At 44.0% G+C, this 96575-nt stretch carries 91 protein-coding genes, 11 tRNA genes, 6 pseudogenes and 1 riboswitch (1 of these 109 only partly in view); of the genes and pseudogenes, 76 read left to right on the top strand and 32 right to left on the bottom strand.

Features of this window, described 5'->3' with window-relative positions; translation table 11 throughout:
• Positions 1-51: 51 nt before the first annotated feature.
• The 10 genes from WA325_RS17145 to WA325_RS17100 all read left to right on the top strand — a co-directional run bounded on the left by WA325_RS17145 (position 52) and on the right by WA325_RS17100 (position 1204).
• Positions 52-127, top strand: a tRNA-Phe gene (locus WA325_RS17145).
• Between the two features lie 5 nt (positions 128-132).
• Positions 133-205, top strand: a tRNA-Thr gene (locus WA325_RS17140).
• Positions 206-227: 22 nt separating this feature from the next.
• Positions 228-312: transfer RNA gene (locus tag WA325_RS17135), tRNA-Tyr, on the top strand.
• 5 nt (positions 313-317) lie between these two features.
• Positions 318-391: transfer RNA gene (locus WA325_RS17130), tRNA-Trp, on the top strand.
• A gap of 24 nt (positions 392-415) precedes the next feature.
• A tRNA-His gene (locus WA325_RS17125) sits at positions 416-491 on the top strand.
• A gap of 9 nt (positions 492-500) precedes the next feature.
• A tRNA-Gln gene (locus tag WA325_RS17120) sits at positions 501-572 on the top strand.
• A gap of 49 nt (positions 573-621) precedes the next feature.
• Positions 622-696, top strand: a tRNA-Gly gene (locus WA325_RS17115).
• A 5-nt stretch (positions 697-701) separates the two neighbouring features.
• Positions 702-772: transfer RNA gene (locus WA325_RS17110), tRNA-Cys, on the top strand.
• A gap of 7 nt (positions 773-779) precedes the next feature.
• Positions 780-868 (top strand) — tRNA-Leu (locus WA325_RS17105).
• Positions 869-1122: 254 nt separating this feature from the next.
• Positions 1123-1204: transfer RNA gene (locus WA325_RS17100), tRNA-Leu, on the top strand.
• A 98-nt stretch (positions 1205-1302) separates the two neighbouring features.
• On the opposite strand, the gene WA325_RS17095 is transcribed toward WA325_RS17100, so the two are convergent.
• Complete coding sequence (locus WA325_RS17095) at positions 1303-2079, bottom strand: sporulation protein (protein ID WP_336183979.1); 777 nt, start codon at positions 2077-2079, stop codon at positions 1303-1305.
• A 153-nt stretch (positions 2080-2232) separates the two neighbouring features.
• On the opposite strand from WA325_RS17095, the gene WA325_RS17090 reads away from it, so the two are divergent.
• Positions 2233-2430, top strand: coding sequence for a hypothetical protein (locus WA325_RS17090; protein ID WP_010333477.1), 198 nt, complete (start codon positions 2233-2235; stop codon positions 2428-2430).
• 40 nt (positions 2431-2470) lie between these two features.
• Here WA325_RS17090 and WA325_RS17085 read toward each other — a convergent pair whose 3' ends face one another.
• From WA325_RS17085 to WA325_RS17075, 3 genes are read right to left on the bottom strand one after another with little or no spacing between them, the layout of a single operon-like run.
• On the bottom strand, positions 2471-3607 hold the full coding sequence (locus WA325_RS17085) for a zinc-dependent alcohol dehydrogenase (protein WP_059293194.1): 1137 nt from the start codon (positions 3605-3607) through the stop codon (positions 2471-2473).
• Positions 3608-3627: 20 nt separating this feature from the next.
• Complete coding sequence (locus WA325_RS17080) at positions 3628-3987, bottom strand: spore coat protein (RefSeq protein WP_010333479.1); 360 nt, start codon at positions 3985-3987, stop codon at positions 3628-3630.
• Positions 3984-4208 (bottom strand): hypothetical protein, encoded by a 225-nt coding sequence (locus WA325_RS17075; RefSeq protein ID WP_024120670.1) that lies wholly within the window; start codon positions 4206-4208, stop codon positions 3984-3986. Before WA325_RS17075 ends, WA325_RS17080 begins: the two co-directional genes overlap by 4 nt.
• A 100-nt stretch (positions 4209-4308) precedes the next feature.
• Between WA325_RS17075 and WA325_RS17070 the strand changes: the two genes are divergently transcribed.
• From WA325_RS17070 to WA325_RS17060, 3 genes are all read left to right on the top strand, one after another.
• Positions 4309-5001: a Type 1 glutamine amidotransferase-like domain-containing protein gene (locus tag WA325_RS17070; RefSeq protein WP_248338514.1), complete on the top strand. Its 693-nt coding sequence runs from the start codon at positions 4309-4311 to the stop codon at positions 4999-5001.
• Between the two features lie 68 nt (positions 5002-5069).
• A riboswitch (TPP riboswitch) is annotated at positions 5070-5177 on the top strand.
• Positions 5178-5309: 132 nt separating this feature from the next.
• Positions 5310-7082, top strand: coding sequence for a phosphomethylpyrimidine synthase ThiC (gene thiC, locus WA325_RS17065; protein ID WP_336183981.1), 1773 nt, complete (start codon positions 5310-5312; stop codon positions 7080-7082).
• Positions 7083-7224: 142 nt separating this feature from the next.
• The gene (locus tag WA325_RS17060; RefSeq protein ID WP_024120673.1) at positions 7225-7410 is read left to right on the top strand and encodes an FbpB family small basic protein; all 186 of its coding nucleotides are present in this window, start codon (positions 7225-7227) and stop codon (positions 7408-7410) included.
• A 58-nt stretch (positions 7411-7468) separates the two neighbouring features.
• Here the strand turns inward: WA325_RS17060 and WA325_RS17055 are convergent.
• Positions 7469-8619 (bottom strand): IS3 family transposase gene (locus WA325_RS17055; RefSeq protein WP_336183978.1). Its coding sequence is split into 2 segments (ribosomal slippage): positions 7469-8346 and positions 8346-8619, totalling 1152 coding nucleotides; the frame shifts between segments, so codons are not numbered across the junction.
• A gap of 122 nt (positions 8620-8741) precedes the next feature.
• On the bottom strand, positions 8742-10193 hold the full coding sequence (gene katA, locus WA325_RS17050; RefSeq protein ID WP_059293190.1) for a catalase KatA: 1452 nt from the start codon (positions 10191-10193) through the stop codon (positions 8742-8744).
• A gap of 397 nt (positions 10194-10590) precedes the next feature.
• Between katA and WA325_RS17045 the strand changes: the two genes are divergently transcribed.
• From WA325_RS17045 to rpsN, 6 genes and pseudogenes are all read left to right on the top strand, one after another.
• Positions 10591-11358, top strand: a complete 768-nt coding sequence (locus tag WA325_RS17045) for an ABC transporter ATP-binding protein (protein ID WP_105955245.1) — start codon at positions 10591-10593, stop codon at positions 11356-11358.
• 17 nt (positions 11359-11375) lie between these two features.
• A complete protein-coding gene (locus tag WA325_RS17040) occupies positions 11376-12377 on the top strand; it encodes an aliphatic sulfonate ABC transporter substrate-binding protein (protein ID WP_336183977.1) in 1002 nt (333 codons plus the stop codon).
• A complete protein-coding gene (locus WA325_RS17035; RefSeq protein WP_081638258.1) occupies positions 12371-13204 on the top strand; it encodes an ABC transporter permease in 834 nt (277 codons plus the stop codon). Before WA325_RS17040 ends, WA325_RS17035 begins: the two co-directional genes overlap by 7 nt.
• Positions 13205-13223: 19 nt before the next feature.
• Complete coding sequence (gene ssuD, locus WA325_RS17030) at positions 13224-14360, top strand: FMNH2-dependent alkanesulfonate monooxygenase (RefSeq protein WP_105955247.1); 1137 nt, start codon at positions 13224-13226, stop codon at positions 14358-14360.
• A gap of 91 nt (positions 14361-14451) precedes the next feature.
• A pseudogene (locus WA325_RS17025) lies at positions 14452-14983 on the top strand (hypothetical protein).
• 107 nt (positions 14984-15090) lie between these two features.
• Positions 15091-15360 carry a 30S ribosomal protein S14 gene (gene rpsN, locus WA325_RS17020; protein ID WP_024120680.1) on the top strand — a complete coding sequence of 90 codons (270 nt, stop codon included), beginning with the start codon at positions 15091-15093 and terminating at the stop codon, positions 15358-15360.
• A 17-nt stretch (positions 15361-15377) separates the two neighbouring features.
• Here the strand turns inward: rpsN and WA325_RS17015 are convergent, their stop codons facing one another.
• Together WA325_RS17015 and WA325_RS17010 are read right to left on the bottom strand one after the other, a co-directional pair.
• Entirely contained in the window at positions 15378-15851 is a 474-nt protein-coding gene (locus tag WA325_RS17015; protein ID WP_105955248.1) for a hypothetical protein, read from the bottom strand.
• Position 15852: 1 nt separating this feature from the next.
• Positions 15853-16053 carry a helix-turn-helix transcriptional regulator gene (locus WA325_RS17010; protein WP_010333491.1) on the bottom strand — a complete coding sequence of 67 codons (201 nt, stop codon included), beginning with the start codon at positions 16051-16053 and terminating at the stop codon, positions 15853-15855.
• A 193-nt stretch (positions 16054-16246) separates the two neighbouring features.
• On the opposite strand from WA325_RS17010, the gene WA325_RS17005 reads away from it, so the two are divergent.
• Positions 16247-16320 (top strand) — tRNA-Gly (locus WA325_RS17005).
• A 90-nt stretch (positions 16321-16410) separates the two neighbouring features.
• Here WA325_RS17005 and WA325_RS17000 read toward each other — a convergent pair.
• Entirely contained in the window at positions 16411-17034 is a 624-nt protein-coding gene (locus WA325_RS17000; RefSeq protein WP_105955249.1) for a hypothetical protein, read from the bottom strand.
• Positions 17035-17117: 83 nt separating this feature from the next.
• Between WA325_RS17000 and queG the strand changes: the two genes are divergently transcribed.
• The 18 genes and pseudogenes from queG to WA325_RS16910 all read left to right on the top strand — a co-directional run bounded on the left by queG (position 17118) and on the right by WA325_RS16910 (position 33377).
• Positions 17118-18263, top strand: coding sequence for a tRNA epoxyqueuosine(34) reductase QueG (queG, locus tag WA325_RS16995; RefSeq protein WP_336183976.1), 1146 nt, complete (start codon positions 17118-17120; stop codon positions 18261-18263).
• Positions 18264-18342: 79 nt separating this feature from the next.
• Complete coding sequence (locus WA325_RS16990; protein WP_336183975.1) at positions 18343-19272, top strand: amidase domain-containing protein; 930 nt, start codon at positions 18343-18345, stop codon at positions 19270-19272.
• Positions 19273-19309: 37 nt separating this feature from the next.
• The gene (trmL, locus tag WA325_RS16985) at positions 19310-19792 is read left to right on the top strand and encodes a tRNA (uridine(34)/cytosine(34)/5-carboxymethylaminomethyluridine(34)-2'-O)-methyltransferase TrmL (protein WP_081638260.1); all 483 of its coding nucleotides are present in this window, start codon (positions 19310-19312) and stop codon (positions 19790-19792) included.
• 112 nt (positions 19793-19904) lie between these two features.
• Positions 19905-20545 (top strand): annotated as a pseudogene (locus WA325_RS16980) (YhbD family protein).
• Entirely contained in the window at positions 20536-21249 is a 714-nt protein-coding gene (locus tag WA325_RS16975) for a bactofilin family protein (protein WP_326325264.1), read from the top strand. Before WA325_RS16980 ends, WA325_RS16975 begins: the two are co-directional and overlap by 10 nt.
• Before the next feature lie 10 nt (positions 21250-21259).
• Entirely contained in the window at positions 21260-21967 is a 708-nt protein-coding gene (locus WA325_RS16970) for a polymer-forming cytoskeletal protein (protein WP_024120687.1), read from the top strand.
• Between the two features lie 357 nt (positions 21968-22324).
• Positions 22325-24220, top strand: a complete 1896-nt coding sequence (prkA, locus tag WA325_RS16965; RefSeq protein ID WP_336183974.1) for a serine/threonine protein kinase PrkA — start codon at positions 22325-22327, stop codon at positions 24218-24220.
• Between the two features lie 178 nt (positions 24221-24398).
• Positions 24399-25577 (top strand): sporulation protein YhbH, encoded by a 1179-nt coding sequence (yhbH, locus tag WA325_RS16960; RefSeq protein ID WP_059293179.1) that lies wholly within the window; start codon positions 24399-24401, stop codon positions 25575-25577.
• A 160-nt stretch (positions 25578-25737) separates the two neighbouring features.
• A complete protein-coding gene (locus tag WA325_RS16955) occupies positions 25738-26202 on the top strand; it encodes a MarR family transcriptional regulator (RefSeq protein ID WP_059293178.1) in 465 nt (154 codons plus the stop codon).
• 35 nt (positions 26203-26237) lie between these two features.
• Positions 26238-26904 (top strand): annotated as a pseudogene (locus WA325_RS16950) (HlyD family efflux transporter periplasmic adaptor subunit).
• Positions 26905-26943: 39 nt separating this feature from the next.
• A complete protein-coding gene (locus WA325_RS16945; RefSeq protein WP_095713765.1) occupies positions 26944-28548 on the top strand; it encodes an MFS transporter in 1605 nt (534 codons plus the stop codon).
• Positions 28549-28570: 22 nt separating this feature from the next.
• The gene (locus WA325_RS16940) at positions 28571-29101 is read left to right on the top strand and encodes an NAD(P)H-dependent oxidoreductase (RefSeq protein WP_227598357.1); all 531 of its coding nucleotides are present in this window, start codon (positions 28571-28573) and stop codon (positions 29099-29101) included.
• 12 nt (positions 29102-29113) lie between these two features.
• Entirely contained in the window at positions 29114-29488 is a 375-nt protein-coding gene (locus tag WA325_RS16935) for a hypothetical protein (protein ID WP_024120693.1), read from the top strand.
• Between the two features lie 169 nt (positions 29489-29657).
• Positions 29658-30437: a hypothetical protein gene (locus tag WA325_RS16930; RefSeq protein WP_336183973.1), complete on the top strand. Its 780-nt coding sequence runs from the start codon at positions 29658-29660 to the stop codon at positions 30435-30437.
• Positions 30438-30442: 5 nt separating this feature from the next.
• Positions 30443-30814 (top strand): GntR family transcriptional regulator, encoded by a 372-nt coding sequence (locus WA325_RS16925; RefSeq protein WP_069486289.1) that lies wholly within the window; start codon positions 30443-30445, stop codon positions 30812-30814.
• Positions 30811-31509: an ABC transporter ATP-binding protein gene (locus WA325_RS16920; RefSeq protein ID WP_105955256.1), complete on the top strand. Its 699-nt coding sequence runs from the start codon at positions 30811-30813 to the stop codon at positions 31507-31509. Before WA325_RS16925 ends, WA325_RS16920 begins: the two co-directional genes overlap by 4 nt.
• A gap of 16 nt (positions 31510-31525) precedes the next feature.
• Positions 31526-32443, top strand: a complete 918-nt coding sequence (locus tag WA325_RS16915; RefSeq protein ID WP_105990467.1) for an ABC transporter ATP-binding protein — start codon at positions 31526-31528, stop codon at positions 32441-32443.
• Positions 32436-33377: an ABC transporter permease gene (locus WA325_RS16910; protein ID WP_336183972.1), complete on the top strand. Its 942-nt coding sequence runs from the start codon at positions 32436-32438 to the stop codon at positions 33375-33377. Before WA325_RS16915 ends, WA325_RS16910 begins: the two co-directional genes overlap by 8 nt.
• A gap of 91 nt (positions 33378-33468) precedes the next feature.
• On the opposite strand, the gene cspB is transcribed toward WA325_RS16910, so the two are convergent.
• Positions 33469-33672, bottom strand: a complete 204-nt coding sequence (gene cspB / locus WA325_RS16905; protein WP_010333511.1) for a cold shock-like protein CspB — start codon at positions 33670-33672, stop codon at positions 33469-33471.
• Between the two features lie 444 nt (positions 33673-34116).
• Between cspB and WA325_RS16900 the strand changes: the two genes are divergently transcribed.
• Complete coding sequence (locus WA325_RS16900; protein ID WP_105955259.1) at positions 34117-34947, top strand: MetQ/NlpA family ABC transporter substrate-binding protein; 831 nt, start codon at positions 34117-34119, stop codon at positions 34945-34947.
• 2 nt (positions 34948-34949) lie between these two features.
• On the opposite strand, the gene WA325_RS16895 is transcribed toward WA325_RS16900, so the two are convergent.
• On the bottom strand, positions 34950-36029 hold the full coding sequence (locus WA325_RS16895; RefSeq protein ID WP_322009584.1) for a GGDEF domain-containing protein: 1080 nt from the start codon (positions 36027-36029) through the stop codon (positions 34950-34952).
• 172 nt (positions 36030-36201) lie between these two features.
• Between WA325_RS16895 and WA325_RS16890 the strand changes: the two genes are divergently transcribed.
• Positions 36202-37593, top strand: a complete 1392-nt coding sequence (locus tag WA325_RS16890) for an L-cystine transporter (RefSeq protein ID WP_105990471.1) — start codon at positions 36202-36204, stop codon at positions 37591-37593.
• Positions 37594-37637: 44 nt separating this feature from the next.
• On the opposite strand, the gene WA325_RS16885 is transcribed toward WA325_RS16890, so the two are convergent.
• On the bottom strand, positions 37638-38078 hold the full coding sequence (locus WA325_RS16885; protein ID WP_336183971.1) for a hypothetical protein: 441 nt from the start codon (positions 38076-38078) through the stop codon (positions 37638-37640).
• Between the two features lie 154 nt (positions 38079-38232).
• Between WA325_RS16885 and WA325_RS16880 the strand changes: the two genes are divergently transcribed.
• Together WA325_RS16880 and WA325_RS16875 are read left to right on the top strand one after the other, a co-directional pair.
• Entirely contained in the window at positions 38233-38802 is a 570-nt protein-coding gene (locus tag WA325_RS16880; protein WP_105990473.1) for a YhcN/YlaJ family sporulation lipoprotein, read from the top strand.
• A 121-nt stretch (positions 38803-38923) separates the two neighbouring features.
• Positions 38924-39890 (top strand): annotated as a pseudogene (locus WA325_RS16875) (hypothetical protein).
• Here WA325_RS16875 and WA325_RS16870 read toward each other — a convergent pair.
• Entirely contained in the window at positions 39822-40469 is a 648-nt protein-coding gene (locus tag WA325_RS16870; RefSeq protein ID WP_024120704.1) for a spore coat protein, read from the bottom strand. The pseudogene WA325_RS16875 and the gene WA325_RS16870 sit on opposite strands and share 69 nt — an antisense overlap.
• A 144-nt stretch (positions 40470-40613) precedes the next feature.
• Between WA325_RS16870 and WA325_RS16865 the strand changes: the two genes are divergently transcribed.
• On the top strand, positions 40614-44165 hold the full coding sequence (locus WA325_RS16865; RefSeq protein WP_442895288.1) for a 5'-nucleotidase C-terminal domain-containing protein: 3552 nt from the start codon (positions 40614-40616) through the stop codon (positions 44163-44165).
• Complete coding sequence (gene srtA / locus WA325_RS16860) at positions 44162-44758, top strand: sortase SrtA (RefSeq protein ID WP_105990475.1); 597 nt, start codon at positions 44162-44164, stop codon at positions 44756-44758. Before WA325_RS16865 ends, srtA begins: the two co-directional genes overlap by 4 nt.
• A gap of 33 nt (positions 44759-44791) precedes the next feature.
• Here the strand turns inward: srtA and WA325_RS16855 are convergent, their stop codons facing one another.
• On the bottom strand, positions 44792-45700 hold the full coding sequence (locus tag WA325_RS16855) for an RluA family pseudouridine synthase (RefSeq protein ID WP_202853523.1): 909 nt from the start codon (positions 45698-45700) through the stop codon (positions 44792-44794).
• A 111-nt stretch (positions 45701-45811) separates the two neighbouring features.
• On the opposite strand from WA325_RS16855, the gene WA325_RS16850 reads away from it, so the two are divergent.
• The 14 genes and pseudogenes from WA325_RS16850 to WA325_RS16785 all read left to right on the top strand — a co-directional run bounded on the left by WA325_RS16850 (position 45812) and on the right by WA325_RS16785 (position 60878).
• Positions 45812-46207: a YhcU family protein gene (locus tag WA325_RS16850; protein WP_024120707.1), complete on the top strand. Its 396-nt coding sequence runs from the start codon at positions 45812-45814 to the stop codon at positions 46205-46207.
• A gap of 137 nt (positions 46208-46344) precedes the next feature.
• On the top strand, positions 46345-46767 hold the full coding sequence (locus WA325_RS16845; protein WP_059293164.1) for a CBS domain-containing protein: 423 nt from the start codon (positions 46345-46347) through the stop codon (positions 46765-46767).
• Positions 46768-46889: 122 nt separating this feature from the next.
• Positions 46890-47552: an HAD family hydrolase gene (locus WA325_RS16840; RefSeq protein WP_105955266.1), complete on the top strand. Its 663-nt coding sequence runs from the start codon at positions 46890-46892 to the stop codon at positions 47550-47552.
• A 15-nt stretch (positions 47553-47567) separates the two neighbouring features.
• Positions 47568-49109: a bifunctional GNAT family N-acetyltransferase/carbon-nitrogen hydrolase family protein gene (locus tag WA325_RS16835; RefSeq protein ID WP_024120710.1), complete on the top strand. Its 1542-nt coding sequence runs from the start codon at positions 47568-47570 to the stop codon at positions 49107-49109.
• 113 nt (positions 49110-49222) lie between these two features.
• Complete coding sequence (locus WA325_RS16830; RefSeq protein ID WP_105955267.1) at positions 49223-50137, top strand: AEC family transporter; 915 nt, start codon at positions 49223-49225, stop codon at positions 50135-50137.
• 137 nt (positions 50138-50274) lie between these two features.
• Positions 50275-51627, top strand: a complete 1353-nt coding sequence (locus WA325_RS16825; RefSeq protein ID WP_248338476.1) for an aspartate aminotransferase family protein — start codon at positions 50275-50277, stop codon at positions 51625-51627.
• 30 nt (positions 51628-51657) lie between these two features.
• Positions 51658-52233, top strand: a complete 576-nt coding sequence (gene glpP / locus WA325_RS16820; protein WP_029441192.1) for a glycerol uptake operon antiterminator GlpP — start codon at positions 51658-51660, stop codon at positions 52231-52233.
• A 170-nt stretch (positions 52234-52403) separates the two neighbouring features.
• Positions 52404-53228, top strand: a complete 825-nt coding sequence (glpF, locus tag WA325_RS16815; protein ID WP_095713748.1) for a glycerol uptake facilitator protein GlpF — start codon at positions 52404-52406, stop codon at positions 53226-53228.
• 18 nt (positions 53229-53246) lie between these two features.
• Entirely contained in the window at positions 53247-54737 is a 1491-nt protein-coding gene (glpK, locus tag WA325_RS16810; RefSeq protein WP_105990479.1) for a glycerol kinase GlpK, read from the top strand.
• A gap of 140 nt (positions 54738-54877) precedes the next feature.
• Positions 54878-56545 (top strand): glycerol-3-phosphate dehydrogenase, encoded by a 1668-nt coding sequence (gene glpD, locus WA325_RS16805; RefSeq protein WP_101860906.1) that lies wholly within the window; start codon positions 54878-54880, stop codon positions 56543-56545.
• A gap of 133 nt (positions 56546-56678) precedes the next feature.
• Positions 56679-58424: a phospho-sugar mutase gene (locus WA325_RS16800; RefSeq protein ID WP_336183970.1), complete on the top strand. Its 1746-nt coding sequence runs from the start codon at positions 56679-56681 to the stop codon at positions 58422-58424.
• A gap of 147 nt (positions 58425-58571) precedes the next feature.
• A complete protein-coding gene (locus WA325_RS16795) occupies positions 58572-59714 on the top strand; it encodes a GAF domain-containing sensor histidine kinase (protein WP_305935114.1) in 1143 nt (380 codons plus the stop codon).
• Entirely contained in the window at positions 59711-60358 is a 648-nt protein-coding gene (locus tag WA325_RS16790) for a response regulator transcription factor (protein WP_336183969.1), read from the top strand. The genes WA325_RS16795 and WA325_RS16790 overlap by 4 nt, the downstream gene beginning before the upstream one ends.
• Positions 60355-60878: pseudogene (locus WA325_RS16785) on the top strand (NADPH-dependent FMN reductase). Before WA325_RS16790 ends, WA325_RS16785 begins: the two are co-directional and overlap by 4 nt.
• A gap of 15 nt (positions 60879-60893) precedes the next feature.
• On the opposite strand, the gene WA325_RS16780 reads toward WA325_RS16785, so the two are convergent.
• The gene (locus WA325_RS16780) at positions 60894-61136 is read right to left on the bottom strand and encodes a YhdB family protein (protein WP_024120719.1); all 243 of its coding nucleotides are present in this window, start codon (positions 61134-61136) and stop codon (positions 60894-60896) included.
• Between the two features lie 201 nt (positions 61137-61337).
• Between WA325_RS16780 and WA325_RS16775 the strand changes: the two genes are divergently transcribed.
• Positions 61338-61661: a YqzG/YhdC family protein gene (locus WA325_RS16775; protein WP_024120720.1), complete on the top strand. Its 324-nt coding sequence runs from the start codon at positions 61338-61340 to the stop codon at positions 61659-61661.
• Between the two features lie 42 nt (positions 61662-61703).
• Here WA325_RS16775 and WA325_RS16770 read toward each other — a convergent pair whose 3' ends face one another.
• From WA325_RS16770 to WA325_RS16760, 3 genes are all read right to left on the bottom strand, one after another.
• Positions 61704-63149: a C40 family peptidase gene (locus WA325_RS16770; protein ID WP_336183968.1), complete on the bottom strand. Its 1446-nt coding sequence runs from the start codon at positions 63147-63149 to the stop codon at positions 61704-61706.
• 152 nt (positions 63150-63301) lie between these two features.
• Positions 63302-63742: a nitric oxide-sensing transcriptional repressor NsrR gene (nsrR, locus tag WA325_RS16765; protein WP_010333538.1), complete on the bottom strand. Its 441-nt coding sequence runs from the start codon at positions 63740-63742 to the stop codon at positions 63302-63304.
• A 112-nt stretch (positions 63743-63854) separates the two neighbouring features.
• Positions 63855-65387 carry a mechanosensitive ion channel gene (locus tag WA325_RS16760; RefSeq protein ID WP_442895287.1) on the bottom strand — a complete coding sequence of 511 codons (1533 nt, stop codon included), beginning with the start codon at positions 65385-65387 and terminating at the stop codon, positions 63855-63857.
• Positions 65388-65553: 166 nt separating this feature from the next.
• On the opposite strand from WA325_RS16760, the gene spoVR reads away from it, so the two are divergent.
• Positions 65554-66960, top strand: coding sequence for a stage V sporulation protein SpoVR (gene spoVR, locus WA325_RS16755; RefSeq protein ID WP_024120723.1), 1407 nt, complete (start codon positions 65554-65556; stop codon positions 66958-66960).
• A gap of 30 nt (positions 66961-66990) precedes the next feature.
• Here the strand turns inward: spoVR and WA325_RS16750 are convergent, their stop codons facing one another.
• Positions 66991-68367 (bottom strand): alkaline phosphatase, encoded by a 1377-nt coding sequence (locus WA325_RS16750; protein WP_336183967.1) that lies wholly within the window; start codon positions 68365-68367, stop codon positions 66991-66993.
• A 538-nt stretch (positions 68368-68905) separates the two neighbouring features.
• Between WA325_RS16750 and WA325_RS16745 the strand changes: the two genes are divergently transcribed.
• Entirely contained in the window at positions 68906-69907 is a 1002-nt protein-coding gene (locus tag WA325_RS16745) for a C40 family peptidase (protein WP_024120725.1), read from the top strand.
• Between the two features lie 68 nt (positions 69908-69975).
• On the opposite strand, the gene citR is transcribed toward WA325_RS16745, so the two are convergent.
• Positions 69976-70851: a transcriptional regulator CitR gene (citR, locus tag WA325_RS16740; RefSeq protein ID WP_105955278.1), complete on the bottom strand. Its 876-nt coding sequence runs from the start codon at positions 70849-70851 to the stop codon at positions 69976-69978.
• A gap of 108 nt (positions 70852-70959) precedes the next feature.
• On the opposite strand from citR, the gene citA reads away from it, so the two are divergent.
• The 4 genes from citA to WA325_RS16720 all read left to right on the top strand — a co-directional run bounded on the left by citA (position 70960) and on the right by WA325_RS16720 (position 76121).
• Positions 70960-72060 carry a citrate synthase CitA gene (citA, locus tag WA325_RS16735; RefSeq protein ID WP_024120727.1) on the top strand — a complete coding sequence of 367 codons (1101 nt, stop codon included), beginning with the start codon at positions 70960-70962 and terminating at the stop codon, positions 72058-72060.
• A 72-nt stretch (positions 72061-72132) separates the two neighbouring features.
• Complete coding sequence (locus WA325_RS16730) at positions 72133-73002, top strand: SDR family oxidoreductase (RefSeq protein ID WP_336183966.1); 870 nt, start codon at positions 72133-72135, stop codon at positions 73000-73002.
• Positions 73003-73250: 248 nt separating this feature from the next.
• Positions 73251-74648, top strand: coding sequence for a branched-chain amino acid transporter BcaP (gene bcaP, locus WA325_RS16725; RefSeq protein ID WP_101860899.1), 1398 nt, complete (start codon positions 73251-73253; stop codon positions 74646-74648).
• A gap of 117 nt (positions 74649-74765) precedes the next feature.
• Positions 74766-76121, top strand: a complete 1356-nt coding sequence (locus WA325_RS16720) for a sodium-dependent transporter (protein ID WP_059352610.1) — start codon at positions 74766-74768, stop codon at positions 76119-76121.
• Positions 76122-76158: 37 nt separating this feature from the next.
• Here the strand turns inward: WA325_RS16720 and pdxR are convergent, their stop codons facing one another.
• On the bottom strand, positions 76159-77565 hold the full coding sequence (pdxR, locus tag WA325_RS16715; RefSeq protein ID WP_248338461.1) for a MocR-like pyridoxine biosynthesis transcription factor PdxR: 1407 nt from the start codon (positions 77563-77565) through the stop codon (positions 76159-76161).
• A 109-nt stretch (positions 77566-77674) separates the two neighbouring features.
• On the opposite strand from pdxR, the gene WA325_RS16710 reads away from it, so the two are divergent.
• Complete coding sequence (locus WA325_RS16710) at positions 77675-78106, top strand: GNAT family N-acetyltransferase (protein ID WP_248338459.1); 432 nt, start codon at positions 77675-77677, stop codon at positions 78104-78106.
• Between the two features lie 30 nt (positions 78107-78136).
• On the opposite strand, the gene WA325_RS16705 is transcribed toward WA325_RS16710, so the two are convergent.
• Genes WA325_RS16705 through sigM form a run of 3 tightly spaced genes read right to left on the bottom strand, consistent with a single transcriptional unit; the run spans position 78137 to position 79972 of the window.
• Complete coding sequence (locus tag WA325_RS16705) at positions 78137-78427, bottom strand: hypothetical protein (protein ID WP_024120733.1); 291 nt, start codon at positions 78425-78427, stop codon at positions 78137-78139.
• Entirely contained in the window at positions 78415-79491 is a 1077-nt protein-coding gene (locus WA325_RS16700) for an anti-sigma factor (protein ID WP_103672370.1), read from the bottom strand. Before WA325_RS16700 ends, WA325_RS16705 begins: the two co-directional genes overlap by 13 nt.
• Positions 79481-79972, bottom strand: a complete 492-nt coding sequence (gene sigM, locus WA325_RS16695) for an RNA polymerase sigma factor SigM (RefSeq protein WP_024120735.1) — start codon at positions 79970-79972, stop codon at positions 79481-79483. Before sigM ends, WA325_RS16700 begins: the two co-directional genes overlap by 11 nt.
• Positions 79973-80168: 196 nt before the next feature.
• Here sigM and WA325_RS16690 point away from each other — a divergent pair.
• The 3 genes and pseudogenes from WA325_RS16690 (at position 80169) to WA325_RS16680 (ending at position 83128) form a co-directional block, all read left to right on the top strand.
• A pseudogene (locus WA325_RS16690) lies at positions 80169-81164 on the top strand (aldo/keto reductase).
• Between the two features lie 135 nt (positions 81165-81299).
• Positions 81300-81899: a 1-acylglycerol-3-phosphate O-acyltransferase gene (locus tag WA325_RS16685; protein ID WP_024120737.1), complete on the top strand. Its 600-nt coding sequence runs from the start codon at positions 81300-81302 to the stop codon at positions 81897-81899.
• 101 nt (positions 81900-82000) lie between these two features.
• Positions 82001-83128 (top strand): NAD(P)/FAD-dependent oxidoreductase, encoded by a 1128-nt coding sequence (locus WA325_RS16680; protein WP_336183965.1) that lies wholly within the window; start codon positions 82001-82003, stop codon positions 83126-83128.
• Between the two features lie 24 nt (positions 83129-83152).
• On the opposite strand, the gene WA325_RS16675 is transcribed toward WA325_RS16680, so the two are convergent.
• From WA325_RS16675 to WA325_RS16665, 3 genes are all read right to left on the bottom strand, one after another.
• Positions 83153-84052, bottom strand: coding sequence for an NAD-dependent epimerase/dehydratase family protein (locus tag WA325_RS16675; RefSeq protein ID WP_202852714.1), 900 nt, complete (start codon positions 84050-84052; stop codon positions 83153-83155).
• Positions 84053-84227: 175 nt separating this feature from the next.
• Positions 84228-85562 (bottom strand): hemolysin family protein, encoded by a 1335-nt coding sequence (locus WA325_RS16670; RefSeq protein ID WP_024120740.1) that lies wholly within the window; start codon positions 85560-85562, stop codon positions 84228-84230.
• A 58-nt stretch (positions 85563-85620) separates the two neighbouring features.
• Positions 85621-86052: a MerR family transcriptional regulator gene (locus tag WA325_RS16665; RefSeq protein WP_024120741.1), complete on the bottom strand. Its 432-nt coding sequence runs from the start codon at positions 86050-86052 to the stop codon at positions 85621-85623.
• Between the two features lie 157 nt (positions 86053-86209).
• Between WA325_RS16665 and WA325_RS16660 the strand changes: the two genes are divergently transcribed.
• Both WA325_RS16660 and WA325_RS16655 read left to right on the top strand, forming a co-directional pair.
• The gene (locus tag WA325_RS16660) at positions 86210-87391 is read left to right on the top strand and encodes a pyridoxal phosphate-dependent aminotransferase (protein WP_336183964.1); all 1182 of its coding nucleotides are present in this window, start codon (positions 86210-86212) and stop codon (positions 87389-87391) included.
• Between the two features lie 630 nt (positions 87392-88021).
• Complete coding sequence (locus WA325_RS16655) at positions 88022-89407, top strand: hemolysin family protein (protein ID WP_336183963.1); 1386 nt, start codon at positions 88022-88024, stop codon at positions 89405-89407.
• Positions 89408-89420: 13 nt separating this feature from the next.
• Here the strand turns inward: WA325_RS16655 and crcB are convergent, their stop codons facing one another.
• The 3 genes from crcB to WA325_RS16640 are packed head-to-tail and all read right to left on the bottom strand — an operon-like array spanning position 89421 to position 90887.
• Positions 89421-89777 carry a fluoride efflux transporter CrcB gene (gene crcB / locus WA325_RS16650; RefSeq protein ID WP_024120744.1) on the bottom strand — a complete coding sequence of 119 codons (357 nt, stop codon included), beginning with the start codon at positions 89775-89777 and terminating at the stop codon, positions 89421-89423.
• The gene (locus WA325_RS16645; RefSeq protein WP_105990501.1) at positions 89777-90169 is read right to left on the bottom strand and encodes a fluoride efflux transporter FluC; all 393 of its coding nucleotides are present in this window, start codon (positions 90167-90169) and stop codon (positions 89777-89779) included. Before WA325_RS16645 ends, crcB begins: the two co-directional genes overlap by 1 nt.
• Positions 90162-90887, bottom strand: coding sequence for a glycerophosphodiester phosphodiesterase (locus tag WA325_RS16640; RefSeq protein WP_024120746.1), 726 nt, complete (start codon positions 90885-90887; stop codon positions 90162-90164). Before WA325_RS16640 ends, WA325_RS16645 begins: the two co-directional genes overlap by 8 nt.
• Before the next feature lie 235 nt (positions 90888-91122).
• Between WA325_RS16640 and WA325_RS16635 the strand changes: the two genes are divergently transcribed.
• The 3 genes from WA325_RS16635 to WA325_RS16625 all read left to right on the top strand — a co-directional run bounded on the left by WA325_RS16635 (position 91123) and on the right by WA325_RS16625 (position 93321).
• A complete protein-coding gene (locus tag WA325_RS16635; RefSeq protein WP_003224203.1) occupies positions 91123-91230 on the top strand; it encodes a YhdX family protein in 108 nt (35 codons plus the stop codon).
• Positions 91231-91380: 150 nt separating this feature from the next.
• Positions 91381-92496 (top strand): mechanosensitive ion channel family protein, encoded by a 1116-nt coding sequence (locus tag WA325_RS16630; protein ID WP_336183962.1) that lies wholly within the window; start codon positions 91381-91383, stop codon positions 92494-92496.
• An 81-nt stretch (positions 92497-92577) separates the two neighbouring features.
• Positions 92578-93321 carry an NAD-dependent protein deacylase gene (locus WA325_RS16625; RefSeq protein ID WP_105990503.1) on the top strand — a complete coding sequence of 248 codons (744 nt, stop codon included), beginning with the start codon at positions 92578-92580 and terminating at the stop codon, positions 93319-93321.
• 25 nt (positions 93322-93346) lie between these two features.
• On the opposite strand, the gene WA325_RS16620 is transcribed toward WA325_RS16625, so the two are convergent.
• Positions 93347-94195, bottom strand: a complete 849-nt coding sequence (locus tag WA325_RS16620; protein WP_024120750.1) for a polysaccharide deacetylase family protein — start codon at positions 94193-94195, stop codon at positions 93347-93349.
• Between the two features lie 283 nt (positions 94196-94478).
• Here WA325_RS16620 and dat point away from each other — a divergent pair, with 283 nt between their 5' ends.
• Positions 94479-95330 carry a D-amino-acid transaminase gene (gene dat, locus WA325_RS16615; protein ID WP_336183961.1) on the top strand — a complete coding sequence of 284 codons (852 nt, stop codon included), beginning with the start codon at positions 94479-94481 and terminating at the stop codon, positions 95328-95330.
• Positions 95331-95367: 37 nt separating this feature from the next.
• On the opposite strand, the gene nhaC is transcribed toward dat, so the two are convergent.
• Positions 95368-96575 carry the 3' portion of a Na+/H+ antiporter NhaC gene (gene nhaC / locus WA325_RS16610; RefSeq protein ID WP_105990505.1) on the bottom strand. Its footprint extends 154 nt past the window's final position, so 1208 of the gene's 1362 nt are visible here — the last part of the coding sequence; the start codon falls outside the window, past its right edge — the gene reads right to left on this strand; it ends in the stop codon at positions 95368-95370.

The raw sequence follows: 96575 nt of genomic DNA, 5'->3' as shown, positions 1-96575 counted from the left end.
CGCAGGAGGTCGCGGGTTCGAGTCCCGTCCGGACCGCCATTTAAATAATAAGGCTCGGTAGCTCAGTTGGTAGAGCAACGGACTGAAAATCCGTGTGTCGGCGGTTCGATTCCGTCCCGAGCCACCACCTATGCCGGTGTAGCTCAATTGGTAGAGCAACTGACTTGTAATCAGTAGGTTGGGGGTTCAAGTCCTCTTGCCGGCACTGTTTTTTCAAAACTTAATGTGGAGGGGTAGCGAAGTGGCTAAACGCGGCGGACTGTAAATCCGCTCCCTCAGGGTTCGGCAGTTCGAATCTGCCCCCCTCCACCATTTATAGGGGCATAGTTTAACGGTAGAACAGAGGTCTCCAAAACCTCCGGTGTGGGTTCGATTCCTACTGCCCCTGCCAAATTTATGACATCTTGAGATTATGGCGGTTGTGGCGAAGTGGTTAACGCACCAGATTGTGGCTCTGGCACTCGTGGGTTCGATTCCCATCAATCGCCCCATATTATCATTGGGCTATAGCCAAGCGGTAAGGCAACGGACTTTGACTCCGTCATGCGTTGGTTCGAATCCAGCTAGCCCAGTATCACTTTTTTATATCAATTGAATATAATGTATCAAGTCCCTTAAGATGCGGAAGTAGTTCAGTGGTAGAACACCACCTTGCCAAGGTGGGGGTCGCGGGTTCGAATCCCGTCTTCCGCTCCAATTACGGCGGCATAGCCAAGTGGTAAGGCAGAGGTCTGCAAAACCTTTATCCCCGGTTCGAATCCGGGTGTCGCCTTTCTTTTGCCGGGGTGGTGGAATTGGCAGACACACAGGACTTAAAATCCTGCGGTAGGTGACTACCGTGCCGGTTCAAGTCCGGCCCTCGGCACCAATTTTACTTACTTGATAAGTTAAATTGGTGTTTGTGTTTGAAAATATAATGAAGCTAATCATATCAATGATCTACTTATGTAGATCATTTTTTTATTGTATGAAAGTGTCGATGTAAGCATTGGGCTGTATTTCATAGAAAGTCGCTTTGGCCCTTTATTATTATATTTTCCAAAAAACTTTTTTGAAATACATTGACACTTTATCATATCCATGATATATTTATATTCGTCGGTTAGATACGACGTAAAACTTGCCGGTGTGGCGGAATTGGCAGACGCGCACGACTCAAAATCGTGTTCCTTCTGGAGTGTCGGTTCGACCCCGACCACCGGTATACAAAAGAACCCCGTTTCTTACTTATGTAAGAAACGGGGTTTTGTTTTTATTAAAAGAAGGAGCCTATATTAATAAGCATAGGCTCCTTTTTGTTATTTACTCAGCATATTGGTCGATGATCTCTTCTAAGACCTCTTCAAGTTGTTCGATATCATCAAGCTCTGATTGTCTGAAACGGACACGTACGAGCTGCTCTCCGTCATTATACATCTCTTCCAGCCATCCACGCAGGCCTCTTGCCCGGCGATCGACTTCGAAAATAATTTCTAAACCGTCTTCCTCTAGAAGAAAAATAAGCTCTAATTCATCAAGCATCTGACGGTAATAGCCTGATGTTGGAACAAACTCAAATTCTTGAACGAAAGGCAGACGGCGCTTGAAGTAAGATGCCTGTTCACAGTCTGCTTCGTTAAGACGGAAGCCAAGGTTCTCAATTGCTTCTAATACATTTTCAACCCAAGGATGTGCTTCTACGAAGATACGATCGTGATCTGATTTATCAATACCGCCTTGAATGTCAAGGTCTGTCACTACTGCGACTTCTACCTTCCCTACACTAATCGGTGTATCAAGAGGCAGGATGAAGGAGAACGGAAATTGGTGTTCTTCTCCAGGCTGAATGGTGAATGAACCAGTTACCCGAACAGAATGAATTGTTGCGTGTTTCCGGTGCTCTTCATCGTCTTTTACAATGACATATCTTGTGTTGAGCTGTAAGTCAATATAACGGATATCCTGGGCGATTTTCCCGCCTTTTACATGTACAGTTCCGCGGACTTCTTCTCCTGGACAATACGCATCTTTCTCCAAAATGGTATCGACTTTTGCTGCGCCGATGCCGGCACTTGCGGCAAGTTTCTTAAAAAATGACATATTAGATCTTCCCCTTTTTCTTTTTCTCAACAGTTATACGTGGGAAGAAGGAAAAAAGGTTCATTTATTTTGAAATAAATGAACCTTTTTTCCTATATTCGTTTATCTGAGGGACAGACTAAAAGTGATGCTTAAGTAAAGGAGGAGACGTGAATGAATAAAGAAACGATGGTCGCTGATGAATTACATAGAATGTTTTTAGCTGGTGAGCTGCAAATCACAGTCGAGGAGGACATTAACAATCTTTCAGAAAGACTGAGAAGCGGTGAACTCAGATTAGACAGTTTAACCGGAGAAGATGCGTTTATAAAAGAAACAGTAAACGAAGCATTACGAAGAGTGGAGCAATAAAATAAAGAGACGGCTTCTCAAAATGAGAGACCGTCTTTTTTTATGGTTTAAGAAGCACTTTAATGGCTCCGTCTGTTTTCGTATCAAACACCTCATAACCGTGCTTTGCTTGATCTAACGGCAGAACATGTGTAATGATGTCGCCCGGATCTACTTTACCTGTAGCAATCAGTTCATACAGGTGCGGCATATAATGAATGACGGGGGCTTGGCCGGTTCTAATATTTACGTTCCTTTGGAAGATGTCTCCGAATGGAAATGCATTGTATCTCATTCCGTACACACCTGTCACCTGAATTGTGCCGCATTTTCTGACAGCCTGTGCCGCCGTTACCAGCGCACCCATGGCTCCGCCGTGCATTTTTACACCGGTGGCGAGAAATTCAAGCGGGGACATTTTGCCGTCCATTCCGACGCAGTCGATGACGACATCTGCACCGCCCTGTGTGATTTCTTTCAAATATGAACCGGCGTTTTCATGATGCTCGAAATTAACGATTTCTACATTGTTTGTTTTTTTGGCGTGCTGAAGGCGATAGTCTACATAATCCACTGCAATGACTCTTTTGGCGCCTTTCATCCATGCGAATTTTTGCGCGAGCAGCCCGACAGGACCGCAGCCGAGAATAATGACGGTATTTCCCTCTTTTACTCCTGCGTTGTCTACGCTCCAATAGGCTGTTGACATAGCGTCTGAAAGCAATACCAATTTCTCATCTTCTACTTCACAGTCATCAGGAAGTTTAAAGGGAGTGAAGTTAGCATAGGGGACGCGCATGTATTCAGCCTGACCTCCGGGATAGCCGCCTGCTGAGTCTGAATAGCCAAAATAAGCGCCGACTTCGCCGTTTGCATTTGAATTGTCACATTGGCTTTCAAGCTGATTTTTGCAGAAAAAACATTCGCCGCAGCTGACGTTAAACGGTATGATGACACGATCGCCTTTTTTAACCTTGTGAACGTCGGGGCCTGTTTCTTCAACAATGCCCATTGGTTCATGGCCGATGATATAATCTTCAGGAAAATTGGGAACCATGCCGTGAATTAAGTGTAAATCAGATCCGCAGATTGCTGTGGTTGTCAGTTTGACGATGATATCATCAGGTTTTTTGATTTCTGGCGCTTTTACCTCTTTGACGCGGACGTCTTTAATGCCTTGATACGTAACAGCTTTCATTCATGATGTCTCCTTATTGTTTAGTGATCGGGCGTTGCGAATGTTCCGAGACGGTTCGTGTTATCGGGGAAAAGTTTTAGCCCGGCGATATCAACAGCTGTTTGTGCTGATTTCATATCGATTTGAAATTGTTTGTCCAAGTCAGAAGGGAAAAGCCAGCCTTTTTCCATCATGAGCTGTGATAGTTCTCCGTGCAGGTAAATAGCTGCGTCTAATTGATTGCGCAATGCTGTTCTGAGTTCTGGGCTTGCGGTTTCCGTGATGGCGACAGCATAATTTTTGATGCCGGTTTTTACGGAAATTAAGAAATCAAGGGCGAGTGCTGAATCAGCAAGGTCAGGCATGCCTTTTGCGTTTTTCGGGTCTAAGAAATCGTTCAATGATAGTCACCTCCTGTTATTGTCGGGGCCTTTTGATAGAGGCTCTGAAGCTCAGTTACGTCCCGTACAGACTGTTGTACATCCTTCTCCATAAGGGCTCTCAGTTCCTGATCGAACACCAGTCCCTGCATCATTTTTGATTTAAGTAAACATACGGTTTTGAAGTTGAGGATTTCGTGTAAATCAACTGTTTCGTGGTTTGCCAAACGGTCTTGTTCCATTTTTTCGGTCACCTCCTGATTCAAAGGTATTTTTACCTTGTATCATGCTTTTATGCGAAAGTGCTATAATGGGTAACATATTTTCTTGGGGGAGTGGATGATGAAACAGATTATTGCGATGGGCGGCGGAGGTTTTTCAATGGAACCAGATCATCTCGTTCTTGATCAATTTATCATTAATCAGTCAAAGCAGCCCTCACCTCGCATTTGTTTTTTGCCAACGGCAAGCGGGGATGCGGAGAACTACGTTCAGCGGTTTTACCATGCTTTTCAAAAGCTTGATTGTGACCCGTCTCATTTGTCTTTATTTAAGCCGCCGACAACAGATTTAGCCTCCTTTATTATGGAGAAAGATGTGATTTATGTCGGCGGGGGAAATACAAGAAATTTGCTGGTGCTGTGGAAGGAGTGGGGACTGGATCACATATTGAAAAAAGCTTGGGAGAACGGGATTATTTTAGCGGGATTAAGTGCAGGTGCGATCTGCTGGTTTGAAGAAGGTGTGACGGATTCTGCCGGACCGCTGACCGGTTTGAAAAGCTTGGGTTTTTTGCAAGGCAGTTTTTGTCCTCATTATGATGGAGAAAAGGATCGGAGACCTACATATCATCACATGATATCAGAGAAAGCGTTGAGCAGCGGTTATGCGGCGGATGATGGAGCAGCTCTTCATTTTATTGATGATCATTTTTTTCAGGCTGTGAGTTCAAGATCTGATGCAAATGCGTATCAGGTGGTGATTCATGAAAATGAAATCTCTGAAATAGCATTGCCGATTACATATTTGTCTTGAATTTGCTGAATATTTTATACATTGCTCTTTTTTTCAGTTTGTTTTTATGATACGATAAGTGCGAAATTAATAGTTACTGGGGGTGCCCGCTGACGGGCTGAGAGAGAAGATATGCTTCTTAACCCTTTGGACCTGATCTGGTTCGTACCAGCGTGGGGAAGTAGAGGAATTGTTTTTATTATTGCTGAATACTGCAATAATATGTTTCTTTCTGACTGTAACCGGGTTCATTCAATTGAATCCGGTTTTTTGTGCTGGTTATGGGCTTGATTTTGTCCTTTCAAACTAAGAGAGGGGAAGGATAAGTGATGCAAAATCATTCAGTGCAGCAAGCCAACATTTCCATTATGTCGAGTTTTTCAGGGAGTAAAAAAGTATATGTAGAGGGGGCTTCGCCGGATATTCAAGTGCCGATGAGAGAAATTGAACTCAGTCCGACGACAGGATCATTCGGCGAAGAGGAAAACGCGCCGGTTCGTGTCTATGATACAAGCGGACCGTATACGGACCCCGATGTAAAAATTAATATTCAAGAAGGTTTAAAACCGCTTCGGCACAAGTGGATCACCGGGCGCGGCGATGTTGAGGAATACGATGGACGTGCTGTGAAGCCAGAAGACAACGGCTATAAAAAGGCTAACCCTAATGTAAGCTATCCCGGGTTAAAACGGAAACCGCTGCGGGCGAAAACGGGCCAAAATGTCACTCAAATGCATTATGCGAAAAAGGGGATAATTACCCCTGAAATGGAGTTTATCGCTATTCGTGAGCATGTGTCTCCCGAATTTGTCAGAGAGGAAGTAGCCAGCGGCCGGGCGATTATTCCAGCAAATATTAATCATCCGGAAAGTGAACCAATGATTATCGGCCGAAATTTCCATGTGAAAATTAACGCGAATATCGGAAATTCAGCGGTTACATCTTCGATTGAAGAAGAAGTGGAAAAAATGACGTGGGCGATTCGCTGGGGAGCAGATACAATGATGGATCTTTCCACGGGGAAAGATATTCATACGACACGTGAATGGATTATCCGAAATTGCCCGGTTCCTGTTGGCACCGTTCCGATCTATCAAGCGCTTGAAAAAGTAAACGGTGTAGCGGAGGATTTAACGTGGGAAATCTACCGTGACACGCTGATTGAGCAGGCTGAACAGGGTGTGGATTATTTTACGATTCACGCGGGTGTTTTGCTGCGATATGTGCCGCTAACTGCTAAACGGACAACGGGAATTGTGTCACGCGGCGGAGCGATTATGGCCCAGTGGTGTCTGGCTCATCATCAGGAAAGCTTTCTGTATACTCATTTTGAAGAAATCTGTGAAATTATGAAAACATATGATATTGCCTTTTCTCTTGGAGACGGGCTTCGCCCAGGGTCAATTGCCGATGCCAATGACGAAGCGCAGTTTGCTGAATTAGAGACTCTCGGAGAACTCACGCAAATTGCCTGGAAGCATGATGTTCAGGTGATGATTGAGGGGCCGGGTCATGTGCCGATGCATAAAATCAAAGAGAATGTCGATAAACAAATGGAAATCTGTAAAGAAGCGCCTTTTTACACGCTAGGGCCGCTGACGACGGATATTGCACCGGGCTACGACCACATTACATCAGCGATCGGAGCGGCGATGATCGGCTGGTACGGTACGGCCATGCTTTGTTATGTGACGCCGAAGGAGCATCTCGGGCTGCCAAACCGTGAAGATGTGCGGGAAGGGGTTATTACATACAAAATTGCGGCGCATGCGGCTGACCTTGCAAAAGGGCATCCGGGAGCGCAAATACGAGATGACGCTTTATCAAAAGCCCGCTTTGAATTCCGCTGGCGAGACCAATTTAACCTGTCGCTTGATCCGGAAAGAGCGCTTGAATATCATGATGAGACCCTGCCTGCTGAAGGGGCGAAAACGGCTCATTTCTGTTCGATGTGCGGGCCGAAATTCTGCAGCATGAGAATTTCTCAGGATATCCGTGATTATGCCAAAGACAAAGAGCTTAATGAGTGGGATGCCATTCAAGAAGGCATGAAAGAAAAAGCCGAGGAATTTGTGAATCAAGGGAGCAAACTTTATAAGTAACAGTACAGAAAGTCATTGACAGGCCGAATTGAATACGTTTAAAAATAGCTAATATACATTTCCAACATTTGCTGATCGGATCACCGAAGGCTCTTATCTTTTGAGATAAGAGCCTTTTTTATTTTTAAAGGAGGGAGAAATGATGGGAACCAAAAAAGAGAAAGGGAGAAGACGCTTCAGAAAACGAAAAACATATGGCAATCAGATGCTGCCGCTGGCGCTTCTTATTGAAAAGAACAAGCGAGAGATAATGAATAGTGAGGAGTTAATGGAAAAAATTTATATGAAGATTGATGAGAAGCATACGGCAATCCGTAAATCTATGTAAAAAACCCGCTGAATAAAGGGACTGACCCCTGTTTTTGAGACAGGGATCAAAACACCTTTTATACAGCCAATTGCCGATAGCTTATCGGTGATTGGCTGTTTAGTTTCGTTTGAATACGAATGTTGTTATAATAATAAATGTATTCTTTGACAGTGCGTTCTACGATGGCGGTCGTGGTTCGATTAATGCTGTTAAGATAGAACGTTTCAGACTTTAGTGAGGAATGAAACGATTCGATGGAGGCATTATCAGCGGGCGTCCCTTTGCGGGACATGCTCATGGTAATGCCTTTTGTTTTAACAGCTTTCTGATACTCATAAGATGTATACACAGATCCTTGGTCACTATGTAACACGCAGTTCTGAGGCAGTGTTGGCAGTTGATCAAGTGTGTTTAAGACAAAGTCTGTGTCCTGCTTATCTCCAATCGTGAAAGCAATTACTTCTCCATTGTATACATCCAATATATTGGAAAGGTACAATTGTTTCTGTCCATAAGGCAAATACGTGATATCCGTTACTAGTTTTTCAAGAGGATGATCGGACTGAAAGTTCCGATCTAATATATTATCAACCACGGCATATGGCTGCCCATTCTTCTTGCGCTTTTTCACCTTAACCCGGCACTGCCACTGATTTTTCTGCATGATACGCTGAACCGTTTTATGGTTAATACGCATTTCCTTTTTTAATATAGCTGTAATTTTTCGATATCCATATCGATACTTGTGCTCTCGGCACAACGTGCCGATTTGTTTTTCCAAATGGCACTTGGGATGATCTTTCATCAGGTTCTTCTTCCAACGATAATAAGACGCTCGTGAGATACCTAAATGAACACAGATATTCTGTACGGTCATTGTGCCGTGCAATACTTCTACAAGTTCGACTGACGTTTGGCTATCAACTTCCTTTCCAATTCGTTGTACTTTTTTAAAACTTCATTTTGTTGTCTCAGATAACGGTTCTCTGCCTGCAGTTTCTCTAATTCGGAAGAATTCTCCGGACCTTTTCCGTAAGTGTATTGCTTACCAACAGGCTGTTCAAATCGATGTGTATCCCCAGCCTTATGCCATCTAACCCATGTCTGAATCTGTGTCTTATTCTTAATTTTTAATTTCTCCATGATCTCTTTCATAGGCACGCCTGCCAATCTCATTTCTACAGCCTTCTGCTTAACTTCAACCGGATAACTCATTCTTGTTCCCATACAAAAAACACCTCCAAGTCTTATTTAAGGATAACAACTATCCGTTTTCAAACTTGAAGGTGTTTTTTATTTGTCTCATCTTATGGGGTCAGTCCCTAAACAGCGGGTTTTTTTCTATGCTATTAAACTTCTTTTTTAATCGGCAAACCTAAGCCCTCTGCTACGCGTCTTCCGTATTCAGGATCAGCTTTGTAAAAGTGCTCGATTTGGCGGAGTTTGATTTCTTCTTTTTCTACCGGTTTCATTGCAATTACGATATTTTCTACAAGGCGGGTGCGTTCCTCTTCGCTCATTAAACGGTAGAGATCGCCGGCTTGTGTGTAGTGATCATTGTGATCGTAGCTTACGCTGTCAGCCATTCCTTGTACTGGATAAGCCGCTTGTTTATCCTCAGGTGACTCAGTCGGTCCGCCGAAGCTGTTTGGCTCGTAGTAGACGGAGCCGCCGCCGTTATTGTCAAAGCGCATTTGTCCGTCACGCTGATAGTTTCTTACTTCGTTGCGTGCGCGGTTGATCGGCAGGGCCTGGTGGTTTGCTCCCACACGGTAGCGATGCGCATCATGATACGCAAACAGACGCCCTTGAAGCATTTTATCCGGTGATACATCAATACCGGGGACCAGTGTTCCAGGTGAGAATGTTGCTTGTTCTACTTCTGCAAAGTAGTTTTCCGGATTTCTGTCAAGAACCATACGGCCGACTTCAATGAGCGGATAGTCTTTTTGAGACCATACTTTTGTGACATCAAACGGATCGAAGCGGTACGTATTTGCATCTTCTAAAGGCATGATTTGCACATATAATTTCCATGCAGGGAAATCGCCGTTTTCGATTGCATTGAACAGATCTTCAGTATGATAATCCGGGTTTTCACCGGCAATTTTTGCTGCTGTCTTCACATCAAGGTTCTTTACGCCTTGTTCTGTTTTAAAGTGATACTTGATCCATACGCCTTCGCCTTCGGCATTTGTCCATTTGAATGTATGGCTACCAAAACCGTGCATGTGGCGAAGTGTAGCAGGAATTCCGCGGTCAGACATCAGGATCGTCACTTGGTGTAGAGATTCCGGTGAAAGTGACCAGAAATCCCATACAGCTGTAGGATTTTTCAAGTGTGTTTTTGGATCTCTTTTTTGTGTATGGATAAAATCAGGGAACTTAATCGCATCGCGGATGAAGAATACCGGCGTATTGTTGCCGACGATGTCATAGTTTCCTTCTTCTGTATAAAACTTAACAGCAAATCCCCGCGGGTCGCGAACGGTGTCAGCAGAGCCAAGTTCACCGGCAACTGTTGAGAAACGGATGAACAAAGGTGTGCGTTTGCCGACTTCTGATAAGAAAGCAGCTTTTGTATATTTTGTTACATCGTTTGTCACTTCAAAATAACCGTGTGCGCCTGCACCTTTAGCGTGAACGACACGCTCAGGAACACGTTCTCTGTTAAAATGGGCCAATTTTTCGAGTAAGTGTACATCTTGGATTAAAGTTGGTCCGCGAGAACCGGCAGTCATTGAATTTTGATTATCTCCAACTGGAGCTCCCCAGCTAGTTGTCAGTTTATTTGAACTCATGTCATCACCTCTTGGAATTGATAAGAACATAATATCATCTCTAAGTAAAAAGTCAATATCATTTTATAATGATTATAAAATAATCATTTGTATAATGCGATAAAAACTATTAAAAAAAGCAGAAAACCCTTGGCAGAACAGCTTAATAGAGATGATCGAGGGTTCATAGAAATAAGCGCTATTTGCGAATATGAAAAGTAAGTGATAAACATTCATCCAAAAAAACTGAACAAAAAAGAGTTGACATATCGGAATAATTTGAATTAACATGATATTCAAACAAAAAAACAATTGGGCAGCTGATCGGACCGCCGAAGGCTCTCATCTCTACAAAAACAGAGATGGGGGCCTTTTTGTTTTTTTAGAAGGCGGGGTTGGCAGAAGGAGAGGGATAAAAGTGGCTGTGACTATCAACATCAAGGAAAAAGCATTTGCTCAAGAAGGCCGCCAAACTACGGTCTTGGAGAATATTCAATTATCAATTGCACCGGGTGAGTTTTTAACGATCATCGGACCGAGCGGATGCGGAAAAAGCACACTTTTAAAGATAATTGCAGGACTTGATTCTGATTTTAGCGGGAGTGTCGAAATTAACGGACGCCATGTGACTGCACCAGGTATTCAGCAAGGATTTATTTTTCAGGAACACCGTCTTTTTCCTTGGCTGACGGTTGAGCAGAATATTGCCGCCGATTTGAATTTGAAAGATCCAAAAGTCAAACAGAAGGTAGATGAACTGATCGAGATTGTCAGATTAAAAGGATCGGAGAAAGCATATCCGCGTGAGCTGTCGGGCGGTATGTCTCAAAGAGTGGCCATCGCACGAGCTCTTCTGCGGGAGCCGGAGGTGCTGCTTTTGGATGAACCGTTCGGTGCGTTAGACGCGTTTACTCGAAAACACCTTCAAGACGTGCTGCTGGATATATGGCGGAGGAAAAAAACAACGATGATACTCGTCACTCATGATATAGATGAATCTGTTTATTTAGGGAATGAGATTGCGATCCTAAAAGCCAAACCGGGAAAAATTCATAAGCTGATGCCAATTCATCTGGCTTATCCCCGAAACAGGACGACACCTGATTTCCAAGCGATCAGACAGAAAGTGCTGTCGGAATTCGAAAAAACAGAAGACTTTGAGTATGCAGAAGGATCAGGGATATAGAAAGGGCTGAAGCAGATATGAAAAAAGGAATCATTGTATTGGCATCTATTTTTTTTCTGCTGGCAGGGTGCGGAGCAAATGGAGCCAGCGGTGATAAAAAACCATTGAAAGAAATTCGGATCGGGATACAGCAAAGCTTAAGCCCGCTTTTAATTGCCAAGGAAAAAGGCTGGTTTGAAGAGGCTTTTGAAAAAGAAGGCATCAAGGTGAAATGGGTGGAGTTTCAAAGCGGGCCGCCACAATTTGAAGGGCTTGCAGCAGATAAACTTGACTTTTCTCAAGTCGGCAATTCACCAGTGATCGCTGGACAGGCGGCAGGCATTGATTTTAAAGAAATCGGCTTGTCTCAGGACGGATTAAAGGCGAACGGCATACTTGTGAATCCAGACAGCGGGATTAAGGAGGTCAAAGATTTAAAAGGAAAGAAAATTGCTGTAGCGAAAGGCAGCAGCGGCTTTGACTTTTTGTATAAAGCGCTTGACCAATCAGGCTTGTCAGCTGATGACGTGACCATTATTCAGCTGCAGCCTGATGAAGCGGCCTCTGCGTTTGAAAACGGTTCGGTTGACGCTTGGTCCATCTGGGAGCCGTACCTATCCTTAGAAACAATCAAACACGGAGCGAAACTTCTTGTGAACGGGGAAAGCACCGATTTATATTCACCAGGGTTTACCTTAGTTAGAACAACATTTTCTAAGGAACATCCAGACGAAGTGGTCCGTTTTCTGAAGGTATTTAATCAGGCGGTTGTATGGCAAAAGGAACATCCGGGTGAAGCGGCTGACTTGTATGCAAAAATAAAAGATCTCGATAAAAAGGTCGTTGAAAATGTGCTGAAAAATACGGAGCCTCTGAATGAGGTTATTCGTGAAGACATTATAAAAGCGCAGCAGGAGACAGCGGATTTTCAATATAAAACAAAAGCGATAGATAAGAAAATTGATGTGAGAGAAGTTGTTGATAATTCATTTATCAAAAAAGCGTTAAAGGAAAAAGTCTCTGGAGGTGATCCATCATGAAAGCAGAGGCTGCAGGTTCACTGCCGAAAGCAAATGCTGAAGCGATACAAAGAAAGCCCCATAGAATCAAATACGGGTGGGCAAAGGGGCTTCTGCTGCCTGCTGTGATCATAGCCATCTGGCAGGTGATCGGCAGTCTTGGCATCGTGTCGGCGACAGTGCTCCCAACACCTGTTGCGATCTTGCTGACGTTTAAAGAGCTCATTTTGACAGGCGAGCTCTTTGGCCATCTGCAAATCAGTATATACCGGGCAGCGCTTGGTTTTGTACTTGGTGCGGGGCTTGGGCTTTTGATCGGAATTTTGGCCGGATTTTCAAAACGGACGGAATTGTATCTTGACCCATCATTGCAAATGCTCAGAACCGTTCCGCATCTGGCTGTCACGCCGCTGTTTATTTTATGGTTCGGTTTTGATGAAATATCGAAAATTTTGCTGATTGCGCTCGGCGCTTTCTTCCCTGTGTATATCAATACATTTAACGGCATTCGCGGAGTTGACGCTAAGCTGTTCGAAGTTGCCCGGGTGCTTGAATTTAAATGGCACCAGCAGATGACAAAAGTGATTGTGCCGGCATCCCTGCCCAATATATTGCTCGGCATTCGCTTATCGCTGGGTATTGCATGGCTTGGGCTTGTTGTAGCGGAGCTGATGGGTTCAAGCTCTGGGGTCGGTTATATGATCATGGATGCCAGACAATTTTCACAAACAAATAAAGTGTTTGCCGGAATTATCATTTTTGCGGTGGTTGGAAAGCTGACGGATTCTTTTGTCAGGCTGCTTGAACGAAAGCTATTAAAGTGGAGAAACAGTTACGAGGGAAAATAGACGAAAAGGAGAGATTGTTATGGACATTCTTTGGTTTATTCCGACACATGGAGACACAAGGTATTTAGGGTCGGAAAGTGATGGACGGACGGCGGATCATGCATACTTTAAACAAGTGGCGCAGGCTGCTGACAGGCTGGGGTATACAGGAGTCCTTCTGCCGACGGGAAGATCGTGCGAGGACCCTTGGCTCACAGCCTCGGCGTTAGCGGGAGAAACAAAAGACTTAAAGTTTTTAGTCGCGGTACGGCCCGGGTTAATGCAGCCTTCTCTTGCAGCCAGAATGACCTCTACCTTAGATCACATTTCAGATGGACGGCTGCTGATTAATGTTGTGGCAGGGGGCGATCCGTACGAGCTAGCCGGGGACGGACTGTTTATCAGTCATGATGAGCGATATGAAGCAACGGACGAATTTTTAACTGTTTGGCGGGGGCTTTTGCGCGGAGAAACGGTTACCTATGAAGGAAAACATATAAAAGTGGAAAACAGCAATCTGCTATTCCCGCCGCGGCAAGCACCGCACCCGCCCATCTATTTCGGCGGGTCCTCACAGGCTGGAATTGAAGTCGCGGCAAAGCATACAGATGTGTATTTAACGTGGGGTGAGCCGCCTGAACAGGTAAAAGAAAAGATTGAGAGAGTCAAAAAGCAAGCGGAAAAAGAGGGAAGAACAGTGCGGTTCGGCATTAGGCTGCATGTGATCGCCCGTGAAACAGAACATGAGGCGTGGGAAGCGGCTGAGCGTTTAATCAGCCATTTGGATGATGACACGATTGCCAAAGCACAGAACGCTTTGCGCCGTGCTGATTCTTCGGGTCAAAAGCGGATGGCGGAGCTTCATCGAGGCGATCGGACAAAGCTTGAAATCAGCCCGAATCTGTGGGCGGGTATCGGCCTGGTCAGAGGAGGGGCAGGCACAGCTCTTGTCGGAGATCCGCAGACCATTGCCGACCGCATAGCGGAGTACCAGGCCCTCGGCATTGAAACATTTATTTTTTCCGGCTATCCTCATTTAGAAGAAGCGTACTATTTTGCAGAGCTCGTCTTCCCGCTTTTGCCGTTCGAAAATGAGCGGACAAGGAAACTTCAGAAAAAAAGAGGAGAAGCCGTCGGTAACACTTATTTTGTCAAAGAGAATCATGCGTCAGTTTAAGTGAAAACACAGCCTCCGAGCATGGTATGATAATCAAAAAAGGGGGCTGTTTTTCCTGAGAATACTTATAAGTGCCGTTACTCTGTTGGTCGTGCTGTCTGCATGCGGAAATACGAAGCACATGGAAATCAAAGAGGCAGATGTTTCAGATATTGAAAAAAACAGAATGAAGATTGCGGCTCCGCATTCATTCGCTGCTGAAGTGACTAATATCAATGAAAGCATTTCTGAGGCGGACATGTACATTGAACATTACCCAAACGGAAAGCTTGTTGAAACGATAGGTCCGGTAACTGCTGATTACACGGAAGAAAATCCCGCTACATTACAATTTGTTTATTTTGAGAATGAGGAAGATCAGAAAAAAAATGAGCACCGTTCACTTTGGCATTGTTGATGAACAAGGGAGCAGCACGGCTGCTTCATCGTTTCAGCGTGACGTCAGCGCTGCATAGGAAATGACTCAAAATATATCATCAGCGGAGCCAATTTCTTTTGGGAAACCGGTATTGATCGGCAGCAGCATAAAGGATTCTAACGGTACAATGAAAACCTCTGAAAACAAAAATGAACTGATCAAACATAAAGATGCTCTGCTTTATTATGTTGAATTGCATAAATAGAATGGGCGGCTTCGGCCGTCTGTTTTACCGAGCGGTGTGCTTGCATTTTAGAATATATCGTGATACATTTTAAATCGTAAATATTACGATTTAAAGGAGGCTTTTTCTTGGCTAAGAAATCAAAAGTGGCAAAAGAATTAAAACGCCAGAAGCTTGTTGAACAATATGTTGCTATCAGACAAGAGTTAAAGGCAAAAGGAGATTACGAAGCACTCAGCAAGCTGCCGAGAGATTCAGCACCGGGAAGACTGCATAACCGCTGTATGGTAACGGGCCGCCCGAGAGGATATATGAGAAAATTTAAAATGTCCAGAATTGCATTTAGGGAGCTGGCGCATAAAGGCCAAATTCCTGGTGTGAAAAAAGCAAGCTGGTAAGAAAAAACTCCGGACGATTACACCGCGCCGGAGTTTTTTTCATTTTTCTTGAAGGAAATGACGTAGGATATGTGCTGGATGATCATGATGATAAACACGATAATAATAGGGAAAAAGGGAATGTGTGACTGAAACAGCGGATAAAAAATGAGCAGGACAGCGGCGGCAGGCAGTGAAAAGTAGACGGCGATGTATGACGCACGGCAGGCTTTTGCGGTCATCATCTGCTCTCTTTCATCCTGTTCCTCAAATTCATCTGGCAGCAGGAGATTTTTTGACGCAGGTCGGCTTTTCTTTTGTAAATAGATATAAACTGCAGCTGCCACAATAAAAAGAATAAACGGAGTGATGTTTATTTCAAACATCATCTGGCCGTTCCTTGTGCTGAAAAAGGCTCCAATGCCTCCCGAAGCTTCAAAGTATGCAATCAGTGTCCAGCATGCAAGGCCGAACAAAACGAGGTGAAATGCTGCTTTTGTTTTCATGCCCATATTAGTCTTCCTCCTCTAGCCAAAAGACATCCTCCATTTTCATGGAGAAGGCTTTGCAGATTTTTAATGCTAATAACAGTGAGGGAACATAGTCTCCTTTTTCAATTGCTGCAACCGTTTGTCTCGTGACGCCGACCGTTTCTCCGAGTTTTTCCTGAGAATAGCTGAAGCGCGCTCTGAGTTCTTTCACTTTATTTTTCATCATGACGTCTGCCACCTTCACATTCTCACTTTCTTCCATTGTATAGTTTATTTAACATTATGTAAATGAAACTTAACAACATTGCAAAAATAAAAATTTCTTTCGACAAATTTTTTATATTCTCTTGACGAAAAATTAATAAACGTGTAACATAATAAAAGTCAAAGCGGTGCTGACATCGCCAATCACAAATGCGGGTGTAGTTTAGTGGTAAAACCTCAGCCTTCCAAGCTGATGTCGTGAGTTCGATTCTCATCACCCGCTCCATACATACGTTATTAACGCAGTGTTTCGTTTCTCAGATAAACGAAGTATTGCGTTTTTTTATGTGTAAAAGAACACGAATCTCGTGTTCTTTTACGTAAGCCAATGTACTGTATGGCCGCCGCCGTGAATTTGTTCAAACATTTTCGTTAATGATGTTAATAGGTTAACGGCGTTTTCTTTTTCAATCGATGGCGGGAAAAAGATGATTTGCAGCATGCTTTTTGTATCTGCTGTGACGGGTTTTTGATTGACGTTGGTTTTGAAATCGCCGAATACCCCGTCTTCATCAGAATAAATCAGTATGTTATCTTTTTCTCCTACTGAAATCCGGACTGGCTCCTGAAGCTTTCCGGCATCATAGATCATTATGGGGAGAGAATATTTTAACGCGAAAAAATGTATGGTATCATGGGCTGAATCCTCGCTTTCCATGAATTGTTCTTTGGAGATCGGGATCAGCATTTGCTCCATCGGCGTTTTTTCTCCCTCGAATGAAGGGTCAAGCTGCTTAAAGATTGTCTGCCATTCTTTAACGAAAGGCTGGCTGGAAATTCCGCCGTCCGCATAGTCAAAAAACAGGGACTCTTGAAATAAACGAAGTCTGCCTTTCAGCATTTGCGGAGAGGAGCCGACTTCAATATTTTCATATATCACAGCGGCTGCATTTATTCCTGCCGCGCGTTCAGTAATAACAGGATCAAGTTTGATATTCACATGCATTCACTCCAATTACGGGATATCAACCTATTATACAACGGCTTATTGTTTTATCACAAAGAAAGGAGGCTGCGCAAACCATGAACGTTTATCAGCTGAAAGAAGAATTAATTGAATACGCGAAAAGCATTGGCGTGGACAAGATCGGTTTTACGACCGCTGATACATTTGACAGTTTAAAAGACCGTTTGATTCTTCAGGAGTCACTCGGATATCTTTCCGGTTTTGAAGAGCCTGATATTGAAAAAAGAGTGACGCCGACGCTGCTTTTGCCGAAAGCGAAATCAATCGTGGCCATTGCACTTGCTTATCCTTCGAGAATGAAGGATGCGCCAAGAAGCACGCGAACTGAGCGCAGAGGCATTTTTTGCAGAGCCTCCTGGGGAAAGGACTATCATGACGTCCTGCGGGAAAAGCTCGATCTTCTGGAGGATTTTCTGAGAAGCAAGCATGAGGATATCAGGACAAAATCAATGGTCGATACGGGTGAATTGTCTGATCGGGCAGTGGCGGAACGGGCCGGAATTGGGTTCAGCGCCAAAAACTGTATGATTACAACGCCAGAGTACGGGTCTTATGTGTATTTGGCGGAAATGATTACAAATATACCTTTCGAGCCGGATGTGCCGATTGAGGATATGTGCGGATCATGCACCAAATGTTTAGATGCTTGCCCGACGGGAGCGCTTGTGAACCCTGGGCAGCTTAACGCTCAGCGCTGTATATCTTTTCTGACCCAGACAAAAGGACTTTTGCCGGATGAATTCCGCACAAAAATCGGAAACCGACTGTATGGATGCGATACGTGCCAAACGGTATGTCCAATCAATAAAGGGAAGGATTTTCATCTGCATCCTGAAATGGAACCGGACCCCGAGATTGCAAAACCGTTATTGAAGCCGCTTTTAACCATCAGCAACCGTGAATTTAAAGAGAAATTCGGACATGTTTCAGGCTCGTGGCGCGGAAAAAAACCGATTCAGCGGAATGCGATTCTGGCGCTTGCCCACTTTAAAGACACCTCCGCACTGCCTGAACTGACGGAGCTTATGCATAAAGATCCGCGCCCGGTAATCAGGGGAACGGCTGCCTGGGCTATCGGGAAAATCGGAGACAACACATACGCGGAGGAGCTTGAAAAAGCACTGAAAAACGAAAATGATGAAGAGGCAAAGCAGGAAATTGAAAAAGGAATTGAATTGCTAAAAGCCGGCATGACTAAATAAGTCTTGTCCTGACATACGTATAGAGCAGAAGGAAAAAACACTTGAGATGCAGCCAAGTGTTTTTTCTCTATAAAAAAGTATGTCGGGTGGGGTGAGCTTGAAGCACATATTAGAACAACTAGCGGAGGAGCGTCTCAGCTATCTGGTCAACGGGCATGATCTGAGACAGGAGCCTCAAGTCGGAGACCTGGAAGTCATGGAACGAAAGAAAAAGCTTCTGGAAAAACGTAAGATTGAGATGATAAAAGCGAAAGCAAAAGCTGTCATTGACTATGTGCAGGTTGAGGATGACGGAACCGCCTGCATCAGGTATATCATACACTTCGAATATCTATACAAGGAGCAGGATGACAGTCTGTATATGGAAGAGCAGATAGAAGAAAGAGTCGCTTTTGTTTATGATCAAATTCTGATTAAGGATCAGGAAGTGATAAAAAAACCGGCGGGGTTTAGTGAAGGCCAAAGCATTATTGACTATTCACAGGAAGAAAGGGAAGCGTTTGGCCGAGCTTTTCAATATGACCGGCTCGGAGCGGTACAATATGCCGAAAAATATTGGAACAAGCGTAATCTGGCTTATAAAAATTTCAGCGATAATTGCACGAATTTTATTTCTCAGTGTCTTCATGCAGGAGGAGCGCCAATGCGCGGTCACCCGAACAGAGGATCTGGCTGGTGGATGAAACAAAGCTCGTGGAGCTATAGCTGGACGGTGGCGCACTCGATGAAAATGTATTTGACGAATTCCAAGGCCGGCCTTCGAGCGGTTCGGGTGAAATCAGCGGAAGAGCTGGTGCCGGGTGATGTGATTTGCTATGATTTTGAAGGAGACGGCCGGTTTAATCACACAACGATTGTGGTGGCGAAGGACAAAGGCAATATGCCGCTAGTCAACGCCCAGTCCTATGACAGCCGGATGAGGTATTGGTCATACGAGGATTCAACTGCATACACACCGTCTATCCGATATGCCTTTTTTCATATCGTTGATGATACGACAAAAGAGTAATTAATGATATAATGATGGGCGGATAAGAAAAATAGAGGTGAACACAGTGGCATTACATGTCGTTTTATATCAACCAGAAATTCCTGCTAATACAGGGAATATCGCACGTACTTGCGCAGCAACAGATACAACGCTCCACCTGATTCGTCCGCTCGGCTTTTCAACTGATGATAAAATGCTGAAGCGCGCCGGACTTGATTATTGGGAGTTTGTAAACGTGGTGTATCATGACTCGTTAGAAGAATTGTTTGAGGCATATAAAAAAGGGCAGTTTTTCTTCATCACGAAATTCGGCCAAAAGCCGCATACATCTTTTGACTATACAGATATTGACGAGGATTATTTCTTTGTGTTCGGAAGAGAAACAAGCGGCTTGCCAAAGGAATTAATTCAAAATAATATGGACCGATGCCTGCGTCTTCCGATGACAGAGCATGTCAGATCGCTTAATCTGTCCAATACCGCAGCGATTCTTGTGTATGAGGCGCTGCGTCAGCAAAATTACCGAGATTTAAAATAGTGAAAAACCCGCTCATGTTCATGGGCGGGTTTTTTGTGTTATGGAACTTTATTCTGGGCTTAACAACGTAACAGTGTTATGTTACAATGTATCCATCAAAGGAGCTGGACTTATGGAAGATCAATTAATCTCTAAAAAAGAATTGCTTGAAGAAACATCCATCTCTTACGGTCAGCTGTATCGATGGAAACGAAAAAATTTAATCCCTGAGGAGTGGTTTATACGTAAATCTACATTTACAGGGCAAGAGACGTTTTTTCCTAGAGAGGATATTTTAAAGCGCATTTCAATCATTCAAAAGATGAAAGAAAATTTGTCTTTGGATGAGATGCGGGAGATGCTGTCACCGAAAATGAAGGATGTGAGCATGACAGCTGATGAATTGCTGACGAAAGGTTTGATATCAAAGCCGGCTCTCCATGTCTTTTCAGAAGGCGGAGCTGACACGGTGTTTTCTTCTCGGGATCTGTTGTCGCTGTATGTGCTTGAAGGGCTTTTGCAGTCCGGAAATGTCAGCTTGGAAGAAGCGAAAATGGCTGCTGAGGTATTGAGGAAGTATGATACAGCGGAGATCAAGAAGCAGACGGAACTGATCATTTTACGCAAGCTGGGTGTAACGACTTGTTTTATAGCGGCTGCCGCAGACAGCATCCTTTTTGAGTCGTCCGTCAAGATTGTCGAAAGAGTGGATTTAGCAAATGCTTCAGAGGAACTAAAGACAAAATATATGCAGGAGGCCATCAATGGAAATAATGGATAATCTGGTGATAAACGGTACGGGGAGTTCAAAGGGTGGAAAATTTCAATCAGTTGAGATTAATGGCAGCGGAACTGTGGCCGGAGACGTGGAGTGTGACACTTTTTCATTTAACGGGACCGGTAAAGCGGATGGGAGCGTCAAGGCAAAAACAGTAACCATCAGCGGCTCAGGGAAAATTCATGGGGATGTTGAAGCAGAATCCATCCGCATGAATGGAACAGGCTTTATTCAAGGTGATACCGCCGCTAAACAATTGAAGGTTGCGGGATCGTCAACATTTGGCGGAACAGTCAAGGCTGATGACATTGTGATCACCGGAAAGGCGGTCATGGAAGCTGATTGTGAAACGGAAACATTTCAGACCGAAGGGAAATGCAAAGTCAGCGGTCTTTTAAATGCTGATCAGGTGAATATCAAGCTTTCTTCCGGAGAGAGTTATGTGCGGGAAATCGGCTGCCGCCATCTTCAAGTGACGGGCAGAAAAGGGATGCTGACATTGCTGAAGCTGATGCCGACCCCTGTGTTAACGGCTGAACTGATCGAGGGGGACGTGATTGAGCTGACAAATACGAACGCCAAGACTGTGCGGGGAAACACAGTGAAAATCGGTCCGAACTGCCGGATTGAGACCGTGGAATACAGCGGTGATTATACTTGTGATCCGAACGCTTCGGTAGGCATGTACACAAGAATGTAAGGAGGATCATATGGAAACAGTAAAATTAGGGAATTTAAAATTATATGGTGCCGGGCACGCTGCGGGAGGCGCCTATCACCATGTCAGCATCAAAGGTGAAGGTACGGTTGGAGAAGGACTGTCCGCTGCAGGCTGCCGCATATACGGCACAGGCCGTTTTCTCGGGAACGCGGAGACTGAACGGCTGAAAGTATTCGGAGAAAGCGAGTTTGAAGGCGATTTGACTGCGGACAAAATCAGCATATATGGGACGATGCAAGTCAGAGGAGCTCTTCATGTTGGCCGATTGAAGCTGAAGGGTCTGACTGAGATCGGCGGCAATATGGCAGGGGATTCGTGTGAAGCAAAAGGAAAGCTCAGCGTGAAAGGCGATTGTGAAATCGAATCGTTTCATATCACTGGCTGTGTGGACGTAACAGGTTTGTTGAATGCAGGCGAGATTGATATCGGATTGAGCCATGATGCCAGCCGGGTTCGGGAAATAGGCGGAACGTCCATTACTGTAAAAAAACGTGCGCGCTTTTTTACGCGAAAAAAAGCGAAACTAACTGCGGAGCTGATTGAAGGAGATAAAATCTATTTGGAAAATACTGAGGCGGCGGTTGTCAGAGGGAAAGAAGTTGTTATCGGGCCGGGCTGTAAAATCGGCACAGTTGAGTTTGAAAACAAATGCGAATGCGATCAGCATTCAAAAATGATGAAAAGAATTAAGTTGTAAAACATTGTTCTGTTACAAAGAAAAAGGGCGCTCTCAGGAGGGAGCACCCTTTTCTTTTTATTCTTTTCCCGGCTTGCTATCGTACCCTGCGGTAAAAATTGATACTAAAAAAGTGACAATGACCCCCATCATGATGATTGTTTTCACCGTCTCTCCCCCTCTTCAATTTTTCCTGCTGTCCGAGTCTGGATGATTCTGTATTTTCTTTATTATGAACGCACGCAGTCTGCCTTGTCAACGCTGTATAAGGTATCTTTATTTTTAAGAAACCAAAGCATGTATCACGAGCTGACGGCATAGATTGTATCAAAGTACCTTTTTTTGCACAGCGCATCAAACATGATAGAGGAGGTCCTTATGGATATATTAAAGAAAATTGAAAAGTACAGAGAGGGAGAGCAGCGTCTGAAATGGGAAGGAACATTCGCTGATTATTTGGAGATTATTAAAGAAAATCCAATGGTCGCGCAATCTGCTCATTCTCGTGTTTTTAATATGATAAAAGACAGCGGGATAGAGGAGATTGACGGACGGAAGAAGTACAGCTTTTTTGACCGCGAGCTGTTCGGGCTTGAAGAATCCCTCGAGCGCCTTGTGGAAGAATATTTTCATCCGGCCGCGAAAAGGCTTGATGTCAGAAAGCGGATTTTGCTTTTAATGGGCCCTGTGAGCGGCGGTAAATCAACGCTGGTCACGATGCTTAAAAAAGGTCTTGAAGCGTACACACTGACGGATAATGGTGCTGTATACGCGATTAAAGGCTGCCCCATGCACGAGGACCCCCTTCATTTAATCCCCCATCATTTGCGGGAGGATTTTTACAGAGAATACGGCATTAGAATAGAAGGAAGTCTTTCACCATTAAATGTGATGAGGCTGGAGGAAGAGTACGGAGGGCGTATTGAAGATGTGAGGGTGGAGCGGATCTTCTTTTCTGAGGATAAGCGTACGGGAATCGGCACCTTCAGCCCGTCTGACCCGAAATCTCAGGATATTGCCGATTTGACGGGAAGTATTGATTTTTCAACCATTGCCGAGTACGGTTCTGAATCTGATCCGCGAGCCTACCGGTTTGACGGAGAGCTGAACAAGGCGAACCGAGGCATGATGGAGTTTCAGGAGATGCTGAAATGTGATGAGAAGTTTCTCTGGCATTTGCTCTCACTGACACAGGAAGGGAATTTTAAAGCCGGGCGATTTGCGTTAATTTCTGCTGATGAGCTGATCGTAGCTCACACGAATGAAACGGAGTATCGCTCATTTATTTCTAATAAGAAAAACGAAGCCCTGCACTCCAGAATTATTGTGATGCCTGTTCCTTATAACTTAAAAGTGTCTGAGGAAGAAAGAATTTATGAAAAAATGATCGCAGAAAGTGATGTATCGGATGTTCATATTGCTCCTCACACCCTTAAGGTCGCCGCGATGTTTTCAATCCTTACGAGATTAAAAGAGCCGAAGCGGTCTGATATTGATCTGGTGAAGAAAATGAGACTGTATGACGGAGAAAGTGTGGAAGGCTTTAATTCAGTTGACGTTGAGGACATGAAGAAAGAATATAATGATGAGGGGATGAGCGGAATTGACCCGCGCTACGTGATCAACCGCATTTCTTCAACCATTATCAGAAAAAATATGGAGTCGATCAATTCCCTTGATGTTCTCCGTTCTTTAAAAGAAGGACTTGATCAGCATCCGTCTATTTCAAACGAGGATCGGGAGCGGTACTTGAATTTTATTTCCGCAGCCCGTAAGGAATATGATGATATTGCGAAGAAGGAAGTCCAAAAAGCGTTTGTGTATTCATATGAAGAATCAGCCAAAACGCTCATGGATAATTATCTCGACAACGTAGAGGCTTATTGCAATAAAAATAAGCTGCGTGATCCTTTGACAGGGGAAGAAATGAATCCGGACGAAAAGCTGATGAGATCGATCGAAGAACAGATCGGCATTTCCGAAAACGCGAAAAAAGCGTTCCGCGAAGAAATCTTAATCCGCATCTCCGCTTATGCGAGAAAAGGAAAGCGGTTTGACTACAATTCCCACGAAAGACTGCGTGAAGCCATTCAGAAAAAATTGTTTGCTGATTTGAAGGATGTCGTTAAAATTACGACCTCAACGAAAACGCCTGATGAGCAGCAGCTGAAGAAAGTAAATGAAGTCGTAGCCCGTTTAATTGATGAGCACGGCTACAACTCGACGAGTGCCAATGAGCTGCTGAAATACGTCGGCAGCCTGCTGAACCGATAAGCAAGTGACCCGTCCGAACAGGGCGGGTTGTTTTGTACCATTTTCTAAATAGTTTGTCAATTAACTGTACTTATGCGCATATGATGAATATAAATCTTTTCGAAAGACTTGTTTCATAATCTGGCACAAGCCGGAATAGGTATGTATCACGACCACAAATGGTTAAGGAGGGGAATTCATGTCCCAAAATGACAGCGGCCATTTTTTAATTTCTGAGGAAAACTGGTCCCTCCATCGCAAAGGCTTCGATGACCAGCAGCGCCACCAGAAAAAAGTACAGGAAGCCATAAAAAACAATCTCCCGGATCTCGTAACCGAGGAAAGCATTATTATGTCTAACGGCAAGGATGTAGTGAAAATTCCAATCCGCTCACTGGATGAGTATAAAATCCGCTATAACTACGATAAAAATAAACATGTAGGGCAAGGGGACGGCGACAGTCAGGTTGGAGATGTGGTAGCCCGGGACGGATCAGACAAAAAGCAGGGGCCGGGTAAAGGCCAGGGAGCCGGAGATCAGGCAGGCGAAGATTATTATGAAGCAGAAGTTTCACTAATGGATTTAGAAGAAGCGCTCTTCAAAGAATTAGAGCTTCCGAATCTTCAGCAAAAAGAAAGAGATAATATCATCCACACGGATATTGAGTTTAACGATATCCGTAAAACAGGGTTAACCGGTAATATTGATAAGAAAAGAACAATGATGTCGGCTTTTAAACGCAACGCGATGACAGGGAAGCCGTCTTTCTATCCGATTTATCCGGAGGACTTAAAATATAAAACATGGAATGATGTCACGAAGCCTGAGTCAAAAGCTGTCGTATTAGCAATGATGGATACGAGCGGCAGTATGGGCGTGTGGGAAAAGTACATGGCGAGAAGCTTCTTTTTCTGGATGACCCGCTTTTTACGGACGAAATATGAAACAGTTGAAATTGAATTTATTGCCCATCATACAGAAGCAAAAGTTGTGTCTGAGGAAGATTTCTTTTCAAAGGGAGAAAGCGGCGGAACAATCTGTTCTTCCGTATATCGAAAGTCGCTTGAGCTGATCGATGAAAAATACAGCCCCGACCGTTATAATATTTACCCTTTTCATTTCTCCGACGGCGACAATCTCACATCTGATAATGCCCGGTGCGTGAAATTGGTGAATGATATTATGAAGAAAGCAAATTTATTCTGTTATGGCGAGGTCAATCAATACAATAGACACTCGACGTTAATGTCGGCTTATAAAAATGTGAAAGACGAGAAATTCAAATACTATATTTTAAAGCAGAAGTCAGACGTTTTTCAGGCGCTGAAGAACTTTTTTAGAAATGAAGAAACTGGCATCAGCCATCAATTATCCTAGTGAAGAGCCCATTTCCGGGCTTTTTTTTATTTAAAAAAAAGTAAGAAAGCGATTACGAAAAAAATAAGAAGAAAAAAGGAATTTTTCCTTTGACAAATCTTCTTTCATTTATTAATATTTTATCTTGTGAACTATTATTGAGGAATGAGGTGAAAAGGAGTTGACTGAATCAGAACGTGCTTTGCTCACTTTTGAACAGCTCTTCGATACGTCTCGGTCTATCTATAAAAAACAGAAGAAGATATTGGAGATTGTGCTTGAGCCTTTTGATATTACAGTCCTTCAATATTTACTGATGTTTAAAATTCATCAAAGCGGAAGCACGCCGCTCAGCAAGCTGGCCATGTCTCTTGATCTTAAGCCTGCTTCTGTGACCCGGATGACCGATATCCTATATAACCGGCAATTGATGAATCGATATGACAGTCCGGATGACCGCCGTATCGTCATGATTCAGTTAACCGAAGAGGGGGAAAAACTTTTACAGAAAGCCGCTGTGCAATACGCAAATTTGGGCGCGAGCCTGTATCAGAAGCTTGACACGTCTCAGCTTCAATATTTGCGTAAGCTTGCCGGGAGTTTATCAAAGCTCGCTGAAGGCTGTGCAGAAAAAAGCGGTAATTGAAAACTTCCCACATATTTTCACCAGCTTTCCACAAAATGATAGAGGAAGAAACGAAAGGAGAAAAACAAAATGAACAGAGGACGTTTAATTCTGACCAACATTATCGGTTTGATTGTTGTTCTTGCAATTATAGGCGGAGGTGCTTACTACTATTATCAAAGCACAAACTACGTAAAAACGGATGAAGCAAAAGTAGCCGGCGATATGGCAGCTATCTCAGCTCCAGCAGCAGGTAAAGTATCCGACTGGGATCTTGAAGAAGGAAAAACAGTGAAAAAAGGCGACACAGTTGCAAAAATCAAAGGTGAACAAACTGTTGATGTGAAATCCATCATGGATGGAACAATTGTGAAAAACGAAGTGAAAAACGGACAAACCGTTCAAGCTGGTACTACAATTGCGCAAACGATTGACATGGACAACCTGTACATCACAGCAAATATTAAAGAAACAGATATTGCGGATGTTGAAGTAGGAAATAGTGTAGACGTAGTAGTTGACGGAGATCCTAATACAACTTTTGACGGTACTGTAGAAGAAATTGGCTATGCGACTAACTCAACTTTTGATATGCTTCCATCTACAAATTCAAGCGGAAACTACACAAAAGTAACGCAAAAAGTTCCTGTTAAAATTTCAATCAAAAACCCATCTGATAAGGTGCTTCCAGGTATGAATGCATCTGTTAAGATTTCTGAGTAAAACAGATCAGTCATCAAACCATGAAAGGAGGTTGTCTAGATGGCTACAGGCAAAGAAAAAAATACAAAAAGCCCTATGACATTGCTGATTGTGCTAATGGCGGGTTTGTTTTTGGCAATACTAAACCAAACATTGCTTAACGTCGCAATGCCGCACTTAATGACTGAATTTGGCGTAAGTGCAACGACGATTCAGTGGCTGACAACAGGTTACATGCTTGTTAACGGCGTATTGATTCCGTTATCTGCCTTCCTGATTACACGTTTTGGCCAACGGAGTCTCTTTCTCGTCGCCATGTTCTGTTTTACGCTCGGTACGTTAGTCTGCGGTATCGCACCTAACTTCTCTGTAATGCTGATCGGCCGTTTGATCCAGGCCGTGGGCGGAGGTATCTTGCAGCCGCTCGTTATGACAACCATTCTGTTAATCTTCCCGCCTGAAAGCAGGGGGAAAGGAATGGGGATTTTCGGACTTGCGATGATGTTTGCTCCAGCGGTCGGCCCGACTCTTTCTGGGTGGATTATTGAGCATTACACATGGCGCATCATGTTTTACGGACTTGTGCCGATCGGTGCAATTGTTATCATCGTGGCTTTCTTCATCTTTAAGAATTTGGTGGAGCCGCAAAAAATCAAACTCGACACACTTGGAGCGATCCTCTCAATTGTCGGTTTCGCATCCTTATTATACGGAGTCAGTGAAGCGGGTTCTGACGGCTGGACCGACCCGATTGTACTGTCTACAGTTATAATCGGCGTCATTGCAATTATTGCTTTTGTTGTTCAGCAATTGCGCCATGATGATCCGATGCTTGATTTCAGAGTGTTTAAATACGACATTTTCTCACTCTCAAGTGTTATTAATATCATTATTACAGTGGCACTTTACACTGGTATGTTCCTGTTACCGATCTATCTGCAAAACCTGGTCGGATTTACGGCGCTTCAATCGGGTCTGCTTCTGCTTCCGGGTGCGATCGTGATGCTGATCATGTCACCGATCTCAGGTATTTTGTTTGATAAATTCGGCCCGAGACCGCTTGCGATTATCGGTCTGGTCGTGACAGTGGTGACAACATTCCAATATACGCAATTGACCATCGATACACCGTATACACACATTATGCTTGTATACTCAATTCGCGCATTCGGTATGTCACTCTTAATGATGCCTGTCATGACAGCCGGGATGAACCAGCTTCCTGCCCGTCTGAACAGTCACGGAACGGCGATGAGCAACACGCTCCGCCAAATCAGCGGATCAATTGGAACAAGCTTAATTACGACGATTTATACAAACCGCACGACATTCCATTATTCACAAATTGCAGATAAAACAAGCACGGCGGACCCGAACTTCCTCCATGCGTTCCAAAATGCAGTTTCGAATATAATGGTGAATATGAATGTGCCTTATGAAACAGCGAAAACGTATGTTTACTCACATATTTATAAACACGCGACACTCGATTCAAACGTCATGGGGATTAATGACGCCTTTATGTGGGCGACATTATTCTGTGTGGCAGGTGTGATTCTCAGTCTTTTCCTGCGTGATGTCAGAAAAGATAAATTGCGTGCGGAGAAAAAGAAAAAAGAGGAGCTTTCATTGCTTCCGGCTCCAAAAGAAGTTAAGGAATCTTAAACTGTACAGGGAGGTTTCCTGAATGAAAATTTATGTAGTGTATGACAGTGAAGGCGAACATACAAAGGTATTGGCAGAAGCGATTGCTGAAGGCGCTCGGGAAAACGACGCGGCTGAAGTATTCATCGACCACGTAGATCAGGCGGATATCCGCAAGCTTAAAGACATGGACGCGATTGTTTGGGGATGCCCCGGGCATTTCGGAACAATCAGTGCAGGTCTGAAAACTTGGATCGACAGACTCGGCTACTTATGGGCTGAAGGCGAGCTGATTAACAAAGTCGGCGCAGTATTCTGCACAACGGCAACAACACACGGCGGCTTGGAAATGACAATGCACAACTTAATCACGCCAATGTTCCACCAAGGGATGATTGTTGTCGGTCTGCCTGGCAATGTGCCTGAAAACGCGCTGTACGGTTCTTACTACGGAGCGGGTGTCACTTGCCCGGTAGACAGTGATGAGTTAATGTCTGAGGAAGGTATCCAGCTGGGCCGCGCATTAGGAAGACGCGTCAGCCAAGTCACAGGAAACTTAACAGCCGGACAGTAAGGAGAGGTTAAAATGGCCATTATTATAGCAATTATTGCTGCTGTCATTGTGATTGCGGGCCTTATCACGTATAACGTCCGCAACGCCTCTGCTGGACTCGAGAAGCGAGAAACAGCTGAAAAAATCGCCCCTCCAGAAGAGGAAGAAAACGAAGCACAATACCCTGCTGAAGCACGGGCTGCTGAGCATGTCCCAGCCGTTGTAAAAACTGACTCTGAAAAAGAGAAAAGTGACTCAATTGGGGATGACTTCTACAGGCAGGCGCTTCAAAAGTTTAAGCATTCTGAGGAAGATCAGAAAGACAAAGAGGTCACTGAAAAAAGTGACAAAATGCAGGACAGCAGTTATCGTGATGCGCTGCTCTCCATGAAAAATAAAAAGAAATAATATCAAAGGCAAATCCGTTTACTCATGGCGGGTTTGCTTTTTTTATGCTGTTTAAATGCATAAAACTTGGTTTTTTATAAAATAAATCCATGGAATATGTTGTATTTCATAAAGTTCTAGTGTACTATTTGAGTCATACACTTCATGAGTGTTTTTAGGAGGAAAAACAATGAAACCGTTTTGGGGTTTAGTAAAAAAGGATCTGAGACTGTCAAAAATGCGGTTTTTTGCATGTCTCGGTGCAGTCATACTTTTAGCTGCCGGAAGCTTTTTATTGGAACGATTGACTGAAGCACCTTTAGCTGCTTTTGGATGCTGGGTAATGCTTGCCATTTTTCAAGTGTTTTTAGCTCCTTTGCTGATCTACAATAGCCTTCGTGTAGAGGGGAAAAACCAGCTATGGCTATATAATCCAAACGGCGCAGCCGCGCTTTTACTCTCGAAGCTGACTGCCGGTCTTGTCTATCAATTTATTTTTCAGTTTTTGATTTCAGTTTATGGAGTCTTTCTTTATCAGTACCTTGACTCAAAAGCGCTCATTGCTGATCAAGTTCCGCTTGCGGGCACTATACTGATCTTTAATCTTTATGGGCTGGTATTTACTGCTTATCTTTCCTGTGCGGTGATCCTGCTGTGGAATGTGTTTCATTCTTTAAAATCGAGTTCTTCCTTCATCAGGCGGTTTCGCTGGTTCATTTGTATGTTACTGGGGATAGGGTGGTTTTATGTAGAGGACCATTTGATCATGCCTTGGCTGACACCGCTGGATAAACTGTATTATTTCACAACGTATGGAGATGTCGGTTTTACATACAAGGGATCCTTAGGGTGGAGCGTGGAATTAAACATCTTCCATCTTCCATATCCGTCTATTATTGTCATGCTGGTTTTGGCAGCTGTATTTCTTTTTCTGGCTTCCAGGCTCCTGCAGCGAAAAGTTGAGGTGTAGAGAACATGAGACAAGACTTTCAATCCTCTAAACCGATTTATTTGCAAATTGCTGATCAAATCTTTTATAGGCTGGTCAGACAGGAGCTTGTTCCCGGAGACAAGCTGCCGTCTGTCAGAGAAATGGCAATTCAAACAAAAGTAAATCCGAATACGATTCAAAGAACCTACAGTGAAATGGAAAGGCTGGGAATTGTGGAGACAAGAAGAGGGCAAGGGACGTTTATCGCTGAAAAAGCTGAAATCGTGGATGAACTGAAAGAGAGGCTTACCCGTGAAGTGTTTGAAAGCTTTATTCATCAAATGGCAGAGCTGGGATTAACAAAAGAAGAAATGCTGGCAGGCATTAAAAAATACACGGAAGGAGGACAGGAATGAATATTGTATTTGACAATGTGTCTAAGAGATACGGCGGCCACACGGCGCTAAACAATATATCCTTCACTTTATATCCGGGAAAAATTTACGGATTTTTGGGCTCGAATGGCAGCGGGAAATCGACAACCTTGAAATTAATCGCCGGATTGATGTTTCCTACTTCAGGTTCAGTGCAAGCGGGTGAACAGCCTGTAACAAGAGACATGATCAAGCAGACGGCTTATCTAACAGAGCTAGACATGTTTTATCCCGGATTTACGGTGAAGGATATGCTCGATTTTTACGAATCACAGTTCCCTGACTTTCAGAAGGAAAAAGCCTATCAGCTGCTTGAGGAAATGCAGCTGAAGCCTGAAAAAAAGATAAAACAGCTTTCTAAGGGGAATCGAGGCCGTCTTAAAATCGTGCTGGCACTATCAAGAAAAGCTTCCGTCATTCTGCTGGATGAGCCTTTTTCCGGTCTTGATCCAATGGTCAGGGATTCAATCGTAAACAGCCTCGTTTCTTATATTGATTTTGAGCAGCAGATCGTTGTCATTGCGACACACGAAATTGATGAAATTGAAATCCTGCTTGACGAGGTCATCGTGCTCGCCGACGGAGAAAAAATGGCACAGCGTGATGTGGAAGAGATTCGCGAGCAGGAAGGTATGTCCGTGCTGCAATGGTTTAAAACGAATATGGAAGTTTACTAGAAAGAGGAGGAATTTGATGAAAACAGTATTGGAATTAAAAAATGTGACAAAAAACATCAGAGGCCGGACGATCATTGATCATCTGAGCTTTACGATTCGCGAAGGCGAAGTATTTGGATTTCTGGGACCGAACGGAGCAGGGAAAACGACGACAATCAGAATGATGGTCGGTTTAATGAAGCTGTCACAAGGTGACGTGCTCATTTGCGGCCAATCAATCACGAAAGATTATGCCAAGGCAATCAAACATATCGGGGCTATTGTAGAAAACCCAGAGCTGTATAAATTCTTAAGCGGATATAAAAATCTCCAGCAATACGCAAGGATGGTAAAGGGTGTCACGAAGGAAAAAATTGATGAAGTGGTAGAACTGGTAGGCCTCAAAGAAAGAATCCATGATAAAGTGAAAACCTACTCTCTGGGGATGAGACAGCGTCTCGGCTTGGCACAATGTCTTCTGCACGATCCGAAAGTGCTGATTTTGGATGAACCGACAAACGGCCTTGATCCGGCGGGAATCAGAGAAATCAGGGACCATTTAAAGAAGCTGACTCGAGAAAGAGGAATGTCTGTCATCGTATCAAGCCATCTGCTGTCAGAAATGGAACTGATGTGTGACCGAATTGCGATTATCCAAAAAGGAAAGCTTATCGATATTCAGAATGTAAGAGATGAAATAACTGATGAAAAGGATACGTATTTCTTCCAAGTGGAGCAGCCGAAGGAAGCTGCTGCGATTCTAAAAGAATATGATTCGGTAATCAAGACAAACGGTTTGGAAATCAAACTGGCTAAAGAGGACGCCCCTGCAGTCATTGAATTGCTGGTCATGCAGCAAATCCGCATTTATGAAGTCAAAGTGATTACAAAATCATTAGAGGACCGTTTCTTAGAAATCACAGGCGAAGCAAAAGAGGAGGTTCAGCATGCTTAATTTGATTTATAATGAGTGGATCAAAATTTTCAGCCGTGTCGGAACATGGGTGATGATCGGAATTCTTGCGCTGACAATGATCGGGTGGGCATTTTTAACAAACCACTTTTCAACCGATGAAGCAAATCCGAAGTGGAAAGAAACGCTTCAAGCACAAAATGCTGATTTGAAGAAGGCAATGAAAGAAGATCCTTCCCTGAAAGGACAATATGAAGAAACGACCACAATCAATAACTATCGCATTGAACATAATATCCCGAGTGACACTGGATATACCGTTTGGTCTTATGTAACGGATTCTGCCGGTTTTACAATCCTTACTGGGCTGTTCACGATTATAATCGCAGCTGGCATCGTCGCAAACGAATTTAACTGGGGTACGGTTAAGCTGTTAATGATCCGGCCGCTCAGCCGTTTTCAAATTCTGCTTTCTAAATATATTACCGTTCTTTTATTTGGTCTCTTATTGCTGTTTATTTTATTTATAGGTTCAACTTTGCTGGGACTGGTCTTTTTCGGAACAGGCGGGGACACTGCCGCGAATGTTCATTTAATCTATAAGGACGGTCATGTATTGGAACAAAACATGCTGGGATATTTGGCTAAAACGTATCTCTCAGAATCTGTTGCGGCTTTAATGCTGGCTACGATGGCATTTATGCTGTCCGCAGTATTTAGAAACAGCTCTCTTGCTGTAGGGTTTTCTATCTTTTTATTGGTAACGGGCACGACAGCCACTGCATTTATAGCGATGAAGTTCGATTGGGCGAAGTATATTTTATTTGCCAACGTTGATCTGATGCAGTATGTAGAGGGAACACCGATAGTGGAAGGGATGACAATGACTTTCTCTATTGTGATGCTGGCGATTTACTTTGTCGTCTTCCTGTTGCTAGCTTTCGGAATCTTTATGAAACGGGATATTGCGAACTAATGAAAAAAGCTGTTTTGCATAAGCAAAACAGCTTTTTCTTTAAAATAAAAACTGCAGGCTTGCACCTGCAGTTTTTATTATCAATTTATGCTTACGCTTCTTTAGTAACGTTAGCAGCTTGTGGTCCACGGTTTCCTTCAACGATTTCGAAAGAAACTGATTGGCCTTCTTCTAAAGTTTTGAAGCCTTCGCCTTGAATAGCAGAGAAATGAACGAATACATCGTCTTGACCTTCTACTTCGATGAATCCGAAACCTTTTTCAGAGTTGAACCATTTTACTTTACCTTCTAACATGAAATTTCCTCCTAAAGCGATCATAACGCTTAAATTCACTATTCTTGCTCTAAAACAAACTTCCAAGACGAAAACTCTTACAAAACTTTCTTCTTAAAGATAGTTCGAACAAAAATAATTACCTTTACTCTACCAGTAATTTTGAGAAAAAACAACTGTTAAACGAAACTTTTTTCGGAAAATAACATATTATTTTTCATTTTGATATTTATTTGCCGAAATGTATCTGTTTTTTCGATACGTGATCATATGTTTGCAGGACTTTTTACTTTAATATCTCTTTACGGAAAGGTAGGGTAATAGTAATTGACAACCCTTTCTGATATGAGTAAGGTAAAGTTAACCAATGTTACAAATGACAACGTTTATCAACGAAGAGCGTCTGATTTTTATGTCTGATATTGCTTGCATGCTCTAATAAATAGATAGGAGTATGGTGTCACAATGAAAAAGTGGCTTGTATGCAGTTTAGTTCTTATTTTTTTTATTTCATTTACTGCATGCTCACCGTCAGCAGAACATGAAACGATAAAAATTGGAATTGCTGAGTCGGACGAAGCGATATGGAACTATATCGTAAAAAAGGCTGAAGCGGAAGGGCTTGATATTCAGCTGATTCCATTCTCTGATTATGCAGAATCAGATATTGCGCTGGCTAACAAAGAGATTGATGCCAATGCTATTCAATCCATTTCATATTTTCAGTCGTTTTCAAAGAAATACAAACATAAACTGGCACCGCTCGGCACGACATACATAGCGCCTATGGGCATTTATTCAAAACGATATCAGCGAATCAAAGATATTCCGCGCGGTGCAGTTGTTGCTGTCCCGGATGAAGCGCTCGATTTTGGGCGAGCCCTTACGCTGCTGCAGGAAGCGGGTTTGCTTACTTTGAAGAACGGATTTAACGGAACCGGTTCAATTGATGTGATAAAAGATAATCCGAAACACTTGAAATTGAAAACCGTACGCCAACAGGATGTATTGAGCGGAGCCGACGTGTTTGTGATGAAAACAGCCGCCGCAAAAAAAGCGGGATTGAACCCGCAGAAGCATACATTAAAGGGCGGCAGGCAAACCGGGAAGGAAGATATGAATGTAATTGTTGTCAGAGCTGAGGACAGAGATCGCGAAACACTGCAAACCATCCTTGAACTCTATCAATCAGATGATACAGCGGCATTTATAGAGAAGGAGTATCAAGGGATGCTTGTTCCCGCTTTTTTGCCTTTACATCGTCTTTCAGATTGGAAGAATGAATTCAAAACATGAATTCATTCTTTTTTTTCGGAAAACCATACTTTGTTTCGGCCGCTTTCTTTCGCTTTATACAGCATTTGATCAGCAAGAACCGGCAAGGTTTCCGGCTTATCTGTGTTTCGGGGGTAATGGGCTACTCCCAGTGAGGCCGTAACGGCAAGCTTTTCCCCGTTTGTTAATACAACCGGTGTATGACTAATCGAGTGCCTGATCCGTTCAGCGATTTGGAATGCTTTCTCGGGCGTGCAATTTGGCAAGAGGACGGCAAATTCCTCGCCGCCGATCCGTGCGGCAGGATCAGTGTTGCGGATATTTTGTTTTAGTCGGGATCCCAGCTCTTTTAGAACCTGATCCCCCTCATGATGGCCGTATTGGTCGTTAATGGTTTTAAAGTGATCGATATCCATATAAATAAGCGAAAATTGTAAAGATGGAGTGTGTGCAGCCTGTTGATACAGGTCTTGTGTGATTTCTTCAAACTTTCTGCGGTTATAAATACCTGTCAAAAAGTCAAAGTGCGCCTGGAACTTATACTGTTTAAATAAAAGATGTGCATTTGTTTCATGCTCGATAATATATAGGCTGAGCATGCCGCCGATAATTGAAATCAGCCAAAAGTAAAAGTGAAGCTTAAGTGAATAGATATCAACAAATACATAGAAGAAAAAGGAGATGAAACCATTTGAAATGATTAAAAGTAACAGAACGTGTTTCAGCTGAACTTTTTCTCTCCTTGATGCAATAAGTGATAGCACGGCAGCAATGCAAATTGTAATGATGGAATACAGCGCTGATTCATTCAAGCTGATCAGCATGCGGCCTGCTGCGATTATCATCAGGGCTGCCGCCGTAGACACCCAGCCTCCATAAAGAGCGGCGATCATAATAGGGATATTTCGAAAATCTATGATTGAATGGTGATACGTCAAACCAAAATTCATAAGAATAACCCCGAGGAGACCGCAGGCAGTTCCTTTTATTAACTGAAAGGACAGGCGGTCTTTTTTATGTATTAACCTTTCTTTAAACAGGTGGGTGAATAGATAATTAAATGTGATTAAAATGGTCAAATTTACGAACAGTTCTTTCAGCAATATTATCACCCTTATATAAGTTACTAAAGAAAGGGGGGAATGAAAAGAACAAAAACGGTATTCATTGGGTTTTTTTATCCAAATATTGATGCTGAAATAATTCTTACTTGAACTATCGGAATTTGTGTAATATAGTATATAAGAAAAATTTTGAAGGGAGAGTTTGCCTCAATTGGAGACTTTGCTAGTCATTTTGCACGTATTTATTCTACTTTTACTTATTATTGGGCTATTTGCCATGCAGAAGAAACATGTTTCTTTTTCAAAACGTGTGTTTACTGCCCTGGGGCTGGGGATCGTTTTTGGATTTGCGCTTCAGCTGATATACGGTCCGACTTCAAACATTGTGGTTCAAACAGCCGACTGGTTTAATATTGCCGGAGGCGGATATGTCAAATTGCTTCAGATGATTGTCATGCCGCTTGTTTTTATTTCCATTCTAGGCGCTTTTACAAAGATGAAGCTGACAAAAAATCTCGGGAAAATCAGCGGTTTGATTATCGGGATTTTGGTTGCGACTACAGCGGTAGCCGCGGCGGTTGGTATTGCGTCCGCCCTTTCCTTTGATCTTCAGGCGATTCAGGTTGACCAAGGAAATACAGAGCTTTCTCGGGGACAGGAGCTTGAACAGAAATCAGAGGAGATGACAGCGAAAACACTGCCGCAGCAAATGATTGAGCTGCTTCCTGGAAATCCGTTTTTGGATTTTACAGGGGCTAGACCGACATCAACTATCGGAGTCGTTATTTTTGCCGCTTTTCTGGGCATTGCATTTCTGGGTGTGAGACGGAAACAGCCGGAACAGGCTGAAACGTTCAAAAAATTGATTGATGCTGTTTACGCCATTGTCATGCGTGTTGTTACTCTCATCTTGAGACTGACGCCTTACGGTGTGCTGGCCATTATGACAAAAACGATTGCGACAAGTGATATTGACAGCATTTTGAAACTGGGTATGTTTGTCATTGCTTCATATGCCGCGTTAATTGTAATGTTTATCATCCACTTGCTTCTCCTGACGATCAGCGGATTAAATCCGGTTGTTTATTTGAAAAAAGCGCTGCCTGTACTCGTGTTTGCATTTACTTCACGATCAAGCGCAGGCGCTTTGCCGCTGAATATTAAAACACAAAGAAGCTTGGGTGTCCCGGAAGGAATTGCGAATTTCTCCGGCTCGTTCGGGCTATCTATCGGCCAAAATGGCTGTGCCGGGATTTATCCGGCTATGCTGGCGATGATGATTGCCCCGACAATCGGTCAAAATCCGTTTGATCCGGCGTTTATTATCTCAGTGATCGCGGTTGTTGCCATCAGTTCGTTTGGTGTTGCCGGAGTTGGCGGCGGGGCTACATTCGCAGCGCTGCTCGTTTTATCAGCGTTAAATATGCCTGTTGCGCTCGCCGGTTTATTAATCTCTATCGAACCGTTGATTGACATGGGACGTACTGCGCTGAATGTCAGCGGAAGTATGACATCAGGGCTGATTACCAGCAAAGTTACGAAGGAAATAGATTCTGGTGTATTCCAAGATCGATCCAATGTGATCGAAGCGGAAGAAGCCTAGTCATATTAAAACGTGTAATCCCGCGGGGGATTACACGTTTTTTTTTAACGGCCGGGTTCTAAGTCTTCCAGCATTCCCATTACAGTGTTGTCATCCATTACATTCATTGCGCTTTGTTCGAAATGGATTGGCTCTGCATATTGCTGCTGTCTATTTATAGCTGTTGTTGTGTCCGTTTGGCGATTTTGCTTAGACTGAGACTGATGCTGTTGAGGGTGGCTTTGCTGCTGGCCTGCATGCTGATGCTGACGGCCATTTTGCTGACGATTTTGAGATTGATCTTGATTATTTCCGCCAAACGCCTGTTTCATCATATCTCCCACATTAGAAAGATCAAACGACTTATTTTGAGAATTCCGGTTGCTCATTTGACCTGTAATAAACCCGCTGATTTTTTGCCGGATCTGCGGTGATAAAGCAGCAACAAGCACAGTTGAACCGATAACTAAGGCTGTCGGACTGATTCCTTTTCGCTGATTGAACAACGTGATCCCTCCTTTATAAGTGTATTGATATTTTCCCCTCTGATTAGACAAATTAACCGTTTTATTTCCCGGGAAAGCATTTCCGTTATTTTTTCATGCATATTTAGAGCCAATTAGAAAAACCTATAAGTAAAGTGATAAAGGAGGAATTCACATGCTTGGAAAAAAACAAGTCCTTGCGTCCATGCTTCTTATCCCTTTGCTTATGACTGGCTGCAGTATGGCCAATCAGGGTGAGGGCAGACGTGATAATGCAGAGCCTGAAAATGTTAACTACCGCAATCCGGCAAATGATAACGGCACAAGAAATATTAACAATGCAAATGATAGCCGTGACAACGTTGACAATAATATGACGAATAATGGTAATAACAATAACGGTAATGATAACCGTAAGTTGGAAGTTGCTGATGATGCAGCCGATAAAATTACCGATATGAAAGAAGTTAAACACGCGAATGTGATTGTTGCCGGAAATCAAGCTTATGTTGCAGTTGTATTAACAAATGGGGAAAAAGAAGTTGGAAAAGATCTGAAAAAGAAAATTTCCGATAAAGTAAGAGACACTGATAAGAACATGGACAATGTTTATGTTTCTGCTAATCCAGACTTTGTTGATCGAATGCAGGGGTATGGCGAACGGATTCAAAATGGCGATCCGATTGCAGGATTCTTTGATGAATTCAGTCAAACAGTACAACGTGTCTTTCCGCAAGCTGAATAACATGTAAAAAGCCGCATAACTTGTGCGGCTTTTTTCTTTGCAGAAATGACACGCTGTGAACTAAGGCTGCATAGAGTAAAAATAAAAGGTACAAGACGGACCGGCTCAGGGAGGGAGACGTTTGCAGGGTGGCATAGGAAAGCGTGCGGCATCCGCTCTATTCCTGTGCGGAGTCCTTGTGATGCTGGCCGTAAGCTCGGCCATCGTATCAAGCACGATGTATATTCTGTCTTTGCCAGGGCAGACATCTGGGATAACGAAAGAACAAGTGACGAAGCACATGAAGAAAGAGTCATTTAAACAGGCCGATGTTTATTACACTTCTAAGGAAAAATCCTTACTGCCATTAACGAAAGAAACGCTTGAATATGCGGTGAGTATTAATCAGGTCATGCTTGACTATTCGAATCATAAGCCTATTGATATTATTTTTTTTCCTAATGAAAAACAGATGGAGGCTTATTCCGGTTTATTGGATGTTGTCGGCTTTTATTCTGAGCGGGAGCAGCTGATCGGATTATTGCCTGAAGAGAAAAAGCAGCTTTTAGAAGGTGATGATGTAGCGGTTTATCTGTATCAGAGATTATTGATTCATGAGTACACACACCATGCGTTTCATCAGAAATTACGGGAACTCGAAGCAGATCCTGATGAGTTTCCCTTATGGTTCCATGAAGGATTAAGCGAGTGGATCGCGAACTATGAATTGCTCATAGATCCGATCACGTTTACTGTCGTGCCGTTTGACCGTTTGCAGACAGATCAGAACTGGCAGGAAGCTCGATCGGAATATGAAACCGATGTTTATTTGCAAAGCTTTTATATGATCAATGAGCTGACGGAAACATACGGGAAAGACATTATTTTGGAGATTATAAAGGAAACAGCGAAAAAAGGGGATTTTAAAAAAGGGTTTAAAGCGGCGACTCAGGATAGTCTTGATCAATTTGAAGAAGATTTTACCAGAAGGTTTGAAGAAAATGCGGCATTGGATAGTTTCTATCCAATGCCTTTTCTATTTAATGAAGTCCCTGCTGGCCCATACCGCCTTGAGTCGGAGGCATTTGTCCTTGTGCAGGGGCAAATGAATTTCTCAGTTGTTCCATATCCTGCGCGTCAAGCTGCGGAACTTGGTAATAACCATGTTTGTTTTGGTAAAGGAAAATCTCAAAAGCCATTTCGACATACTGCTGAATTTGCGCAGACAGTACACGTCTTACGGCGGGATTTGTCATTTCTAGAGAAGCCATCGTGAGCATAGATGCCTGTGCCTTAACAGCGCAAAGCATTTGGCGGCTGATGATGCTATCATCAATGTCATTCATAGACTGAACAGGTTTCTTAGGCTGTGCCGGCTGCATACCGTAAACAGTCTGGTTGTCTTCTTTCATCATATAAGTTGCCGTTTTTTGTGAAGGCTCGCTTCCTGTTTTGAAGCACTCTGCCGTTAAGTTATATTGAGATGTAATGAATTGATATTGACGGTCAAGGATGTTTAATAATTCCTGATCCTTACAGAATTGTCTCAGCATCATAAACTGATCAAGCACAGTAAGCGTTCCGGAAAGCACCTCGTGCATATCAAACATTTCATGTCCGCCGTGATTTTGATGCGGTTTGCCTGGTATCCCTTTATTCTGTGATTGCTGCTGAAATTGCTGATCCAAACCGAATTCCTCCTTTTTTTTCAGATCAGCTGTATTTTGTGCTTGTCTGCCGTGTTTTATGCAGCGCCTGACAGGATTTATATGCTGATTGTCGAAGTGATTAGCAAATAAACGAATGATGCAAGATGTAAGGGAGGAAAACTGATGAGGCGTTTTTTGCATGTTGTTTTGATCATACTTTTCATTTTCTTGAATGTCATGTCCGCTTATGAAGCTGTAAGAGCTGCTGAGCCAGAACCAATATCGGTTGAAAAAGCGATACAGCAAAAAGAGGGCCAAGCTCTTGTCGAAGGATATACAATCGGCCAAGCTGTTTCACCCCAGCATTACAATCTGACAAGCCCTTTTTCAAATGATTATAACGTTGCTATAGCGGACAGAAAAAACGAGACATCACCCGATCACATTCTTCCCGTGCAAATCCCCTCCGCATTTAGAAGCCAATTCGGACTGCAAACGAACCCGCTGCTTCTTGGGAAAAAGATAGCTGTTCAAGGCGAGCTTGAACATTATTTTAATACGACAGGTCTTAAGAAGGTTCAGTCAATGGTTTTAAAGGATGACGCTGAATCTCCGCCGGCAGCACAGCCTATTACAATACAGGAAGCGCGCGGCCGAATGAATGAACATGTCACGATTAAAGGCGTTGTTACTGCCGATCAGAGCGCAATCGGAGGCGGAAAGCTGTCGACCTTTATGCAGGATGACACAGGCGGCATCAACATTTATTCGGCAGCGCCAGAGAATTTCCCTGAGTTAAAAGAAGGAATGGACATTACGGTGACAGGGAAAATAACGACTTACCAAGGGCTTACTGAAATAGTTCCGGATACATCAGGCATCCGTATTACCCAATCAAATCAGCCTCTCCCTGTCCCTGAATTTTCAATGAGCAATGAACTGGTCAATGGCAGCTTGGGTGATCAGTATGAAGGGCGTCTTGTGACAGTTAAAGCTTATATTTCTTCCATTCCAAATTCTCAAGCAGGCGGCGGTTACAATGTTACGATGATTGATAATGATCACCATGCAATGACACTGCGTGTTATGAGTGAGACAGGTATCATTGATGAACTGACTGAGGATAAATGGTATGAAATCACTGGCGTGTTGAGCAGATATCAATCCTTTCAGCTTCTTCCGCGAAAATCAGCAGACATGAAGCTGCTTCAAGAGCAGCCTGCTCCGCCGTCTTCAGAAGGCGAATATGAAACTGTGGTTGATCGCGTTGTAGACGGTGATACCATTCATGTCAAAAAACCGATACTTGGCACGGCAAAAATCCGTTTTGTAAATGTAGACACGCCAGAAACATACCACACACCAAAAAATGAAGCGGATGAAAATCAGTTAAGATTTGGAAAGAAAGCCTCTGACTATTTAAAAACTGTTTTGTCTCCAGGAGATCAAATAACGGTAAAAGTCGGCAGCGAAGCCAAGGACAGCTATGGCAGACTTCTTGGACAGGTTGTGACTGAGACAGGGGCAAATGTAAATTTAGAACTCGTGAAAAATGGCTATGCTCCAACATATTTTATTTGGCCTGTTGAAAATGAAGAGGATTATCAGGAATTTCAGGCCGCAGCCGCCAATGCAAAAAAAGAGCAAAAAGGCATTTGGAGTGAAGCGGATCCTCTTATGGAAATGCCGTTTGAATTTAGAGCCAGAGAGCAGGGGAAAGGGCTGACAAGGTATGTGGGAGACTCATCAAACAAGACCTATGTTACGCCAGCAGACTGGAAGCAGGTGGCTGTGGAAAACAGGATCTTCTTTGCTTCAGCAGCTGAAGCAGAGAGTGCCGGTTACAAGAAAAAGCAAACCTCTCTCCAAGAAAATATACCGCTTAGGATTTTAAGCATGAACGATTTACATGGGAAAATCGATCAGCAATACGAGCTTGATCTTGATGGAGACGGCACTCCAGATGGCACATTCGGACGCATGGACTATGCTGCTGCCTATTTGAAAGAAAAAAAGGCGGAAAAGAAAACCACGCTCACTGTGCACGCCGGGGATATGATCGGGGGCAGTTCGCCCGTATCATCTCTTCTTCAAGATGAACCAACTGTGGAACTGATGGAGGATATCGGATTTGATGTCGGAACTGTGGGCAATCACGAGTTCGATGAAGGTACGGATGAACTCATGAGAATGTTAAAAGGGGGAGATCACCCGAAAGGCACTAGCGGCTATGACGGACAAAACTTTCCCCTTGTGTGCGCCAATTGTAAAATGAAGTCTACCGGAGAACCCTTTTTGCCGGCTTATGACGTTATAAACGTAGAGGGCATACCTGTTGCTTTTATTGGGGTTGTCACACAGTCGGCGGCCGGAATGGTCATGCCTGACGGAATAAAGGATATTGAGTTTACCGATGAAGTACAAGCGGTAAATGACGCTGCCGAAGAGCTGAAGAAAAAAGGCATCAGGGCCATTGCAGTGCTCGCACATATGTCTGCCGAACAAAACGGCACCACAATTACAGGCGAATCCGCTGACCTTGCAAACAAATCAGATTCTGAGATAGACATCATTTTTGCAGCGCATAACCATAAGGTCGTCAATGGTGAAGTGAACGGCAAGCTGATCGTTCAGGCGTTTGAATACGGAAAAGCGATAGGTGTCGTTGATCTGGAAATCAATAAACAGACAAAAGACATCGTCAAAAAATCGGCTGATATCGAATACGTCGATCAAAGCAAGAAAAAACCTGATGCCAGCGCCTCAGCTATTTTAAGGAAGTATCAGGCCCTTGCTGAACCGATTATCAGCGAAGTAGTCGGTGAGGCGGCTGTTGATATGGAAGGCGGTTATTCTAATGATGGCGACACACCACTTGGGAATTTGATTGCTGATGGCATGAGAGCGGCGATGAAAACGGATTTTGCGCTAATGAATGGCGGCGGGATACGGGAAGGACTGAAGAAAGGCCCAATTACATGGGGAGACCTTTATAACATTCAGCCGTTTGGAAATGTGCTGACGAAGCTTGAGATTAAAGGAAAAGATTTGCGGGAGATCATCAATGCGCAAATCTCACCGGTTTTCGGCCCTGACTACAGCATAAGCGGGTTTACGTATACGTGGGATAAAGAAACAGGCCAAGCGGTTGATATAAAGATGGTAGACGGAACCGAAATCCAGCCGGATGCCACATACACATTAACCGTTAATAATTTTATGGCGACGGCGACAGGAGCCAAGTACCAGCCAATCGGATTGTTTGGGAAACATCCGGTTACAGGGCCTGAGGATTTAGAAGCGACTGTAGAGTATGTAAAAAGCTTTGATAAGCCGATTTCATATACAAAAGAAGGCAGAATTAAACTGGCTGAAGACAGTCAGGCTGAAGACCCGGCAGACAGTCCGGGAATAGACGATCCGGGCAAGGCAAATCCGGCACCTGGGGAAGAACAGCCTGATCTAAGAGAGACCCCGGGCACAGCTCCGGTCAATCAGCTGCCGCCTGCAGTCATTTCGACCTTTGAAGAATTAACAGAGACCAAACAGCCTGTCACTGCCGCCGGCCGTATAAACACACTGCCTTTGCATAAAGAAAGTGAGGAAAGCGGTTCTGATCATAAGCTTCCGGATACGTCAGCAGGATACTACAACTTTATTGTGATCGGCGCAGCGGTCTCACTGTCCGGAACGTATTTATATATCAGAAGGAAAAGGAGTGCCGCTACGACGTGAAAAAATATATTCCTCTTGTGATCATTGTGATCGGTCTTGTGATCACAGGCTACGGGGGCTTCAAACTGATTGATACCAGCATGAAAACAGAGCAGACATTAAAAGAAGCAAAAAAGGCAGCTGAACAGCCGCAGGCCATTGCAGGCACGAAGGAAAACGATAATCAAGCCAAGAAAAAATCATCGTTTAAGCCGAAGACCGGCCAAGCAAGCGGCATACTGGAAATACCGAAAATCAATGCGGAGCTTCCGATCGTGGAAGGGACCGATGCGGATGATTTAGAAAAGGGTGTGGGGCATTACAAGGACAGCTATTATCCAGATGAAAACGGGCAAATTGTACTGTCAGGACATCGGGACACCGTGTTTCGCCGGACAGGAGAGCTTGAAAAAGGTGACCGGCTCAACATCATCCTTTCATATGGTGATTTCACATATGAAATTGAAAAAACAAAAATCGTGGATAAGGATGATACCTCCATTATTACGCTGCAGCACGAAAAGGAAGAGCTCATTCTGACCACCTGCTATCCTTTTTCATACGTCGGGAATGCCCCGAAACGTTATATTATTTACGGAAAACGTATTTCATAAAAAAAGCCGCAGGACAATCCCTGCGGCTTTTTTTCATGATAAATACGTATGGCAAAGGCTTTCTATATCAGCGGGAAGAGGTGCTTCGGCAACGATCAGCTCTTCGGTAATCGGATGAACAGCCTGTACCTTTTTGGCATGCAGTGCCTGCCTGTTAAGAAATTGGCTCTCGCCTCCGTAAAGTGTATCCCCAGTAAGCGGATGGCCGATGCTTGCCATATGCACACGGATTTGATGTGTTCTGCCTGTTTCCAGCTCTAATTCAGCAAGCGAGAGCTGTTCTCTTGCATTGATAGCAAGGGTACGGTAATGGGTGACGGCAGCTTGTCCGCCTGGCGAAATCCGCCGTCTTGTCGGGTGTGATCTGTCTCTTCCAATCGGCGAATCGATCTTGCCTTTTTTCGGTTTCAGTTTTCCTTCAACAATTGCGAGATACGTACGCTTCAGCGTTTTTTGCTCTAGCTGCTGGTCTAAGATGGCATGCGCCAGACGATGCTTGGCGAATACGACAGCGCCTGATGTATCCTGATCAAGGCGGTGGACATGGCGCACTTTGATTGTTTCGCCATTCACCTGAAAGTGATATGCGATCAAATTGGCGAGTGTGCCGGTTTGGCCTTCTTCGTTGGGATGAGTGGAAATACCAGCTGGTTTATTGACGATTAACATGTGGCGGTCTTCAAATAAAATATCAAGTTCTCCATACTCAGGTATGACGGAGGACTCTTCGTTTTCCTGAAGATCAATAAACAGGCGGTCACCCTTTTTTACGAGTATGTTGTTTTTGACAGGCTCGTGATTGACCTTTATATTGTGATAAGTCATCCATTCTTGGATAACGGGTTTAGAAGCTTTGAGCTCTGTTTTCAGCACAGAAAACAGCCATTGTCCGTCCTGTTTTTCACTGATTATTAGCTCTAGCCCTTTGCCTTTTTCTTTCATGATCAAATGGCTCCTTTTTTGCGCGAAAGGCCGCTGCTTCTCATAGGAAACACTTACCTTAACATTCGCGTTTTTTTCTGTGATATTCTTGAGAAAGACTTTGGATATTCGATGGCAAGAAAGGTGATAGACGTGAGAATCGTGAACGCAGCAACTGAAGAACAGGAAAGCTTTATCAAGGAACTGTCAATGGAGCTTTTCCATCATGTATTTCCTCTTTATTTCTCCGAACTGGACATTCAGCGCTTTAAAAAGAAAGGCGTTCTGTCTTTAAATAACCAATATTACCAAGGAACATTAAAAGAAGCTTTTCAAATTATGGCTTGTCTGCAAATGATACATATTATTCTGACAAAGCCTTCACCGCATGATGACTTGAGTGATCAAGCCATTTTTGATAAAAACAGCAAGATGCTGAATGATTGCGGAGTATATTTTCCGTTTGCTTTATCTGATTTTCAACCGAAAACAAACAATGCCTTTTCTGGTCACAGAAGGCTGATATAATCTCGCAGCAAGAGCTTTTCCGTTTCGAGAAAAGCTCTTTTGGCATCAGAGAAATCATACCACAAAACCTTTCCTGCAACTCCCTTTTTAATCATCCGGTGTCTGAACATACTAATGATTGAAAGGGGTGCTGACCAATGAGTTCAGTTAAACATTCAATGACAACGCAGGTAGCAACCGTTTCTCCGAATCAAACGATTCAGGAAGCGGCTTCTCTGATGAAACAGCATAACGTCGGGGCGGTTCCCGTGGTAGAGCAAGGTGTTTTAAAAGGAATGCTGACTGACCGTGACATTGCATTGAGAACCACAGCTCAAGGCCGAGATGGCCAGACACCCGTTTCAGAAGTGATGTCAACAGACCTCGTATCAGGAAATCCTAATATGAGTCTGGAAGACGCGTCGCAACTGATGGCCCAGCACCAAATCCGCCGCCTTCCTATTGTAGATCAAAACAATCTAGTCGGGATCGTTGCGCTTGGAGACCTGGCTGTCAATCAGATGTCGAACGAGTCTGCTGGAGAAGCGCTGACAAACATTTCTCATCAAAACTTGCATTAATAAGAAAGAGCTTGCAGTGTGCAGGCTCTTTCTTCACATAAACCCTTACTTTTTGAAAGCAGAGACGTTTCGGGGTATAGTGTATACATATGTCTCAATTCGGGCCAAAGGAGTTGTACGCAGTGATAAAAGCGTTAATTTTTGATTTTGATGGGCTTATTCTTGATACAGAAACGCATGAATATGAAGTCCTTCAGGAAATTTTTGAGGAACATGGCTCAGTTTTGCCGTTATCCGTTTGGGGCAAGGTTATCGGAACAGCGGCGGGATTTCGGCCATTTGAATACTTAGAAGAGCAGATAGGCAAAAAGCTGAACCATGAAGAGCTGACAAAACTGAGAAGAGACCGGTTTGCAAAACGCATGGAAACAGAAAAAGCGCGACCGGGTGTTGAAGCGTATCTGAATGCGGCAAAGGATTTAGGCTTAAAAGTAGGACTGGCTTCCAGCTCAGATTATAAATGGGTATCCGGCCATTTGAAGCAACTTGGCCTGTTTGAGAAATTCGAAGTGATTCAGACAGCTGATGATGTAGAAGAGGTCAAGCCCAATCCCGAGCTGTATTTGTTAGCGGCAAAGAATCTTGGAGTATCGCCGTCGGAATGCCTCGCATTCGAGGATTCCGTCAATGGTTCGATTGCTGCCAAGCGAGCGGGCATGAAGTGTGTGATCGTTCCGAATCAAGTAACAGGCACCTTGATGTTTGAAGAATATGATCACAGGCTCGAATCAATGGCGGAGATGGAGCTCGCCCTATTGCTTGATCATCTGAACGCACAAAACTAGAAAGGAGCGAGTAGATTGTCTGAGAAATTAGATTTGACCCGTTTTGAAAAGAAAATGGTCATCCGTAATATCGAAGAGAAAGATATCGACAACATTATCGACCTTCAAAAGGACTGCTTTCCAGGCATGGAGCCGTGGAAGCGAGAGCATTTAATCAGCCATCTGGAGCATTTTCCAGAAGGGCAGTTTTGTGCAGAATTCGAAGGTGAAATTATCGGTTCGTGCTCAAGCCTCCTGATTAACTTTGATGAATATGATGACCGCCATACGTGGCAGGACATTACAGATGATGGATACATCACCAATCACAATCCGGATGGCTTAAACATGTACGGGATCGAGGTCATGGTGCATCCTGATTACAGACGGATGAAAATCGGCCATCGTTTGTATGAGGCAAGAAAGGATTTGGCAAGACGTTTAAATCTGAAAAGCATCATCATAGGCGGACGGATACCGAACTATCATAAATATGCTGATGAAATGACTGCGAGAGAGTATGTTGAACAGGTAACACGCCATCAAATTTACGATCCTGTCCTTTCTTTTCAGCTGATGAACGGTTTTACCCTGATGCGGATTAACCCGGATTATCTCCCGGATGATACAGCTTCAATCAAATATGCGACGCTTATGGAATGGAATAATGTCGATTATCTGCCGCAGCAGACAAAGCGTTATTATAAATCGGCCTTCCCTGTGAGAATTTGTGTCATTCAATACGAAATGAAAAAAATCTATTCCTTTGAGGAATTTGCGAATCAAGTAGAGTACTATGTCGATGTCGCATCTGACGCGAGGTCTGATTTTGCAGTGTTCCCGGAAATTTTCACAACCCAGCTGATGTCCTTCCTTGAGGAACGTTCACCAAGCTTGGCGGTACAGAGAATTACCGAGTATACTGAGGATTACATCAGTCTGTTTACAGACTTGGCTGTTAAGTATAATGTCAACATTATCGGCGGATCTCATTTTGTAGAAGAGGAAGGGAAAATTTATAATATCGCCTACCTGTTCAGACGTGATGGAACGATTGAGAAGCAATATAAACTGCATATTACGCCGAATGAACGCAAATGGTGGGGAATCAGCGCGGGCGACCAGGTACGTGTGTTTGATACGGACTGCGGGAAAATTGCGATCCAAATTTGCTATGACATTGAGTTTCCTGAGCTTGCCCGCATTGCGGCTGATAAAGGCGCAAAAATTATTTTTACGCCATTTTGTACGGAAGACCGCCAAGGCTACTTGCGTGTCAGATACTGTTCACAGGCAAGAGCGGTCGAAAATCAAATTTATACCGTCATTTCCGGAACGGTTGGAAACCTGCCGCAAACTGAAAATATGGATATCCAATATGCTCAGTCCGGCATCTTTGCCCCTTCTGATTTTGAATTCGCAAGAGACGGCATCGTTGGGGAAACCAACCCGAATATTGAAATGGTCGTCATTGGCGATGTTGACTTAGAAATTCTCAGAAGACAGCGCCAAAACGGAACGGTGCGTCAGCTCAAAGACAGACGCCGCGATATTTATCACATTCACTATAAAAAATAATGCGAAAGCCCGCCTGAATTGGCGGGCTTTTTTTTAAAAAGCGGAATTGAAACTCTGCCGTGCTTTCTTTAAAATAGATATAAATGTGTGTACATCGGAAAAGAAGGTGCCTTATGGAGTTTCTGCTTGTTTTAGTTCCCGTTTTCGGAATCTTCGCAATTGGTTATATCGGACAAAAAACACTCGGTTTTGATATTCAGACATTGTCCAAAATGTCCTTATATTTAATGTCTCCTTTTTTGGCTTTTGATACGTTTTATTCAAACGAGCTGACGATGGACTATGTGTATCTGTCTATTTTTGTGCTGGGTCTATGCCTGGTTCTTGTGCTGTTGGTCTCCTTTTTATCCTTTTTTCATAGGTATCCGAACCAAGATCGCTGTGCCATGATTCTCTCATCAGCCTTTATGAATAACGGCAATTACGGCACGCCTGTCGTACTGCTTGTGTTTGGGACGGCGGGGCTGGATACGGCTGTTGTGTTAATGGTGCTGCAGCAGTTAATTATGAGTACTATCGGCATGTATTACGCTGCAAAGGGCGGTTCGGAGGAAGGCGGATTTAAAACGGTGATGACTCGGGTTATCCGTATGCCTGTGGCGTACGGAGCACTTTTAGGCGCAATACTTCAGCTTATGCATATTTCAATCCCTAAAGAGTTAATGACAGGCATTGAACTGGTCGGAAATGCGACGATTCCGACGATCATGATTATTCTTGGCATGCAGCTTGCGCTGATCTCTTTCAGGAATATTGAATACAGAAAAATTTCTTATTCTCTGCTGCTGAAGCTGATGGTATCACCGTTAATTGCGCTGGCCTTCACATTGATTTTGCCTGTGGATGACATGACGAAGCAAATTATGATCCTCGTAGCGGCCATGCCGACCGCTGCCAATACGACCTTAATGGCCGTTCAGTTTAATACAAGGCCCGAAGTCGTTTCCAGTGCCACTTTTATCAGCACAATGCTGAGCATAGTCACTTTGCCGGTCCTGCTTTGGATGCTGCATCCTCTTTCTTCTTGATGAAAGAGGATGTTTTAATTACCCGGCGGTTGATTGACTCCTTTGTCGTCTGGCTTTATATTGAAGTCAGGGAAATCATCACCTAGACATCACATAAGAGAAGGTCTGTTTCAATTTATTTATTGAACGCTAATGAAATGGAGATGATGGGGATGGAAAACATTCAGCAAAATCAGGGATTAAAGCAAAAGGATGAGCAATTCGTGTGGCATGCTATGAAGGGAGCGCATCAAGCGGACAGTCTGATTGCCCAAAAGGCGGAAGGAGCCTGGGTGACTGATATAGACGGACGCCGCTATCTTGATGCGATGTCCGGTTTGTGGTGCGTTAATATTGGTTACGGCAGAAAAGAGCTTGCGGAGGCTGCCTATGAACAATTAAAGGAACTGCCGTATTACCCGTTAACGCAAAGTCACGCACCTGCGATTCACTTGGCGGAAAAGCTGAATGAGTGGCTTGGCGGCGATTATGTGATTTTCTTTTCCAACAGCGGATCGGAAGCAAATGAAACCGCTTTTAAGATCGCTCGCCAATACCATCTGGAAAACGGCGACCACAGCCGTTATAAATTCATCTCTAGATATAGATCCTATCACGGCAATACGTTGGGAGCGCTCTCTGCCACCGGCCAGGCACAGCGGAAATATAAATATGAACCGTTAAGCCAAGGATTCCTGCACGCCGCCCCGCCTGATGTCTACCGAAATCCTGAAGACGCCGATACGCTAGAGAGCGCAAATGAAATTGACCGCATCATGACATGGGAATTAAGCGAAACGATTGCCGGTGTCATTATGGAGCCCATTATTACTGGCGGAGGCATTTTAATGCCGCCGGACGGATATATGAAGAAAGTGGAGGAAATCTGCCGCCGCCACGGCGCCCTTCTGATTTGTGACGAAGTCATCTGCGGATTTGGGCGGACTGGCGAGCCGTTCGGATTTATGCACTACGGCGTAAAGCCCGATATCATTACAATGGCGAAAGGGATTACAAGCGCGTATCTGCCATTGTCAGCGACCGCGGTTAAACGGGAGATTTTTGAAGCATACCAAGGAGAAGCTCCTTATGACCGTTTCCGCCACGTCAACACATTCGGCGGCAGCCCGGCAGCCTGCGCATTAGCTTTGAAAAACCTGCAAATTATGGAGGATGAACAGCTGATTCAGCGATCCCGCGATCTCGGGGCAAAGCTTTTAGGTGAGCTTCAGTCGTTGAGAGAACACCCTGCAGTAGGGGATGTAAGGGGAAAAGGGCTGCTGGTCGGAATCGAACTTGTCAAAGATAAGCTGACTAAAGAGCCGGCTGGCGCTGACCAAGTGAACCAAGTGGTTGCGGCATGCAAAGAGAAAGGGCTGATCATCGGCAAAAACGGTGATACAGTCGCCGGATATAACAATGTCATTCAGCTCGCCCCGCCATTTTGTCTGACAGAAGAGGACCTTGCATTTATCGTAAAAACGGTGAAGGAAAGCATACTGACAATTTGATACAAAAGTGATTTGTTAAAGGAGCACACTATGAGTTTTCACAACCAGCCTATTTTACCGGCTATTCGCAATATGAAGCAATTTGATGAGTTTTTAAACAGCTCGTTTTCGTACGGCGTGATACTTGATATTCATCTCGGACAATTAAAGGGCGTGATCAGAGAGGCGCAAAAGCACGGGAAGAAGATGATGGTGCATGTCGATTTAATTCAAGGGATCAAACATGATGAATACGGAGCGGAATTTATCTGCCAGGATATCAAGCCAGCGGGGATTATCTCAACAAGATCAAACGTGATTGCAAAAGCGAAGCAAAAGAAAATCTATGCGATCCAGCGTTTATTTCTGCTTGATACAAGCGCAATGGAAAAAAGCATGGAGTTTGTCGGCAAGCATAAGCCTGACTTCATTGAAGTGCTGCCGGGCATCGTGCCGTCACTTATTCAGGAAATTAAAGAGAAAACAGGTATCCCTATCTTTGCGGGAGGTTTTATCCGCACAGAACAAGATGTAGAACAGGCACTGAAAGCTGGTGCCGTTGCTGTCACCACATCCAACACCAAATTATGGAAAAAATATGAAAACTTTTTGACAGAAAGTGATTGACACCGCTTTCATCCACTGATACAATTGCACTAGGTTAATACAATGTGATGGAGAATCCGGAGACCCACAGCAGCTCTTTACGGTAAAGGTTATGCACCCGTAAAGCGGTTTGTTGTGGTTTTTTTATTCTCTATCATACTTCTTAATCGCAACCTTAGGAGGAATTATCTATGACAGCATTTTGGGGAGAACTAATCGGTACGATGCTGCTTGTTATTTTTGGCGCAGGTGTTTGTGCAGGAGTCAATTTGAAGAAATCGCTTTCATATCAATCTGGCTGGATTGTTGTTGTATTTGGATGGGGATTAGGTGTGGCAATGGCCGCTTATGCGGTCGGCGGCATCAGCGGCGCCCATCTCAATCCCGCGTTAACGATAGCATTTGCTTTTGTTGGTGATTTTCCGTGGAAAGAGGTTCCGGTTTACATTGCGGCGCAAATGATCGGTGCAATGATCGGTGCGGTGATTGTTTACCTTCATTACCTGCCGCATTGGAAGTCTACCGATGATCCCGCTGCTAAGCTGGGTGTTTTTTCAACCGGACCCAGCATTCCGCATACGTTTGCAAACGTTTTAAGTGAGGTTATTGGGACATTTGTCCTTGTGCTTGGAATTTTGGCGATTGGGGCAAATGAGTTTACAGAGGGACTTAACCCTTTAATCGTCGGTTTTCTCATCGTTGCTATCGGTATTTCTCTTGGAGGAACCACGGGATATGCAATTAATCCCGCCCGCGACTTAGGCCCGCGGATTGCCCACGCACTTCTGCCGATTCCGGGGAAAGGCTCATCAAACTGGAAGTACGCATGGGTTCCTGTTGCCGGCCCGATTTTGGGCGGATCATTCGGCGGTGTATTTTACAGCGCCGCGTTTCAGGGGCAGATTACAAGCAGTTTCTGGATTGTAAGCGTTGTATTGGTTGTGGTATTGTTAGGACTCTATGGCTATACGAAAAAACATGCAGCTAAAACACTATCAAATTCAAAATATATTTAAGCAAAGGGGAGACATCTTATGGAAACTTACATTTTATCCTTAGATCAAGGGACAACAAGTTCAAGAGCGATTCTGTTTAATAAAGAAGGCAAAATCGTTCACTCCGCTCAAAAGGAATTTACACAATACTTCCCGCATCCAGGGTGGGTTGAGCATAATGCAAATGAAATTTGGGGATCTGTCCTTGCTGTTATCGCATCAGTCATTTCTGAATCGGGAATCAGCGCTTCTCAAATTGCCGGAATCGGCATTACCAACCAAAGGGAAACAGCGGTTGTTTGGGATAAGGATACAGGAAAGCCTGTGTATAATGCGATCGTTTGGCAGTCACGACAGACGTCTGGAATCTGCGAGGAGCTTCGTGAAAAAGGATATAATGATACATTCAGAGAGAAAACAGGCCTTTTGATAGATCCATATTTTTCTGGCACGAAGGTGAAATGGATTTTAGACAATGTAGAAGGCGCAAGAGAAAAAGCGGAAAAAGGCGAGCTGCTGTTTGGAACGATTGACACATGGCTCATTTGGAAAATGTCAGGCGGAAAAGCGCACGTAACGGATTATTCCAACGCTTCAAGAACGCTGATGTTTAATATTTACGATTTGAAATGGGACGATGAGCTGCTTGAAATTTTAGGCATTCCGAAATCAATGCTCCCTGAAGTGAAACCGTCCTCTCATGTGTATGCGGAGACAGTTGATTATCACTTCTTCGGAAAAAATATTCCGATTGCTGGAGCGGCAGGCGACCAGCAGTCCGCGCTGTTCGGCCAGGCGTGCTTTGAAGCAGGCATGGGGAAAAACACATACGGCACAGGATGTTTCATGCTGATGAATACAGGGGAAAAAGCAATTAAGTCGGAACACGGGCTGCTGACTACAATCGCCTGGGGCATTGACGGTAAAGTTGAATATGCTTTAGAAGGAAGTATTTTTGTCGCAGGCTCAGCCATCCAATGGCTAAGAGACGGAATGAGAATGTTCCAGGACTCTTCGCTTAGTGAATCATACGCGGAGAAAGTTGATTCAACTGACGGCGTATATGTCGTTCCGGCCTTTGTCGGCTTGGGAACGCCTTACTGGGACAGCGATGTGCGCGGTTCAGTTTTCGGCCTGACTAGAGGCACAACAAAAGAACATTTTATCCGTGCCACGCTGGAGTCATTGGCTTATCAGACGAAAGATGTGCTTGATGCAATGGAAGCGGATTCTAACATTTCATTGAAAACGCTTCGTGTGGATGGCGGCGCTGTTAAAAATAACTTTTTGATGCAGTTTCAAGGGGATATTTTGGATGTGCCTGTGGAACGACCGGAAATCAATGAAACAACTGCGCTTGGCGCGGCATATTTGGCAGGTATCGCTGTGGGATTCTGGAAGGATCGTTCTGAAATTATTAACCAGTGGAATCTGGATAAGCGTTTTGAACCTAAATTGGAAGAAGAAAAACGAAATGAGCTGTATACAGGCTGGCAAAAAGCCGTTAAAGCAGCTATGGCTTTTAAATAAAATAAGAGTATGTTATAATGGTTACAAGTTAATAAGAACGGTCCTGAGATGAGGAGAGACCACAGCACCAAAGTGTGATCATGCACTTTGGCTGTTGTGGTCTCTTTTTCTATTTACCGTGACAACAAGGAGGAAACGTAATAATGAAAAATCAATTTTCAAGTCTTGAGCGGGATCGCATGCTGACAGACATGACGAAAAAAACATATGATCTATTTATTATCGGAGGAGGAATTACAGGAGCAGGTACAGCTCTTGACGCGGCATCAAGGGGCATGAAGGTCGCACTCAGCGAAATGCAGGATTTCGCGGCTGGAACATCAAGCAGATCAACAAAATTGGTTCATGGCGGATTGCGCTATTTAAAACAATTTGAAGTGAAAATGGTCGCTGAGGTAGGGAAAGAGCGGGCGATTGTCTATGAAAACGGCCCGCACGTTACCACACCGGAATGGATGCTGCTTCCGTTTCATAAAGGCGGCACATTCGGTTCATTCACAACCTCTATCGGTTTAAGAGTTTATGACTTCTTAGCCGGCGTAAAAAAATCAGAACGCAGAAGCATGCTTTCAGCAAAAGAAACGCTGCAAAAAGAGCCTTTGGTGAAAAAAGACGGTTTAAAAGGCGGCGGCTACTATGTTGAATACCGCACTGACGATGCGAGACTGACAATCGAAGTCATGAAGGAAGCGGTCAAATTCGGGGCAGAGCCTGTGAATTATTCCAAAGTAAAAGAACTCCTTTATGAAAAAGGCAAAGCAGTCGGTGTATTAATTGAAGATGTTTTGACGAAAAAAGAATATAAAGTATACGCGAAAAAAATCGTCAATGCGACAGGCCCTTGGGTAGACCAGCTCAGAGAAAAAGACCATTCTAAAAACGGAAAGCACCTTCAGCATACAAAAGGTATTCACCTTGTATTTGACCAATCTGTCTTTCCTTTGAAACAAGCGGTATATTTCGATACACCGGACGGCCGGATGGTGTTTGCTATTCCTCGCGAAGGCAAAACATATGTGGGCACAACCGATACCGTTTACAAAGAGGCCCTGGAGCATCCGCGCATGACAACTGAGGATCGCGATTACGTCATCAATTCAATCAATTACATGTTCCCGGAACTGAATATTAAAGCGGATGATATCGAATCAAGCTGGGCTGGCCTGCGTCCGCTCATTCATGAAGAAGGAAAGGACCCTTCCGAGATTTCACGCAAAGATGAAATTTGGACGTCAGATTCAGGCTTGATCACTATTGCCGGCGGTAAGCTGACCGGGTACAGAAAAATGGCGGAGCACATTGTCGATCTTGTTCGTGATCGATTAAAAGAGGAAGGCGAAAAGGATTTCGGCCCATGCAAAACGAAAAACATGCCGATTTCAGGCGGGCACGTCGGCGGTTCTAAAAACCTTGCATCCTTCGTGACGGCGAAAACGAAAGAAGGCATTGCGGCCGGCTTATCAGAAAAGGATGCGAAACAGCTGGCTATCAGATACGGCTCCAACGTAGAGCGAGTCTTTAATCGGGTCGAGGCACTGAAAGACGAGGCTGCGAAGCGAAATATCCCGGTTCATATCCTTGCCGAGGCAGAATACAGCATTGAAGAAGAATTGACTGCAACGCCTGCTGACTTCTTTGTCCGCAGAACGGGACGTTTATTTTTTGATATCAATTGGGTAAAAACATATAAAGATGCCGTTATTGATTTTATGAGCGAGCGATTCCAGTGGGATGAGCAGACGCAAAACAAACATACAGAAAACCTTAACAAGCTATTACACGATGCGGTTGTACCGGTCGAACAATAAAAAAAACGGGCTGTCTGCAGCCCGTTTTTTCTTTTATGAGCCAGAAAGCATCAGATCTCAAGATATCAAGTGACAGAGACGCTCTCTTCATATTAAAATAATGGCATATGGCTGATACATAGGAGGACGAATTATGACTTGGAGAAAGAGCTATGAACGCTGGAAACAGACAGAAAATTTAGATCCTGAATTAAAAAAGCTCCTCACTGAATTAGAGGGGAATGATCAGGCTCTTGAAGACTGCTTCTATAAAAACCTTGAATTCGGAACTGGGGGTATGCGCGGAGAAATTGGCGCCGGTACGAATCGTATGAATACTTACACGGTGCGCAAGGCATCAGCGGGATTCGCGGCATACATCTTGCAGCAGGGTGAGGAAGCGAAAAAACGGGGCGTTGTCATTGCGTATGATTCCCGCCATAAGTCACCGGAGTTTGCGATGGAAGCGGCAAAAACGCTTGCTACACAAGGCATCCAAACGTACGTATTTGATGAGCTTCGCCCGACGCCGGAGCTGTCATTCGCTGTCAGACAACTGAACGCTTACGGAGGAATTGTTGTGACGGCTAGCCATAACCCGCCTGAATATAATGGGTACAAAGTGTACGGTGATGACGGCGGCCAGCTGCCTCCGCGTGAAGCAGACATCGTCATTGAGCAGGTAAACGCCATCGAAAATGAACTGACAATCACGGTCGATGATGAAGAAGTGTTAAAAGAAAAAGGCTTAATACAGATCATCGGTGAAGAGATTGATAAGGTCTATACTGAAAAACTAACATCTATTTCCGTTCACCCTGAGTTATCTGGAGAAGTGGATGTGAAAGTGGTTTTCACTCCGCTGCATGGAACCGCAAACAAACCGGTCAGACGCGGGCTCGAAGCCCTCGGCTATCAAAATGTCACGGTCGTAAAGGAACAGGAACGGCCAGATCCGGACTTTTCAACTGTAACATCTCCGAACCCGGAAGAGCATGCTGCATTTGAATACGCTATTAAGCTCGGCGAAGAGCAAAATGCCGATATTCTTATTGCAACAGATCCGGATGCGGACCGCCTTGGCATTGCGGTGAAAAATGATGAAGGCAAATATACAGTGCTGACAGGAAACCAAACCGGTGCGTTGCTGCTTCATTATTTGCTTTCTGAAAAGAAAAAACAAGGAATCCTGCCTGAGAATGGCGTCGTTCTCAAAACAATCGTAACAAGTGAAATCGGCCGCGATGTCGCATCTTCATTCGGACTCGATACGATTGATACACTGACGGGCTTTAAGTTTATCGGTGAAAAGATTAAAGAATACGAAGCCTCAGGCCAGTACACTTTCCAATTCGGATATGAAGAAAGCTATGGTTATTTAATCGGAGATTTCGCCCGCGACAAGGATGCCATTCAGGCCGCACTTTTGGCAGTTGAGGTTTGCGCGTTCTATAAGAAACAAGGAACGTCTTTATACGAAGCGTTAATGAATATCTTCAAAGAATATGGTTTTTACCGTGAAGGACTGAAATCACTGACGCTGAAGGGAAAACAGGGAGCGGAGCAGATTGAAGCGATTCTTGCTTCCTTCAGACAAAATCCTCCGCAAACAATGGCCGGTAAACAGGTTGTCTCAGCAGAGGATTACGCTGTAAGCAAACGGATGGTTTTGACGGAAAATAAAGAAGAAGCCATCGACCTGCCAAAATCAAATGTATTGAAATATTTCTTGGAAGACGGATCTTGGTTCTGCCTCCGTCCTTCTGGTACTGAGCCGAAGGTCAAATTTTATTTCGCCGTAAAAGGAACATCCCTCCAAGACAGTGAACAGCGTCTGGCCGCACTTTCTGACGATGTCATGAAGACAGTTGACGAAATTGTCGAAGCAACAGCAAAGTAATTCTATAAAAGCTGGATCACGCAATGTGATCCAGCTTTTTTCTATTTCTCATCCAAAAGTCTGAAAGAAAATCATCCTTCATGTGAAGTAACAATATTCAAAAAACTGGTATAATCTTAGATAATAACCATAGCCGGAGTGAGAGACGTGACCAAACCGAGGGTGGAAAAATTAAGAACGCTGAAAACCATTGCCGAGACTTTGAATCAAGGACACGATGTCAAAGCAACGCTGAATGAAGTTTTAAAAGAATTGCTGAGCTTAACGAATCTTCAGTCTGGATGGATCTTTCTCATTGAAGAGGACGGTTCCTATACATTAGCGGCAGACGCATACCTGCCGCCTGCTTTAAGCCGCAGGGAAAAAGTGCTGATGTGTGAAGGGGAGTGCTATTGCCTGACGAAATTCAATAACGGCGGACTTAGAAAAGCAGCCAATATTATGAACTGTAAACGCATAGAATCAGCTGAAGAGCTGCATTGTTTTGACACAGAAGGGATTACGCATCATGCAACCGTTCCCTTAGAAGATGGAGACAGACGGTTTGGTTTATTAAATGTGGCGGCGGCCGGAAAGACACTTTTTGATGAGGAGGAGCTTCATTTGCTGGAGGCGGTTGCTTTTCAGATCGGAACAGCGATACAGCGGATGAGGCTTGCTGAATACAAACAAAAAAACGCTCTTTTAATGGAGCGGAACCGTCTCGCTCAGGAGCTGCATGATTCAGTCAACCAGATGCTGTTTTCCGTCAGTTTAACAGCAAAAGCGGCAAAGACATTAACACAAGAAGAGACCCTGCAGCAGATGATTGATTTTATTCAAACGTTAACGCAGGACGCGCTGGCTGAAATGAAGTCCTTAATCTGGCAGCTTCGTCCCGGAGGACTGGAAAAAGGGCTGGCTGAAGCCATTAAAAGCTACGGCACTCTGATCGGATTGAATGTCGTCTTTACACAAAAAGGATGTCCGGACCTTCGTGATGAAGAGGAGCATATGCTGTGGCGTGTCGTGCAGGAAGCCCTCAATAATTGCAAAAAGCATGCCGGGACTGATACGGCGTATGTCAGAATTGCTGCTTCTTCGTCCTATGCAGAACTGGATATTATCGATCATGGGGCAGGATTTCGTTATGAAGCGCACGACGGCCTGCCTTCACTTGGCATCAAAGGTATGAAAGAGCGGGCAGAAAAAGCCGGCGCGGAATTTTTCATTGAGTCAGAGCTTGGAGCTGGCACGAAGCTGTCTGTCAGGATTCCGCTTACCAACCAGAAAGGAAGGACAGTGAGATGAGAATTGTAATAGCGGATGATCACCATGTTGTCCGGAAGGGGCTTCGTTTTTTCTTTGCCACCAAGGACGACATTGAAGTTGTCGGAGAAGCGGCAACCGGAATTGAGGCCCTCCGTGTCATCGAAGAAACAAAGCCAGATCTCGTGCTGATGGATCTGTCGATGCCGGATATGGATGGAATAGCGGCAACAAAAAAAGCAGTACAGCAATTTCCCGGAGTCCATATCATCGTGCTGACGAGCTACTCTGATCAGGAGCATGTAATCCCTGCGCTTCAGGCAGGAGCGAAGGCGTATCAGCTAAAGGATACAGAGCCGGAGGAATTGGTGAAAACACTGAGACAGGTTGATTCAGGCGAATATATGCTGTCTTCAGCTATTATGCCCCATGTCCTGACACATATGAAAAAACAGAATGAACCGGAAAAAGAAAAATTTTATCAATTAACCCGGCGGGAAAGAGATGTGCTAAACGAAATTGCTTGCGGAAAAAGCAATAAAGAAATCGCAGCATCGTTGTTTATTTCAGAAAAAACAGTAAAAACCCATGTGTCTAATCTTTTAGCAAAGCTTGAGCTGGCGGACCGCACACAAGCAGCGCTTTTTGCAGTGAAATACAACCTGAATGGAGAGACCACAAAGTGAACATATTAGTGATTAGCGGCTCGCCGAGAACACATGGCAGGACAAGAATTGCGGCAGCCTATATTTCATCTGTATATCAAACGGATTTGATTGATTTGAGCGAATTTATATTGCCGTTATTTAACGGTGAAGCCGAACAGGCCGCGCTATGCGGGTACAAGAGCTGAAACAGCGCGTCAGCAAAGCGGATGCGATTGTATTACTATCTCCTGAATATCACAGCGGCATGAGCGGCGCTTTAAAAAATGCACTGGATTTTTTAAGCAGCGAACAATTTAAATATAAGCCAGTAGCTCTTTTGGCAGCAGCAGGCGGCGGAAAAGGCGGAATCAATGCGCTGAACAATATGAGAACCGTGATGCGGGGTTTATATGCCAATGCTATTCCGAGGCAGCTTGTGCTTGATCCGGTAACGATTGATGTGGAAAACGCAACAGTAACGGAACACATGGCGGCCAGCATAAAAGAGCCGATGGAAGAATTGCACATGTTCGCAAATGCAGGAACCCCCGGCGTCTAAACACCGGGGGTTTTTTTATGTGAGAAGCGCTAATTGATCCTCATATGTCAGCTCAGTGGCATGGTCAATATAGCGGAGAAGAGAATACAGCACCTTTTCTAATACAGCATAATCCTGTTCAAAATGGTATGCATGCAAAAAATGCTCAATTCGTTTTGATAACAAATCATCCTCTGTCCGCACCATTAAAATTAATAAATTATCCCATTGGGAACGATGGGTGTAATACAATGCTTTGTCGTAATCAGCATAATCCATATCAATCGCTTCTCCTTTCCTGTGTGAGAAGTTCAAGATTAGTTTATGCCGCATCAGCTGTTATTGACGGGGCAAAACTTGGCGTCTGCGTCAGAACTGGGGTAGCAATATGAGGGAGACATAAAATGAAAATGTCTGAATGAAGCAAGCGGTTTTGGAAAACCTAAGATGAAAATAATCTGGGTACAGGAGACTGAAAACATGAAATCTCTGCCGTATGCCATTGCGCTTCTGTTTTGCGGTTTCATCATCTTATCGATGGCTGCAAAAGGGCATTCAGAAAACATGAACGAGTCTGTTCAAAAGTGGGAACAGCTCGCTTGGAGTAAAATTCAAGATGAATATAAAGGGGCTTCTTTTTCCGATTACGCCTATATGGGGCGGACCGAGGTGAATGACCAGCAGACAAAGGATGTCTTTCGGGTGACCGTCAAACAGAATGATGAAACATTTTCCGTGCGTGCGGAGGTTTATTTTCACCCTGTGACAAAACATATGATCAGCATCAATGTGTTTCGTCTTTAATAACAAAACTGTACAGCCGACAAAGGCCATACAGTTTTGTTTTTAGAAATAACGCTTTGCTCCGAGGTAGCGCTGTTTCCAGTATGAGTTGTTCATATTTGAAATGACAACCCCTGAGTCGTTGGCATTAATGAATTCCCCGTTTCCGAGGTAAATCCCGACATGAGAAGGGCCGGCTTTGTATGTCGAAAAGAAGACAAAGTCTCCGACTGCAGGCTGGCTGACAGATTTCATGGTGTTCCAGTAGCCGGCCGCCGTTAATCTGGACACAGATGTCACTTTGTTTAGCGCATAGTAAATGAATCCGCTGCAGTCAAATCCGGCCGGTGTCGTTCCTCCCCAGCGATATGGAACGCCAAGCTGCTCCTTAGCGGCCGCGATCATTTTGTTAATCTTCGCGCTTGTTGAGATCGTGCTGCCTGAAGATCCGGTACTTGAATTTGAAGATGAAGCTTTGCCTGTAATCGTGAGCTTCTGGCCGATTTGTAAGACATCGTTTTTCAAGTTGTTTTTCTCCCGAATCTGCTGGGCTGTCACATTGAACTTTTGCGCGATCACCCATAAGGAATCACCGCTCTTCACCGTATATGTAGTCGTCGTTGTGCCGGAGCTTGAATTTGACGAAGACGGTGTTGTTGATGTGCCGGAAGATGATTTGCCGGTCAGCTTCAGCACTTGTCCGACGTACAGAACGTCTGATTTCAGATTGTTGCTGTTTCGGATTTGCTGTACAGTCAGGTTATATTTGTTTGCGATCTTCCAAAGTGAGTCTCCGCTTTTTACGGTGTACTTCGTTGTTGATGACGTTGATTGATTCGATTTGGATGAATTGTCTTTGGATGACGAATTAGAACCCGCTGATTTTGTTTTTAACACTTGATTCACATAAATGGTATCTGATTTTAAATTGTTCAATACCTTCAATTCAGCGATGGACATATTGACTTTGTTCGCGATTTTCCAAAGCGAATCACCTAGCTGCACTTTGTAAGTGCCAGTCGAAGCTGAAGAGCTTGAGCTCGATTTAGATGATTTAGAGCTGCTTGAAGTGCCGGAACTGGAATTTGAAGAAACCTTTCCGGATACTTTTAATTTTTGCCCTGCACGAATCATGTCGCTGCTCAATCCGTTTAACTTTTTCAGTTCCTGTACCGACATCTTAAACTCATTGGCAATCAGCCATAGTGAATCGCCGCTTTTCACTGTGTAAACAGAATTTCCGCTCTTCTTTGCTGTTGAGCCTGAAGAAGATGATGAAGTGCCGGAATTGCTGCCTGGGATGGTAAGCGTCTGGCCGATTGACAGGACGGTAGTCGAAAGATGATTGGCGGATGTGATGGCCGCTACACTTGTGTTGTAGGTTTGCGCCAGCTTCCATAAGGAATCTCCGCTTTTGACTTTAATCGTTGCTGCTTCAGCGGGTGTAATCGCTAGTGTTGTGCTGACAATTGCGGATGCTGTCAGCCCTGCTGCTAATTTCTTTTTCATCTGAGCTCTCCTTTTTCCCCCAATGATTTTGAATATGCTGTTTCTTTTTTATATCGGCAGATTCAACTCATCGTTTTGCCTTTTTTAAAAATCAGTCATATTATCTTAACAGAAAGCAGGAAAAAGGGCATAAAAAAAGAAGGAATCATCAACTATTCCTTCATTTTCAAAAGCTGCATAATTTCCTCTTTGTTTTTGACAAGGTCTCGCAGCGTATATTTGTTTAAAACGGCAAGATAGGCCATAAGCGCTTCATTAAGCACGTGTTTTAAGCCGCACACTGGAGAAATAATGCAGAGATTTCTATTCGCATCAAAACATTCAACAATATTAAAATCGTCTTCTGTTTTTCTGACGACCTCTCCGATATTAATGTCTTCAGGATCCATGCCTAAACGTATGCCGCCGCCCCGTCCGCGTATCGTTTCTACATATCCGAGCTGACCGAGCCTGTATATGACTTTCATGAGATGATTTTTTGAAATAGAATACGTTTCGGCGATCTGTTTTATATTTGAAAGTTCTCCGGGACGTTCTGCAGCAAGAAAAATCAAAACTCGTAATGAATAATCTGTATAATTTGTTAACTTCATATTAAGACCTCGGAATAAGACATTTTCTATATCTTATCATAATCTATTATAAAATGAAAAAAAAGGAATTTCCCTAAAAAAGCGTGCACCCTGATGGGCACACGCTTTTTTTTTAATTCATGTCATTGGAAGGATTTTGTTTTGAACGGTTTTTTGTATCAACCTCGGTGTTTTGAATTTTGCGTTCGAATTTAGAAAGATAACGTGAAGCAAAATCCTTTCCGCCAAGACCGAATGATAAACCGAATGCAAGTGCGAATCCGCCAAGCACGATGATAAATGCGGAATTGACAATTGTGTCAGCGACTCCGAGCTGATCTAGTGCCATAAAGAAAGCCAGTGCGATGATTGTATACTTTGCAATCGCAGCTAAAGATTTGAACTCCTGACCTTTGATCATGCTGGCCAGTACCTTGCGCACCAATTCTCCGGCGTAAAGGCCGATTCCGAGGATAAATACTGCGACAAGGACATTCGGCAGATACGCAATGATGCCTCCTGCGATCTCAACGAGTAAATGCAGCTGAACAATTTGCAGCGCCTCGGCTGTAAACAGCAGGATCACAATGATTTGCGCAATCATACCGACAACTTGGGAGAGTGACAGCTTTGCGGATGCGCCAGGTTCTACGCCCATTTTTCCTAATAAAGAATCAAAGCCTGCACGGCGGAGCAGTCCGGACACCATTGTGTTTACCCATTTTCCGGCCCATATACCGGCTAAAATCAGTACGATGGCGATAATGATATTCGGAAGCATGTTTAAGATGGTATTGAGCATAGAGACGGCTGGCTGAGAAATGCCGGCGACATCAAGACGATCAAGCGCTGAAATGACAACCGGAATTAAAATCAGCACATAAGCAATGGTTCCGATGACAGCTGAAAGGCTTGTATCCTTTAAGTAAATGGATAATCCCATACGAGCAGCGAATCTTTCTGTACCGATGCTTGCTAGGAAATTCGTGATGATGTCACGGACCAGGCGGGCGATGAGCCAGCCGATTAAAACGATCAGCGCGGCAGCGAATAATTTCGGCAGAAAAGCGAGTACGCTTTCCATCATATTGGTAAACGGGCCTGAAATTCCGCTGATATTCAGTGAAGATAAGACGCCCGGCAAGAATATGAGCAGCACGAGATAAAAGACAATTTGTGAAGCGGCGTTAACTGCCTGGTGAATATCTTTCCCTTCAGATACCAAGTTCCATTTGCGCAGTTTTTCGCTCGTGTTCAGCTTCATCCCGATTTTTTTGACAAGAAAGCTTAACACAGAAGCTGCCGCCCAGCCTAACAGCAGAATCAATCCGGCCTTCAGCACGCTCGGAACAGCTGCTGCAATAGCAGAAAGCATGCTGACAAAAGGCGAAGCCACTGTTGTCAGGTGCAAAATGTTAAAGAATAAAATAAAGACGATAATCAAAGCGATAAAATAAACGACCTTGCTTACGATTTTTTCCGATGAATAGCGTGACGGCTTTTTCTCAGCAAAGATCTTGTCGTCGATTTTTGTTTTTCTGAGCCCTTTGTACACCACTTTTTCAATGATTTTGGCGATAGCCCATCCGATTAATAAGACAAGCAAAGCAATGATGAGGTTTGGCAATTTACTGAGATAAGAAGAAAACATGTCTGCTGCATTCAATTGGTATCGCTCCTTTTTTTCGTAATATGGTCTGTTTTTACCCACTGACACATTTGGCAAACAGGCCAATGTGCAGGGCAAGTTTTTTTCAGGCGGAAATGTGACTTATCATCTTTTATCAGGCGGGCTCATACATTATAGATAAGTCCAAGTAGGGGGGATTCGGTTGAACGCGGAGGAGAAAAAGGGATTACAGCGGGCAATTGAGGAAATTACCGAAGTTGCAAAAGGATTCGGCCTTGATTTCTATCCGATGAGATATGAAATCTGCCCGGCTGAAATTATTTATACATTCGGCGCGTACGGGATGCCGACAAGATTCAGCCACTGGAGCTTCGGGAAACAGTTTCATAAAATGAAACTGCATTATGACCTTGGATTAAGCAAAATTTATGAGCTTGTCATTAACTCAGACCCATGCTACGCCTTTTTGCTGGACAGCAATTCACTGATTCAAAATAAATTGATTGTCGCCCATGTTCTCGCCCACTGTGACTTTTTCAAAAACAACTGCCGCTTCCAAAATACGAAGCGTGACATGGTGGAAAGCATGGCGGCAACGGCGGAGCGGATTAAGTATTATGAACGGATTCACGGAATAAAGGAAGTGGAGGCCTTTTTAGACGCGATCCTTTCAATCCAGGAGCATATCGATCCGTCTTTGGTGCGTCCGAAGCTCCAGTGGAGTGTGGATGATGAGGAAGAAGAATTTGAGGAAATGGCTACGCCGTACGATGATCTATGGAATTTAGATGGAAAGAAACCGAGAAAACAACTGAAAAAATCAAAAAAACCTTTCCCGCCGCGACCCGAGAAAGATATTCTGCTTTTTATTGAAGAGCATTCAAGGGAACTTGAGCCGTGGCAGCGTGATATTTTGACGATGATGAGAGAAGAAATGCTTTATTTTTGGCCTCAGCTGGAAACAAAAATTATGAATGAAGGATGGGCTTCATACTGGCATCAAAGAATTATCCGGGAGCTTGATTTAACCTCTGATGAAGCGATAGAGTTTGCTAAGCTGAATGCCGGGGTTGTCCAGCCGTCAAAAACGGGAATCAACCCTTATTATTTGGGACTGAAGATTTTTGAAGATATTGAGGAACGGTATAACAATCCGACTGAGGAAATGAAGAAAATGGGCGTCAAGCCGAACTCAGGCCGGGAGAAAATGTTTGAGGTCAGAGAGATTGAATCAGATATCTCATTCATCCGCAATTATTTAACAAAAGATTTAGTGATGCGCGAGGATCTTTACCTGTTCCAAAAGCAGGGCAGAGACTACAAAATCGTTGATAAAGAATGGGAGGCTGTCCGCGACCAGCTTGTGAGCATGCGGGTAAACGGAGGATTTCCATATTTGACAGTAAACGAAGGCGATTACCTGAAAAATAACGAGCTCTTAATTAAGCATTGGTATGAGGGCATAGAACTGGATTTGAAATACTTGGAGAAAGTGCTTCCTTATTTATACCAGCTGTGGGGAAGAAGCGTGCATATCGAATCTGTGCTGGAGGATAAGCAAGTGATGTTTTCGTATGACGGAAAAGGGGTTCACCGCAGGTATTTATAAGAAAAAAGGATGCAGTGTTCTGCATCCTTTTTATTTTCCTGTTTTCAAAATGTTAAATATGTTTTTTGCCTGGTCGGTATTGTTGATCAGTCCGCTGAATTTCTCTTTTCCGGGGCCGTACGCGTATACCGGTACTTCTTCACCGGTATGATCGGTACTGGTCCAGCCGCTGTTAGAGCGGGTGTTGAAAATCTTGATGATGGCTTTGTAGGCGCCTTTGCTTTTGTCAGCCTGTGAAGCGGCTTCAATACTTTTCATTTCTTCACGTGTGAAATCCAGATCTGTATAGCGGGCGAGCACATCTTTGACCGGTTTGCCTTCGCTGATTTTTTTGGCCATAAACTCAGGTGTTTTTTTCGCGGCCAAAATCGGCTCCGCATGCCAATTTTTTTCGCCGTTTGCACCGATGGTAAATCCGCCTGTTGTATGATCAGCAGCTGCTATCACAAGTGTGTGTTTATCTTTTTTCGCAAATTCAATAGCGGCTTTATAGGCCTGTTCAAAATCCTTAATCTCGCTCATGGCTCCGACAGTATCATTGTCATGAGCGGCCCAGTCAATTTGGCTGCCTTCGACCATCAAGAAAAATCCTTTTTTATTTTGATTCAGCCGGTCAATTGCTGAAACAGTCATATCTTTCAGGGATGGGGTTTTGCTGTCGCGGTCGAGCGCTTTATCAAGCCCACCGTCTGCAAAAAGCCCGAGCACCTGCTGATCTTTATTTTTCTTCAGCGCTTGTTTTGTTGTCACATAGCTGTAGCCCGCTTGTTTAAATTCTTTCGTTAAATTTCTGTCCTTGCGGGTAAAGTAGGATTTTCCGCCGCCAAGCAAAACGTCAATTTTTTGTTTGCCTTTTATTTTATCATCCATATAGCTGTTGGCGATTTGGTTCATATTTTTCCGCGATTCATTGTGAGCGCCGTATGCTGCGGGTGTGGCGTGGTTAATTTCAGAAGTTGCGACAAGCCCTGTTGACTTGCCTTGCTGTTTGGCTTCTTCGAGTATTGATTTTACTTTTTTTCCGTTTTTATCGACGCCAATTGCATTGTTATATGTCTTAACGCCTGTCGCTAATGCGGTTCCGGCGGCTGCTGAATCTGTAATATTATAGTCAGGGTCATCCGGGTGCGTCATCATCATGCCTGTCAGGTTCCGGTCAAATTCAGTTAACTTCGGGTTGTTCGGTGTTTCACCGTTATTTTTCATGGAACGGTAGGCGTTTATGTATGATGCTCCCATGCCGTCCCCAACCATCACAATGACATTTCTGATCTCATCTTTGTTTTGTTTTTTGGCGCTTGCTTTTTCGGTCTGCTGCAGCTCTGCACCGGCGAATATACCGGCTGTAAGCACGGAAACAGCTGCGACTGGCAGCAATTTTGATTTCATTTTTTGAAACAGACTCATTTTTTTGCAGGCCTCCTTTAATTTATTCTGCTTATTACGATAGGGAATGTTTGTTAAGTGCGGCTGTTGATCCTGTAAACATTAGGTAAAGGATTGTGATGAATATAATTGTCTGTGTCCGTTATCTTGCCTTTCTTTCATCAAAGCATTCATTTTTCCGGAAAAATCTTTACCTCATGGTTTATGCGTGATATGGTTGTTTAAATAAAAAAACTGCGGATGCCCGCAGTTTTTATCGAAACCTATAAGTTCCACATTCTTACGCTATGTCATAAATCCCCAAAACCTTCTTCAATTATTTCCTAAATGTTGATAAACCGCCCAAAAAACATGACAAAAGCACTCGTTTTTTGTCACCTTTGAAATGAAAATGAAATATTTAATACCCTTAAAAACTTTTTTTGAAAACGAATAATTAAGAAATTTGTCACGTGAAGTCAAGACTATTTCTGTTGGGAATCCATCCTTATAATAGAAAACAAGATGATTAATTAAAAAAAAGAGATAATAATAGATATACATATTTAGGGAGGAAAACATGAAAAAGCAAATCATTACAGCTACAACAGCAGTAGTTTTAGGATCGACCTTATTTGCAGGAGCGGCATCTGCACAAAGCGTCAAGGTGAAAAAAGGCGACACATTATGGGATCTTTCAAAAAAATACGGCACCACAATAAGTAAAATTAAATCAGAAAACAAGCTTCATTCTGATATTATTTACGCAGGACAGACTTTATCCATTAACGGTAAATCGGCAGCATCAGGTTCAAAAAGCAGTTCATCTTCTTCTACATACAAAGTAGTGAGCGGCGACAGTCTTTGGAAGATTTCGAAAAAATACGGCATGACGATCAATGAACTGAAAAAACTGAACGGCTTAAAATCAGATCTTCTGCGTATCGGACAAGTTCTGAAAGTAAAGGGCTCAAGCAGTTCAAGCAGCTCCGGCTCATCAAGCGTGTCTACGTCTGCAACTTCTACATACAAAGTAGTAAGCGGCGACAGTCTATCTAAAATCGCGAAAAAATACGGCACAACGGTTAGCAAAATAAAGAGTCTCAACGGCTTAAAATCAGATTTAATCTATGTCGGACAAGTATTGAAGGTGAAAGGAACAAGTTCAAAACCTGTCACTTCCTCTAAGCCTTCATCTAGTTCAAGCAGCAAAGTATCATCTACATCACTTAACGTAAGCAAACTGGTTTCTGATGCAAAAGCGCTAACTGGAACGCCGTACAAATGGGGCGGAACAACAACTTCCGGTTTTGACTGCAGCGGATTCATTTGGTACGTATTAAACAAACAAACAAGTGTGGCAAGAACGAGCACTGCGGGATACTGGAGTTCCATGAAGAGCATTGCCAGCCCGTCTGTCGGTGATTTCGTATTCTTTACAACATATAAATCCGGCCCTTCTCATATGGGGATTTACATTGGAAACAACAGTTTCGTTCATGCAGGATCTGACGGTGTACAAATCAGCAGCCTGAACAACAGCTACTGGAAGCCTCGCTACCTCGGTGCGAAAAGATTCTAATTTTGCGAAGTAACCCGTTCATAGAACGGGTTTTTTCATTAGACGGAGCATCTTCGTTTTGGTTACATCTAAAAATGAAAATGTGATAAAAAGTCCAAAAACTTTTTTTCCTTCTTATTTTCATAAAGGGCGATCGCATAAGCACCGGCATAGGGCAGCTGCACAGAATGGTAAGGGATTCTGATCATCTGTTTTTCCTCTAATTCGCGCTTTACTGTAGATAAGGGGAGGAATGAAACGCCAAGTCCTTCTTTTATAAACCGTTTCGTTATATGGGTTTGTGTGACTTTCATTGTTCTCACAAATGGAAAAGTCACTCTGACTTGACGGAGTAAGTCGTCCCAGTAGTCAGGATGATTGTGGGTCAAAAGCAGGTATTGCTCAAGCACCTCTTTGGCATCAATTTCTTCGTCTGATGTGAAACGCTGATCAGGAGGCGCAACGAGGACGACAGGGTCCTTATATAAACAGTGGCATGTTAAAGAAGAAGACTGGACTTTTAAACAGCTCAGTCCGATATCCGCCTCGCCGGCTTTAATCAGAGACGAGATTTCTGCCGATTCAAAAATTTTCACTGCAATTTCTGTTTCGATATTCATTGAAGTGTATCGTTTCATAACAGATGGAAGCACGGTATCGGCAATAAGCGGCGAAACCGCGAGCTGTAAGGTTTGAGAGTAGCCTTGTCTCACTCTGTGGAGCTCTGCCATGCTGTTTTCATAGTCATCAAGCAGCCTCAGAGCGAATGGCAAATAAGCCCTGCCTTCATCGGTTAACTGAATCTGCCTGCCTTTTCGCTCGAACAGCTTGCAGCTGATTTCTTTTTCTAATTGCTTGATATGAACGGTTACAGTGGGCTGAGATAAAAAAAGCGTTTCTGCTGTTTTTCTGAAGTTTTCATATTTCGCTGCGGTCACAAAGGTGTGAAGCCATTTGAAATCCATTTCCATTCTCCCTCTGATTAAGATTTTTAATTAATTCCCTTTAAAATATTCAATATTTTTTAAATATTATATTTACTATAATAACAGAAAAGGATAGGGGGAATACAAATGGTACATTACGGATTAAAGGGAATTACATGTGTGGACACATCAATCAGTCATATTGACGGCGAAAAAGGCCGGCTTATCTACAGAGGACATCATGCAAAAGACATCGCGCTGCATCACAGCTTTGAAGAAGCCGCTTACTTGATTTTATTTGGAAAACTGCCGGCATCAGATGAATTACAGACATTTGAAAAAAAGCTGATTGCGGAGCGAAACCTGCCTGACCGCATCGGGCGTTTGATTCAGTCGCTGCCAAACAACATGGACGACATGTCGGTACTGAGAACGGTTGTTTCAGCATTAGGGGAAAATACGTACACGTTTTATCCAAAAATAGAAGAAGCGATTCGGCTGATTGCCATCACGCCGTCCATTATCGCTTACAGAAAACGCTGGGTGCGCGGCGAGCAAGCCATTGAGCCATCTTCCCAGTACGGACATGTCGAAAACTATTATTATATGCTCACAGGTGAACAGCCTTCAGAAGCAAAAAAGAAAGCGCTTGAAACATATATGATTCTGGCCATGGAACACGGCATGAACGCATCAACTTTCTCGGCACGGGTCACTTTGTCTACAGAGAGTGATTTGGTATCGGCCATTACCGCGGCGCTTGGCACGATGAAAGGCCCGCTTCATGGAGGGGCTCCATCTGCTGTGACGAAAATGCTTGAAGACATTGGAGAAAAAGCGAATGCTGCAGCGTATTTGACAGCAAAGCTTGAAAAAGGAGAACGCCTGATGGGATTTGGGCACCGTGTGTATAAGACGAAAGATCCGCGGGCAGAAGCTTTGAGACAGAAAGCTGAGGAGGTTGCAGGAGATGACCGTGATTTGGATCTGGCGCTGCATGTAGAGGCAGAGGCGATTCGTTTGCTGGACATCTACAAACCGGGCCGCAAGCTGTACACAAACGTTGAATTTTATGCAGCTGCTGTCATGAAAGCGATTGATTTTGATGATGAATTGTTTACACCGACGTTTTCAGCAAGCCGAATGGTAGGCTGGTGCGCACACGTGCTGGAACAAGCAGAAAACAACATGATTTTCCGCCCGTCAGCTAAATATACAGGGGCTATTCCTGAAGAAGTACTTTTATAAACATATGTTGCGGTTTATTCGCTGCTGTGATGTGGTAAACGATCAGTATTATCATGTCTAGGAGTGATCAATATGAACCCAATGGACAGACAAACAGAAGGACAAGAACCGCAGCGGCAGGACCGGCAGCCGGGTATTGAGTCCGAAATGAATCCTCTTCCTTTATCAGAGGACCGTGATTATAAAGGAAGCGGAAAACTGAAAGGAAAAGTCGCGATCATTACAGGAGGCGACAGCGGAATCGGTAGAGCGGCAGCAATCGCGTACGCAAAAGAAGGGGCGGACGTCTCCATTCTTTATCTGGACGAACATTCTGACGCGGAGGAAACGCGAAAACAGATTGAACAGGAAAACGTCCGCTGCCTGCTGATTCCGGGTGACGTCGGAGATGAGAAGCATTGTGAACAGGCTGTACAGCAAACCGTAGACCATTTTGGGAAGCTGGATATTTTGGTTAACAACGCAGCTGAACAGCACCCGCAGGACAGTATTCTTGATATTTCAACAGAACAGCTTGAAAAAACCTTCCGCACGAACATTTTTTCAATGTTTCATATGACAAAGAAAGCTTTGCCTCACTTGAAAGAAGGGGGCGCAATCATTAATACGACCTCGATTACCGCTTATGAAGGGGATACCGCATTAATTGATTATTCCAGTACAAAGGGTGCAATTGTCTCCTTTACACGATCAATGAGCAAATCTCTTGCTGATAAAGGCATCAGAGTGAATGCGGTGGCGCCCGGTCCGATTTGGACACCGCTGATTCCGGCGACATTTCCGGAAGAAAAAGTGAAGCAGCATGGACTTGATACACCGATGGGCAGACCGGGACAGCCGGTTGAGCATGCGGGGGCGTACGTCTTGCTCGCATCTGATGAATCTTCCTATATGACGGGACAGACGATTCATGTAAATGGCGGCCGTTTTATTTCAACATAATGCACAAAAAACCAGCAAATCTGCTGGTTTTTTTGTGCATGAAAATATGTTACTGCAGAAATTTGTCGAATTTTTTAAAAATTTAGTTTTCATTTTTGGATTTTTATATATAATATTGAGTAGGAGAAAGGAATGATTCATCACCAGTACAAATATAGTAGAAAAAAAGAAAAACGGCCATTACCGCTCATGAATTCAGAAAATTCAAATAAAATATAAAGAAAACATCAGCTAGGAGTTGAAGGGGAATGAAAGGAAGCGTATTTAGGAAGAAAAGCATACAAGATTTAATCGCTGCAACAAATGGGGAAAAATCCTTAAAAAGAGAATTAGGGGCGTTTGACTTAACATTGCTTGGGATTGGGGCCATTATTGGTACTGGGATTTTTGTACTGACGGGGACAGGGGCAGTAACTGCCGGACCCGGACTGACCATTTCATTTGTTGTCGCAGCGCTGGCTTGTTTATTCGCTGCATTGTCTTATGCTGAATTTGCCTCAAGTGTGCCTGTCTCAGGTTCCGTGTACACATTTACTTATGCTACAATGGGAGAACTTTTGGCCTTCATTATCGGGTGGGATTTAATTTTAGAGTATATGCTGGCGGTAAGTGCCGTTTCAGTCGGGTGGTCCGGGTATTTTCAATCATTTTTGTCCGGGCTTGGCATTCATCTCCCGGTTGCCTTAACGGCTGCTCCGGGGGCTGTAAAAGGAACATTTACCATTTTTAATCTGCCTGCGTTTGTCATTGTTCTTGCGATAACGTATTTGCTTTATTTAGGCATCAGAGAATCTAAAAGAGTCAACAACATTATGGTGATTTTAAAAGTGCTGGTCGTTCTCTTATTTATTGCGGTGGCAGCTGTTTACGTGAAGCCGGATAACTGGCAGCCGTTTATGCCAATGGGCTTTGGCGGCGTATTCAGCGCAGCGGCGCTCGTTTTCTTTGCTTTTATCGGATTTGACGCTGTATCCTCTGCTGCGGAAGAGACGAAAAACCCTGGGAAGGATCTGCCGAAAGGAATTATTTTCTCGTTATTGGCTTGTACGATTTTATATGTTACTGTATCGGCTATCATGACAGGGGTTGTTCCGTTTGCCCAGTTTGCAGGCGTCGATCATCCGGTTTCTCTCGTTCTTCAAAGCGCGGGACAAAACTGGGTGGCAGGCATTATCGATATCGGCGCGGTTTTGGGAATGACAACGGTTATGCTTGTGATGCTTTATGGACAGACACGCGTTATGTTTGCTATGTCTCGTGACGGCCTGGTTCCGGGCTCGCTTTCTAAGGTTCATCCGAAGCATAAAACACCTTATGTTGCGACTTGGTTTTTCGGCATTATGTCGGCGCTTCTCGGTTCACTTGTTCCGCTTGATGAGCTTGCCAAGCTGGTAAACATCGGTACGCTGTCAGCGTTTGTGCTGATTTCTGTGGCGGTTATCGTATTGAGAAAGAAACAGCCTGATCTCCCGAGAGCTTTTAAATGCCCGGGGGTTCCGGTTATCCCGGGCTTAGCAATTCTTTTCTGCCTGTTCTTAATTTTTAATCTTGGATGGGTGACGATTGTCCGCTTCCTTGTGTGGCTGTTAATTGGCATGGCGATCTATTTCTTATATTCAAGAAAGCATTCAAAATTAAATCAATAACTCTCAAAGAAGAGAGCGGCTGACACTGGCCGCTCTCTTTTCTATTCTCATCAAATGAATATATAGAAATAAGCATGAAAATAAGAGATAATATAGGCTGGAAAGGAAGTGACATCATTGTCTGAGCAAAAACCAGTCCAATGGGCTTCAAAAATCGGTTTCGTCATGGCTGCCGCTGGATCAGCCATCGGCTTAGGCGCGATTTGGAAGTTCCCTTATGTAGCGGGGACGAATGGAGGAGGCGCCTTTTTCCTTATTTTTGTGCTATTTACCATTCTCTTGGGCTATCCGCTTTTAGTGGGAGAATTTATCTTTGGAAGACGGAACCAAACGAATGCCATTGATGCATATAAAAAAGAAGCGCCGCGAACAGCTTGGTTTCTCACAGGATGGGTCGGCGTAGCGGCTTGTTTCTTAGTTTTATCGTTTTACAGTGTTATCGGAGGATGGATTTTACTATATATAGTGAAAACAGCATCAGGTTCACTGTCCGGACTCACCCAGGAACAGTACGGTGCACTTTTTGGTTCTGTTATTCAAAATCCCGTGCAGACGCTCGCGGCTCAGCTTATCTTTATGGTGCTGACTGTGCTGGTTGTCGCAAGAGGGGTTCAAAAAGGGATTGAACGGGTAAGCGCGGTGATGATGCCGATTTTGTTTATTTTGTTTGTCCTGCTTGTTCTTCGGTCGCTCACGCTGGATCATGCGATTGAAGGCGTGAAATTTTTGCTTGTGCCTCATTTCGGCGATTTGACGCCGGAGTCTGTTTTATTTGCGCTGGGACAGGCTTTCTTTACGTTAACACTGGGGGTTTCGGTCATGGTGACTTACAGCTCCTATCTGCCGAAAACGCAAAATATCCCGCGGTCTGCAGCCTCCATTGTCGTCATGAATATCATTGTGACACTTTTGGCAGGCCTGGCTATTTTTCCTGCGGTTTTCTCCTTCGGATTGGAGCCGAATGAAGGTCCGACTTTGCTGTTTACAGTGCTTCCGGCCGTTTTTGAACAGCTTCCGTTCGGCATCCTGTTTTTCATCGGCTTTCTTGTCGCATTTTTATTTGCCGCACTGACCTCTGCCTTTTCAATGGTGGAAATGATTGTAGCCATTATCGGCAAAGGCGATGAAACAAAGAGAAAAAAACTGTCATGGACAAGCGGGTTTTTAATCTTCTTAGTCGGTATCCCATCTTGCTTATCTTATGGCATGCTGAGCGATGTGCGCATATTTGATAAGACGTTTTTTGACGTTGTCGATTTTACTGTCAGCAATGTTCTGCTGCCATTAGGCGCCCTGTTAATTTCTATTTTTATTCCGCTGAAAATATCGAAACAGGAGCTGTGGGCAGAAATGAGACAAGGATCGCATCCCGGAAAAGCATTCTTTTATATATGGTTTTATTTGCTCCGTTTCGTTGTGCCGCTGGCTATTATTATTGTGTTCTTAAATTTAATCGGGATTATATCCTTTTAGAAAAACAGGCTCCGCTGGGGGCCTGTTTTTTTGTTTTTTATGATTTCATCAGCGGCTCCCATGCTGTTTTCAGCTTTTTGATACCGAGCCGGATGTCCTCTTCAGAAAGCCCTCCATAACCGATTAAGACAGAAACAAACGGCGGCTGGCTTTTGTACGATGGAGATACCGGATAGACATTCACTCTGTTTTTGGCAGCAGCTTTTATCGCTTCATCCTCACTGGCTGAAAACATGAGCCGGAGCAGGATGTGAAGCCCCGAGTTTTTTCCGAGAACCTCAACACTGTCTCCCAGTTCAGTTCGTATCGCTTCCAGCAGAACAGCATGTTTTTTTCGATACAAGGATCTCATCCTGTTCAAATGCTTTTGCCATTCGCCGTTTTCAATGAAATCTGCCAATGCCAATTGATTATGGGAAGAGACCGCCTGTTTCATCAAATGCGCATTTTTTCTTACGGGTTCAATAAGTGCAGCAGGAAGAATCATATAGCTGATCCGCAAAGAAGGGAGCAATGATTTTGAAAAAGTGCCGAGGTAAATCACCCTGCCATTCGGGTCAAGGCCTTGCAGAGATGGAATGGGCTGCCCGCTGTAGCGGAATTCTCCATCATAATCATCCTCAATAATAAATGAGTTTGCCTCTTTTGCCCAAGATAACAGCTCTTGTCTTCGGGCGATCGTCATTATGCTCCCGAGCGGGAATTGATGCGAGGGAGTCGTATAGACAAGATGCGGGCTCTCGTGTGTAAGGCTAGCCGGCAAGACTCCTTCTTCATCAGTGCAAATGGGGATCACGTTCATGTGATTGGCCTCAAACATTCGTCTTGAACGGTGAAATCCCGGTTCTTCAAAACCGACTTTTGTTCCCGGCTGAAGCGTAAGGCAAAGAATTTGCAGAAGGACAGTAGTGCCTGCTCCGATAATAATCTGGCTGGGGCCACAATTGACACCGCGTGACAGTCTGACAAATCGGGCTATCATTTCTCTGAGTGCAGGTTCTCCTTGAGGATCGCCTGAGGTGTGAAATTGTTCAGAATACAGATCGAGACTTTTCACTATGCTTTTTCGCCAAGCGTTAAAGGGAAAGTGGACCGGATCTACATTTCCTTGGTGAAAGTTAATAACAGGTTCTATCTCCTTATGAGTGACCGATTGAGGAGGCGGTTGATATGATACTGGAGCAGCCGGAAACTCAGGTTCAATTTCTGCCGCAAACCAGCCGATTTTAGGCTTGCTTTTGACATATCCTTCAGCGGTTAATTGCTCGTAGGCGCGTTCTACCGTTGCCGTGCTGACACCGAGCAAGCCGGAGAGCCTGCGTTTTGACGGAAGCCTCATTCCCTTGGTGATTCTGGCATGTGTCATTTCTTGTTTGAAATAGGTGTAAAGCTGTTCATACAGCGGTGTTTTGCTTGTTTTATCCAGAAACGGCGTGATATCCATTTTATCTCTCCTTTGCATCTGGCGTGGTCATTTTTTCAGGTTTTGGCTATTTGGTGAATGCCATAAATCGGATATCATCATTGTAACGAATGGAGAGGGGATTGATAAGATGCTTCATATCAAACAATTAACGACGAGAGAAGAGTGGATGGAAGCTTATCCGGTGATGCACGAATTAAGAACAGAGCTGGATGAAGAGACGTATTTACATAGGCTGGAGCGCTGTGTCCAAAAAGAGTCGTATGTGCTGTTTGCCTTATATGAGGATAAAGCAATCAGGGCGCTGTGCGGCGCACTGCCAAGGGTCTCGCTTCATAAAGGAGAGTACGTATGGATAGCGGATCTTGTCACAAGCGGGTCTCACAGATCTAAAGGGTACGGCAAACTTCTTTTGGATTATGCGGCAAACTGGGCGAAAGATGCGGGCTATCCTCTTGTCAGTCTTTCATCAGGCCTTCAGCGCAAAGACGCCCACAGATTTTATACGGATAAAATGGGATTTACGATTGAAAGCTATTTATTCAGAAAACAATTGTATTAAAAAAAGACGCCGTTTCAGGCGTCTTTTCTGCTAAAAGCCAAACTGTAAGTTGGTATCCACAGATACGATGGTATACACACAGATAATTACAAAGAGATTAAGTACAACGCCGAGCAGGCCAGGACCCGTGCGTCCTCTTTTGATGAAAAGCTCGATAACGCCAAACGGAACGGCGGCCATGGCAAACGGCAGCATTTGATAAGAATAAGAGGTTACATTGCTGATAATCGCCAAATTAAGCAAGAGCAAAGACAGAATTGCTGTTCCGACAGATATCCAGCCAAATACATTATGTTCTTTAAAAATTCTTACCAATTCCATAATTCCACCTCGCCGACATTTGCCGATTTTACTGATTTGTTTTTCAGCATGCGCTGGATTTCCTTGGTCGGACCTGTAACGACTGAGCCGTATACATTAACACCATTTTTCTCTACATAATCCAAGCGGGAATCCACTTTTAAATCTTTTCGTTTTGAGATGACCTGCGCCCATTTCTCGTGCTTCGATATGTAAGTTAAAGCATCGATAAATTGGTCGCCGTTTGACTTGCCTTTTGTATTAAGCGCAGTCAGGAACTTTGAATCTTTCCCTGGGTAGCCAAGCGGCTCTGCGTAAGGGGTATCCTTTGTATTGTTCTCTGTTTCAACCGCGTTCCACAAAAAGCTTACATCATAGCCGCTGAATTTTTGATACACTTCTTTTGTCGGATATGCCCGGTCATAAGAAAGGTAGACCTCGGAAACAGTCCCTTCAGGCAAAGTTTTTAATGTTTTTTCTGCTTTTGCGGTTGTTTGTTCAGACCCGCTTGATGGGTGTGTAAAGTAATGGCCGGCTTTATGGATTTCTAAGTCATAGTAGTTGACGACCGGCGCTTTCACTCTGTCATAAAACATTTCCACCCGTTCATTCCCCACGGCGGCCGTTTTCGTGCCAATCTGTTTTTGCAGCGGGAATTCTGTATTCATGCCAAACAGCTTCACCTGGCTCTTCAGTCCAGAAGTATCGACAAGAACATTTGGCATAGTCAGGGCTACAGTGACTGCGGCAGTTTCCATAAATTCATTGCCGGTGCTGTGTTTTCCTCCCATTCCGTAATAGAGGTAGCTTCCCAGCGTACATAGCGGCAAAATCATTAATGTCGAAATGACGGCAAGCGCGGAAATACGCAAATAAGACTTCCGTTTGCCGTAGGCCAGAATGGCTTTTTGTTTTTCAGGACTGATGTCGACATCCCAATCATGATCGTCTGGCAGCTCACTATCAATCAGTTCCTGATACACTTCCAGCTTCTCAAGTTCCTCTTCAAACGCGGTCATTTCCTGATCGCTCATTTCACCGTTTTTATATTGATCAAAACGCTTTTTAAATTCTTCATTCATCATTAACACCTCTATTATAAAGTGCTTTCAGCCGCTGTCTGGCACGAAACAAAACACTTTTAAAATTCGCCTCTGAAATATTCATAATATGGGATGCTTCTTTGTAATTTAATTCTTTTAAATAATATAGTGTTAACGCCTCCCGATAGTTATCGGGGAGCTCGGACATATAACCAGTCAGCACTTCCTTTATCTCTACCTGATGGGCAGGGCTCTGAACAGCAGTTTGAAAGAGACTTCCAATCAAATCATCGGAAATGGTTACTTCTTTCTTATGCTTTCTGACGTAATCAATGAAGGCGTTCCGCGCCACTTGAAAAAGCCAGGGCTTTACTTTGCTGTGATCATAGGAGTGAATGTGTATGTATGCCCGCATAAAGGTTTCCTGCAGCAAGTCTTCGGCAAGATGCTTGTCTTTTGTCATGGAGAGCAGGAACCTGTAAACATCATTCATGTACATTTGGTAAATTTCATCGATCGTCACTGCCTTTTCTCCCCTCTATGTTATACACGCATAAGAAAGGTTTAAAGTTGCACATTACATGCAAACGGCTTTTTAATACGTAATCAAACACCATTACTCTATAGTACCGAAAATTTGTCCTGAAAGATAGTGGTGAGAAATGTTTAACATTTTTTCCATCAGGGAAACCATAGTGAAAAAGTGAAGGAGTGGCACAATGGAATATACCAGTATCTCAGACACAGGAATAAAAGCCTCCCGAATTGGACTCGGCACATGGGCGATCGGCGGAACCATGTGGGGAGGCACTGATGAAAAAACATCGATCGAAACCATCCGCGCCGCTCTTGATAAGGGGATCACACTGATTGACACCGCGCCGGCATATGGATTCGGGCAGTCCGAAGAAATTGTCGGGAAGGCGATCAAGCAGCATGGGGCAAGAGATCAGGTTGTTCTTGCCACTAAAACGGCGCTGGATTGGAAAAACAATCAGCTGTTCCGCCATGCTAACAGAGCGAGAATCATACAGGAGGTCGAGGATTCCCTGCAACGGCTTCAGACGGATTATATCGATTTATATTAGGTGCACTGGCCAGATCCGCTTGTCCCGATAGAGGAAACCGCAGAAGTGATGAAGGAATTATATGATGCCGGGAAAATCCGCGCGATCGGCGTCAGTAATTTTTCGGTTGAACAAATGGATACGTTTCGGGCTGTTGCTCCGCTTCATACAATCCAGCCTCCTTACAATCTGTTTGAAAGGGAAATTGAAGAGAATGTGCTCCCGTATGCGAAAGACAAGCAGATGACAACACTATTGTACGGCAGTTTATGCAGAGGGCTGTTAACAGGAAAAATGACAGAAGATCATTCGTTTGAGGGAGACGATCTCCGAAATCACGATCCGAAATTCCAGAAGCCAAGATTTAAAGAGTATCTTTCTGCTGTCAATCAATTAGATGAGCTGGCGAAGACACGGTATGGAAAATCAGCGATTCATCTGGCCGTCAGATGGATTTTAGACCAGCCTGGAGCGGGAATCGCTCTTTGGGGGGCTAGAAAACCTGAGCAAATAGAAGCGGTATCAGAAATTACTGGCTGGACGCTGAGCAGTGAAGATAAAAAAGACATCAATACTATATTGGAACATACGATATCAAACCCGGTCGGACCGGAATTTATGGCGCCTCCGACAAGAGAGGGCATTTAACAAAAAGCTGAGGATGATTCCTCAGCTTTTTGACGTTAAGAAAAGAGAAATCTTAAAAATTAGTACCAGGTAATAAAAAATGTTGTTATAATAAGTAACAGAAAGAATCATTGATTACGACAAAGGAAGTGCGATATGTATAAGTTTTGTGCAAATGCTTTAAAAGTTATTCTTTCTCTTCGCGGAGGAGTGAAGGTGTATAACAAAGAAAACCTTCCGGCCGATTCAGGTTTTGTCATCGCGTGTACACACTCTGGCTGGGTTGATGTGATCACACTCGGAGTCGGGATTCTTCCTTATCAAATACACTACATGGCGAAAAAAGAGCTTTTTCAAAATAAATGGATCGGTTCGTTTCTGAAGAAAATTCATGCCTTTCCGGTAGACCGGGAAAATCCCGGCCCAAGCAGCATTAAAACGCCGATTAAGCTGCTGAAAGAAGGAGAAATTGTCGGAATCTTCCCAAGCGGAACAAGAACCTCTGAGGATGTGCCTTTAAAAAGAGGCGCAGTGACAATTGCGCAAATGGGGAAAGCGCCCCTTGTTCCGGCCGCTTATAAAGGACCTTCAAGCGGAAAGGCGTTGTTCAAAAAAGGAAAAATGAAGCTGATTATCGGCAAACCTTTGCAGCAGGCCGATTTTGCCCATCTTCCGTCTAAGGAAAGGCTGGCGGCTATGACAGAGGCTTTGAATAACAGCATTAAAGAGCTTGAAAAGAAGCTGGAACAACTTTAATTCATCGGTCATTGCATTCACCCATTTCCCGATTGTTTATAATTTCCTGGGCCATTAGCTATACTAAATGAGGTATTGATCATTGGGAAAGGTTACGGATCATGAAAAAAATGATAATCGTCGGGGCTGGAATTTTGGGGGCATCAACAGCATATCAGCTAGCCAAAATGGGTGCAGAGGTTCTTGTTATAGATCGGAAAGATAAGGGCCAGGCCACCCATGCAGCGAAAGGCATTATCTGTCCATGGATGTCTCCTCGCCGTGATCAGGCTTGGTACCGGCTGGCAAAGGACGGAGCGCGCTTTTATCCTCGGTTCATAGAAGAACTTAGAAAAGAAGGCGAGACGGACATTGGTTATGCTCAAGTCGGTGCTCTCAGTATTCATCACGATAAAGAAAAGATAGAAAAGATCGAAAAACGTGTGCGGGAGCGTAAACAAGCTGCCGCGGAAATTGGTGAGATTACCTTTCTTCATGAAAACCAAACCGCTGATTTGTTTCCTCTGCTGGCTGAACGGTACCATTCTGTTCATATAAGCGGAGCCGCCCGCGTGGATGGAGAAGTGCTGCGAGATACATTATTGAGATCTGCTCAAAGAAACGGCGCAGTCATTTTAAAAGGCGATGCTGCACTTCGACATCATTCGAATCGTGTCACAGGCGTAACTGTCGGTAATGAAATCTATTCTTCTGACGAGGTTATTGTTTGTGCCGGTGTTTGGGCAGACCAATTGTTAGCGCCTTTGGGAATTCACTTCAAAGTAAGTGTGCAAAAAGCGCAAATTGTGTATGTGCAGGTGCCGAATGTAAATCATATCGACAGCTGGCCTGCAGTGATGCCGCCTTCCAAAGAATATCTTTTAGCTTATCATGACAATAGAATAGCCATCGGTGCGACACGTGAAGATGAGATAGGCGGACGTGATGTACGGATAACGGCTGGCGGGCTGCAGGAACTTCTGAGCAAAGGATTAGAAATGGCTCCCGGCTTAGCGAACAGCACCTTTCAAGAGGCAAGAGTCGGCTTACGCCCCTTTACACCAGGCGATGTGCCGGTGATCGGATCTCTTCCCGGCTGGAAAGGGATCATAGTGGCAAACGGTCTTGGGTCGTCTGGTTTAACAATGGGCCCCTATATGGGGGAGCAGTTGGCGAAGCTGGCCCTCAAAATGGATTTGGATATCAATTTAGATGATTATGATATAAAAAAAGCAGCAGGAGTCCGGTGATCACCTGCTGCTTTTTTGTGATGTTTATATTTTTGATAATGATAGCTGATCCTCTGGCAGTGCTTTAAGAGAGCCGTCATTATTTAATACAGAACGCCATGTATAACGCGGTTCATAGCCAAGGACCTTTTTGGCTTTATCGATTGCCATCAGCGTTTCAAATCCTTTTATATCTCTCTTTAAAGATACATCGGGGAAAAATCGTTTTACTAAGTCTTCACTCGATTCTTTCATGATGGTATCGGGTGCAGTAATATGGAAGACGTCATTTCCGAGATTGTTTTTTTCGAGTGCTAGAAGGCAAGCATGTGCAGCATCCCTGACATCACAATACGCCCATGCGTTTTTCTTTTGAATATCCTTTTGCTGCTCATTCCAGTGCATGCCTGGGATTTTTTCGTACTCATCAGGCTCATATATATTCGCAAAGCGGAGAGTGACAATTTGTGTATTGATCAGCTTTGAATACATATCTGAGAGGATTTCGGTCAGCCGTTTTGCCATCGCATAAGATGACTTTACGATCGTTGGATGTTCCTCGTCTACGGGAAGGTAACTGAGCTCGTCCGGCACAAATGGATATCCCAGCACCGTTTCACTTGAAGCCCACACAAGCTTACGGATTTTAAAATCTTTACAGGCTTCCAGGATATTAAAATTAACAAGCATATTATTTTCAAATATCGCCTGGGATGTATTCCTGACATCTGTAGGGATATTCCCAAGGTGAATCACAGCGTCACAGCCCATCATTAGCTGACATACCTGACCGTAATCCCGCAAATCAGCTTGAATAAATTTTTTCGATGCGGATTCTTCTTTTAATACTCTGTCTGATGCTGTCACATCATGGCCGGCCTCCAATATTGTTCTTACAGCCCAGCGTCCGATTTTACCTGCTGCTCCAGTTACGACAACTTTCATGTTTTCGCTCCTTTTCGATAATAATGCAGAGATGTTCGTTTTCTCGCAGTTGCACCTTTTTAGAGTTCCCGCGGATGACCGATTTATTAGCAGCAGTTTTCAGAAGAGAGGTATGTCACGTCAAAAACGAACCAGAATAAAAAAAGACACCCCAATAAAGGGTGTCTTTTTCAAATTATGCTTCTTTCGACTCTCCAACTTCTATCAGCTCTTCTGCTGCGAGCTTTTTCACTTCAATATAAGCGACGTGGTGGCCGTCAATTTCATTAATAATAAATTCACAGCCTTCTTCGATAATTGAATCGTTCTTTTCAACATCGTATTTCTGAGTAAGGAACCAGCCGCCGATCGTATCGACTTCTTCATTCTCTAAATGAATGCCGAGCAGGTCGTTCACTTGGTCGATCAAGACTTTACCGTCCAGCATGTAATGGCCTTCGCCGATTTTGCGGATTTCGCTGATTTCATCAATATCAAACTCATCGCGGATTTCGCCAACGATTTCTTCAATAATGTCCTCTACCGTCACCAGTCCGGCAGTTCCGCCGTATTCATCTGACAGGATTGCCATGTGGACTCTTTCTTTTTGCATTTTGACAAGCAAATCATGGATCGGCGCAGATTCAATCACATGAATGATCGGATTCACGAATTGAGAGATGGTGGAATCAACAGAAACCTCGCCGCTGATGCAGGCGGTCAGCACTTCTTTAATATTAATAACCCCGATAATATTATCTTTATCGCCCTCTTCTACTGGGTAGCGGGTATATTTTTCAATTTGAATGATTTCCATCATTTCAGAAATCTTAATATCGTGCGGAAGGCTGACAATCTCGGTCCGCGGGATCATAATTTCTTTCGCGAGCCTGTCGTCAAATTCAAAGATTTTATTCACATATTTAAACTCTGACTGGTTAATTTCACCGCTTTTATAGCTTTCCGACAGAATGATTCTTAGCTCTTCTTCAGAGTGAGCCAATTCGTTTTCTGATACGGTCTCCAGGCCAAAAGCTTTTGTCAATAACCGTGCGGAATTGTTCAAAAGCCAGATGAACGGGAACATGATGCGGTAAAACCAAATCAGCGGTTTCGCAAACAGCATAGACACTGCTTCCGCCTTTTGGATGGCAACTGTCTTAGGTGCAAGTTCTCCGACAACAACGTGCAGGAACGTGATAATGGCATACGCCAAAATAAACGATATGATATGTGAAAGGGAACTTGGTACGTCCAATTGTACGAAAAGCGGATGAACAAGCCTTTCAATCGTTGATTCCCCTAAAACCCCTAATCCAATGGAAGTCAATGTAATTCCAAGCTGACACGCAGACAGATACTCATCAAGATGCGTGGTCACTCTTTTTGCGGCAATTGCTGCTTTATTTCCTTCCGCGATCAGCTGATCAATCCGTGAGCCTCTGATTCTGATAATGGCAAACTCAGATGCTACGAAAAACGCCGTCAGGGCGATTAAAACAGCGACTAAAATCAAATTCACTATGTCCAATTAGAACCTTCACTCTACAATGAGAATGAAGGTAACACCTCCTGTTAGTAAAATGGTTTTAACTTAACAGCAGCATAAATGATTGGAACACGGCGAGCTTTTCGGGTGTAAGTTTGCTTTTTAGCTTGTCACGCTCCTCAGGCTCCAGCCGTTCAAACCGATGCAAGATTCCGGAGATGTTTTGATTCATATAATCAATTTCAGATGCCAGATTTCCAATTTCATCATGATCTATGGCTGAAGAGGGAAACTGGTTCTCCAGTCGATCTTTAATATCGGACAGGGCCAATCGCTGCTGCTTGCAATCTACAATAAATATGAGTCGTTTAAGTGCGTTTTCATCGTAGTAACGATAATTTGAACAGGATCTGGCCGGCGTCAGCAGACCAAGATTCGTATAATAATCAACTGTTCGTTTCGTTACTCCGGCAAGTGCCGCTAGTTCACTGATACGATAAGTCTCAGCCCCATCTAAATCCCTCCCAACCATCACGTTATAGTTATGAGAATAGTTTAATATATGAAGGGTGCCTTACACAAGTTTATTGTTTTTTTGAGATGCCGGATATGGAAATTGTGGCATCCGAATTCTGATTGAAGTAACATAGATAGATAGAATGTTCAATTTATATGTGCAGAAGGGACAGATGAGATTGGCTGGTTTATCGCGGGAAATTGAAGAGAACCTTAATAAAGGATCGTGGATTCGAAAGCTGTTCGATGAAGGAGCGAGACTGAAGAAAGAGTTCGGGAATGACCAGGTGTTTGATTTTTCAATCGGCAACCCGGTCGTTGAACCGCCTGAAGCCTTTACGAGAGCATTAATAGAAGAAGCTGAAAAAGGAAACCACGGATACATACAAAATCAGGGCCTTCCTGAAGCTAGAGAAAAAGTCGCGCAATTTCTGGCCGGCCGCTTTGCTGCCGAGTTTTCAGCTGAGCGCGTTGTCATGACAGTAGGTGCGGGCGGCGCATTGAATGTGGCGTTAAAAAGTATATTAAATCCGGGAGAAGAGGTCATAATTCTCGCTCCTTATTTTGCAGAATATAAATTGTATATTGAGAACTATGGCGGGAAGGCTGTCAGCTGTCCGCTGACAGCCCGGTTCGAGATTGACATTGAAGCGGTCAGGCAGGCGATCACCCCGCAGACGAAAGGTCTCATCCTGAATACACCGCATAACCCGACGGGAACCGTACTCAGCCAGAAAAATATAGATGATCTAGGCGCTCTGTTAAAAGAGATCGAAGAGATAAACGGCCAAACCATCTATGTGCTGTTTGATGAACCGTACAGTCAGCTGATTTATGATGAAGAACTGGCAAATCCGTTTCAATCGTATCACCGTGTCATTTTGGCGAGCTCATTCAGTAAAGACCTCGGCATAGCAGGGGAGCGGCTCGGTTATATCGGCTTAGACAGCAGCATGCCGGATGCCGACCTTTTGATAAACGCTTTTGTGTACTGCAATCGAACGCTTGGATTTGTAAATGCGCCTGTCATGATGCAGCGGGCTGTGGCGAGAATGGATGATTTAAGAATAGACGCAAGCGCTTATAAAGAGCGCAGGGATCTCATGGTTGATATTTTAAAGGAAGCCGGTTTTGAATTTGAAATGCCAAAAGGCGGTTTCTTCGTTTTTCCGAAGTCGCCAATCGAAGATGAAGTCGCATTTTGTGTACATGCAGCGCAAAAGTATAAATTGTTAATTGTACCGAGCAGCGGTTTTGGGATGAAAGGGCACTTCCGTTTATCCTTCAGTGTGCCGCTGGAGCAGATCAAAAAATCACGCGACATCTTTATTGCCTTATATAAAGATTTTTCATAGGCCATCTCAGACAAAAAGATAACAGCTAGTTGAGGCTGTTATCTTTTTTATTTGTCGTATGCCCCAAGCTTTGTCCTGTTTTTCAATTCCTGATTTTATCTCTCCCTTAGCCGCCAAATTCAATCATAACAGCAGAACTATCAAAATGAAGAAAAAACAATTTATAACGCAAACTGGATAAGCAGATTACTGGCCCTTGCCTGCGCTGCGTGACAGACGCATCTTTTAAGCATTCAAATGATCTAACGGTCACCAATTGTTCCATCTTAAACGAGCTTCAGCTTGAAAAACAGATCAATGTCTGATATTTCAGCGAACAGCGTCTTTCCAATATCCTTTAGCATCTTAACAGGTGCAGAGTCAGAGATTGAAAAGCTATACACGGATATCGAGAACCTGCTGGCCAGATGAATCAATAGTTTGTCCCATGATAAAAGTCTAAAAATTAAAAATCATTTTTGGAATGAGTTGTGTTACAATAAAATATACAATTTATAATCAAACTTTGACTTGGAGGTGGTATGATGGGGCCCTCTGCTTAGGCAACAATACACCGCGTACCTCAATGTTAAGGAAAAATGATTATATCAGGAGGTGACTCCTTATCCTTTAATGAGGGGATAAGGTTAAATGGACGATATTGACAGTCTGATTTTAATTGGTGTGCTCATTGCTTTAACTGCATTTTTCGTCGCAAGTGAGTTTGCGATTGTTAGAGTAAGGAGATCCAAAATTGATCAGCTTATAACAGAAGGAAACAAACGGGCGATACTCGCAAAGCGTGTCATTACAGATTTGGATGAATATTTATCTGCATCCCAGCTGGGCATTACAGTGACATCAATTGGACTCGGCGTGCTGGGGGAGCCGGCATTTGAACGGCTGCTGCACCCATTGTTTGAACCGCTCGGCCTGCCGGAATCGGTTTCTCATGCAGTCTCTTTTGCGGTCGCGTACGGCTTGATTACATTTCTGCATGTTGTTGTAGGTGAACTGGCCCCGAAAACGGTCGCGATTCAAAAGGCTGAACAGCTAACCTTGCTGATAGCGGGTCCGCTGCGACTATTCTATTTGCTCCTGTTTCCGTTTATTTGGATCCTGAATGGATCGGCGCGGCTTTTATGCGGCATGTTTGGTTTAAAGCCGGCGTCAGAACATGAGGGTTCTCATTCTGAAGAAGAACTCAGAATGCTGTTGTCTGAGAGTTTAAAAAACGGAGAGATTAATCCGTCTGAATATAAATATGTGAATAAGATTTTTGAATTTGATAACCGCATTGCCAAAGAAATTATGATACCGCGGAAGGAAATGGCCGCTGTATCAACAGATATGACAATGGCCGAGATGCTGGAGGTTATGCTGAAAGAAAAATACACCCGCTGGCCTGTCACAGATGGGGACAAAGACAGTGTAATTGGCTTGGTCAATACGAAGCATTTGTTTTCTGATTTGCTGTTTATGACAGAAGAGGAAAGAATGAAAATGACGATCCATCCGTATGTGCGGCCAGTGATTGAAGTCATTGAAACAATTCCGGTTCATGATCTGCTGATTAAAATGCAGCGTGAACGCATTCATATGGCGATTTTGTCGGATGAATACGGCGGAACCTCGGGACTTGTCACGACAGAGGACATTCTTGAAGAAATTGTGGGCGAGATCAGAGATGAATTTGATGAAGACGAACAGCCGTTGATCCAAAAGCTTGGCGACCGCCATTATGTTATGGATGGAAAGGTTCGCATGGATCAGGTGAACAGCCTTCTTGGCGCATCGATTCAAGAAGACGTGGACACCATCGGCGGCCTGATATTGAAAGAAAACATTGATATTGAGGCTGGCGAATCCATTCGCATCGGATCATATACAATAAAGGTGCTGAAGATGGATGGCCGTCTGATTAAGCAAATAGATATAAAAGAAGAAATCAGCATGACAACCGGGGTTACGGCCCACCATACGCTGCCGATGCCCGAGCCGGTCATGCTGAACAGTGCAACCTTGAGCGAGAAATAAGCTCAAGGTTTTTTTATGTCAGCAGCGTCCAGCCGCACCAAAACGCCAAGAGAGACCCGCAAAGCGTTAAGCCAATGTATAGGATGCTTTCCTTTACACGCTTGGCCAGCAAGAGCTGAACACTTTCAACGCTGAAAGTGGAAAAAGTGGTAAAGGCGCCAAAAAAGCCGGTGCCGATGATGAGTGCTGCAGATGAATTTGTCACGTGAAGCCCTGTAAAAAGACCAAGACCGAGGGCACCCAGTATATTAACGGTCAAAATGCCGACTGGAAAACGAAGGCTTTCGGTTTTAGATGTTATGACATTGCCGAGCCAAAAACGCAGCACAGCACCGAGTCCTCCCGCTGCGAAAATACCAGCTAGTGTCATCATTGCTTCCGCCCCCTTCCTATTTGAAATCGGGCTATTCGCCGTCCTGCCAAAACGCCAAAGAGGGCAAGCACGATTCCGGATATGAATGAGGACGCCATATACAAAACAGCTAATGACGAATGGGATTGCAACAGCATGACCGTTTCTTTAGAAAATGTTGACATGGTTGTAAAGCCTCCGCAAAAACCGGTGCCTAAAAAAGCCGATAGCAAAGGCCGTTTCGCCCTAATCATAAAAAAGCCGGTCAGAACGCCTAATAGAAGGCTGCCTGCCGCGTTCTCCAGCCAAGTTGCAGCCGGAAATATGTCATTGTTTATGCCGATGTTCAATCCGTATCGGAGACAAGCGCCAAGGGCGCCTCCGATAAAAACTGCACTATATCTATTCATGTTTTCCATCCTTTAATACGTAGTCCGGGTAGTCTGTGACAATACCGTCCACGCCCATGGCCTGCAATTTGGCTGCTGTTTTCTGATGCCTTACTGTCCATGCAAACACTTTTAATCCGTTTTTATGGGCGGAAGCGATCATGAGACGATTGAGACGTGTGTATTTGATGTTGACATAATTTGCGAAAGATTTGCAGGCTTTCAGCTGATTTCTGGACAGCATGCCAAAATTCGGCCTTGTAATAACGGCTGTCGGAATCGATGGATAAAGCTCGCGGAACCTTTGGATGGAGCGGAATCCAAAGGATTGAACAATATTGTTAATAGAAAAAGAAAATTGTCCTAACAGCTGTCCCACTTCTTCTTCAATTCCGATTTGCGAAGGATGGCCTTTTAGTTCAATTAAAAGCCCGATTTTTTTATGGTAGCGCTTGAGCACGTCCTCCAGAGTCGGGATTTTTTCTCCTTGAAAAGCGGGGCCGTACCAGCTTCCTGCATCGAGTGCCTGCAGCTCCTTCAGCGTAAAATCCTTAACAAAACCTGAACCGTTTGTTGTCCGGTCCACTCTGTCATCGTGTATAACGACAATCTGCCTGTCTTTTGTAAGCTGGACATCCAGCTCAATCATATCTGCATTCATTTCTGCCGCAAGGTCAAATGCAGCAATTGTATTTTCGGGAGCGTAGCCGGATGCTCCGCGGTGGGCAATGGTGTACAAGCTTGTCAGCTCCTCATATGGGCATTTCTGTTATTGTATCAAATCCATATATGCACCGCGATACCAACTTGTGAATTTTTTTTCTGTCATATTTGAATAGTCCAAGCTGAAAACAACGTATAACTGAAACAAGAACACTCACCGTATCCGAGCATATTTCGGCAGAAAAATAGTGCTTTCGACATGTTCACAAAATATTCTGTTATTTTATAATAGCAAAAAAGGAGGCGAGATCATGGGAAAAGGGAGAATCAGAGTGGAGGAAAGAATTAAAGCCGAAACAGATGCTGAAATGCAAAAAGCAACTCTCCTTGATCAGACACAAACGAAAAAAAGTAAGTGACTGTCCCTATTGAATCTGGCTGAATGGTTAAAATGAGAAATTGCCCCGGCGCTCCGCCGGGGTTTTGTGTTTTATAAAGACATTTAGAGAAGCATTCTGCCGAATGTTTTAGTATAATAAACATTCGATTGGGATAGAGGGGAGACTGCCATGCTAGTTCATCTGCAGCAATATTTCACGCTAGATAAAATCATACAAATCGGCATCAGTTTGGCAATTTTGCTGTTGTTTCTTATACTAAGAAAACTGTTTACAAGATATTTCTTTAATTTGCTTTTTAATATGACAAACAAACCGAAAACCGAAATTTTTAAACAGGTGGTTGTGGCGTTCGATAAGCCTGCCAGATGGTTTTTTGTTGCCTTAGGACTGTTTTTAGCGATTCGCTATTCACCATTTTTAGATGCACAGATGCCGCTGATCAGCAAAATATACCGCTCGCTGATTGTGGCGCTGTTGTGCTGGGGGCTTTGTAATTTGACCGCTACATCATCTTTTATTTTTCATAAAGTGAATCAGCGCTTCGAACTGGATATGGATGATATTCTGGCGCCGTTTTTGTCTAAGCTGCTCCGTTTTGTCATTATAGCGCTCAGTGTGAGCGTGATCGCGCAAGAATTCAATTATGACGTCAATGGGTTTGTGGCGGGCCTTGGGCTTGGCGGATTGGCTTTTGCGCTAGCAGCGAAAGACACGATCAGCAACTTCTTTGGCGGAATCATCATTATCACTGAAAAGCCGTTTACGATCGGTGATTGGGTGGAAACGGCGACAGTAACCGGATCAGTGGAGGATATTACCTTCAGAAGCACAAGATTCAGAACAGCGCAGGGTGCGCTTGTAACGGTGCCGAATTCCACGCTGTCGATGGAAGCCATCACGAACTGGACGAGAATGACCAAGCGTCAGATTACGTTTTCCATTCATGTATCCTACGCAACGCCGATTGAGAATTTGGAACGCTGCATTCGTTCGCTCAGAAAGATGCTGCTTGAACATGAAGGGGTCGATAATGATACAATCATGGTCAATTTCGATACGTTTGCTGACAGCTATTACAATTTATTTTTCAACTTCTATACAAAAACAACGGTTTGGGCGGAGAACCTTCATGTCAGAGAGGATATCAACTACAAAATTATTGAAATCCTCGGCGCTGAAGGGGTTGAATTTGCTTATCCCGGACAAATGGTGTATGTCAACCAGAAGCACCAGCATGATCCGTTTCAAGTAAATCTCAATAAAGGGGAAAAGGAACGGGCTTAAAAAAGAAAGACTTCGTCTGCAAAGAGGCGAAGTCTTTTTCATGGTAAAATAAGAGTAAAATGACTGTAAGGCGGTGTTGAATTGGAAGCATTCAGAAACATGCTGAATGAAGCGCAGCGAATTGTCGTGCTGACCGGAGCGGGAATGAGCACAGAATCAGGCATACCCGATTTTCGCTCAGCCGGCGGCATCTGGACTGAGGATGCCTCTAGGATGGAGGCGATGAGCCTTGATTATTTTTTAAGCTATCCGCGTCTGTTTTGGCCTAAGTTCAAAGAATTGTTTCAAATGAAAATGAGCGGGAGCTATGAACCGAATGAAGGGCATTTGCTTTTGGCTGAACTGGAGAAAAGAGGGAAGCAGGTGGATATATTCACACAAAACATTGACGGCCTTCATAGAAAAGCCGGAAGCAGACATGTATACGAGTTGCATGGCTCTATCCAAACAGCGAGCTGTCTCTCATGCGGCGCCCGATATGATCTCCCTCATTTGCTGAAGCATGATGTGCCGGAGTGTACAGCGGTCGGAAATGACGGTGAGGTGTGCGGAACGGTATTAAAAACCGATGTCGTTCTGTTTGGCGATGCCGTTTTGCATTTTGACACGCTTTATGAAAAGCTGGATAAAGCCGACCTATTATTGGTGATCGGCACGTCTCTTGAGGTTGCTCCCGCCAGATTTGTGCCTGAGGATGCAAGCCGGATTCCAGGCATTAAAAAAGCCATTATTAACCTGGAGCCGACGTACTGCGACAGTTTGTTTGATTTCGTCATCCATCAAAAAATCGGAGAGTTTGCCCGGAGCTTGGGCATAAAAAAGTGAGGCCGCAGATAAGCGCCTCACTTTTTTATTCATGAACCGGAACCATTGTATCCTTTAACACACCGAAGGAATAGCCTTTTTCTTTCAGTTTATGGATTAGCACCGGCAGTGCGTTTACTGTAGCAGGAAGATCATGCATGAGAATCACATACGGCCGATTTGAATGGCTGTGTTCCATATTGTCAAGCTGCTGCAGTACTTCCGCTACGTATTTTGAGTTGCGGTATTTCCAATCCATGCTGTCAATCGTCCAATCCCAGTACACAAAACCGTCTTTTTCTAGATTGCGAATTTGTGAATCTGTAAGAGACGGCTTGCTGCCGTAGGGCGTTCTGACGAGATCAGTGCGATAGCCTGTAATGCTTTCCAGCGTGTCACGCGCCTGCTGCATTTCTTTTAGCGGTGAAGTCGGCGTTTGATAAAACAATTTGTTATTATGCGTGACCCCGTGTAAACCGAGTGCATGCCCTTCATTTCCGGCCCTTTTAACCGCGTGTTTGAATTCGTTCATTCGCGGTGACAGCATAAAAAATGTTGCCTTTACATCGGCGCTTTTCAGTACGTCCAGCAAGCGGTTTGTAGAGGCTGACGGACCATCATCGAAGGTTAAATAAACCGTTTTGTCTCCCATATTCTGCTCGGTCTGCAAATGTTTTATCAGCAGGCCTGGGGAGTCGTCTTTCAGCTTCAGGCTTTCCTTCTCATCACGAAGCTGGCTGTTTGTTGTGACAGTGATCTCCTTTGCTTTCGAGGAGCTGTTGGAATAACCTAAAATCACCATAAGCAAAAGCAGCACACATAAAACTGCTAAACTTGCAAATTTAAAAGCAAGCGAAACTGCAGAAGGAGAAGCGTCTCCTCTCGTTTGTCGCATATCAATCTCTCCAGTGGCATAAAATCTCTACATACCGCTGTATTGGCAGCTCTGAAGGTGCCATTGTTTACAACCTATGTATTACGAGTCAAGTATACAGGAATAAAACTGGAAAGAACATAGAAAAAATGTCGAAATGTCAGATTTTAAGGAAAAAATAATCTCCTTCCCAGCTATTGAGTTCTTCATCTTTCTGTTTTTCAGCTGGTTTGATATGGTAGAATGAGTGACAATGACAGCTTGATTAGGCATCAGGATAAATACTGAAAAAGGGAGGGCTTATATGAAGATTTTAGTCAATGGCCAACTGGTGGAGCGGAACGAGGCATCCGTTGATGTGGAAGATCGCGGTTATCAGTTTGGAGACGGAATCTATGAGGTTATCAGGGTGTATAAAGGGGTATTATTCGGCTTGCGCGAGCATGCGGAGCGTTTATTCAGAAGCGCGGCTGAGATCGGAATTTCACTGCCGTTCAGTTTAGAAGATTTAGAGTGGGACCTGCAAAAGCTTGTGCAGGAAAATGCGGTCAGCGACGGAGCGGTTTACATTCAAACCACCAGAGGGGTTGCTCCGCGAAAACACCAATATGAAGCGGGCCTTGAGCCGCAGACGACGGCCTATACATTTTCTGTTAAAAAGCCGGAACAGGAGCAGACATACGGCGTTTCAGCTATCACGGATGAGGATCTTCGCTGGCTGAGATGCGATATTAAAAGTCTGAATTTACTGTATAATGTGATGGCAAAGCAGAAAGCCTATGAAGCGGGAGCATTTGAAGGCATTTTAATAAGAGACGGAATTGTTACAGAAGGTACATCTTCTAATGTTTATGCCGTTTTAAACGGTACGGTGCGGACGCATCCGGCTAACCGAATGATTCTCAATGGGATTACACGAATGAAGATTTTGGATCTCATCGTAAAGACCGGCATAGAGCTTGATGAAAAGCCCGTTACTGAAGAAGAGCTGAGACAGGCGGAGGAAATCTTTATTTCTTCAACGACGGCAGAGATTATTCCGGTTGTGACGCTTGATGGAAAGTCAGTCGGAAGCGGAGTGCCCGGACCGGTGACAAAACAGCTGCAGGCGGCTTTTCAAGAAAGCATTCAGCAGGCAGCCCGCGTATCATTTTAATGTTAAAAAAGAGCCCGCTTTGCAAGCGGCGCTCTTTTTATTTTTTTACAAATCCAACTAAAACCGAGATGATCGGCGATATATAGAGGAAGAACGTAAATGGGAGATAGTCAATGACGGGAACACCAAGCGCGGTTGCCATAAAAGCCCCGCTGACGCCCCAAGGGATCAATGGATTAATCAATGTTCCGCCGTCCTCTAATGATCTTGATAAAAACTTCCGCTGAATGTTTTGTTTGTCATATAAGGATTTATATGACTGTCCCGGTATTAATATAGATAAATACTGTTCGCCTGTTGCAAGATTGACACCGATACTGGAGCAGACAGTTGCTGCAATGAGACTGCCCTTTGAACGGATTCCTTTCATTACACCCTCCAATAGTGCGGAGATCAGGCCGATTTTCTCCATTAGACCGCCGAGTGCAAAAGCGATCATAATAAGAGAAACTGAGCCCATCATGGATTGCAGTCCGCCTCTGTTGATGATTTTAGCGGCTGCCTCATTGTCAGTTTCGAACATGGTGCCATTTTGCAGGGCTGCCATAAAAGCCTGAATGCTGCTGTCGGGAACGAAAATGGCAGTCAAAATTCCCGAGGAAATAATACCGGCAGTCAGAACGGGAATAACGGACACACGCTTAATCGCCAGCAAAACAACTAAGAGCGGAGAAAGAAGCGCCCACGGTGTGACGTTTGCTGCATCTTTTATTCCGGCAATAACATGTGCAATATCATCTGTTGAAGCAGCGTCTGCTGAGACTGATAAACCAAGAAAGTAAAAAAGGACAACGGTGATCAGCAAGGCGGGAATAGTTGTGCCCATCATGTGGCGAATGTGTTCAAAGATAGATATTTCGCCTATACCCGCAGCAAAATTTGTTGTATCCGACATCGGTGACATTTTATCACCAAAGCAGGCTCCGCAAATGACTGCCCCCGCCGTCCATTCGAGCGGAACGCCCGCCGCGCTCGCCACGCCGATCAGTGCCACGCCAATTGTGCTTACAGTTGTCAGGCTTGAGCCGACTAGCGTGCTGATGATCATGCAGGAAAACAAAGCAGTCAACAGAAGATGGCTCGGTTCAATAAAGGATAAAGCATAAACTGTAACGGACGGTATGGCGCCGCTGTACATCCAAGCGCCGATTAAGATACCGATCAGCGCCAGAACAATGATCGGCTGTACACCGTTTTTAATCCCGTTTACAATTCCTTTTTCAAGACTGTTCCAGGAAAATCCGT

The sequence above is a fragment of the Bacillus sp. 205(2023) genome, assembly GCF_037027485.1.
GTDB lineage: Bacteria > Bacillota > Bacilli > Bacillales > Bacillaceae > Bacillus > Bacillus halotolerans.
Note: the sequence above shows the minus strand (reverse complement) of the source record. Positions and strands in the feature narration are given on the sequence as shown.

Excerpts from the sequence above, each read along its gene's own strand:
- WA325_RS17010 (WP_010333491.1), bottom strand. The coding sequence starts at position 16,053 with ATGAAAAATAAAGTGAAAGAACTCAGAGCGCGCTTCAGCTATTCTCAG.
- WA325_RS17060 (WP_024120673.1), top strand. The coding sequence starts at position 7,225 with ATGGGAACCAAAAAAGAGAAAGGGAGAAGACGCTTCAGAAAACGAAAA.
- WA325_RS16845 (WP_059293164.1), top strand. The coding sequence starts at position 46,345 with ATGAGTTCAGTTAAACATTCAATGACAACGCAGGTAGCAACCGTTTCT.
- WA325_RS16990 (WP_336183975.1), top strand. The coding sequence starts at position 18,343 with ATGTCGGGTGGGGTGAGCTTGAAGCACATATTAGAACAACTAGCGGAG.
- WA325_RS16780 (WP_024120719.1), bottom strand. The coding sequence starts at position 61,136 with ATGGATTATGCTGATTACGACAAAGCATTGTATTACACCCATCGTTCC.
- WA325_RS16975 (WP_326325264.1), top strand. The coding sequence starts at position 20,536 with ATGGAAATAATGGATAATCTGGTGATAAACGGTACGGGGAGTTCAAAG.
- WA325_RS16710 (WP_248338459.1), top strand. The coding sequence starts at position 77,675 with ATGCTTCATATCAAACAATTAACGACGAGAGAAGAGTGGATGGAAGCT.
- crcB (WP_024120744.1), bottom strand. The coding sequence starts at position 89,777 with ATGACACTAGCTGGTATTTTCGCAGCGGGAGGACTCGGTGCTGTGCTG.
- WA325_RS16680 (WP_336183965.1), top strand. The coding sequence starts at position 82,001 with ATGAAAAAAATGATAATCGTCGGGGCTGGAATTTTGGGGGCATCAACA.
- WA325_RS16730 (WP_336183966.1), top strand. The coding sequence starts at position 72,133 with ATGAACCCAATGGACAGACAAACAGAAGGACAAGAACCGCAGCGGCAG.
- WA325_RS16700 (WP_103672370.1), bottom strand. The coding sequence starts at position 79,491 with ATGATGAATGAAGAATTTAAAAAGCGTTTTGATCAATATAAAAACGGT.
- WA325_RS16635 (WP_003224203.1), top strand. The coding sequence starts at position 91,123 with ATGGGAAAAGGGAGAATCAGAGTGGAGGAAAGAATTAAAGCCGAAACA.
- glpF (WP_095713748.1), top strand. The coding sequence starts at position 52,404 with ATGACAGCATTTTGGGGAGAACTAATCGGTACGATGCTGCTTGTTATT.
- WA325_RS16675 (WP_202852714.1), bottom strand. The coding sequence starts at position 84,052 with ATGAAAGTTGTCGTAACTGGAGCAGCAGGTAAAATCGGACGCTGGGCT.
- WA325_RS17040 (WP_336183977.1), top strand. The coding sequence starts at position 11,376 with ATGAAAAAAGGAATCATTGTATTGGCATCTATTTTTTTTCTGCTGGCA.
- WA325_RS16910 (WP_336183972.1), top strand. The coding sequence starts at position 32,436 with ATGCTTAATTTGATTTATAATGAGTGGATCAAAATTTTCAGCCGTGTC.
- dat (WP_336183961.1), top strand. The coding sequence starts at position 94,479 with ATGAAGATTTTAGTCAATGGCCAACTGGTGGAGCGGAACGAGGCATCC.
- WA325_RS16915 (WP_105990467.1), top strand. The coding sequence starts at position 31,526 with ATGAAAACAGTATTGGAATTAAAAAATGTGACAAAAAACATCAGAGGC.
- WA325_RS16900 (WP_105955259.1), top strand. The coding sequence starts at position 34,117 with ATGAAAAAGTGGCTTGTATGCAGTTTAGTTCTTATTTTTTTTATTTCA.
- nsrR (WP_010333538.1), bottom strand. The coding sequence starts at position 63,742 with ATGAAGTTAACAAATTATACAGATTATTCATTACGAGTTTTGATTTTT.
- prkA (WP_336183974.1), top strand. The coding sequence starts at position 22,325 with ATGGATATATTAAAGAAAATTGAAAAGTACAGAGAGGGAGAGCAGCGT.
- WA325_RS17085 (WP_059293194.1), bottom strand. The coding sequence starts at position 3,607 with ATGAAAGCTGTTACGTATCAAGGCATTAAAGACGTCCGCGTCAAAGAG.
- WA325_RS16750 (WP_336183967.1), bottom strand. The coding sequence starts at position 68,367 with ATGAGTCTGTTTCAAAAAATGAAATCAAAATTGCTGCCAGTCGCAGCT.
- WA325_RS17075 (WP_024120670.1), bottom strand. The coding sequence starts at position 4,208 with ATGGAACAAGACCGTTTGGCAAACCACGAAACAGTTGATTTACACGAA.
- WA325_RS16770 (WP_336183968.1), bottom strand. The coding sequence starts at position 63,149 with ATGAAAAAGAAATTAGCAGCAGGGCTGACAGCATCCGCAATTGTCAGC.
- WA325_RS16830 (WP_105955267.1), top strand. The coding sequence starts at position 49,223 with ATGGAGTTTCTGCTTGTTTTAGTTCCCGTTTTCGGAATCTTCGCAATT.
- WA325_RS16790 (WP_336183969.1), top strand. The coding sequence starts at position 59,711 with ATGAGAATTGTAATAGCGGATGATCACCATGTTGTCCGGAAGGGGCTT.
- WA325_RS16660 (WP_336183964.1), top strand. The coding sequence starts at position 86,210 with ATGAGATTGGCTGGTTTATCGCGGGAAATTGAAGAGAACCTTAATAAA.
- WA325_RS17015 (WP_105955248.1), bottom strand. The coding sequence starts at position 15,851 with ATGGGCATGAAAACAAAAGCAGCATTTCACCTCGTTTTGTTCGGCCTT.
- WA325_RS16920 (WP_105955256.1), top strand. The coding sequence starts at position 30,811 with ATGAATATTGTATTTGACAATGTGTCTAAGAGATACGGCGGCCACACG.
- WA325_RS16620 (WP_024120750.1), bottom strand. The coding sequence starts at position 94,195 with ATGCGACAAACGAGAGGAGACGCTTCTCCTTCTGCAGTTTCGCTTGCT.
- WA325_RS16930 (WP_336183973.1), top strand. The coding sequence starts at position 29,658 with ATGAAACCGTTTTGGGGTTTAGTAAAAAAGGATCTGAGACTGTCAAAA.
- ssuD (WP_105955247.1), top strand. The coding sequence starts at position 13,224 with ATGGACATTCTTTGGTTTATTCCGACACATGGAGACACAAGGTATTTA.
- WA325_RS16745 (WP_024120725.1), top strand. The coding sequence starts at position 68,906 with ATGAAAAAGCAAATCATTACAGCTACAACAGCAGTAGTTTTAGGATCG.
- WA325_RS16855 (WP_202853523.1), bottom strand. The coding sequence starts at position 45,700 with ATGAAAGAAAAAGGCAAAGGGCTAGAGCTAATAATCAGTGAAAAACAG.
- WA325_RS16645 (WP_105990501.1), bottom strand. The coding sequence starts at position 90,169 with ATGAATAGATATAGTGCAGTTTTTATCGGAGGCGCCCTTGGCGCTTGT.
- katA (WP_059293190.1), bottom strand. The coding sequence starts at position 10,193 with ATGAGTTCAAATAAACTGACAACTAGCTGGGGAGCTCCAGTTGGAGAT.
- thiC (WP_336183981.1), top strand. The coding sequence starts at position 5,310 with ATGCAAAATCATTCAGTGCAGCAAGCCAACATTTCCATTATGTCGAGT.
- WA325_RS16945 (WP_095713765.1), top strand. The coding sequence starts at position 26,944 with ATGGCTACAGGCAAAGAAAAAAATACAAAAAGCCCTATGACATTGCTG.
- glpP (WP_029441192.1), top strand. The coding sequence starts at position 51,658 with ATGAGTTTTCACAACCAGCCTATTTTACCGGCTATTCGCAATATGAAG.
- queG (WP_336183976.1), top strand. The coding sequence starts at position 17,118 with ATGAACGTTTATCAGCTGAAAGAAGAATTAATTGAATACGCGAAAAGC.
- bcaP (WP_101860899.1), top strand. The coding sequence starts at position 73,251 with ATGAAAGGAAGCGTATTTAGGAAGAAAAGCATACAAGATTTAATCGCT.
- WA325_RS16800 (WP_336183970.1), top strand. The coding sequence starts at position 56,679 with ATGACTTGGAGAAAGAGCTATGAACGCTGGAAACAGACAGAAAATTTA.
- WA325_RS16775 (WP_024120720.1), top strand. The coding sequence starts at position 61,338 with ATGAAATCTCTGCCGTATGCCATTGCGCTTCTGTTTTGCGGTTTCATC.
- WA325_RS16825 (WP_248338476.1), top strand. The coding sequence starts at position 50,275 with ATGGAGATGATGGGGATGGAAAACATTCAGCAAAATCAGGGATTAAAG.
- WA325_RS16655 (WP_336183963.1), top strand. The coding sequence starts at position 88,022 with ATGGACGATATTGACAGTCTGATTTTAATTGGTGTGCTCATTGCTTTA.
- pdxR (WP_248338461.1), bottom strand. The coding sequence starts at position 77,565 with ATGGATATCACGCCGTTTCTGGATAAAACAAGCAAAACACCGCTGTAT.
- citA (WP_024120727.1), top strand. The coding sequence starts at position 70,960 with ATGGTACATTACGGATTAAAGGGAATTACATGTGTGGACACATCAATC.
- WA325_RS16935 (WP_024120693.1), top strand. The coding sequence starts at position 29,114 with ATGGCCATTATTATAGCAATTATTGCTGCTGTCATTGTGATTGCGGGC.
- WA325_RS16850 (WP_024120707.1), top strand. The coding sequence starts at position 45,812 with ATGGCAAGAAAGGTGATAGACGTGAGAATCGTGAACGCAGCAACTGAA.
- WA325_RS16925 (WP_069486289.1), top strand. The coding sequence starts at position 30,443 with ATGAGACAAGACTTTCAATCCTCTAAACCGATTTATTTGCAAATTGCT.
- WA325_RS16880 (WP_105990473.1), top strand. The coding sequence starts at position 38,233 with ATGCTTGGAAAAAAACAAGTCCTTGCGTCCATGCTTCTTATCCCTTTG.
- WA325_RS16940 (WP_227598357.1), top strand. The coding sequence starts at position 28,571 with ATGAAAATTTATGTAGTGTATGACAGTGAAGGCGAACATACAAAGGTA.
- WA325_RS17070 (WP_248338514.1), top strand. The coding sequence starts at position 4,309 with ATGAAACAGATTATTGCGATGGGCGGCGGAGGTTTTTCAATGGAACCA.
- WA325_RS17095 (WP_336183979.1), bottom strand. The coding sequence starts at position 2,079 with ATGTCATTTTTTAAGAAACTTGCCGCAAGTGCCGGCATCGGCGCAGCA.
- WA325_RS17090 (WP_010333477.1), top strand. The coding sequence starts at position 2,233 with ATGAATAAAGAAACGATGGTCGCTGATGAATTACATAGAATGTTTTTA.
- WA325_RS16865 (WP_442895288.1), top strand. The coding sequence starts at position 40,614 with ATGAGGCGTTTTTTGCATGTTGTTTTGATCATACTTTTCATTTTCTTG.
- WA325_RS16630 (WP_336183962.1), top strand. The coding sequence starts at position 91,381 with ATGCTAGTTCATCTGCAGCAATATTTCACGCTAGATAAAATCATACAA.
- WA325_RS16970 (WP_024120687.1), top strand. The coding sequence starts at position 21,260 with ATGGAAACAGTAAAATTAGGGAATTTAAAATTATATGGTGCCGGGCAC.
- cspB (WP_010333511.1), bottom strand. The coding sequence starts at position 33,672 with ATGTTAGAAGGTAAAGTAAAATGGTTCAACTCTGAAAAAGGTTTCGGA.
- citR (WP_105955278.1), bottom strand. The coding sequence starts at position 70,851 with ATGGATTTCAAATGGCTTCACACCTTTGTGACCGCAGCGAAATATGAA.
- yhbH (WP_059293179.1), top strand. The coding sequence starts at position 24,399 with ATGTCCCAAAATGACAGCGGCCATTTTTTAATTTCTGAGGAAAACTGG.
- WA325_RS16665 (WP_024120741.1), bottom strand. The coding sequence starts at position 86,052 with ATGGTTGGGAGGGATTTAGATGGGGCTGAGACTTATCGTATCAGTGAA.
- WA325_RS16685 (WP_024120737.1), top strand. The coding sequence starts at position 81,300 with ATGTATAAGTTTTGTGCAAATGCTTTAAAAGTTATTCTTTCTCTTCGC.
- glpK (WP_105990479.1), top strand. The coding sequence starts at position 53,247 with ATGGAAACTTACATTTTATCCTTAGATCAAGGGACAACAAGTTCAAGA.
- WA325_RS16705 (WP_024120733.1), bottom strand. The coding sequence starts at position 78,427 with ATGGAATTGGTAAGAATTTTTAAAGAACATAATGTATTTGGCTGGATA.